The 115343-nt window shown below is 42.4% G+C and carries 128 protein-coding genes, 1 tRNA gene and 1 pseudogene (2 of these 130 only partly in view); 44 read left to right on the top strand and 86 right to left on the bottom strand.

Annotation, left to right across the window (positions count from 1 at the left end; translation table 11 throughout):
- On the bottom strand, window positions 1-67 hold the beginning of the coding sequence (locus QXH45_04340; protein ID MEM2078477.1) for a glycogen/starch/alpha-glucan phosphorylase. It extends 1454 nt beyond the left edge of the window; 67 of the gene's 1521 nt are visible here — the first part of the coding sequence; the start codon lies at window positions 65-67; its stop codon lies off the left edge, out of view.
- Window positions 68-137: 70 nt separating this feature from the next.
- Between QXH45_04340 and QXH45_04345 the strand changes: the two genes are divergently transcribed.
- On the top strand, window positions 138-1772 hold the full coding sequence (locus QXH45_04345) for a M28 family peptidase (GenBank protein MEM2078478.1): 1635 nt from the start codon (window positions 138-140) through the stop codon (window positions 1770-1772).
- 19 nt (window positions 1773-1791) lie between these two features.
- A complete protein-coding gene (pheT, locus tag QXH45_04350; protein ID MEM2078479.1) occupies window positions 1792-3459 on the top strand; it encodes a phenylalanine--tRNA ligase subunit beta in 1668 nt (555 codons plus the stop codon).
- A 59-nt stretch (window positions 3460-3518) separates the two neighbouring features.
- On the opposite strand, the gene QXH45_04355 is transcribed toward pheT, so the two are convergent.
- The 9 genes from QXH45_04355 to QXH45_04395 all read right to left on the bottom strand — a co-directional run bounded on the left by QXH45_04355 (window position 3519) and on the right by QXH45_04395 (window position 13976).
- Window positions 3519-4685, bottom strand: coding sequence for a cation:proton antiporter (locus QXH45_04355; GenBank protein ID MEM2078480.1), 1167 nt, complete (start codon window positions 4683-4685; stop codon window positions 3519-3521).
- Window positions 4686-4858: 173 nt separating this feature from the next.
- Window positions 4859-5806, bottom strand: coding sequence for a hypothetical protein (locus QXH45_04360; protein MEM2078481.1), 948 nt, complete (start codon window positions 5804-5806; stop codon window positions 4859-4861).
- A gap of 1 nt (window position 5807) precedes the next feature.
- A complete protein-coding gene (locus QXH45_04365) occupies window positions 5808-7031 on the bottom strand; it encodes an RsmB/NOP family class I SAM-dependent RNA methyltransferase (GenBank protein ID MEM2078482.1) in 1224 nt (407 codons plus the stop codon).
- Window positions 7032-7049: 18 nt separating this feature from the next.
- Window positions 7050-8597 (bottom strand): phenylalanine--tRNA ligase subunit alpha, encoded by a 1548-nt coding sequence (locus QXH45_04370; GenBank protein MEM2078483.1) that lies wholly within the window; start codon window positions 8595-8597, stop codon window positions 7050-7052.
- 44 nt (window positions 8598-8641) lie between these two features.
- Window positions 8642-9436 carry an ABC transporter ATP-binding protein gene (locus QXH45_04375; protein MEM2078484.1) on the bottom strand — a complete coding sequence of 265 codons (795 nt, stop codon included), beginning with the start codon at window positions 9434-9436 and terminating at the stop codon, window positions 8642-8644.
- Window positions 9433-10386, bottom strand: a complete 954-nt coding sequence (locus QXH45_04380; protein MEM2078485.1) for an ABC transporter ATP-binding protein — start codon at window positions 10384-10386, stop codon at window positions 9433-9435. The genes QXH45_04375 and QXH45_04380 overlap by 4 nt, the downstream gene beginning before the upstream one ends.
- A complete protein-coding gene (locus tag QXH45_04385; protein MEM2078486.1) occupies window positions 10377-11327 on the bottom strand; it encodes an ABC transporter permease in 951 nt (316 codons plus the stop codon). The genes QXH45_04380 and QXH45_04385 overlap by 10 nt, the downstream gene beginning before the upstream one ends.
- Window positions 11328-12356 carry an ABC transporter permease gene (locus tag QXH45_04390; GenBank protein MEM2078487.1) on the bottom strand — a complete coding sequence of 343 codons (1029 nt, stop codon included), beginning with the start codon at window positions 12354-12356 and terminating at the stop codon, window positions 11328-11330.
- A gap of 3 nt (window positions 12357-12359) precedes the next feature.
- The gene (locus tag QXH45_04395) at window positions 12360-13976 is read right to left on the bottom strand and encodes an ABC transporter substrate-binding protein (GenBank protein MEM2078488.1); all 1617 of its coding nucleotides are present in this window, start codon (window positions 13974-13976) and stop codon (window positions 12360-12362) included.
- A gap of 106 nt (window positions 13977-14082) precedes the next feature.
- On the opposite strand from QXH45_04395, the gene QXH45_04400 reads away from it, so the two are divergent.
- The gene (locus QXH45_04400; GenBank protein MEM2078489.1) at window positions 14083-15147 is read left to right on the top strand and encodes an ornithine carbamoyltransferase; all 1065 of its coding nucleotides are present in this window, start codon (window positions 14083-14085) and stop codon (window positions 15145-15147) included.
- 31 nt (window positions 15148-15178) lie between these two features.
- Here QXH45_04400 and QXH45_04405 read toward each other — a convergent pair whose 3' ends face one another.
- Complete coding sequence (locus tag QXH45_04405) at window positions 15179-15550, bottom strand: hypothetical protein (protein MEM2078490.1); 372 nt, start codon at window positions 15548-15550, stop codon at window positions 15179-15181.
- A gap of 73 nt (window positions 15551-15623) precedes the next feature.
- Here QXH45_04405 and QXH45_04410 point away from each other — a divergent pair, with 73 nt between their 5' ends.
- Window positions 15624-16562, top strand: coding sequence for a molybdopterin-dependent oxidoreductase (locus QXH45_04410; GenBank protein ID MEM2078491.1), 939 nt, complete (start codon window positions 15624-15626; stop codon window positions 16560-16562).
- 6 nt (window positions 16563-16568) lie between these two features.
- Here the strand turns inward: QXH45_04410 and QXH45_04415 are convergent, their stop codons facing one another.
- Window positions 16569-17525, bottom strand: coding sequence for a triphosphoribosyl-dephospho-CoA synthase (locus QXH45_04415; GenBank protein ID MEM2078492.1), 957 nt, complete (start codon window positions 17523-17525; stop codon window positions 16569-16571).
- A 103-nt stretch (window positions 17526-17628) separates the two neighbouring features.
- Between QXH45_04415 and QXH45_04420 the strand changes: the two genes are divergently transcribed.
- Together QXH45_04420 and QXH45_04425 are read left to right on the top strand one after the other, a co-directional pair.
- The gene (locus QXH45_04420; protein MEM2078493.1) at window positions 17629-18114 is read left to right on the top strand and encodes a ferritin; all 486 of its coding nucleotides are present in this window, start codon (window positions 17629-17631) and stop codon (window positions 18112-18114) included.
- A 12-nt stretch (window positions 18115-18126) separates the two neighbouring features.
- Window positions 18127-19233 carry an aminopeptidase gene (locus tag QXH45_04425; protein MEM2078494.1) on the top strand — a complete coding sequence of 369 codons (1107 nt, stop codon included), beginning with the start codon at window positions 18127-18129 and terminating at the stop codon, window positions 19231-19233.
- Here QXH45_04425 and QXH45_04430 read toward each other — a convergent pair.
- The 7 genes from QXH45_04430 to hxlB all read right to left on the bottom strand — a co-directional run bounded on the left by QXH45_04430 (window position 19230) and on the right by hxlB (window position 23036).
- Window positions 19230-19811 (bottom strand): hypothetical protein, encoded by a 582-nt coding sequence (locus QXH45_04430; protein MEM2078495.1) that lies wholly within the window; start codon window positions 19809-19811, stop codon window positions 19230-19232. The genes QXH45_04425 and QXH45_04430 overlap by 4 nt on opposite strands.
- 1 nt (window position 19812) lies before the next feature.
- Window positions 19813-20517 (bottom strand): ABC transporter ATP-binding protein, encoded by a 705-nt coding sequence (locus tag QXH45_04435; protein MEM2078496.1) that lies wholly within the window; start codon window positions 20515-20517, stop codon window positions 19813-19815.
- Entirely contained in the window at window positions 20514-21005 is a 492-nt protein-coding gene (locus QXH45_04440; GenBank protein MEM2078497.1) for a QueT transporter family protein, read from the bottom strand. Before QXH45_04440 ends, QXH45_04435 begins: the two co-directional genes overlap by 4 nt.
- 21 nt (window positions 21006-21026) lie before the next feature.
- Window positions 21027-21281 carry a hypothetical protein gene (locus QXH45_04445; protein ID MEM2078498.1) on the bottom strand — a complete coding sequence of 85 codons (255 nt, stop codon included), beginning with the start codon at window positions 21279-21281 and terminating at the stop codon, window positions 21027-21029.
- Between the two features lie 218 nt (window positions 21282-21499).
- Window positions 21500-21949 carry an ArsR family transcriptional regulator gene (locus tag QXH45_04450; protein ID MEM2078499.1) on the bottom strand — a complete coding sequence of 150 codons (450 nt, stop codon included), beginning with the start codon at window positions 21947-21949 and terminating at the stop codon, window positions 21500-21502.
- A gap of 30 nt (window positions 21950-21979) precedes the next feature.
- On the bottom strand, window positions 21980-22357 hold the full coding sequence (locus QXH45_04455; GenBank protein ID MEM2078500.1) for a hypothetical protein: 378 nt from the start codon (window positions 22355-22357) through the stop codon (window positions 21980-21982).
- Window positions 22358-22430: 73 nt separating this feature from the next.
- Complete coding sequence (gene hxlB, locus QXH45_04460) at window positions 22431-23036, bottom strand: 6-phospho-3-hexuloisomerase (protein ID MEM2078501.1); 606 nt, start codon at window positions 23034-23036, stop codon at window positions 22431-22433.
- 198 nt (window positions 23037-23234) lie between these two features.
- On the opposite strand from hxlB, the gene QXH45_04465 reads away from it, so the two are divergent.
- Together QXH45_04465 and QXH45_04470 are read left to right on the top strand one after the other, a co-directional pair.
- The gene (locus tag QXH45_04465) at window positions 23235-24137 is read left to right on the top strand and encodes a radical SAM protein (protein ID MEM2078502.1); all 903 of its coding nucleotides are present in this window, start codon (window positions 23235-23237) and stop codon (window positions 24135-24137) included.
- On the top strand, window positions 24134-24682 hold the full coding sequence (locus QXH45_04470) for a ZPR1 zinc finger domain-containing protein (GenBank protein ID MEM2078503.1): 549 nt from the start codon (window positions 24134-24136) through the stop codon (window positions 24680-24682). Before QXH45_04465 ends, QXH45_04470 begins: the two co-directional genes overlap by 4 nt.
- Here QXH45_04470 and ade read toward each other — a convergent pair.
- Window positions 24679-26502, bottom strand: coding sequence for an adenine deaminase (gene ade, locus QXH45_04475; GenBank protein ID MEM2078504.1), 1824 nt, complete (start codon window positions 26500-26502; stop codon window positions 24679-24681). The genes QXH45_04470 and ade overlap by 4 nt on opposite strands.
- 84 nt (window positions 26503-26586) lie before the next feature.
- On the opposite strand from ade, the gene QXH45_04480 reads away from it, so the two are divergent.
- Together QXH45_04480 and QXH45_04485 are read left to right on the top strand one after the other, a co-directional pair.
- The gene (locus QXH45_04480) at window positions 26587-27987 is read left to right on the top strand and encodes an amidohydrolase (protein ID MEM2078505.1); all 1401 of its coding nucleotides are present in this window, start codon (window positions 26587-26589) and stop codon (window positions 27985-27987) included.
- A 272-nt stretch (window positions 27988-28259) separates the two neighbouring features.
- On the top strand, window positions 28260-28427 hold the full coding sequence (locus QXH45_04485) for a hypothetical protein (GenBank protein MEM2078506.1): 168 nt from the start codon (window positions 28260-28262) through the stop codon (window positions 28425-28427).
- Between the two features lie 37 nt (window positions 28428-28464).
- Here QXH45_04485 and QXH45_04490 read toward each other — a convergent pair whose 3' ends face one another.
- The 3 genes from QXH45_04490 to QXH45_04500 all read right to left on the bottom strand — a co-directional run bounded on the left by QXH45_04490 (window position 28465) and on the right by QXH45_04500 (window position 31973).
- Window positions 28465-29796, bottom strand: a complete 1332-nt coding sequence (locus tag QXH45_04490) for a SufS family cysteine desulfurase (protein MEM2078507.1) — start codon at window positions 29794-29796, stop codon at window positions 28465-28467.
- Window positions 29797-29839: 43 nt separating this feature from the next.
- Window positions 29840-30934: an asparagine synthetase A gene (locus tag QXH45_04495; protein ID MEM2078508.1), complete on the bottom strand. Its 1095-nt coding sequence runs from the start codon at window positions 30932-30934 to the stop codon at window positions 29840-29842.
- 256 nt (window positions 30935-31190) lie between these two features.
- A complete protein-coding gene (locus QXH45_04500; protein MEM2078509.1) occupies window positions 31191-31973 on the bottom strand; it encodes a phosphohydrolase in 783 nt (260 codons plus the stop codon).
- Between the two features lie 60 nt (window positions 31974-32033).
- On the opposite strand from QXH45_04500, the gene QXH45_04505 reads away from it, so the two are divergent.
- From QXH45_04505 to QXH45_04515, 3 genes are all read left to right on the top strand, one after another.
- Entirely contained in the window at window positions 32034-32753 is a 720-nt protein-coding gene (locus QXH45_04505) for a PA14 domain-containing protein (GenBank protein ID MEM2078510.1), read from the top strand.
- Window positions 32754-32773: 20 nt separating this feature from the next.
- Window positions 32774-33658, top strand: a complete 885-nt coding sequence (locus QXH45_04510; protein MEM2078511.1) for an AEC family transporter — start codon at window positions 32774-32776, stop codon at window positions 33656-33658.
- 96 nt (window positions 33659-33754) lie between these two features.
- Window positions 33755-35068, top strand: coding sequence for a TrpB-like pyridoxal phosphate-dependent enzyme (locus tag QXH45_04515; protein MEM2078512.1), 1314 nt, complete (start codon window positions 33755-33757; stop codon window positions 35066-35068).
- 12 nt (window positions 35069-35080) lie between these two features.
- Here QXH45_04515 and QXH45_04520 read toward each other — a convergent pair whose 3' ends face one another.
- From QXH45_04520 to QXH45_04535, 4 genes are all read right to left on the bottom strand, one after another.
- Window positions 35081-36511, bottom strand: a complete 1431-nt coding sequence (locus tag QXH45_04520) for a sodium:solute symporter family protein (GenBank protein ID MEM2078513.1) — start codon at window positions 36509-36511, stop codon at window positions 35081-35083.
- The gene (locus tag QXH45_04525; protein MEM2078514.1) at window positions 36508-36684 is read right to left on the bottom strand and encodes a hypothetical protein; all 177 of its coding nucleotides are present in this window, start codon (window positions 36682-36684) and stop codon (window positions 36508-36510) included. Before QXH45_04525 ends, QXH45_04520 begins: the two co-directional genes overlap by 4 nt.
- Before the next feature lie 89 nt (window positions 36685-36773).
- Window positions 36774-37655: a radical SAM protein gene (locus QXH45_04530; GenBank protein MEM2078515.1), complete on the bottom strand. Its 882-nt coding sequence runs from the start codon at window positions 37653-37655 to the stop codon at window positions 36774-36776.
- A gap of 308 nt (window positions 37656-37963) precedes the next feature.
- A complete protein-coding gene (locus tag QXH45_04535) occupies window positions 37964-38434 on the bottom strand; it encodes a GNAT family N-acetyltransferase (GenBank protein MEM2078516.1) in 471 nt (156 codons plus the stop codon).
- 92 nt (window positions 38435-38526) lie between these two features.
- Between QXH45_04535 and QXH45_04540 the strand changes: the two genes are divergently transcribed.
- Window positions 38527-38739, top strand: coding sequence for a hypothetical protein (locus QXH45_04540; GenBank protein ID MEM2078517.1), 213 nt, complete (start codon window positions 38527-38529; stop codon window positions 38737-38739).
- 4 nt (window positions 38740-38743) lie between these two features.
- Here the strand turns inward: QXH45_04540 and QXH45_04545 are convergent, their stop codons facing one another.
- From QXH45_04545 to QXH45_04560, 4 genes are all read right to left on the bottom strand, one after another.
- A complete protein-coding gene (locus tag QXH45_04545; protein ID MEM2078518.1) occupies window positions 38744-39544 on the bottom strand; it encodes a radical SAM protein in 801 nt (266 codons plus the stop codon).
- A gap of 5 nt (window positions 39545-39549) precedes the next feature.
- Window positions 39550-40785: an Nre family DNA repair protein gene (locus QXH45_04550; protein ID MEM2078519.1), complete on the bottom strand. Its 1236-nt coding sequence runs from the start codon at window positions 40783-40785 to the stop codon at window positions 39550-39552.
- Between the two features lie 75 nt (window positions 40786-40860).
- Complete coding sequence (locus QXH45_04555) at window positions 40861-42093, bottom strand: MFS transporter (protein MEM2078520.1); 1233 nt, start codon at window positions 42091-42093, stop codon at window positions 40861-40863.
- Window positions 42094-42205: 112 nt separating this feature from the next.
- Window positions 42206-43213 (bottom strand): PLP-dependent cysteine synthase family protein, encoded by a 1008-nt coding sequence (locus QXH45_04560; protein MEM2078521.1) that lies wholly within the window; start codon window positions 43211-43213, stop codon window positions 42206-42208.
- A 154-nt stretch (window positions 43214-43367) separates the two neighbouring features.
- Here QXH45_04560 and QXH45_04565 point away from each other — a divergent pair, with 154 nt between their 5' ends.
- From QXH45_04565 to QXH45_04575, 3 genes are read left to right on the top strand one after another with little or no spacing between them, the layout of a single operon-like run.
- Window positions 43368-44252 (top strand): xanthine dehydrogenase family protein subunit M, encoded by an 885-nt coding sequence (locus QXH45_04565; GenBank protein ID MEM2078522.1) that lies wholly within the window; start codon window positions 43368-43370, stop codon window positions 44250-44252.
- Window position 44253: 1 nt separating this feature from the next.
- Window positions 44254-44793 carry a (2Fe-2S)-binding protein gene (locus QXH45_04570; GenBank protein ID MEM2078523.1) on the top strand — a complete coding sequence of 180 codons (540 nt, stop codon included), beginning with the start codon at window positions 44254-44256 and terminating at the stop codon, window positions 44791-44793.
- A gap of 4 nt (window positions 44794-44797) precedes the next feature.
- Entirely contained in the window at window positions 44798-47200 is a 2403-nt protein-coding gene (locus QXH45_04575) for a xanthine dehydrogenase family protein molybdopterin-binding subunit (protein MEM2078524.1), read from the top strand.
- A gap of 38 nt (window positions 47201-47238) precedes the next feature.
- Here QXH45_04575 and QXH45_04580 read toward each other — a convergent pair whose 3' ends face one another.
- Together QXH45_04580 and QXH45_04585 are read right to left on the bottom strand one after the other, a co-directional pair.
- Window positions 47239-48075, bottom strand: coding sequence for a hypothetical protein (locus QXH45_04580; GenBank protein ID MEM2078525.1), 837 nt, complete (start codon window positions 48073-48075; stop codon window positions 47239-47241).
- Between the two features lie 29 nt (window positions 48076-48104).
- On the bottom strand, window positions 48105-48866 hold the full coding sequence (locus QXH45_04585; GenBank protein MEM2078526.1) for a metal ABC transporter ATP-binding protein: 762 nt from the start codon (window positions 48864-48866) through the stop codon (window positions 48105-48107).
- Window positions 48867-48934: 68 nt separating this feature from the next.
- Between QXH45_04585 and QXH45_04590 the strand changes: the two genes are divergently transcribed.
- Genes QXH45_04590 through QXH45_04605 form a run of 4 tightly spaced genes read left to right on the top strand, consistent with a single transcriptional unit; the run spans window position 48935 to window position 52041 of the window.
- Window positions 48935-49918 (top strand): zinc ABC transporter substrate-binding protein, encoded by a 984-nt coding sequence (locus tag QXH45_04590; GenBank protein ID MEM2078527.1) that lies wholly within the window; start codon window positions 48935-48937, stop codon window positions 49916-49918.
- Window positions 49915-50790: a metal ABC transporter permease gene (locus tag QXH45_04595; protein ID MEM2078528.1), complete on the top strand. Its 876-nt coding sequence runs from the start codon at window positions 49915-49917 to the stop codon at window positions 50788-50790. Before QXH45_04590 ends, QXH45_04595 begins: the two co-directional genes overlap by 4 nt.
- Window positions 50787-51185: a ribbon-helix-helix domain-containing protein gene (locus QXH45_04600; GenBank protein MEM2078529.1), complete on the top strand. Its 399-nt coding sequence runs from the start codon at window positions 50787-50789 to the stop codon at window positions 51183-51185. The genes QXH45_04595 and QXH45_04600 overlap by 4 nt, the downstream gene beginning before the upstream one ends.
- On the top strand, window positions 51175-52041 hold the full coding sequence (locus QXH45_04605) for a methyltransferase (GenBank protein ID MEM2078530.1): 867 nt from the start codon (window positions 51175-51177) through the stop codon (window positions 52039-52041). The genes QXH45_04600 and QXH45_04605 overlap by 11 nt, the downstream gene beginning before the upstream one ends.
- Here QXH45_04605 and QXH45_04610 read toward each other — a convergent pair.
- Together QXH45_04610 and QXH45_04615 are read right to left on the bottom strand one after the other, a co-directional pair.
- Window positions 52031-52381, bottom strand: a complete 351-nt coding sequence (locus QXH45_04610) for a hypothetical protein (GenBank protein ID MEM2078531.1) — start codon at window positions 52379-52381, stop codon at window positions 52031-52033. The two genes, QXH45_04605 and QXH45_04610, sit on opposite strands and share 11 nt — an antisense overlap.
- Before the next feature lie 13 nt (window positions 52382-52394).
- A complete protein-coding gene (locus QXH45_04615) occupies window positions 52395-53348 on the bottom strand; it encodes an iron-sulfur cluster loop (protein MEM2078532.1) in 954 nt (317 codons plus the stop codon).
- 82 nt (window positions 53349-53430) lie between these two features.
- On the opposite strand from QXH45_04615, the gene QXH45_04620 reads away from it, so the two are divergent.
- Window positions 53431-53919, top strand: a complete 489-nt coding sequence (locus tag QXH45_04620) for a hypothetical protein (GenBank protein ID MEM2078533.1) — start codon at window positions 53431-53433, stop codon at window positions 53917-53919.
- A 17-nt stretch (window positions 53920-53936) separates the two neighbouring features.
- Here the strand turns inward: QXH45_04620 and QXH45_04625 are convergent, their stop codons facing one another.
- The 3 genes from QXH45_04625 to iorA are packed head-to-tail and all read right to left on the bottom strand — an operon-like array spanning window position 53937 to window position 56635.
- Window positions 53937-54122, bottom strand: a complete 186-nt coding sequence (locus tag QXH45_04625; GenBank protein ID MEM2078534.1) for a hypothetical protein — start codon at window positions 54120-54122, stop codon at window positions 53937-53939.
- Window positions 54112-54714, bottom strand: a complete 603-nt coding sequence (locus tag QXH45_04630) for an indolepyruvate oxidoreductase subunit beta (protein MEM2078535.1) — start codon at window positions 54712-54714, stop codon at window positions 54112-54114. The genes QXH45_04625 and QXH45_04630 overlap by 11 nt, the downstream gene beginning before the upstream one ends.
- A 10-nt stretch (window positions 54715-54724) precedes the next feature.
- Window positions 54725-56635 (bottom strand): indolepyruvate ferredoxin oxidoreductase subunit alpha, encoded by a 1911-nt coding sequence (gene iorA, locus QXH45_04635; GenBank protein MEM2078536.1) that lies wholly within the window; start codon window positions 56633-56635, stop codon window positions 54725-54727.
- Between the two features lie 124 nt (window positions 56636-56759).
- Between iorA and QXH45_04640 the strand changes: the two genes are divergently transcribed.
- A complete protein-coding gene (locus tag QXH45_04640; protein ID MEM2078537.1) occupies window positions 56760-57113 on the top strand; it encodes a hypothetical protein in 354 nt (117 codons plus the stop codon).
- 2 nt (window positions 57114-57115) lie between these two features.
- Here QXH45_04640 and QXH45_04645 read toward each other — a convergent pair whose 3' ends face one another.
- The gene (locus QXH45_04645) at window positions 57116-57751 is read right to left on the bottom strand and encodes a hypothetical protein (GenBank protein ID MEM2078538.1); all 636 of its coding nucleotides are present in this window, start codon (window positions 57749-57751) and stop codon (window positions 57116-57118) included.
- 53 nt (window positions 57752-57804) lie between these two features.
- On the opposite strand from QXH45_04645, the gene QXH45_04650 reads away from it, so the two are divergent.
- The 3 genes from QXH45_04650 (at window position 57805) to QXH45_04660 (ending at window position 59344) form a co-directional block, all read left to right on the top strand.
- Window positions 57805-58308, top strand: a complete 504-nt coding sequence (locus tag QXH45_04650; GenBank protein MEM2078539.1) for a hypothetical protein — start codon at window positions 57805-57807, stop codon at window positions 58306-58308.
- A 33-nt stretch (window positions 58309-58341) separates the two neighbouring features.
- A tRNA-Lys gene (locus tag QXH45_04655) sits at window positions 58342-58415 on the top strand.
- Between the two features lie 29 nt (window positions 58416-58444).
- Window positions 58445-59344, top strand: coding sequence for a metallophosphoesterase (locus QXH45_04660; GenBank protein ID MEM2078540.1), 900 nt, complete (start codon window positions 58445-58447; stop codon window positions 59342-59344).
- 97 nt (window positions 59345-59441) lie between these two features.
- Here QXH45_04660 and QXH45_04665 read toward each other — a convergent pair whose 3' ends face one another.
- Complete coding sequence (locus QXH45_04665) at window positions 59442-59831, bottom strand: putative metallopeptidase (protein MEM2078541.1); 390 nt, start codon at window positions 59829-59831, stop codon at window positions 59442-59444.
- 203 nt (window positions 59832-60034) lie between these two features.
- On the opposite strand from QXH45_04665, the gene QXH45_04670 reads away from it, so the two are divergent.
- Window positions 60035-61165: a M48 family metalloprotease gene (locus tag QXH45_04670; protein ID MEM2078542.1), complete on the top strand. Its 1131-nt coding sequence runs from the start codon at window positions 60035-60037 to the stop codon at window positions 61163-61165.
- On the opposite strand, the gene QXH45_04675 is transcribed toward QXH45_04670, so the two are convergent.
- The 6 genes from QXH45_04675 to QXH45_04700 all read right to left on the bottom strand — a co-directional run bounded on the left by QXH45_04675 (window position 61162) and on the right by QXH45_04700 (window position 67356).
- Window positions 61162-61596 (bottom strand): hypothetical protein, encoded by a 435-nt coding sequence (locus tag QXH45_04675; protein MEM2078543.1) that lies wholly within the window; start codon window positions 61594-61596, stop codon window positions 61162-61164. The genes QXH45_04670 and QXH45_04675 overlap by 4 nt on opposite strands.
- A 102-nt stretch (window positions 61597-61698) precedes the next feature.
- Window positions 61699-62280 (bottom strand): TATA-box-binding protein, encoded by a 582-nt coding sequence (locus tag QXH45_04680; protein ID MEM2078544.1) that lies wholly within the window; start codon window positions 62278-62280, stop codon window positions 61699-61701.
- Window positions 62281-62327: 47 nt separating this feature from the next.
- Window positions 62328-64016: a DUF2070 family protein gene (locus QXH45_04685; GenBank protein MEM2078545.1), complete on the bottom strand. Its 1689-nt coding sequence runs from the start codon at window positions 64014-64016 to the stop codon at window positions 62328-62330.
- On the bottom strand, window positions 64016-64534 hold the full coding sequence (locus tag QXH45_04690) for a hypothetical protein (GenBank protein MEM2078546.1): 519 nt from the start codon (window positions 64532-64534) through the stop codon (window positions 64016-64018). Before QXH45_04690 ends, QXH45_04685 begins: the two co-directional genes overlap by 1 nt.
- Window positions 64535-64615: 81 nt before the next feature.
- Window positions 64616-65380: an ATP/GTP-binding protein gene (locus tag QXH45_04695; GenBank protein MEM2078547.1), complete on the bottom strand. Its 765-nt coding sequence runs from the start codon at window positions 65378-65380 to the stop codon at window positions 64616-64618.
- Between the two features lie 140 nt (window positions 65381-65520).
- On the bottom strand, window positions 65521-67356 hold the full coding sequence (locus QXH45_04700; protein MEM2078548.1) for an ATP-dependent DNA ligase: 1836 nt from the start codon (window positions 67354-67356) through the stop codon (window positions 65521-65523).
- Between the two features lie 148 nt (window positions 67357-67504).
- Here QXH45_04700 and QXH45_04705 point away from each other — a divergent pair, with 148 nt between their 5' ends.
- Entirely contained in the window at window positions 67505-69241 is a 1737-nt protein-coding gene (locus QXH45_04705) for a hypothetical protein (GenBank protein ID MEM2078549.1), read from the top strand.
- On the opposite strand, the gene udg is transcribed toward QXH45_04705, so the two are convergent.
- Window positions 69231-69836 carry a type-4 uracil-DNA glycosylase gene (udg, locus tag QXH45_04710; GenBank protein ID MEM2078550.1) on the bottom strand — a complete coding sequence of 202 codons (606 nt, stop codon included), beginning with the start codon at window positions 69834-69836 and terminating at the stop codon, window positions 69231-69233. The genes QXH45_04705 and udg overlap by 11 nt on opposite strands.
- 308 nt (window positions 69837-70144) lie before the next feature.
- Between udg and QXH45_04715 the strand changes: the two genes are divergently transcribed.
- Entirely contained in the window at window positions 70145-70687 is a 543-nt protein-coding gene (locus QXH45_04715; protein MEM2078551.1) for a GtrA family protein, read from the top strand.
- Window positions 70688-70697: 10 nt separating this feature from the next.
- Window positions 70698-70934, top strand: a complete 237-nt coding sequence (locus tag QXH45_04720) for a DUF5622 domain-containing protein (protein ID MEM2078552.1) — start codon at window positions 70698-70700, stop codon at window positions 70932-70934.
- A 53-nt stretch (window positions 70935-70987) separates the two neighbouring features.
- Here the strand turns inward: QXH45_04720 and QXH45_04725 are convergent, their stop codons facing one another.
- Window positions 70988-71644 (bottom strand): metallophosphoesterase, encoded by a 657-nt coding sequence (locus QXH45_04725; protein ID MEM2078553.1) that lies wholly within the window; start codon window positions 71642-71644, stop codon window positions 70988-70990.
- A gap of 122 nt (window positions 71645-71766) precedes the next feature.
- On the opposite strand from QXH45_04725, the gene QXH45_04730 reads away from it, so the two are divergent.
- A complete protein-coding gene (locus QXH45_04730) occupies window positions 71767-72195 on the top strand; it encodes a hypothetical protein (GenBank protein ID MEM2078554.1) in 429 nt (142 codons plus the stop codon).
- Window positions 72196-72199: 4 nt separating this feature from the next.
- Here the strand turns inward: QXH45_04730 and QXH45_04735 are convergent, their stop codons facing one another.
- The 8 genes from QXH45_04735 to nucS all read right to left on the bottom strand — a co-directional run bounded on the left by QXH45_04735 (window position 72200) and on the right by nucS (window position 77773).
- Window positions 72200-73039, bottom strand: a complete 840-nt coding sequence (locus tag QXH45_04735; protein MEM2078555.1) for an NAD+ synthase — start codon at window positions 73037-73039, stop codon at window positions 72200-72202.
- A gap of 44 nt (window positions 73040-73083) precedes the next feature.
- Window positions 73084-73749: a TIGR00296 family protein gene (locus QXH45_04740; GenBank protein MEM2078556.1), complete on the bottom strand. Its 666-nt coding sequence runs from the start codon at window positions 73747-73749 to the stop codon at window positions 73084-73086.
- Window positions 73727-74266 carry a Mut7-C RNAse domain-containing protein gene (locus QXH45_04745; GenBank protein MEM2078557.1) on the bottom strand — a complete coding sequence of 180 codons (540 nt, stop codon included), beginning with the start codon at window positions 74264-74266 and terminating at the stop codon, window positions 73727-73729. The genes QXH45_04740 and QXH45_04745 overlap by 23 nt, the downstream gene beginning before the upstream one ends.
- Window positions 74253-75080, bottom strand: coding sequence for a CBS domain-containing protein (locus QXH45_04750; GenBank protein ID MEM2078558.1), 828 nt, complete (start codon window positions 75078-75080; stop codon window positions 74253-74255). Before QXH45_04750 ends, QXH45_04745 begins: the two co-directional genes overlap by 14 nt.
- 7 nt (window positions 75081-75087) lie before the next feature.
- Entirely contained in the window at window positions 75088-76035 is a 948-nt protein-coding gene (locus tag QXH45_04755) for a CBS domain-containing protein (protein MEM2078559.1), read from the bottom strand.
- A 70-nt stretch (window positions 76036-76105) separates the two neighbouring features.
- Window positions 76106-76381, bottom strand: a complete 276-nt coding sequence (locus tag QXH45_04760; GenBank protein ID MEM2078560.1) for an LSM domain-containing protein — start codon at window positions 76379-76381, stop codon at window positions 76106-76108.
- Between the two features lie 44 nt (window positions 76382-76425).
- Window positions 76426-76962 (bottom strand): methyltransferase domain-containing protein, encoded by a 537-nt coding sequence (locus QXH45_04765; protein MEM2078561.1) that lies wholly within the window; start codon window positions 76960-76962, stop codon window positions 76426-76428.
- On the bottom strand, window positions 76943-77773 hold the full coding sequence (nucS, locus tag QXH45_04770; protein MEM2078562.1) for an endonuclease NucS: 831 nt from the start codon (window positions 77771-77773) through the stop codon (window positions 76943-76945). The genes QXH45_04765 and nucS overlap by 20 nt, the downstream gene beginning before the upstream one ends.
- An 88-nt stretch (window positions 77774-77861) precedes the next feature.
- Here nucS and QXH45_04775 point away from each other — a divergent pair, with 88 nt between their 5' ends.
- On the top strand, window positions 77862-78497 hold the full coding sequence (locus tag QXH45_04775; GenBank protein MEM2078563.1) for an RNA methyltransferase: 636 nt from the start codon (window positions 77862-77864) through the stop codon (window positions 78495-78497).
- Between the two features lie 9 nt (window positions 78498-78506).
- Here the strand turns inward: QXH45_04775 and QXH45_04780 are convergent, their stop codons facing one another.
- Window positions 78507-78794 (bottom strand): hypothetical protein, encoded by a 288-nt coding sequence (locus QXH45_04780; protein ID MEM2078564.1) that lies wholly within the window; start codon window positions 78792-78794, stop codon window positions 78507-78509.
- 65 nt (window positions 78795-78859) lie between these two features.
- On the opposite strand from QXH45_04780, the gene rqcH reads away from it, so the two are divergent.
- Both rqcH and QXH45_04790 read left to right on the top strand, forming a co-directional pair.
- Entirely contained in the window at window positions 78860-80854 is a 1995-nt protein-coding gene (gene rqcH, locus QXH45_04785; GenBank protein ID MEM2078565.1) for a ribosome rescue protein RqcH, read from the top strand.
- Window positions 80855-80919: 65 nt separating this feature from the next.
- A complete protein-coding gene (locus tag QXH45_04790; GenBank protein ID MEM2078566.1) occupies window positions 80920-82152 on the top strand; it encodes a methionine adenosyltransferase in 1233 nt (410 codons plus the stop codon).
- 38 nt (window positions 82153-82190) lie between these two features.
- Here QXH45_04790 and QXH45_04795 read toward each other — a convergent pair whose 3' ends face one another.
- Complete coding sequence (locus tag QXH45_04795; GenBank protein MEM2078567.1) at window positions 82191-82751, bottom strand: hypothetical protein; 561 nt, start codon at window positions 82749-82751, stop codon at window positions 82191-82193.
- A 271-nt stretch (window positions 82752-83022) separates the two neighbouring features.
- Between QXH45_04795 and QXH45_04800 the strand changes: the two genes are divergently transcribed.
- Window positions 83023-83316 (top strand): heterodisulfide reductase subunit A-like protein, encoded by a 294-nt coding sequence (locus QXH45_04800; protein MEM2078568.1) that lies wholly within the window; start codon window positions 83023-83025, stop codon window positions 83314-83316.
- Between the two features lie 11 nt (window positions 83317-83327).
- On the top strand, window positions 83328-83534 hold the full coding sequence (locus QXH45_04805; protein MEM2078569.1) for a ferredoxin family protein: 207 nt from the start codon (window positions 83328-83330) through the stop codon (window positions 83532-83534).
- 297 nt (window positions 83535-83831) lie between these two features.
- On the opposite strand, the pseudogene QXH45_04810 reads toward QXH45_04805, so the two are convergent.
- The 5 genes and pseudogenes from QXH45_04810 to QXH45_04830 all read right to left on the bottom strand — a co-directional run bounded on the left by QXH45_04810 (window position 83832) and on the right by QXH45_04830 (window position 89630).
- Window positions 83832-84167 (bottom strand): annotated as a pseudogene (locus tag QXH45_04810) (IS607 family transposase).
- A gap of 71 nt (window positions 84168-84238) precedes the next feature.
- The gene (locus QXH45_04815) at window positions 84239-86170 is read right to left on the bottom strand and encodes a DUF460 domain-containing protein (protein MEM2078570.1); all 1932 of its coding nucleotides are present in this window, start codon (window positions 86168-86170) and stop codon (window positions 84239-84241) included.
- A 70-nt stretch (window positions 86171-86240) separates the two neighbouring features.
- Window positions 86241-87119, bottom strand: coding sequence for an RIO1 family regulatory kinase/ATPase (locus tag QXH45_04820; GenBank protein MEM2078571.1), 879 nt, complete (start codon window positions 87117-87119; stop codon window positions 86241-86243).
- A complete protein-coding gene (locus QXH45_04825) occupies window positions 87116-88261 on the bottom strand; it encodes an aminotransferase class V-fold PLP-dependent enzyme (GenBank protein ID MEM2078572.1) in 1146 nt (381 codons plus the stop codon). Before QXH45_04825 ends, QXH45_04820 begins: the two co-directional genes overlap by 4 nt.
- Window positions 88262-88277: 16 nt before the next feature.
- Complete coding sequence (locus QXH45_04830; GenBank protein MEM2078573.1) at window positions 88278-89630, bottom strand: RuvB-like helicase; 1353 nt, start codon at window positions 89628-89630, stop codon at window positions 88278-88280.
- Between the two features lie 226 nt (window positions 89631-89856).
- Between QXH45_04830 and QXH45_04835 the strand changes: the two genes are divergently transcribed.
- Entirely contained in the window at window positions 89857-90690 is an 834-nt protein-coding gene (locus tag QXH45_04835) for a hypothetical protein (protein MEM2078574.1), read from the top strand.
- Between the two features lie 51 nt (window positions 90691-90741).
- A complete protein-coding gene (locus QXH45_04840) occupies window positions 90742-91218 on the top strand; it encodes a hypothetical protein (protein MEM2078575.1) in 477 nt (158 codons plus the stop codon).
- Window positions 91219-91227: 9 nt separating this feature from the next.
- Here the strand turns inward: QXH45_04840 and QXH45_04845 are convergent, their stop codons facing one another.
- The 4 genes from QXH45_04845 to QXH45_04860 form a co-directional block, all read right to left on the bottom strand.
- On the bottom strand, window positions 91228-91629 hold the full coding sequence (locus QXH45_04845) for a DUF2153 domain-containing protein (GenBank protein MEM2078576.1): 402 nt from the start codon (window positions 91627-91629) through the stop codon (window positions 91228-91230).
- 123 nt (window positions 91630-91752) lie between these two features.
- Window positions 91753-92139, bottom strand: coding sequence for a Trm112 family protein (locus tag QXH45_04850; GenBank protein ID MEM2078577.1), 387 nt, complete (start codon window positions 92137-92139; stop codon window positions 91753-91755).
- Window positions 92139-93509, bottom strand: coding sequence for a phosphoglucosamine mutase (gene glmM / locus QXH45_04855; GenBank protein ID MEM2078578.1), 1371 nt, complete (start codon window positions 93507-93509; stop codon window positions 92139-92141). The genes QXH45_04850 and glmM overlap by 1 nt, the downstream gene beginning before the upstream one ends.
- A 2-nt stretch (window positions 93510-93511) precedes the next feature.
- A complete protein-coding gene (locus QXH45_04860) occupies window positions 93512-93880 on the bottom strand; it encodes a hypothetical protein (protein ID MEM2078579.1) in 369 nt (122 codons plus the stop codon).
- An 81-nt stretch (window positions 93881-93961) separates the two neighbouring features.
- Here QXH45_04860 and QXH45_04865 point away from each other — a divergent pair, with 81 nt between their 5' ends.
- Entirely contained in the window at window positions 93962-94279 is a 318-nt protein-coding gene (locus QXH45_04865) for a hypothetical protein (GenBank protein MEM2078580.1), read from the top strand.
- A 5-nt stretch (window positions 94280-94284) separates the two neighbouring features.
- Here QXH45_04865 and QXH45_04870 read toward each other — a convergent pair whose 3' ends face one another.
- From QXH45_04870 to QXH45_04900, 7 genes are all read right to left on the bottom strand, one after another.
- Entirely contained in the window at window positions 94285-95445 is a 1161-nt protein-coding gene (locus tag QXH45_04870) for a GTP-binding protein (GenBank protein ID MEM2078581.1), read from the bottom strand.
- Window positions 95446-95448: 3 nt separating this feature from the next.
- Window positions 95449-96156: a ribonuclease HII gene (gene rnhB, locus QXH45_04875; protein ID MEM2078582.1), complete on the bottom strand. Its 708-nt coding sequence runs from the start codon at window positions 96154-96156 to the stop codon at window positions 95449-95451.
- Between the two features lie 22 nt (window positions 96157-96178).
- A complete protein-coding gene (locus QXH45_04880) occupies window positions 96179-96577 on the bottom strand; it encodes an Hsp20/alpha crystallin family protein (protein MEM2078583.1) in 399 nt (132 codons plus the stop codon).
- A 12-nt stretch (window positions 96578-96589) separates the two neighbouring features.
- A complete protein-coding gene (locus tag QXH45_04885; protein MEM2078584.1) occupies window positions 96590-97381 on the bottom strand; it encodes a PAC2 family protein in 792 nt (263 codons plus the stop codon).
- 281 nt (window positions 97382-97662) lie between these two features.
- Window positions 97663-98826 carry an AAA family ATPase gene (locus tag QXH45_04890; protein MEM2078585.1) on the bottom strand — a complete coding sequence of 388 codons (1164 nt, stop codon included), beginning with the start codon at window positions 98824-98826 and terminating at the stop codon, window positions 97663-97665.
- 38 nt (window positions 98827-98864) lie between these two features.
- Complete coding sequence (locus tag QXH45_04895; protein MEM2078586.1) at window positions 98865-99728, bottom strand: hypothetical protein; 864 nt, start codon at window positions 99726-99728, stop codon at window positions 98865-98867.
- A gap of 83 nt (window positions 99729-99811) precedes the next feature.
- The gene (locus tag QXH45_04900) at window positions 99812-100504 is read right to left on the bottom strand and encodes a CdvA-like protein (GenBank protein ID MEM2078587.1); all 693 of its coding nucleotides are present in this window, start codon (window positions 100502-100504) and stop codon (window positions 99812-99814) included.
- A gap of 277 nt (window positions 100505-100781) precedes the next feature.
- On the opposite strand from QXH45_04900, the gene QXH45_04905 reads away from it, so the two are divergent.
- Complete coding sequence (locus tag QXH45_04905) at window positions 100782-101027, top strand: hypothetical protein (protein ID MEM2078588.1); 246 nt, start codon at window positions 100782-100784, stop codon at window positions 101025-101027.
- A gap of 47 nt (window positions 101028-101074) precedes the next feature.
- Here the strand turns inward: QXH45_04905 and eno are convergent, their stop codons facing one another.
- Window positions 101075-102388, bottom strand: a complete 1314-nt coding sequence (eno, locus tag QXH45_04910; GenBank protein MEM2078589.1) for a phosphopyruvate hydratase — start codon at window positions 102386-102388, stop codon at window positions 101075-101077.
- Between the two features lie 25 nt (window positions 102389-102413).
- On the opposite strand from eno, the gene QXH45_04915 reads away from it, so the two are divergent.
- The 3 genes from QXH45_04915 to QXH45_04925 are packed head-to-tail and all read left to right on the top strand — an operon-like array spanning window position 102414 to window position 103547.
- Window positions 102414-102737, top strand: a complete 324-nt coding sequence (locus tag QXH45_04915; GenBank protein MEM2078590.1) for a hypothetical protein — start codon at window positions 102414-102416, stop codon at window positions 102735-102737.
- Between the two features lie 5 nt (window positions 102738-102742).
- The gene (locus tag QXH45_04920) at window positions 102743-103060 is read left to right on the top strand and encodes a chromatin protein Cren7 (GenBank protein ID MEM2078591.1); all 318 of its coding nucleotides are present in this window, start codon (window positions 102743-102745) and stop codon (window positions 103058-103060) included.
- Entirely contained in the window at window positions 103047-103547 is a 501-nt protein-coding gene (locus QXH45_04925) for a signal peptidase I (protein MEM2078592.1), read from the top strand. Before QXH45_04920 ends, QXH45_04925 begins: the two co-directional genes overlap by 14 nt.
- A 25-nt stretch (window positions 103548-103572) precedes the next feature.
- Here the strand turns inward: QXH45_04925 and QXH45_04930 are convergent, their stop codons facing one another.
- From QXH45_04930 to thsA, 4 genes are all read right to left on the bottom strand, one after another.
- Window positions 103573-105654: a DNA topoisomerase I gene (locus QXH45_04930; protein MEM2078593.1), complete on the bottom strand. Its 2082-nt coding sequence runs from the start codon at window positions 105652-105654 to the stop codon at window positions 103573-103575.
- A 38-nt stretch (window positions 105655-105692) separates the two neighbouring features.
- Window positions 105693-106817, bottom strand: coding sequence for a site-2 protease family protein (locus QXH45_04935; protein MEM2078594.1), 1125 nt, complete (start codon window positions 106815-106817; stop codon window positions 105693-105695).
- Window positions 106759-107082, bottom strand: a complete 324-nt coding sequence (locus QXH45_04940; protein MEM2078595.1) for a DNA-directed RNA polymerase subunit K — start codon at window positions 107080-107082, stop codon at window positions 106759-106761. The genes QXH45_04935 and QXH45_04940 overlap by 59 nt, the downstream gene beginning before the upstream one ends.
- Before the next feature lie 100 nt (window positions 107083-107182).
- The gene (thsA, locus tag QXH45_04945; protein ID MEM2078596.1) at window positions 107183-108835 is read right to left on the bottom strand and encodes a thermosome subunit alpha; all 1653 of its coding nucleotides are present in this window, start codon (window positions 108833-108835) and stop codon (window positions 107183-107185) included.
- Window positions 108836-108988: 153 nt separating this feature from the next.
- On the opposite strand from thsA, the gene QXH45_04950 reads away from it, so the two are divergent.
- Window positions 108989-109339, top strand: a complete 351-nt coding sequence (locus QXH45_04950) for a thioredoxin (protein ID MEM2078597.1) — start codon at window positions 108989-108991, stop codon at window positions 109337-109339.
- 20 nt (window positions 109340-109359) lie between these two features.
- Here the strand turns inward: QXH45_04950 and QXH45_04955 are convergent, their stop codons facing one another.
- From QXH45_04955 to gatD, 7 genes are all read right to left on the bottom strand, one after another.
- Complete coding sequence (locus tag QXH45_04955) at window positions 109360-110190, bottom strand: hypothetical protein (GenBank protein MEM2078598.1); 831 nt, start codon at window positions 110188-110190, stop codon at window positions 109360-109362.
- Between the two features lie 12 nt (window positions 110191-110202).
- Window positions 110203-110529 (bottom strand): hypothetical protein, encoded by a 327-nt coding sequence (locus QXH45_04960; GenBank protein ID MEM2078599.1) that lies wholly within the window; start codon window positions 110527-110529, stop codon window positions 110203-110205.
- A 52-nt stretch (window positions 110530-110581) separates the two neighbouring features.
- Window positions 110582-111505, bottom strand: coding sequence for a metallophosphoesterase family protein (locus QXH45_04965; GenBank protein MEM2078600.1), 924 nt, complete (start codon window positions 111503-111505; stop codon window positions 110582-110584).
- A 19-nt stretch (window positions 111506-111524) separates the two neighbouring features.
- Window positions 111525-112445, bottom strand: coding sequence for a helix-turn-helix domain-containing protein (locus QXH45_04970; protein ID MEM2078601.1), 921 nt, complete (start codon window positions 112443-112445; stop codon window positions 111525-111527).
- A gap of 6 nt (window positions 112446-112451) precedes the next feature.
- Window positions 112452-112811 carry a hypothetical protein gene (locus tag QXH45_04975; protein MEM2078602.1) on the bottom strand — a complete coding sequence of 120 codons (360 nt, stop codon included), beginning with the start codon at window positions 112809-112811 and terminating at the stop codon, window positions 112452-112454.
- Between the two features lie 184 nt (window positions 112812-112995).
- A complete protein-coding gene (gatE, locus tag QXH45_04980) occupies window positions 112996-114918 on the bottom strand; it encodes a Glu-tRNA(Gln) amidotransferase subunit GatE (protein MEM2078603.1) in 1923 nt (640 codons plus the stop codon).
- Window positions 114911-115343 carry the 3' portion of a Glu-tRNA(Gln) amidotransferase subunit GatD gene (gene gatD / locus QXH45_04985; protein MEM2078604.1) on the bottom strand. 917 nt of this gene lie beyond the right edge of the window, so only the last 433 of its 1350 coding nucleotides appear in the window; its start codon lies off the right edge, out of view; it ends in the stop codon at window positions 114911-114913. Before gatD ends, gatE begins: the two co-directional genes overlap by 8 nt.

The raw sequence follows: 115343 nt of genomic DNA on the forward strand, positions 1-115343 counted from the left end.
CGAGGCCTCCAGCATAAGTTCTTCCCCTTTCGATCGCTATCTCCGGAGTAATGCTAACAATCACCATGTAACAAGCACCCCACAGTTTCTAAGATTATTAATATAATTGACAATATAATGTTTACCTTGGAGGAAAAATGATTCGAGAAATATCGGATACGTATTCCAAATACCTTTACCAATCCATGACTGAGGATGTTTTAAGCATTATTACCAGATACAACCGAGTTCAGGGCTCGAAGGAACTGAACCTTACCGTGGAGGAGTTGAAGGAAATAGTAGAGGGCTTCGGTTTACCAACTAAGATACTTAAGATAACACCGGGTGGGACTAAAGGCTATATGGAGATACCTCATGGATGGAATCTTCATGAAGGACTGTTGGAGATCAAACTAGGGAGTACTGTAATAGAGAAGTATTATTCAAGAGACCATCCAACTATAGTTGCAGCACATTCGCCCTCCGGAGAGGGGTGCGGTGAACTAACCCTCTGTACAACCGAAAAATGTGAAGGAGACGTGGTACTCGCTAAGGGGTACGTTTACGACCTTTATAAGAACATTGACGCTCAACTCATCCTAGTTTACGATCCAAAGAGATATCAAGATGCTGTTCCTTATACAGGCTTATTCATAGATAGAAGCGAGGTCCTCGGCAAAGTGGTCATGAACATACCTTACACTACTGCACTTAGGCTACAATCGATGATCGTTGAGAATCCAACTAGAAAAATAACTATTTGCTGGAAGGTCAAGAGCGAGTTTAACGAAGAACCGATCACAGCGTTAGTAGCATGTAATTCAGACGAACCAGAGATCCTCTTTACAAGTCACATTTGTCACCCTAAACCGGGAGCCCACGATAATGCTAGCGGTAGCGTTGCGAATCTGCTAATAGCTTTCGCGATAGCTTTATCGGGAAAAACCAAGGAAGTTCCTGCATGCCATGCATGGATACCAGAGTATACTGGAACAATATTCCTTAAGAGTGCTTTGAAAAATCCCCCGAAAGCCGTTATTAATCTTGATATGATTGGAAGTAATCAAGCCGTGACCGGGTCAACATTGAATATTGTCATACCCCCTCTCTTCATGGATTCAACAATATCTCCTTATACCTATTTAGCAGTGAAGTATGTGATGGATACTGCACCTTCATTCAGCGGATTCAAGCTTCCGGGATTAAAATACAGTATATCACCTTACACAGCTGGTAGCGATCACGACGTAACGCTTGCATGGGGATGGGACAGCATTATGCTTAACGAGTGGCCTAGCAAGTACTATCACACAGATATGGATAGTCCTTCAACCCTTTCAATAAGCAATATAATCCGAATATCCCTTGCTTCGCTCCTTGCAGCAAGCCTTTTCCATCAGAAATACAAGGCTGAACAAGTAAAAAGCAAGTTTAAGGAATATCTCAGAGTTTGGTATGCCATTGAATCTTTTAAGAGCGGTGTAGACCTCCCTCATCTCGAATATCTTATAGAATCTCAAAGGCCTTTGACGCCCGGAGACTTGAATGCTCTAGAAACGCCTATATCTCTAAGGTATTTGTACAAAAAACTAGATAGAAAACAATTCCTCAGACTTAGAGAGATAAGGGGCGCCAGCACGTTCCTATCAGTTTACGCTCCACTAGCCTATAAAAGTGGTATTGAGAAAATATCTGACCTATTTAAACAAGAGAACCTCCTTGCGTGGACAAAGGACGAGGAAATCGTTATTAATGAAGCCTGGGCTATTATAAGAGATGAACTACTGAAGTAAGATAGAATATGTGATTTCCATGCCAACAATTAAAGTCAGCATAAGCGACCTTGAAAGGTTGATAGGCAAGAGGTTAAATGCTGATGAAATTAAAAAATATCTGGCCCTTCTGAAATGCGAAGTAGAGAAAATAGATGGAGACATTCTAGAGTATGAGGCAAATCAAGACAGGCCTGACATTTTTAGCGTAGAAGGGTTAGCAAGAAGCCTGCGCAATTTTATGAACTTGCCCTTGAAACAACTGAATTTCAAGATATCTACCATTAAGGGGTATGCCGAGGAAATCCCGGAGAGACCCTACATAGCATTAGCAATCGTTAAAGACCTGGTGTTGGATGATGAAGCAGTAAGACAAATTATGCAATTACAGGAAAAACTAGCAACAACCTATGGAAGAGAGAGAAGGAAAGCCAGCATAGGTGTCTACGACCTCGATAAGGTGCAACCACCAATATATTATAAAACAATGGATCCAGATTCGTCCTTCTTTACTCCACTAAACACCACACGTAAGATGAGCTTAAGGGATGCACTAACAGAGACCGATCAAGGACAATTATATGGTAAGATCATTTCAAACATGAAGAGATATCCGGTATTAATGGACTCCTCGGGTCAAATACTGAGCTTAGCGCCTATTGTTAATGGAGAATCTTCAAAAGTGGATGTTTCAACAAAAAACATTTTGATCGATTCTACTAGCATTGACAAGGATACTGCAGTCGACATGGTAACCATAATGGCAGTCAACATAGCGGAAAGATCTCGTAGTGGGACTATTGAAGCGGTAGAAGTTTTTTATCCAGATGCAGAGAAGGTTGTAGCCCCCAGAATGGAAAAAACCGTTATGGAGATCAACATAGATGACGTGAACAGCTTGATAGGAACTTCGATAAGTGTAGCCGAGACTCTTGATCTATTAAAACGACATTATTATGAAGCTGTGGAGATTGGGGAGAAGTATTTGAGGTTGAAAATACCGGTCTTTAGAATAGATGTTAAGTCATGGGTCGATATCGCGGAAGATATTTCGATTTCCCTTGGATACCATAACATCGGTTCAGAAGCTGACTCACTTCCATTTTCAACCCATCCGGGTAGAATCCATCCAATTGAAGCGTTTTCGAGGAAAGTACGAGATCTCCTTTTAGGAATGAGTTTTATAGAGGTAGCAAACTACATGATGAGTAATGAACAGGTTCAATTGGGGATTTTCGGCTTGAATGAAAAAATGTTCACGGTTGCCAACCCAAGGTCTGAGAGATTCACGGGGGTAAGGATATGGCTTGCTCCAGGATTATTAGAGACGGTTGCCGAAAACTCGGGCAAACGAGCCATGATAAAAATCTTTGAGATAGGGGATGTTGCTATTCCAGGGGACTTGTCGAATCATGTTCAGGTCGAAAGACACCTAGGTATTGCAATATCTCATGATAAGGCCACCTTAACGGACGGCTTATCCGCTGTGGCTAGTATGCTTGAGCACTTCAAAGTGGCTCACAAGTTCATCAAGGGGAGGAAAAATGGGTTCCTCGAGGAGAGAACCAGCTATATAGAAGTTAACGATACATATGTAGGCTTCGTTGGAGAGGTTCACCCAGCTATTCTCCACCGCAATAGAATACCTCATCCGGTTGTAATCAGCGAGATAAACTTGTCCAAGCTTATTAAGTTAGTCCACCATTAATAATTTTGAAGGATGAAGCTTGGAAGGGATGACCATTTAGATGGGATGAATTGACGGGCCTAACTGATTCTCATCTTTTCGTGTAGACCACTAGTCGAAATCATGGCGAACAGGCTGGTTAAAACGGACGCGGCTAGTACCGTGTTGACCATGTCATCATGTAATAATCCCAAGTTCATAGCATACATAACTAACACCATCTCTAGAACACCTCGTCCACTCATACAAATCCCCGCCAAGACCGCGTTGTTCTTAAATCGCTTATCTCTAAACATGAAGAAGAAATACGGTATAAATTTTCCGATAACAGCACCTGTGAAAACCACCACGACAAGAAACATGTTTATTCCAGGTTTAATTACGAAGAGGGATACGTATAGGAGGAACATTGGAATGAACATTGAATCAATAAAACTGTCAAGCATTATGCTGAAATCTATTATCTTGGACCTAAATCGAAGGAAGGGATCTTTAATAGAAGAACCCATAGACAAAAATAAGCCCGCTAGGTATCCAGCTATCAACCCACTTCCCTTGAATATAATAAACAATACTACTAAGCCAGTTAGTATCAGAATGGTTGAATCAACAAACGTCTCATAAGATTTCGATATTTTTGCGAAGAATCCGGTTACCAAATCTCTTCGCATACCCAATTGTAATACTAATGCAAAGACTCCAATAGAAATACTCAAAGAGGTTATAAGATCTACATAACCTACACCTCTCAATAAGTTGAAATAAACTATCGCGAGAAACAGTACGATAACATCATCAATAAAACTGGCAGATATTAACAAGTTCTTTAACTCAAGCCCGAGTTTTTCTAAAACAAGCGCTGTAGTCTCAGTAGCGGTGTTCGAAAATAGAATCGCGATCATTAACGAAACTTCCAGTGGAAGACCAAGGTAATATAGCGAGGAGAAAATTATTGCGAAGGTGAAACCGACGGCCGTAACAGAAATAAATAATGCCTTCTTGAGATTTCCGAGAACTTCACTGAAATCGCTAGTTAAACCCGCGTGGAATACTATCAAAATGGAGGATATCTCAGCGATTAATTCAAGCTCCTTGGGGTCTACTGAACCGTAAAAAAATAATGCTAGAATGATAGATGCGAGGATGTATCCTGCTAGTTCACCCACTCTTCTCGTTTTGAAGTACGCTCCAACGATCTTTAATACCATGATGCCGACGAATACGTACAGCAACACGTAACTAGACACTATACTTATACCCCTCTATGTTTTTATTCTCCCTGAGCTTAATCATAAAAACTTGGTTAATGAAAATGTCCATTGATGAGCTCCATCTAGTATTGTTGATCTGCTTGACACTCTCACTGATGGCTTTAATCTTGAAAATCGCGCAAAGATTTTTTTCCGAAAATCGCGCAAAACTAAATAACTCCCCGGTAAAACACCTTCTTCTCCCATGCTAGTTTAAATGCTTTTCCCATCGTAACAAGGTTTTCTGCTGAAATTACTCCCTTGTCTCCGTAAATGTTTTTTATTTCTTCATAACTCAGCGGTTTCCGCAAAATGTGATTGTATAATAGCCTGATTAAATTTGGTATCTGAAGATTGAGATCGACATCGACCTTGTTTTCGCAGATAGTTGGATTCAGATTAAACCTCTCCAGGAGACTGGCATACTCTTCTAAAAGTCTCGATGAAACACTATGAATTCTTTCACTAACCGGTCTATTAACAGTTTTCAGGTAAATCCTCTCTGGACGAATCTTCGTCATGTAATTTGCTATTTCGTGCATGTCGTGAATAGAAGGGTAAGTCCCACCAGCGAGTTTGAAAATAGTAATCTCTAGACTTACCTTTTCAGGGTACTTTTTACTAACCTCTGAAAGTATGGACGAGAATGTTGAGATTGATACGGAGTTTTCCCATCCAAGTTCCATCATGCCACCTCTTGTCCATTCGAATGGTATTATGAATTCGTCGACCAGTTCGAAGAGCCCAGAGGTATAGTATTTTGGGAATAATAATCCGGAGGTATGAACAATTATTTTGTTCATCATGTTTGCTTCTTTCATGACCTTTAAAACGGACACTATTTTATTGTTCAATAATGGATCCCCAGAACCCCATATATAAAGGGTTTTTAGATCTAGGCCTTGTCTGCCGAGTAATTTTTTAAAGGCGTCTATCTCGTCCAACCCTTTGATGTCTGCCTCGACGAGATTTCTCGTTTTCACCACCGTCTTGCCCATTGGACACCATGTGCAGTCTAGTGGACATTTTTTAGGAGGAAATAGTAGATCTAAACCGGCCGTTAATCCATGACACCTGCTATAGTGGACTCCGTATATTTTATCAATGCCAAGTTGCATTTTAACTCCCTCTGATAATGGCTATGAAAAATCCTTGTCCATCAACTCTATGGGGTCTTATCCGGTGCGTTTTTTGCGATACTCTATATGATGGGTATGATGGGTCAAGATACGGATAGTTGAGCCTCACTAGTTCAACACCATATTTATCTACAAGTTTTTGAACAACTATTTCTCCCTCAAGAGGTATGATGCTACAAGTAGCATATATGATATCATATCCATTCTTCAAAGCATTATTCAAAAGCCTGTACTGGATTTCGTGATATCTTTCAAGTTCGCTCTTTGACAACCGCAGTTTAACACTAGGATCTCCATAAACCGCTCCAGAGCCTGAACAGGGAGCGTCAAGAATAATGGTTGAGAAACGCCTACCATATTCAATAATCCTAGAATCGCCATGTATTATTATTGATTTCAAATCGCCCTCCAGATATCTCAATAAACTCCTAACATATAGAAGTCTCTTCAATGAATAATCAACAATCACAACACTCGAAATTCTTCTTCGAGATAATAAGTGGAGAAGCTTGACACCAGGTGCTGAACAAGCATCAAGCAAGTCCTGGCCTACTAATTGTTGAATACTCTCAACCATAATATAAGACCCTATATCCTCGGGGATCAAATACCCTTTCTTCACGCAATTCGACTTCCCAATCGGATAGAATGGGTCATCGATCTTGAAAAGGTCTTCAAACTCACTATGAGGATGAAATTCGATCTCTTCATCATTAAGGCATTTCATAGCTTCTTCGACTTTTACTGTCAATGTATTCACGCGAACCCAGCGTTTCTTCTCGTTCAAGCTTTTAAGGGTCTTCTCGGTCTCTTCCACACCTATAAGTCCTATAAGTTTCTTCACCAGCCATGAGGGGTAACTGTATCTTAAAGAAAGTTTCAACGTTATCGGGTAATCACTCGTTAATTCAATTATTCTTCTCCGATATTCTTCAAAGTCAAACCTTATTGATTCTAAATATTCTGCAATTGATGCAGCACTTACTCCGAAACCCCTATTTTTTGCCAACATTTTAAGTCCATAGAAGTTGACGAGGGTTTCATAACCTATGCGATATGAAATCGCTCTGTCTTCCTTACTCAAAGATGATTTTTTTATGGCTATTCTTACGGCTTGATCAAATCCAAGTCTAGACTTTAAAAGTTTTTCCAGCAATATTGTGATGAAAACCTTCAGAGAAGAAGTGCCATACTTATTAATCATCAGTAAACCTACACCATGTTACTCCGGGTACTCGTATACTTTAACACTTTTTCCATCCGTCTTTGTGAACTTGTAAGGTAATCCCGCATACGTCAGTCTCTCTAGCATATCGAGGTCTCTTGAAAACAGCAACCGTATGTCGTCTATTCCAAGAACTTGCATAGCCAGCCTGTCCACACCGATGCCCCATGCAACAGCCCTGGTATTAGGAGCGCCCAGAATCTCCATTACTTCAGGCCTAAAGACCCCTCCGGGGAACACTTCCACCCATCCCAGACTAGGGTGTCTAATATAGCCCTCAACACTGGGCTCCGTGAATGGGAAATATCCAGGTTTGAACCAAACCTCCTTTATACCCAGTGCTGCTGACAGTTCCTTAAAGAAGTACAGTAGATGTTTAAAGTTAACGTTCTTACCAACAATAATACCATCCAACTGGTAAAATTCCATACTGTGTTTCGCATCAAGGTTTTCCGGACGAAATACTCGATCAATAGTGAATACCCGGTATTCCCCCTCTCCTCTTTCAAATATTGTCCTCGCAGAGACCGCTGTGGTCTGGCTGCGTAGGACGAGTCTCACGGCTCTTTCAGGACTCCATTTATACTTCCACCCACTCTCATGAATTCTTCTAGCTCTCTCCAGCAACTCAGGAGGGATAATAGCTCTTGCTTCGTCCTTTATGTAGAAGGTATCATGGATCTCCCTAGCAGGGTGGTCTTGAGCTTGGTAGAGAACGTCGAAATTCCAAAACTCAGCTTCAACATGAGGTCCCTTTACTTCTTCGAACCCAAGTGCAACCATGATGTCCCTTAGATCATCAATGAACTCCATGAAAGGGTGTTTTCTAACCACTGGCACCCTCGGTAATGGGACCGATAGATCAAATTCCTTGATAGCATACTTTTGAAGATTCGATGCCATTGACGGTCTTACGATAGTGATTAACTCTTTCTCCTTGACTAACCCCTTACTAAACAAATCTAAGAGAAAACTTGATGGCCTCAGCTTGATCACTTTTCTCTCAACTACTTCGATCATTTTTCTTTTTTTCAACTCCAGTGCTTCATCTTCCCGGATATCTTCATTGCTCTCTATCTTTTTCAGTAAATCTCTAATTACTCCTGCCTTCGAATCGATCTCCCTGCAAGCTTCTTGGTTTATCATAATCAATGTGTCATTCATTATTTTGGCACAACCGGATTTTATCAAATACTGTACTCCAATTGAAATCTCGCCTGGATTCATACCTGTTAACTCAGCTATACACCTAACTAGATTCGATAACATCTTCTCAGGGCATTTATCATAGTTCAACAGGATCAATCTTTCTGGAACATCCTTCTCTAAGTATAGTTTTCCAATCCTAGATAGCCTGTATTTTTTCTCTACAATTTTCTCCACGTAGATCAAACCTTTATTGTTTAGCTCGGTTACATCCCTCATTAGATCGTCGGGTTTAAGCCCCATTTTCTCCGCAACTTTTTCTAGAGACTCGACACCATCTAGAATGTACAAGACTATTCTGTATTGCTTTGCAGGTAAATACACTTCACTAAGGCTCATTACCTTTCTCCAGCATTATTTCTATTTGGTTGAACATTTAAAACTTATAATGAAGCCCTATAGCTTGCAATCAATAAACGAGTGTAATCGTGAGATGGTGACAAGAGTATTTTACCAATCTCTCCTTCTTCGACAATCCTCCCCTTATATAGTATTATCCCCCTGTCACCCAGGTATTGGGCAATCGCTAGGTCATGGGTCACGGTTAACATTGCTAGTTCGAGCTTCCTGTGAATTGAGTTTAACAAATTAATAACTTGAGCTTGTATCGAGACGTCTAACGCGGAAGTGGGTTCATCTAGGATTAGAATCTCCGGATCGTGTACGATAGCTCTCGCTATCAATACTCTCTGTAACATCCCGCCGCTCAACTGCATTGGGTAGTAGTCAAGTATTTTCTCATGTAGTTGTACAAGTCTGATCGCGTCCATCACTCTTTGAAGTTTCTCGGACTCGGATAGATTCGTTTTCTCCAAGGGCTCCATTATTACGGTTCTTATTTTTACACGAGGATTTAACGACCTATAAGGGTCTTGGGGAACATAACCTATCTGTTTAGTAATTTTTCTTCGCTCCTTGGCGGATAAGTCATATATGCTCTTACCTAATACGTAAACCTTACCTTTGAATGGTGGTAGAATCCCGAGTATCGTTTTTAGAAGCGTTGTCTTACCAGATCCACTCTCTCCAATTATGACGACTCGCTCTCCATCGACTACATTAAGGTTTATATCGTGTACAACGTATTGTCTTGTCTTTAAAACGGACTTCCATCCTTTCTGTGTTGTATAATACCCGAGAGCCACGTTTTCAAGCTTTACTATGATCTCATTATTCATTTCTCAAGATACCTCCAACACTCAACTATTCTCTCGTGAATAAACGCGGAGGGCGGATGCGAAGTGCTACATTTTTCGAATTTTTTCGGACACCTGTCAAGAAATATGCATCCCTTTACCTCAACAATTGGAGACGGTGGTTCACCGGGGATTGCTTTCAAAGGTTTTAACAGACCTAAAACCGGCACTGAGTCAACTAGTAACTCCGTATATGGATGCAAAGGTTCCGTCAATATTTGGCCAGATGCTCCCATCTCTAATATCCTTCCTGAATACATTATAGCGATTTTATCACATATTTTTCCAGCAGAAAGCAAGTCATGGGTGATAAATACTAATGTCAATCCGGCAGAATCCCTTAATCGCGTCAGCAGTCTTATTAAACCAAGCCGCAGGTGGGCGTCTAAAGCCGAGGTCGGTTCATCTGCTACTATTATCTTCGCACCAGTAGAGAGCGCTAGCGCGATGGCTGTTCTCTGCTGCATCCCCCCGCTGAGTTCGTGAGGGAACTGATCCATGACTCGTTCAGGATCTAGTTCAACGAGTTTCAAGTATTTCGACGCTTCTTCAATAGCTTTCTTTTTATCCCAACCATAGATGCTGTTTAATACATAATAGAATTGTTCCTCGATAGTCAGGTAGGGATTGAGGCTTGAGCCCGGGTTCTGAGGGACGTATGAAACTATCCGCCCCCTAATCCCTGTGTAATCTCTCTTATTTCCCTGTATGACAGTTTTTCCAAAAATTCTCAAGACCCCATCGGTGACTGCATAGGGGGGCAAAATGCCTACGATCGCATTCCCGGTAGTGGACTTTCCGCAACCACTCTCCCCTACTAGGCAAAATATCTCGCCCTCTTCAACACGGAATGAAACTCCTTTTACAGCCCAAATCGTGGTGTCATCCTCGTAACCTATCTTTAACTCTTCTGCTTCTATAGCTAAAACCATAGCCTCCACTTCCTTCTCAACTTTGGATCGACTTCCTCCCTCAAGCTATCCCCGATAAGGCTGAATCCAAGGGCTGTGACCAAGAGGAAAATACCAGGAAAAACACTAATCCACGGTGAGATCGAGATATACTGTATACCCTCCTGCATGATAACTCCCCATTCCGGTGAGTCAGGTGACAATCCAAGTCCAAGGAAATTTATGGCAGAGGCTTCGAGGAGAACACTACCTAAATCGGTCACTGCTTGAACAAATACTGGTGGCGACGTATTTCTGAAAACATGCCTGAAGATGATTTTGTAACTTGGAACACCAGACAATTTAGCCAAAAGAACATAGTCCATCTCCACGATGCTTCTAGAGTAAATGTAAGCCATCCTACCATACCAAGCCCACCATGTCGTTATGAGGGATAGTACTACAGTAAGCATGCCTGAGCCTATTATAAGCCTCAAAGCCAATGCAATAACAATAGCTGGTATACTCATGAACAGCTCAATTAGATAGCTTATCAAGGTTTCAACGAAACCTCTATAATATGCTGCGAGCACGCCCATGAACAATCCTATCAACAAACTGGATGAAACCACGATAAATATTTGCAACAACGCTGACTGTATTCCCAGTAGAACTCTGGAGAAAACATCTCTTCCCCGCGTGTCAGTTCCAAAGATATGTTGAGAAGACGGGGGCAACCGCAATTTCTGTAACGCATCTTCCGGAACAAATCCCATTCCATCCCTGGGATATGGGGCTATGAGAGGCGAAAGTATACCCATAATAATTATGACAATCGAGATGCTGAGACCGATCTTAAGCCTTAGACTTCTTCTCCAGGCCCTAACGACAGAGTCTAGGAAACCAAAGGTGAGGAAAATCCTTTTGCGAATCCCTTCATTGTGAGGGTTTGCACTGTGGTTTATTCCTGATTTACTGTTCATTCAAAGCTTCACCCTCGGGTCGATTAAAGCCTGAACGACGTCCGCTAGCGTATTAATTATCAGGTAAAACAGTGTAACAGTCACCAACAATCCGATCGCGAGCTTGAAGTCGCTGTAATTCAATGCATCTACGAGGAGTCTCCCCAATCCTTCTCTTCCGAATATAGCGTATTCGACAACCATGGCGTCTATTAAGCTGTACGCGAAGGCCAACCCAGATACTTGAACGAGGGCAGGTATACTAGCTCTGAAAGCATACCTCCATATAACGCGCCTTCTTTTTACACCCCACGCAACTGCTACTCTCACAAAATCCTCAGTTAGCGACTCAGCCAAAAGCGTTCTAGTTAATCTTATTGAAAGACCGAGAGGATATATTCCGATTATTAAGCTTGGCGGAATCAATTTCCCAAGGACGTCGAAGAAAATTAGTATATTACCCTGGAGTATGCTGTCTAACAAGTAAAACCCGGTTATAGGTTTGAATCCGGTTTCTAATACTAGTCTTGTGTCAATTCTTCCATAAACCGGATTACCGGTTGAAACAAGAATAAGGAATACAATTGCCCCCAGCCAAAAGGCTGGCGTGTTCGCCATGATAGTACCAATAGATTGTAGTAAATCATCGACAAACTCGTCTCTATGAAGAGCTGAGTAAACTCCAAGGAAAATTCCTATGGGAAGAGCTATTATATAGGAGCAAAAAAGAAGCTCCAGGGTTGCAGCAATATTAGTGTATATGATTGAGAAGACTGGCTGCTTATACGCAATACTGGTGCCCAAATCACCGGTGAAAACTTTAAAGACGAAATCAATAACTTGCAAGTATAGGGGTTTATCGAGTCCTAGCTCTCGTCTAGCTGTCTCTATCGCAAGAGTGGCGTTAACTCCTCTTGGATTTCCCGCCCATTTGACTGCGGGATCTCCGGGAGATAATATGATTACTAAGTAGGAGAAAACTACGACACCAATCAACACTACTATGCTCCAAAAAAATCTTTTTATCAAGTAGTTTAGACTAACCGGCATTTTCTACTGGCCCACCCTCACGTACTGGAAGAATATAACGTACATGTACAAGGGGTTCACAGCATTATCCGGGATCTCTATCCTGGGGTTATATATGAAGGGTTTGATTTCATCCCATAGATTAATGCCTATCACTTCATTGAATAGGATCTCCTGTGCCTCCTTGTATTTAGACAGCGCGAGTTCGTAGTTGACTCCCTCAAGCATCCATGCTTCATCGATTAGTTCATCGAAGTATGAGTTCTCGTAGCCAGCATAATTCCACTCCTTTGATTCACTGTGAAACATCGAGTACAAGTAGTCATAAGGACTTGGGATGGTTGGCCACCAATCTGCAATAATTAGATGAGGTGTGTCCTCTGGGTTTTCCCAGATACCCTTAGCGATCTCCTTCAGAGCAGTCCAAGGTTGCGGATTCAATACTACCTCGATACCGAGCTGCGAGAGTCTGGATTTAATAGTCTCAGCAAGAACCCTATTCTCCTCGTAGTCTACTTGATATAGAAACTCTATCCTTACCGGCGTCGTAATGTTTGATTGATCCAAATATTCTCTTGCTTTCGTCAAGTTATAACTGTAGACTAAATTGTCTACATGCCCAGGGAAATAATGGGGAACGATTCCCGAACCTTTCAATGCAAATCCTTTCATGCAAATTGTTACGAGCTCGTCAAGATTTATGGAATGAGCAATCGCTTTCCTAAACTCGGTCACATTAGTCGGGTATCTTTTCGTATTGAAAAACAATATGTAGTTGTGATAGGTAGTTAGATTATAGGACTTATAACCCCTGCTCAGAAGCTCGCCGACATAATCTCTTGGAATGCTGGATGCTATATCTATATCTCCGGTTGTCAGACCATTGTATTGCGATTGAGGCTCGGTCAGGATTCTTATAACCACATAGTCCGGAGCACTAGGGTTATTGATAATGCTCCAACCCCACCAGTCATCAAACTTCTTAAGCCTCACCTCGGAGTCGGGTTTGTAAATTTCTATAGTATACGGTCCCGTTCCCACCGAGTTACCCTGGTTGAACCAATCTTCAAGCCTTCTATCCAAGGGGTCTGTGACGCCAGCTTTTTCCAGCGCTGCTGGAGAAAATATGTAGGCAGCGTAAGATGCCGATGCTATCAGGTCGAGCCTAGCCGGATACTCCAGGACGAATTTAACGGTGTAAGGATCCAATATTTCTATTTCCGAGACCATGTCCCATATGTATCCCATTCCGCGTCCCGTCGACCTATATATGTCTCTAGCCCTCTCTATGCTGAGCTTCACAGCCGAAGCGTTGAAAACGGAGCCGTCATGAAAAACTACACCTTCGCGGAGTTTGAAAATCCATTCCGTGCCTTCATCGTTTCTCGTCCAATTAACTGCAAGTGCCGGTAAGAACTCATTTGTCCGAGGGTCATAATACACGAGGGGTTCGTAGACAGATCCTAGCACAACTAAACCGGTATCATCCTCCAGGCTCGGGTCTATACCAGTGATTCTATCATTATAGGCATATATGACAATCCTCCGCGTTGCCTCCGGTCTTGAAAATGAAAACCATGCAAATGCTCCAATCGCAATCAATATTATTACTGTCAAACCCGCGAGAATTTTCTTGTTCACCTATTGCCCACCCCAATGGTTTACTAAAGCCCCAGGGTTTTTAAAATTGAACTAGAATCCGTTTAAATATTTATTGCTGAGATAATAATAAATGCAGGTGAAATCAATGCCCGCATTAAGACACCTTGTGAGAGAGCTAAGCGGTAAAGACCTAATATCCACTCTAGATTGGACTGATGATCAAATAGAAATTGCGCTCAAACTAGCTAAAGAATTCAAAGAAATAGCTCACTACTACGGCACCGAGCAAATACCCAAGATATTATCGGGCAAAGTATTCTACATGTTATTCTTCGCCGGCTCGACGAGAACTAGGGCCGCATTCGAATCCGGGATGGCGTTCCTAGGTGGACATGCTGCCTTTATAGATGCAACAACCACTAGGATGGCTTTTGGAAAGCAGGAAAAAGCTGGAGAAGCTATAAAAGATGTTGCCGCAATGTACGATGTGTACGGACATGGATTGGGAATCAGGATTCTCGATAAGGCAATCGACTACTTGTATGGTGTAGGAAATAGTTATATCCGCGAGATGGCCCAGGCGGCAAACATTCCAGTGATCAACATGGCTGACGACATGTTTCACCCTACACAGGGGCTGGCCGATATATTTACATTTAGGGAGAGATTCGCAAATCCCCAGGGCAAGAAGTACGTTATAATGTGGGCATACAGCCCAGAAATCCGGGGTTGGTGCAGTGTCCAAGAAGACATGATACTGTTCCCGCGTTTCGGGGTCGACGTCGTAGTGGCTCGTCCGCCGGGCTTTGATTTAGATCCTAAGCTAGTTGAAAAGGCGAAAGAACTCGCTAGAGAGCATGGAGGAAGCCTAGAATTCACCGACAATCTTGAGGAGGCTGTGAGAGGAGCGCATGCCGTGTTTCCGAGGAACTGGGCATCGCCAACTCTAGTAAGTGTAGGATATAGCAAATTCAAGGATGAAGAATTGAAACTGTATGAAAAATACAGGAATTGGAAAGTAACTCGCGAATTAATGGACTTAATGGATAAGAGCGGCGTGTTAATGCATGTACTACCCATATTCAGAGGTTACGAGGCAGATGACGAAGTTATAGATGATCCGAAGAGATCCGTCATTTATGAGCAGGCTGAAAATGGTTTGTGGACGAAAATGGCTGTTCTAGCATTAACGATGTATGGCGTAAAATAATACTTCTTTTAAAAACAACGTTCTTTTTCTTCTAACTTAAATATTCCTTCATATCTACTTCTTTACCATTCTTCACGAATTTTATCCGCAAATCCGGCTTGATATCCAACCCTATCCCTCTAGCAATACTTAACAATGTTAATCCATCCAACTTCTCGATAACGCCTTGCCGGATCGCTTTATACAATTCTCTGATCAATAAATCGTATACCTCGGGGTATTTCATCTTAATTTTACTCATGATTTCCTGAGCCCTCTCATCGGAAAGAGCACTCCATACTTTTTTCTCGGGGTCTTCTTTATCCTCTTCTTTCTTAACTGTCTCCTCGCCTTTACTACCCAACTTTGTTAAATATTTCCGATATAGCTTCAGCCTTAATTCGACAGGTAAGTCCTCACTCATGATCCGCCATCCCTGCAGTTTTCTTTATATAAAATAATACCTTGCAAACCTTATATTTATCTAGGGGTTTTCAATGAGATGCTATGCTGTTGAGGAAAAAGGAACTCGTCTCAAGGGAATTGACGTTGTAATCGACTGTCGTGTTGAAGATGAACGAGTCGGTGGCACGAATGATATCATTAGACTGGCTGAGAAAGTCTTTAGAATAGTTTTCGGCACACATGATGGTTTTAATATAGCATTCGAATCAAACGAAGCGATTGGAAATAAGCACATCCTTTATAGACTTAGAATTCCAATTGATAGTGAAAAATACATTGGTGTAAGAATAGTGTCTAGATACAATGTTGTTAAGAGGGTTTTGTTCACATTACCGATAGGTCTACGCGAGAAGTTGAAGCTAAACCCTACTCCTTACGATCCCCCCACGTTCATCAATAATGATGGCGAAAGGAATAACGAGGTCCCGGGACAAACTTACATACCGGATCTAATAGTCTATAATATTCTCGGTGTTCCCAAATTCTCTCTAACTGAGTGGCGCCTTGAGGTATCAGGGTTGGTTGAAAACCCGGTTAAGTTGACTCTCAAAGATTTATACGAGCTAGGGACACGCGACTATACCATCGATTTTCATTGCGTTACAGGCTGGAGTGTGAAGAACATTGCCATGAGAGGGGTGCCTTTCGAGAAAATCATTAACATGGTCAAACCCGCGAGCAATGTTAAATGGGTTTACACTCAGGGAATGGATGGATATGCCACCGTCTTTCCTTATCAGGAGGTCTTTAAGTCTTCAGCATTCCTAGCGTTAGAGATGAATGGAAGACCCCTAGAATTCCTACACGGCTATCCCGTTAGACTCATAATACCTCATCTCTACGGTTGGAAGAGCGCCAAATGGTTGAAAAACATAGTGTTCACGGACAAGTATGTTGACGGGTATTGGGAGGCTCTCGGATATCATCCGAGAGGGGATGTGTCTAGAGAGGAAAGGTTTAAAGAATATTGAGGAGGGCTAACCCCGGTTTAGATTGAGGAAACGATTATGCTTAGTTAAGGAGTCTACTGTGTATAAAGCGATCGATGAAACCACTAAATCTGCTATGGAAGCTGGATTAACTTTCATCTTCCTGATTTCGCTATCTAAAGAGCCAACTATCCCAGCCCAGTCAGTCTGACCCGCCACTAACACCTTTATGATGATTTTCCCAGCTAGATCCCTGACCCTGGCAGCCACTTCAAAACCATGTTCCCTGGCAATCACCGTGTCATGGTCTCGGCTTAATAAGTATAGATATGTTTCTACAACGGCCCTATTCCAATTTTTATGCGCGTTAAATCTTTCGGAGATGAATCTTAAGGCATTAATGCTCCGGGGGTATCCGTTAACTAGCTCGTGCGCCACTATATCGTGAGAAGAGCTGAACTCCAGAACGTCTTTAAGCCTATGCCGCTTTGCCTTAAGTTTCTTCTTAAAATCATGGTCCCACACGTTCACATAATCTCCCGTCTCATCGCTCGGCTTGATGTAGCTCGGCTTGGCCTCCCTAACGGCCCTGTAAAACTCGATCGAGTCCTCGATTGTAGATGCAGATAAGACTTCGCCAACCATTTTGAGAAAACAGTCTAGAATCTCCTCCCCGCGCCTGAGACACAGACCTATCGCAACACTCAACGGCGCTAATAGTAAGCTCGATCCGAGACAGGTATTAGAAGAGCCTGACTTCCTTATAGAGTCCGAGACAATGCCGTAAACTAAGTCGCCGAAGACGACGCTCCCCCAGCCCTTGACACCTCTTCTCACCCCTTTTTCCAAGTATTTCAATGAAACTATGCTTGTTACCAGGAAGGCTTCGTATGAAAGCCCAGGCAAATCATGAAGCCTATCCACATTACCTGGCTTTGGATAACCAGAGGCTTCAAGCGCGAATGCTAGAGACAGTGCTTCAGCGTACTCGATTGGTTCTGGCAAAGTATTCCCCACAACTTATAACCTTAACCTGAAAGTAAAAAATGTTTAACTCTATGGAACAATTTATTAGCGAACCCCCGTATAAGTATAACTTGGTGATATTGTGGACGCGGAATTATTGAAAGCGTTCAATAAGCAGTTGAATCAAGAGCTTCAAAATGCGTATTTATACCTATCAATGGCAGCATTCTTCGATGAAAAATCCTTATCAGGGTTCTCACACTACTTCAAAATCCAAGCTAAGGAAGAATTGGAACACGCCATGAAGTTCTATGAACACATCATTGACCGAGGCGGAGAGATAGAACTCTACGATATCCCAGCCCCTCCTAAACGATGGAACTCCCCTTTAGAGCTTATGGAAGAATTCTATAACGCAGAAAGAAGAAATACTGAGAGGATATGGGAGCTAGTCGACTTGGCAATAAAGCATAATGACAAAGCTGCTGAATCATTTCTCAAATGGTTTGTAGATGAGCAAGTAGAGGAAGAGAAAAACGCGAGCGAGCTTCTAGCTAAAATCAAACTAATAGGAGACAACATAGCTGGCTTGCTTCAATTAGATAGAGTCCTAGCCGAGAGAAAATGAAAGGGGATATTTTTGATTGACCCTAGGATCCAGAAACACGCAGAAATAATCACAGAGTATTCTTTAAACCTGAAACCGGGAGAGGAGGTATTGATAAACGCTAGCATCGAGGCAATACCTCTGGTCAGAGAACTCGTGAGAAAGATCGTGGAGAAGAACGCTTACCCGGTCATGATAAGACTCGACGAGGAATCGATAACGGAAGCTTTTTATAAAGCGGCTTCCCCTACAGTCCTTTCTCACGTGAGTCCTATTGAAAAGGAACTCATAGAAAAAATCAATGCCTCTATCAGCATTATCTCACCGTCCCACACAAAGCCGCTAGTGAGTGTGGACCCGGAAAAAATCAGAATTAGATCTAGGGCAAGACAGGAATTAAACAAGATATTTCTTGAGAGGAGTGCTAAAGGAGAGCTTAAGTGGGTGGTGACGATCTACCCGACTAAGGCACTTGCACAGGAAGCTGGTATGAGCATATCCGAATATGAGGATTTCGTCTTCCACGCTCTCCACGCTGACAGCGAAGACCCGGTGGGGGAGTGGATGAGGATTGGAGACCATATTTCAAAGATTGCTGAATTCCTCAACAAAGTTAAGGAGTTAAGATTTGTCGGACCGGGAATAGATTTGCTGGTAAGTGTAGAGGGGCGGAAATGGATCGCTGACGATGGCCGGAACAACATGCCTGGCGGCGAGGTATTTACTGGCCCCGTCGAAGAACTTGTCGAAGGTTTCGTAGAGTTTGAATACCCAGCCATATGGCGTGGTGTGGAAGTAGAAGGCGTCAGGCTGGTATTTAGGAACGGTAAAGTTGTCGAAGCGTCTGCTAGACGAGGGGAAGAGTTTTTGAAAAAGATGCTATCGACGGATGAGGGCGCCTCCAGACTTGGGGAGATAGCTTTCGGACTTAACTACAATATAGAGAGGTATACAAAAGAAATTTTGTTTGATGAGAAAATAGGCGGAACCATTCACATGGCCTTGGGATCCTCATATCCGGAAACAGGTGGAAGAAACGTTTCATCCATCCACTGGGATATGATCAAAGATATGAGCAAAGGGAAAGTTTACGCGGATGGTACTGTTATATATGAGAATGGGCGGTTCATTTCTATTTAGTCTTTTTCTACTCCTCGAGCTAACAATGCGTCTTCGATGCTTGCAAGTCTTATAATGGAGAGTTTGATGGCATCTACTAATATAACATAGTACTTCAAAATATTGCATCCTGGTTCCCAACCCCTAGCTTTCTTGGAATCAAGCATCTCATTAAGTTCTTCAACTATATTGAGAACTAGGAAAAAAGCTACGTCTAAGTGTGTTTTTTCGAGGAAACGTAGGAATTGCCTTCGGGGAGTAGTTGATATGAGCATGATCATAGTGATGAAAACAGTGTAACCGTAAATGAGTATTATGAAGGTTTTCATGGTTAATGTCGCGAAAACGTAGTTTACTCCAGTTATTAAAAGGGCCGCAGGGAAGTAAATTGCTAATGACTCCAGGAAAATTTTGTAGCCTTTTCCCAGTAATAGTAAAATAGCGGATGCTAAGATTATGCAGAAAAACACGCTAAAAGACTCTATAATGATCGAGCTATAAGATATAACTAGAAGAGCGGTTTTGACGGAAAATAGCTCGTCTCTATGTATAACACTAGACGTCTCCTGGTGCTTAATTATCTTTACTAGTAAACTCATGTTAGATTCTCCTTGGAATCACTTCATTTCGAATCAAATCATCATCGGATAGGTTCTTCCATTCATCTACAATAATCGATCTAATGTGTTTGTCAATGAGCATGTAATAGTCGGGGTTCAAAAGCTCCGCCAAGCTAGGATAATGCGTCGTAATTATGATGATTTTTCCTTCTTCACGCCCATGTTTAATAAGGTCTATTAAAGTTTTGACCCCACTGTAATCTAGTTCATTAAATGGTTCATCAAGTAACCACACTGGTTGATTTAATGATAGAACGCTAGCAAGGCTAACCCGTTTAGCCTCTCCACCGCTCAATGTGAAAGGGCTTCTATCAAAAAATTCTAGTGGTACCAATTTGAATATTATTCTCTTATCTCCCTCGACGCCTGTCTGCTTATTGATGAAAAAAATCTCTTTTTCAACCGTTGGCTCGACGAACCCGTAAAAAGGGTTTTGCCACACATAACCTATAATTCTGGCTAATTGTTTTCTTTTCATTGTGTAAGGTCGAATTCCGTTCACATATACCTCTCCTTCAAGAGGCTTCAATAAGCCGGCGATTGTTTTTAGAAGGGTTGATTTTCCGGAACCGTTAGCTCCAAGTAAGACGTATGTCCCATTGGTTAATTTGAAGTTTACGCGTGTTAATAATGGAAAATTTTCATCATATCCGATCGTTAAATCTTCAGCTATGATATTGTTCATTTAACAAAATACCTCTCTAGTGATCTTAAAACCATGTAGCCAACGACTCCTATGACGATTAATTCGCTTATTAACACGTAGGCGACAGTGATCAACGGTAGTTCATACACTAAATGTAGTTCAAAGAAGCCCACCATCACAGCTATGATCACTGAGGCCGTAATCGAGCCTATCGCGTGTTTTACTGTCAAATTACTCCTAACTTTTCTCCCCACGAGATATACTACCAACGATGCAAAGAAGTTTGTTATTGGACCGAATATTAAATCCCAAGGCTGGAACGGGCTTGTGATGTTCCCAAGAAAGCCGCCGACCGTCAGTCCAATTATTGCCTCGATCCCCAGCCTGGGAAGAAGTGGGAGTATGATCATCGCATCGCTTAATCTGAATTGGAGTTCGCCGTAGGAAAGCATTCCAAGCAAGACTGTCAAAGCAGTATATATAGCTGCAATGACCATTGATTTAACCCATATTAATCGACTTTTCATTTAAACCCCCAGGAAAGGATTTTAACGTTTCAACAGGTTATAAAAGTTAAACCCAAACTTCATAGTCTTAAGCCATTTAACATCAAAGTCTGAGATTATTTCCACTCTAAGCTTCCTAGGAACCTTGTATTTGTATAAGTATATTGTCAAAAGTATTCTATTTACTGTGTACTTGACAATCATCGTAAAGAGGAAATAAATGAACAACATTAATAGAAATAGCAGAATCCCCAAGACGTCCGCAACTATACTGAGAAAACATCCAGCTTTAACCAAAAAATCCTTTGCTCCTTTCAAGACCGGTTCCCTCCCTTAAGAACATTATATTATTGTGGGAGAACTATATAGATATCTCACAGACTTGCTGGAGAAAATAAGTTGTGGTCAGGAACGTTTTCATTGATTTAGAAACCTAGTGTAATTTGCTTTAATTATCTCACCATACCACATCCTGCCTTGAGTCCTTTAATAATGGGTTTTAAGTAGCTAATCTACTAATCAGGTTTTCTCGAACGACCTTCCTCGCTACATGATTTAAGCATAACCTTAGGTCTTTGATTAGAACCTATGTTGACAACTATTCCCCTGGCAATAAGACCCTTTACCCTGTCGCTTATAATTCTTCTCGAGGAAGTGCCCCTTATTTCTCTAACTTTCTTAGTGAGCTCAGAAATACTGTACGAATCGCATGTCGATAACGTATAAACAATGGCCCTACTAATAGAGTCGATCTCGGTTAAGCTGGCTATAACAGAGTAAGCTCGTCTTGCTATCTCAAGGGTATCTACCAAGGGCTTTGAAAAAGACGTGGCTATCTCTAGTGCAATGCGATACATCCCTGGGTCTAGACCAACCTTGTTGAACTCCGACTCCAATTTCTCCAACTTCACTAATACTCGAGTCAGCAACTCAATGACTACCTCGATTTTCTCATCAAGTGTCATCAATGCACCCGATAATTTGCTGGAACTGGATCACTTTGATTCTTCTTCCTCTTCTTCACCAATGAACTTCGTAAGACCACTGATCAATTTCTCGATAGATGGAATAGCGTCCATCCTTCTCTTGTAATAATCCCTTACCATCTCGATTACCAGGTCCTCGGGTAAGCCCTGGTTTTTCAATTCTTGATAAAACCTGCCCACATCCTCCCCTAGTTTTTTCCCATCTAATCCGCTGGTCACTAATCCGATTATTTCTTTAACCCAGTCCTTCAACCTTTCCAAAAAAGGTGAGACAGCATCAAGCACTTCTCTCAGTTCTTCCACATCGGTCCTCTCCCTGCGAGTCTCGCTTTCCTCTTGAGCTTTTCCTTGCGACTCTTCTCTCTTATTTTCTTCACGAGTATTCATGCTTTCACCAAGGATTATTCATGTCTGAGCACGTATATTTTTTTAATGTATAAATAAGTGAACAGTGGTTTGCTCACTCAATATTCGCATGTCTATTCAATAATTCTTCTTCAGTGATGCCAAGCCTGTTCATTAATTCAACGATGACTCCATCTAAGAATATTAACGTGGTGTCTTCAAACAATGTGCCCAGTGGCGCGAGGGGTTCGTGAATTCCCAGTATCTGTCTACTAATGTAATCCTCTTCGACAGCCATTTTAGTTCTACCAGGTATTTTCACTACTAAATCTGCCAATCTACCGAGCGGGGAGTCAGGATATGAAGTGATGGCTAGGACTTTCATTAATGCCCCTCTAGCAGCCTCCGCGGCTGCAACCACGAGTTTCGTCCTACCTGATCCCGAAATAGCTATCAATATGTCCCCCGGAGATGCTCGTGGCAGAATCGTCTCACCTATTACATAAACGTTAAAGCCGAGATGTAGAAGCCTCATTGCGAAAGCCTTAGCAATCAACCCGCTCCTGCCGGCTCCTATAACGAAAACCCTTCGATTTTCTTTTCTCGCGCTAGTTAACAGATTTATCATGTTTTCCTTGCTGGAATCATCGATTGAATCTATCGATTTGAGTATGAAATTAATAATCTCGATCATAGCGTCCTTAGTTATACCTGAAACCATTAGATCCCTATGTTAGGTATCTGTAAACACATTTAAAAGCGTTAAACAACACATGGTAAACGTTATTAGAGTTTAAAATATATTAAGATAATGCCCCGCCTTCCCACACCTCCAAGAGACCCCTGGGGGAGATGGAGATGATGGAGGTCGGTCGGGCGGGGTACATGTAGCCAGTAAATTAGGTGCTATTAATTGGGGATGAAGCATAAGGGTGAAACCACTAGGGTTTTGAAAAGGTTTGATCCCTGGAGATCTAGCCTTTGCACATGTCCGTTAAAGTACACCCTTCATCCATACACGGGTTGTAGCCACTACTGTTTATATTGCTACGCTACTTCGTACATTGGGAGAAAGATGAGCACTCCTAAGCGGGACTTCATTAATCATTTGATCAAAGATCTTTCGAAAATAGAGCCGAAACAAATCATTGAACTCAGCACTAGTAGCGACCCTTATCCGCCTATCGAGGAATGGATACAACTTACTCGTAAAACCCTTGAAATACTTTCCCAGAGAGAGTTTAAGATATTGATAACCACGAAGTCAACTCTAGTCACCAGGGATATCGATTTATTAATCAAGTCGAGAATCGCTGTAATGATCACAATAACAACGCTTGAAAACACTCTCTCTAAAAAACTCGAGCCTGGAGCACCGTCCCCAAGTGAGAGGTTGAAGGCAGTTAGGATTTTAAGCGAAAACGAAATACCAGTAGGTGTTAGAATAGACCCGATAATACCTGGCATTAACGAAGACCCTTTCTACATAAAAGAACTCGTTGATGCCGTGGTCGACGCAGGTGCCATTCATATCGTTACATCTACATTTAAGGCTAGAATGGATAGTCTAAAAAGGTCAACAGAGGTCTTCGGAGACAACCACTTGGTTGAACTATATAAGAGTAGGGGTGAATGGATCCACGGCTCCCTCTATCTTCCAGTTGAGGAGAGGAAACGCCTCCTAAAACCCGTGGTAGAGAGAGCTAAAAACCATGGTGTCTCGGTCGCTACGTGCAGGGAGGGGTTAGGAAAAGAATTTTTTAGAGCAAAATCTTGTGATGGTTCACACATGATAGGCTTTAAACCCAGGGTGAGAAAGTGAACGAACCGGTTAAAATCAACGAGCAGGATGAAGCTTGTCCAATATGTAAACAGAAAGCTAGAAGCGAAGAGTATGTTTACAACATTCCATATTATGGAGACATATTGATCTCTGTAACTACTTGCAGTTACTGCGGGTTTAAAAACAGAGATGTCAAAACAATGTCTAGCGATAGGCCAAAGAGAATAATCTACAAAGTAGAGAAGCCCGGCGATGAGAAGGCCTTATTGATTAGAGCGGGGGGTTCTAGGATAATAATCCCTGAGCTAAACCTAGAGATTTCCCCTGGTCCTTTCTCCCAGGGTTTCATTACAACTGTCGAAGGATTAATAATGGATTTCATTGAAAAATCCGAGTTTCTATGCGAATCCTACTTAGAAAAGCCTGAAGAATGTGAGAGAGTGAGAGAGCTCCTGAGTAAAGCTAAGGATGGATTGGTCAGTTATACCGTGATCATAGATGACTACAGCGGAAAAAGCGATATTGTCAGTGAACGAACAATATACGAAGATATTAGAGAAAATGAAGAGAAAAAAGAAAGCTAGGTTCTCAAGACTTCCTCTACTAAGGGGATCAGTCTTCCCTGGGTGACATCGACCAAGCCCTTATCTGTAATCCTAATCTCTGGAATAACGGGCAAAGATATGAGGGCAAGCGTCATAAAGTATGATTCAAAATTTAATCCGTAGGACTCGTGAAGCGTCTTGAACATGCTTACATATCTCTCGAATACTATCTCAGGGGGTTCAGTACTCATTAGACCGGCTAGCCTAAGGGGGATTTCTGCTAACACCTTTTGATTGTCTACTACAACTATTCCTCCTTGCATTCTACTAATTTCCTTCACAGCTATACTCATATCGGATGGATTCCAGCCAGATACGATCAGGTTATGAGTGTCGTGTGCGATTGTTTGAGCTATGGCACCAGCCTTGAAACCAAGTCCTTTTACAAAGCCGGTGGAAAAGCTTCCACTGCCTGTATGTCTATCCGCTACCATAACATACATTATGTCTCTCAGAGGGTCGGCTTTGATCTCTCCTCCGATCACCTCCATCTCCTCGATAACTCTCTTAGTTAGCGCTGAACCTGGTTGCACACTAATCACGTTTACTCGTGCAATGCCGTTTGGCTCCTTTACTGATGGAGTGAACCTCAGCTTATCTAGAAGTCCATCGATATTGACTGTGCGAAGCGCTTTTTCAGGGTATTTGGGAACAGGGAACTGTCTTCTCAGCTCTCCCTTGTAATAAATTATCTCGCCATTACATACCACGGTGTGAGGCTCCACATGCTCAATCCTTTTGGTGAATACAATATCAGCTAATCTTCCAGGCGCTAGTAGTCCAATATGATCCTCCAGGTGTAGGCGAATCGCTGGGTGAAAAGTTGCGTACTTTATCGCTCTCAAAGGGTCCAAACCATATTCGATGGCAACGTTGACGATCCTATCCATATGACCTTCAAGAAATAAGTCATAAACATTTACATCATCACTGACGAAGGCGCAGAGTTCACAAGTATCTTTCTCCAATAGAATCCTGGATAGTTCACGAAGATCCTTCCAAGCACTTCCTTCTCTAATGTAGAGCCACATTCCTTTCCTCAATTTCTCCAATCCCTCAATATATGAGGTTGACTCGTGATCGCTTGTTATTCCAGCAGAAAGATACGCGTTAAGCATCTCTCCAGTAAGCAGAGGTGCGTGTCCATTCACTATTAATTTCTTCTCACTCGCTACTTGAATTTTCCCGAGTACTTTATCATCGGTTTTCACAACGCTCAGATAATCCATTACTTCTCCCAAACCTATTACGTTGTCAAGACAAGCCAGATTTAGTAAGTCAGGGGCGAGGAGCTCATGAGGGGTCGTCTCCAATCTAAGAGAAGGATCTGTGGCAGGCACGCAACTGGGAAGATCAATAAGTATTTTCAATGGAAGTTTTTTCGCAACATCTACAAATAAGGAGACGCCTTCGACGCCTAAAACATTAGCAATTTCGTGGGGGTCTGCTACAACAGTAGTTGTTCCATGTTTAAGGACTATTTTAGAGAAACCCACTGGATCCAATAGGGACGATTCTATGTGAACGTGAAGATCGATGAATCCAGGGATAACGTATTCTCCGCTCCCATCGATGATTAGGGTTTGCTTGGAAACGTATTTCGATATGGTTCTATCATCCACAATACCTGCTATTCTGGCCCCCTTTACTAGTATATTATAGTTCTCGAGGATCTCGTCGGTTTGCACAGAGACAATGTTAACACCCGTTATAACGATGTCAGCAGGTACTTTACCAATAGCTGCCTGTATTAACTGCTTCCTATCATCAATACTGTATTTCGTAAAGAAGGATTTCAACCGACCACCTTATTTTGCTTATACATTTAAACCTTATTGTTTTATAAATTTTTCCCACAAATAATAGATCCTAGATGATGTAAATTGACAGATATTTATATAAGAGGAGGGTGGATTATCACTCTCGACTCGAAAAGGAGAATAATAAAAGATGGGGCAGTGGCAATTAGCGATGGAATTATCGTTGACGTCGGTAAAAGAGATCAGCTTGATCCTACCTATAAGAGCTTTAGCGATATAGTGATTGAGGCGGACAGGAACATAGTGATGCCCGGTCTTGTGAACACTCATGTACACCTCGCGCAAGGGCTAATAAGACATTGCGCAGATTACCTTCCACTGATAAAATGGTTGAAAGAAAGAGTGTGGCCGCTCCAGGGAAACTATAAGCCTGAAGAGGCCCTTGCATCGGCAAAACTCGTGGTCGTAGAAATGTTGAAATCTGGAACCACCACGTTTCTTGAAACCGGACTGGTTGGACGCTATGGTCCAGACAAAATAATCGAGTTTCTGCTCGATACAGGTATTAGAGCCGCAGTAGCTAGACACGTTATGGATCTCAAAGGGTATGCTCTCGAAGAGAACATTCTTCATGAGGGTCTCGTGGAGCCGGGGGATACAAGTTTCAAAGACACTATTAGATTGTATCATAAATACCATGGTCTAAATAATAGAATTTGGATCTGGTTTGGTCCTAGAACTCCAGGCGCAGTTAGCCTAGAATTATATAGGAAGATATCTGAGAAGGCTCGCGAGCTTAACACCGGTATCACAATGCACCTGGCAGAAGTTAGAGAAGACGTAGAATATACGATTAAGTCTTTCGGGAAGAAGCCGGTGGAATTCTCCCATTGGCTGGGGTTAACTGGAAGGAATGTAGTTCTAGTTCACGTAGTATGGGTAGATGACAACGAGATTAGACTGTTAGCTGAGACGGGGACCTCCGTAAGCCATAATCCCTCAAGCAATATGAAGCTAGCAAGTGGAGGAGCTAGAATCTCAGAGATGGTGAAAGCCGGTGTGAATGTATCCCTGGGAACAGACGGAGGGCCTAGTAACAATACCTACGACCTCATGAGGGAAATGAAGCACGCTGCTCTCTTACAACCCCTTAGAACTCTCGATGCTGGTGCTATTAGGGCTGAGAACATTTTGGAGATGGCTACGATTAATGGCGCAAAAGCCCTTATGATAGACAACCTCGTTGGAAGCATTGAGAAGGGGAAAAGGGCGGATTTGATTATTCTCGACTACTGGGTACCACACCTTCATCCCCTTGTGAATCCCATATCTCACCTAGCATACGCTGCATCCGGGAGCGACGTCAAGCACTCCATAATCGATGGCAAGCTTGTAATGTTTGACAGAAAGCTGTTGACAATTAATGAAAGGGAAGTTATCGAGGAAGCTGAGAAGGCTGCTTGGGATGTTTATAATAGAACCGGTATTTGTAAAAATCCCGAAACCGTTTGGCCGATCTTATAATACAAAAATTTTTCTACAGATCGTGCTCAACACTATTTATTTTAAATTAAATCAACAATGTTCAATTATTTTTACTGTGTATGAATACCTTACATATATTTTTAAATAAAAAAATCTTAGTTAATTAATTCCATTTTAAATGAAATTTATGTTAATGATTAATGTAAAATCATACATAATTTGGTATTATTTAATGTAATTATTGCAAAACGGAAAGTTTAAATAAATCCTATACATTATAATAAACTTGAATGCATGAAATGGGGATAAATATGGCCGAGAAGCTAAAGTTCTTCGACCTAAAGGCGAAGAAATACTTCGAGACAGACAAATATGACGTTGTCATAAAGGAAACCAAGAGGGGCAAGATAAAGATCGCCTTTGCTGTTAGCCCCTACACGAACAAGAAGTTTGCCAGGATCATTGGACCTGCGAAGTAAAAATCCCGTCTTAAAATACTTTTTTTAACCCATAATCTTAACTACCTGTACAAACCGCTTCTGGTTTTTCTTTTTTCAAAGACTCTTTAAGATGGATTATTTTCTCCAGGCTTTCGATAAAGTAATCGATCTCTTCATAATTGTTGTATATGTAGTAGCTGGCCCTTACGCTTCCGTAAATGGTAAGTCGTTCTTCAACGTTTTCGGGGGGTCTCTCCGGCGGGTTCTCAAGATAGGATATCTTTAACGAATAGTGGAGGGGATGTGCGCAATGCATTCCAGATCTCACCGCGATCCCGAATAGATCAAGGGCTTTGGCAACAGTGTGATGGTTTAAACCTATGATATTGAATGCTATTACTCCTGTTTTTTCATCGGGGTTTCTGGGTCCATATACTTTAATGTCTTCTTGAAACTCTTCGGTTAATCTCTTGATTGTGTATTCAACTAGTCTTTTCTCGTGTTCTCTTACGTTTTCCATTCCCAACCTCATCAGATACTCTGCCGCCACCCCCAGTGCTACTCCTGCCTCAATATTAGGGGTTCCTGCCTCATACCTCCATGGGAGGTCGAGCCATACTGTATCCTCAAGGGTTACATCTCTGATCGTGTCTCCCCCAACCTTGAATACATCCATTTCTTCAAGCACATCCATCCTTCCCCATAAAACCCCGCTACCAGTAGGACCAAGCATTTTGTGTCCGCTAAACCCCAGGAAGTCGACGCCCAGTTGCCTCACATTTGTTGGTAGGTGGGGAACGCTCTGTGCCCCGTCAGCAACCGTTAATGCACCTACTTCTTTAGCTCTTTTTACAATCTCTTCTACCTTATTGATAGTGCCTAGAACGTTGCTGGCAACGGGAAAGACAACGACTTTTGTGCGAGAGGTTATGATTTTATCCAGAGTCGAATAGTCTAAGTAGCCCTCCGGAGTTACTGGAATGTATTTGACCTTTGCCCCTTTAATCTTGCCGATTCTCCTCCACGGTAGAATCGTGCTGTGATGATCCATTACTGTGACAACGACTTCATCCCCCTCGTTCAAATTTTTCAACCCCCATGCATAAGCAACCAGGTTCATAGCGTCAGTCGTGTTGTTGCAAAAGATGATCTCTTTCCACGAGTATGCATTAATGAATTTAGCGAGCACTTCATGGGCTTTTTCATACATCTCGCTGGCTTCTTGGCTTAAAGTGTGTAATCCCCTATGAATGTTTGCATAGTGCTTACTATAGAAGTCCACGATTGCGTTAATTACTTGTATAGGTTTTTGCGTAGAGGCGGCGTTATCGAAGTAAATCAAGGGCTTATCGTTGACTCTGCGCGAGAGGATTGGGAAATCTCTTCTGATCTCTTCAGGATCAAACAACTTAATCACCACTTCTATTTTTGACATATGGTGAGTAAAAAAGTTATGGACCGAGCAAGCCTGGTATCCTGGGATGAGCCGTTGCAAATGCTATGTGTTCTAAGCCGTTGATAATCTTAACAAATCTCTCGAGGCCAAAGCCCCATCCACAAGTCGGTTTAACTAGTTTTTTGCTGACCAATTCTAAAAACCATTTATAATCAGCCGGGTTCTCGCCAGAAGCCTCTATCTTCTTAACTATCTTTTCGGCATGGTACTCTCTACAACCACCGTCTAAAATCTCGCCATCCGTGGTTATAAGGTTCCAATCAACGTTGTACCCAGGCCTGCTTGGGTCCTCAAGGTAGTAGAATCCTCTTGACTCGGAAGGAAAGCTTGTCAGCCACACCGGTTGCTCGAACACCTTACCCAAGTAGACCTCGGCTTCATGCGACAACTCCTTCCCTTTCCTTACTTTAAATCCTTTCCTTATCAGAAAGTCACATGCTTCTTCATAACTTATCCTTGGGAACCTCCCAGACAGGAATGTTTTCTCCAACCACTCCGCCCTATTCCTTTCGATCAGATCCTCCTGTTGGTTAAGGAATTCTCTTATTACCTCCTTTAGAAGGGTTTCGGCAGTATTCATTGAATCCTCAGGGGTTGTAAAGGCTTGCTCAACGTCTACTTGAGTGAACTCGACCAAGTGTCTCCCTGTATAAGCGTTTTCCGTAGGTTCGATCCTGACGTTTCTTGCGAAATAGAATATTTTTTCAAAGATGCTTGCATATATCTGCTTGTACATTATTAGGCTAGAATGAACTTCATATTCTTTTCCATATAGGACTATTTTTGCCTTGACTGCTCCTCTCAACCCGGGATCGGATTTCCATCCTATTACAGGAGGAGGGAGCTCTGTGAACATTCTTGATGTAAGTATCCTTCTAATGATCATTGATATTAATGATGTCGTCCTCAGGACTTTGAAAAACCTTGGAACTCTCGTGTACTCGAAGTATCTTAGTGTGAAATCAAATGGATCGTTTAGATCCTTGCTGGAACACTCTACTTCGCCCCTGTAAACTACTTTGTAATCCAATACGTGCAAGTTTTCATTGTTTACAATACCATCAATTAGAATCCAAGTCTCACACGGCAACTGTAATATTTCTCCTATCCTCTCTCCACTCAGAATAAACTCCTTAATAGCCGAAAGATCTCTTAACAATAGTTTTTTGTCCTCCTGGTTTACGCCAGTTATAGCAGCGAAGAGAATAGCTCTTTGTACACCGTTCTCGGTTATTTGACCTAGAAGGGTTCTCTCATCACGAGGCTGTGTTAAAACCCATACCTCGCACCTTACGGTAACATAAATGAAAGGGTTAGTTTTTAAACTTAACTAAATACCTGTTCAATCAAGGATACGACTTCACTTCTTTATCTCCGATTATCACATGTACTTCGATCATATTTTTCAAAGGAGTCGTCTTTATCTTGGGAATAAGTACTTCATCAACTTGGAATATCCCAGCATATTCATTCATATAAATGTTTATTCTAATAGGATTGGACTCACCAGGATTAATCTCAACCCTTCTAATACTGAGAGCAGAAACACTGTGAATGGATACTCCTCCAAGCCTATAGGGAACCCTTGCTCTTCCTTCAGCCATATCCAAACCATCTCCTACCTTGACGGTTCCAGCCTCAACGGTGAGACATTCCACATCGTAACTTGTACAGTAGATAGCATGTGCTATCTCTTGTCTGATCTTAATAACATCTCGCTCGTCATTCACCACCTGCCTAAGCAATCTGTCGATAATTGGAACTGCGAGGAGGGCGCCTATTTTCTCATGCATATCCCTATGGATGCTGTTCCCTATATCGTGCAGAAGACCGCCAATCAGCGGAACAAGCATCGCATATTCGTTACTAGATACCACTCCGTCTCGGATAAGACTAGGCGTTAACCCTCTCTTCAGCAGCATTTGAAAAATACTCAAAGCCGCACCAGCAGCTATGTGAGCATGCACGGGTCCATGATCATTATACTTCAGTCTTTTGACAGCCATTATGTTTGAATGCTCCCAGAGGGTCAGTAATTCGATATCGGAGATTGCTACCTCGTATGTTTTCTTCAACAACGGGTTATTGGATATTAGCTCGAGCAATAAGCTTGGACCTACTAAAACCAATTATTTCACCTTATACAATTATATTTGCTAGAACAGTATTAAGATATATTGGGGTTTTATTTGCCAAGACGTATTTTAGTAAAAACCAAAAGCGGTTTACTCAACGGACTTTCAACGAAGTTTTATACTTGGAAAGGTGATAAACCCCCGGAGGATACTAATGGCTTAACCCCCATTGCCGAATCAGTCTCACTTAACATAAACTTTCTCTACACTGATAGACCTCATCCCCAGGTCCCTCCCGACTACTTCATGATCGAATGGAATGGTTACCTGAGAATAGATTTTCCAGGAACATACAGATTCTATGTGATCACATCAGATGGTTGCAAGGTCTGGATCAATAAGGAATTATTAATAAACGAGTGGTATGATCAGCCGAGTCGATTGCATCTAAGCCGAGAAATAAGGCTTTTAAGAGGATTTCATCCAATACGAGTTCTATACTATAATAGATTCAAATTCGGAGAGATTTCTCTTGGATGGATTAAACCAGATGGAGTTAGCGAAGTGATCCCTCAGAATCATTTCCACTTCATTGTAAGTAATAAGGTTTTCTTCACAGGCATCATTGATGATTATCGCATACTATTAAAATCTGTTTCTTCTGGCAAAACGTATGAATGCAGTTTTATAAATCAATTATGTATGATAACTATTTTAGAAGAGGTTTTTCCAGTTTTAGCGAGGATCGAACTTTACAATTCTAAAGGGGAAACCGAATTTTTACTAGATACACCTGTTGAAATATGGGGAGGGGACGAGTATTTAATTAAATGAAATAGTCCGAGTGATGTGCGATGAATGAATCATATTTGCTCATATTGATAATTTTGATAGCCGTGATCATTAAATCAATTGCGTCCAAAAGGTTTAAAAACGATAAGGGCCTGGAGAGGTTTACAAGCAACCTAACCAACGTCGTATATTACGTGTTGATCCCTCTCGCATTCATATATACTTTCTCGTTGAGAGGGGTTCAAACCAGCGACTTACTAATCATTGCCTCGTTCCTGGTCTACTTGATAATAGGATCCGCGTGTTTCAGATTAATGGCCAGAGGCTGGGAAGCGGGGGAAAAGAATGGCGTATTTCTTACATCCCTTTTTCCCAATACCGTTTTCCTAGGGTTTCCAATCAGTCTTGCCTTATTCGGGGATGTTCGTGTAGCATCCGTTCTCGGATTAGCAACAATCGCATTAAACGTGTTGGTGCCCGATATAATGGCGCTCGGCAGATTCAGCGTGGTCAAACTATTGAAGCTCCCAGCTTTAATCGGGTTCATTATTGGAGTGACGTTTAACGTTCTATCGTCTCCCACTCCATATATATCATACCTCCTATGGTGGTCTCCAAAGGCATTGAGTTATTCCGCAACATTCGTGTTGGGTTTGAGGCTTCCGTTGCAAATACAGAGTCTAAAGGGCGTGGGAAGACCACTGTTTATTTCTGCTATTTATCGTTTCCTATTATCCCCTCTTGTAACAGGGGTCTTCGCTTTTATAGTTGGACTATCCACTAATGACGCTATTCAGCTCACAATCGTATCCGCAATGCCCCCAGCAGTGATGAATACTATAATGGCTTCCAAATACGGATGGAGGCCTGATATTGTAGCGTACGTAACATTTATACTTACTATTCCAACAGTCTTGGCAATCCCATTACTAGAACTCTTTATTTAGAAACACCGCGTTTAATCCTTACAAATAAAGAGGTTCGGAAAAATTTTTATACTTGACCGAATGATTCTATTGACATCGTGGTGGGACCTTGTTGGAATGGAGATAAAATCTAGACGTGACGAGTTCCTGATACCCAGTAGATGGTACAATATAGTTCCCGACCTTCCCGAACCTCTACCACCACCCATCCTGCCGAACGGACAACCCGTTGATGAAAAAATGTTGAGCCAAATATTTCCCGTCGAGCTTGCAAGGCAGGAGTTTGCAACTGAAACCTACATATCGATTCCATCAGAGATAATTGATTTGTATTCCCAGCTCGGTAGACCGACACCATTGATAAGGGCCAGAAATCTCGAATCAGTATTGAAAACAAACGCCAAGATTTATTTCAAGTACGAAGGAATATTGCCGACAGGATCTCACAAAATCAATACTGCACTTGCACAAGCCTATTATAATAAGAATGAAGGTGTTGAGATACTTTGCACGGAGACAGGCGCTGGTCAATGGGGTAGCGCACTTTCGTTGGCCGGAAAAATGTTCGGACTGAAAACAATAGTCTTCATGGTTAGAGCAAGTTATATTCAAAAACCGTTTCGCAGAGTGTTAATGGAGATGTATGGAGGAGAGGTGCACCCAAGCCCAAGCACGTTGACTAGCGTCGGCAGAAAATATCTTTCTGAGAATCCTGAACACCCGGGGAGCCTGGGGATAGCGATCTCTGAGGCCATAGAATACGTTGTTTCGAGCTCATTCAAGGCAAAATATAGTCTCGGTAGCGTGTTGAATCATGTGCTATTACACCAAACCGTCATAGGACTTGAGGCTTTGAACCAGCTCGAGGACCTGGGAATGGGGCCAGAGGACGTTTCATACGTAATTGGCGCTGTCGGCGGCGGAAGCAATTTTGCAGGGCTATCGTATCCGTTCATTCGATACCGATTAAAGGGAAAGACGAATACCAACTTCATAGCTGTTGAACCTAGGGCAGTTCCATCAATGACGAATGGATCGTATAAGTATGATTTCGGCGATTCCGCTGGATTAACGCCAATGTTGAAGATGCATACTCTTGGACACGAATATATACCTCCACCAATACATGCTGGGGGGTTAAGATACCACGGAGTTGCGCCGACTCTAAGTATCCTAATAAAGCATTCCGTGGTGAAGCCTATCGCCTATTCCCAACATGAAGTGTTTGAAGCGGGAAGACTGTTCGCCACTACGCAGGGATTTGTTCCCGCACCTGAGAGCGCTCATGCTGTAAAAGCAGTCATAGATATTGCGAGAAAATACGTGAACAGCGAGGAGAGGCCAGTGATCCTATTCAATTTGAGCGGTCATGGATTATTAGACCTCTCAGGGTACAGTGACTTCATTAATGGTTTGCTACAAAACGTTTAGCTTACGTCATCTCTACTCCTTTTTTCTCTCATCAATCAAAGCGCCTGCAACAACTATAATAGTGGATATTATGAGCACCCATGCTGACAATGGAAGGTAAAGGTAAGATGCGAAGAATGTTTTAAGGGCTCCGATCGTTATGAAAGAGTACATCGCTATTCCGCTCCCAATAACGATCGCGATCACTGCGCAAATACTGGATATTTTCGATGGTCTCCCGTGTCTTAGGACGCCAACTATCGTGATAGGTGCTAGTGGTAGCAGGATAACCGAGGTCAGAACAGAAAGGTCTACTATGTATCCGAGCCTGAGAAGTGCGAGAGCCGATGCGACCATGGTTAATACAAGGTTTAGGAGGAACGCTGTTCTCAGAGACGTCTCCCGGCTGTTCAGGATGTCCTTGAATATCGAACTGGATACTGTTAATACTATGCTGTTTGCGGTCGAAATCGCGGCAGCCATTATGGAAACGCTTATTAATGCCGAAAGTACAGGGCTCATAAGCGATAAGATATGCGGGGTAACAGCATCCCTCGCTAGATTACCGGGAATAAGCCCCGATACAGCCATCACTCTAGCGAGTATTCCAACACCAACGGCGATCAATGTATAAATGAACCCGTATATTGAGAACAAGACGACACTCCTCTTAAAGACTGCAGAGTTCTTGTGAACGTAAAGTCTTGAGACCACCTGTGGATTGGTGATGGCGAAGAAGATCCACGGTATCGTGTAAGCCAGAAACACTTGAGGGCTCCAGAAACTTGTTATCCCTAAATACCCTTGCTCTCCAACTATCTTAATAGATTGCCATAGGTCTGTTTTCTCCTGAACCGTTCCCACCATCCACGATAAGTAGACTACTCCGCCGGTCAACATCAATAATCCTTGATAAAGATCTGTAGAAGCCACGCTCCATATTCCAGCTAAGAGGATCCATAATACTATGACGAATGCTCCCAAGATAACGCCATACATATATTCAAGTCCACTGATCTGCAACAATATCCCTAAGCCCTGGATCTGCGCAACGGTATAAGGCAACATTGCAAACAAGTACAGAGAAGCTGTGACCGTGGCAAGGGTTTTAGACTGGTATAGATCTCCGATCATTTGGGAAGGTGATATCCACCCTCTAGCTCTTGATAGAGACCAGATTTTGAGTCCCAGCGTGGATAACATAAACACAGTTGCAACCAAGTATATGAGTTCAAACCCTAGGGCTCCTATACCGGTTTGAAACGTTAATCCAACCAACCCTATCATCATGAATGCGCTGTATGTAGTAGCAGCGTAAGTTCCGGTTGCTAGTAAAGCTCCCATCCTACCTCCTGCAACGTAGTAATCGGATGCGGACTTCACTCCCATTCTTCTCGATAAAATTGCTATAAAAGTTCCAATCAAAACGAACATACCCAGTGCTACTAAGTTAATGTAGTTCATTCTCTCACCTTTGCGTGCAGGTATATGGATGATACTACGATCCAAATAAGGCTCAGTGAAGTCCAGTACATTAATAGCGTGAAGTCTTTCACGTCGTGATACATGATATATGGAACTAGATACATTAAGATTAACACTAAAATGCCCAACACTATATACAAACGATGCCTCATCTTCAACCCCCATTCCTCCTATAAGGATGGAGCATTGGTTTTAAAAAATTAACAATATTGAGGGGCTTTTTCGTTTAAAATCTAACCATCTAGTAATAATCGCTTAAAAGCCACTCGTTCCCTATGAAAACTCTTTTCAAGCCAGCGGCTAATGCCATTTCATAGGCTTTTTTCACATGGCTCCTGCTGGTGGGAGGTAAGTCAGCAAGCAAATGGTCTGGATGAAACGCTAATAGAACAAAAGGAATGTCCTGGCTAATGGATGCAAGGTATTCTGCTATCCCCTTAACCTCGTTTTCATCAACATAACCTGGAACTAGCAAAGTACTAACCACGAGAAGAGGTATCTCGGATCTAACTAACCCTATCTCCCATGCTCTTTTCACATTCAACTTAATCCTCTCGAGGGCTTTATCACCGTTAACTCCTGTTAAGGCTTGATAGATTACGGGTGTCCAAGCCTTCCAATCGATCTTCACGATCCCTCCGGACTCTAAGCTCAGCCTAGCCATTTCTTCAAAGATAAGGGGGTGAACCAATCCGTTCGTCTCCCAGCAAATCCTTTTAATCTGGTTCCTTTTCTGCGACTCTCTAAGGATTTTCCTAGATAATTTTAGAGCGTATACTATCTGGGGTCCCGGGTCGCCTCCGAAATAACAAACACAGGTAACTCTCCTATCTAGCGCCTTGGTTTTTAACTCGTCAACGCTTTTTATATTTTTCCAAGAAATAATGCTTCTAGCAAGCATTTCCTTGTGCTCCCAATTTTGACAATAGAGACAGTTTAATGAACACCCTGCAAAGAAGACGGCAAGGTTATAGTAGCCGGCTTCCACTTGGGGATGAACTGCGTATTTAGGATAACCAGAACCCGTTGCAGCGGGACAAACAGGTGTCGCCACGCAATTCGTAGGGAGAGGATCGTAATAGTAGTGAAGTAGTCCCTGGTTTGAGCCGAAAATATTTTTCAAAACTCCGTCACTATTAATCCAAATACCGCAAAATCCCCTTTCACCTAGCCTCATCACACATTCGTTCACACAGATATTACACTTGGCCCCAACTTCACCTCGAGGGGGATTAAGGGGAAGGCCGAACCTTTTCCTATCGTATTCGTGGAGTTGAGCAGAATACTTTAATCCATACTCAGGGAAACTTCTCAGACAACTTGCGCAGACGCCAAGCAAGCCGCTTATTGTTGGCGATGATTTACCACATATTTTACAGGTACCCATTTTTGAACCAAATAAAATCATTGTTAAATGAGCCTTATAGTGTTTTAAAACAAATCTTTAACCATGTAGTAACCGTCTTCGAACCCATAATATCTAGGAAGCCGCTTGACTACTCGGTATCCTCTCTTTCGATACATGTTCAATGCAACAACATTGGAAACCCTGACCTCCAGAACTATCTTCTTCGCTCCTTTCTCCCTCGCTATGGATTCAAACTCTTCAATGAGTCTTTCTCCAATTCCCCTACGTCTGAACAATGGACGAACAGCAATTGAGGCAAGGTGAACTGTCATCGGGTCTTCGAAAAAACCCAAAGCATATCCTACAACAGATTTATCACACCATTCAGCAATCAAGAAGATACTATCCAACCTCAAATAGTATGTGAATGTGAGCTGATCAAATCTCTCGGATTCTGAAAAACACTCTCTTTCAACAATCAAGACGCTCTCTAAATCGTCGCGCCGAAACCTCCTAATCCTCAAACACTGGTTCAAACCCGGTGATTCCTCCATTATATTCAATCCTTCCATACTATTAAAGCCCCGAAAAATTTGCAACTAATAAAAAATATATGGTTGTTAAAGCAACACTTTATTGATGAACAATGAAACTCAAATGTCCAAAATGCGGTTTCGAAGGAGATTCAAAGATTTTCTTATTCATGTATGAAACTACTCTATATCTTTTAGATCATGAAACGATTCCCGAAGAGAGAGAAAGACCAATATTGATAATATGTCCGAAATGTGGAGAAGGATTTTTCGTAGAATCTCCCTACAGGAAGGCGGTTGAAACTCTTAGGGATACGTTAATGTGAAGAGTTAATATTCGAACCCCCCACGGCAAGACACGCCATATTCTAGGCATTTTCGCTTCAATCGGTTGATGGTTTCCTTTAATCGCTGTTTGAAGTCTCCAGCAACAAAGACGCCTGACAAGGGATGCTGAAGATTTACCATGAATGGTTTAAAGCGCAGGGGATCGTAAAACAAGGTACTGCCGGTTTCATGAGACAATTCTACTAGAGCGGTGATTGTTTTATCATCATCATTAAAGCTGGGTATAATTGGGCCATAAAATACCCATGTATTGAATTTCTCCCTGCTCAGGGTTCGAACCGCGTTTATTCTCGCCTCTGGGCATGGAGCATTTGGCTCAATGATTCTAGACTTATCACAACTTATAGTGGTTATTGTAAAGCCTACGTCCACGATAGACTTGTTGGCACTCAAAACGTCTTTATCCCTCAGCACTAACGGATTTTTAGTTTGAATGGATACGTGAAAACCGTTGTGAACAAGGATTTCAACGGCCCTGCGAGTGAGTTTAAATGCTGCCTCAACAGGCTGATACGCGTCCGTTATTGTTCCCACGCCAACAACTCCTTTCTTAAGTCTTTTCACCTCGCTCAAGAGGATGTTTGTAAGGTTCTCCTTTACGATAATCACGTGTCCCCAGTTCTCTGAAACCCTCTTATCCCTAGTGTATTGCCTCGCGTAACAGTATATGCAGGAATGCGAGCAACCTATGTAAGGATTTAGAGCATAATCCAGCCCTGGAAGACCGCTTTTCGATAGCCCCGTGGTCACCCTTTGTTTGATAATGATCAAATTTCTGAACATGGATTTTAACCTTTCTTAAGGTAATCAGTAATCCTTCTCCCCCCGAGGATCCGCCGTAATAGTCTCGACGAGGAAATCCATTTCGAAGACCCAAGCCTTGTGCTTCTATTGAGAAATTCGATAACTTCGTTGAAGCTTGTTGTTTTCAGAACAGGAGGCTTTGAATACATCGTTCTAACCGACTCTCTTACAAACCATACTCCAATGGGTATATTAAAACTTGGATAAATCTCTCTTAAAAGGATGGCGGTTGCCTGCCTCTTGAACCTGTTTAAATGCTCGAGAGTTGCAAGCATGCTTGCATAGTAGCAACCACCTATTCCTGGATAATCATCTCTGCCTTTGTATTCTTCATAGTCTCCCTCTACAACAACATTCGTTGATAACGGGTTCCAAGCCGAGCCAGGCCACCAAGCCTCCATCCATTCATAACTCCACTTCTCGGGGTAAAGAATTGCAATGAAGAGGTTTCCGTGAATCCTCAATTCATAGACGTGAATCTCGTTCATGACCTCGTATTTTTTAACATTTCTCAAAAGATTCCTTGAAATTATATAGTCGACAGCAGTTATGCTCCACCTAGTTGGAACGAGTCTTCGTTTGTCCCTAATGCCCAGTGTTCCGACACTAAAAACTTTCTGAATATGAGAGATGGGGATTCCACTAGTGTACAATTTTAACACTGCCTCCTCAGCTTTTAGGTCATGGTCTGAGTAGACCGAGTCTACGGGCTTTGGGATGGCTGGGTTTCCAATTACGCGTATTTTCTCGAGTTGGGACCGAGGACCCATCGGAGGCACGTGTTCATCAAAGGTTATTATAGGCTTGGGGGGCTTTGAAACCTCGAGATAAATGTCAACAGGCTTAATACTCATTGCAACTAACTTAATATTCTCCAGGAGTGGGTTGTCAACACTTCTGACTTGACTCACTGTGAACCCTGTTATTAGACTCCATCTAAAATCCAGAATGTCGTCGAGCCTCAAGCTTAACCATTTCTCAGGGTAGTCATAAATAGAAGTATCACCAATTAGAGGGGGTGTTGACGTTCCTACTCTCACGTAGGGGTATCCATGTCGGCCCACGAAAACTGCAGGCGGTGATGAACCCTCTATTACTTTAGAGTCTTCAACTTTTCTAAGCTTAAGCTGAGCCCTACTCTTCGATAAAACGGGACAGTATGAGAGCCCGCAGTATCCCCTACCCCTACATAATATACATATACTTGGATCCAGCTTCATACCAGCAATATCTCTCCATAGAGTAGTTAAGAGTTGTCCCTAAATAAAATCTACGCTATCCACTGAGGTCCTTCCCTATTTTTCAATATCGGGTAGTTTTGCATAAGCTATTGTTGCAGTTAATCCCCTCAACAGACTTGAAGTCAAAAGGACGGTGCTAACGTCGCCCGTTGACACGGCTATGATCGTTCCAACCATCGAGGCAAGGCTTGAAACAGTATTCGTTGTGAATCCCAATAGCGAGATATACGATGGTCGGACTTCCCTGGGAGAAAGGTAGGTATTGTATAAGAAGAAGGACAAGTCCAGTGGAGCCCACACGTATCCACTAAAGGATTCGATTCCTAGAATAGTCGTTGTACTTGCGAAATCCTTGTATAAAACTGGGACGAGCACTGTGGAAGCCATTCCCGCCACTGTCACCTTCTTTAAACCAAACTTAATTATTTCTCTCCTCCAGAAGGTTAAAGTTAAAGATTTCACGACAAGACTAACAACGTTTTTTAATATAACTATCAACTCGTTCCCTCCAATTATTTCCATGACTATGTAATCCCAAAATGGAGCCGGAATGTTTACTGAGAAATTAAAGAGCGATATCACTGTGAGGTAACTCCTAAGTTTCTTGTCCTGAATAATCATCCTGAACGTGTTAAAATCATTAAGAGTTCTACCATACGGTTTTATCTCCCCAGAATCAACAAATGGATCCTTAATACGTATTAAAAACACTGATGAAACCACACCCGCGATAAACGAAAGAACGTACAAGAACTGGTATGATGGAGTATGATCTGGAAAAAAGGCAAAACTCGTAAAGGACGTAATAAACGCGAAGCTGATAGCAATATAGTTTAACTGGTTCACTCTCGAGAAAAATCTCGCCGACTCTTCTCTCGGTATAATATCTGCTAGTATATCAGAGGCTGCAACTCCAGCCACACCTCCAGCGAATTGCGTAATGAACGAAATGAAGACTACAAAAATTAGAGAATATTCTCTCGGCATATATACCGATAAAATTAAGAAGGCTGGACCAATCCTATTTATTGCTCCGAAAACAGTCCACAGCATTTTCCTTTTTCTGCGAAAACGCTCGACGAGGAAGGCTGCAGGAACTTGGCTTACGGCGTAAGCAAGGATTCTCGTAAATGTTATGATTCCTAATTCAGTTACTCCATAAGAAAGGAGGCGTATCAGTAAGGCGTTGCTTATTCCCAGTGAAATATTGATGGCAAAATTATACGTGGTTGTTTCAAGCAAATACCTTTTCCTATTTGCCTGAAGCGTATTTACGTGAAAATTCATCTTTAAAACCTCAATTGTATTCATATATATGTATATACTTTTAAAAGTGTGTACAAATAATCAATTGAAATATAAATGAAAAAATGAAAGTACTTATTAAAAACTATTCCTACTAAATATCCAACTCTTCGAGAATCTGCCTCTTACTCGTTGTCTCTCTCTGCTTCTTGAATAATCTAGTACTAAAATATCTAGCAGCATAATCTGGTAAAATCGTAACTACTTTATCCCCTCTTCCCAATCTATGAGACTCGGCAAGTTTGATTGCAGCTACGACGTTGGCTCCACTACTTATTCCTACCGGAAGCCCTTCGTTCCTCGCGATTTTCCTAGCCATCATTATTGCCTCTTCGCTAGTGACTGTGACGAAATCGTCAAGCAACCCTTTATACCTCATTACGATTTCAGGTATGAATCCGTCTCCAACACCTTCTATTTCATGCCTACCCCATGGACCCGGTTTTCCAGTTTTGAACCATTCGGCTGCCACAGGGCATTCTGCCGGCTCTGCTCCGGCCACAATAACGTCCCTACACTCTTCTTTCAATCTTTTAGCAATCCCCATTAATGTTCCACCAGTACCCACCTCAGCTACAAACGCCTTAGGACAACCTACCTGCTGGAGGATTTCCTTCCCCGTCGTCTCATAATGAGCCTCGATGTTTGCTTCATCGCCCCATTGGTCGAAGAAGTAGTACTTATCCGGGTTTTCCGACGCAAGTTTCCTGGCTATGTCAAGAGCTTTATCAGCATCGCTCTCTCCACCAGGGGTGAAATAAAACTCGGCGCCAAACAGTCTCATTAGCATAAATCTTTCAGCACTCATTTCCTCCGGGATAACTATTAGTACTTTAAAGCCGAGTACGCTTGCTAAGGCCGAGAACGCTATTCCCGTGTTTCCTGTTGTAGGAACTACCAGGGTCATACCTGGCTTTAACTCTCCTTTCTCCATCGCTCTCTTGATCATGTAATACGCCATCCTATCTTTTACACTTCCCGTCGGATTAGTGAATTCCATCTTCGCCCATATCTCTGGCTGAAATCCTTCTGGAATCACCCTGGATAGCTTTATGATTGGAGTATTACCTATACACTCCACCATGTTATTACACACTTTCATATTGACACCCTTCGCTCACGAGTATGAATAAGTTGATATAAAAGTGTTTCTTAATGTCCACATACGGATTATACGATAAGTATTAATTGAATATATATTTAAGATTTTTTAACCCACTCGTGGATAACTTTATCCCGCTGAGAGGTGAGTTCTAATATTCGGATTATATAGGCCGAAATCCCTTGACGACGCCCTCGAGTTCTTGTCGAAAAACGCCCCCGAAGTAAGACCTATTGCGGGTGGAACAGAACTTCTAGTATTACTGAGGGATAAGAAAATACCTACTCCTAAATACCTCCTAGATCTTAGCCCATTGAAGAATCAACTCTCATACGTTAAAGTCGAGGGAGAGGTTGTTAAAATTGGGGCCACAACTACTCTGTACGAGCTCAGCAAAACCTTTCTCCATAAAGACGTGAGGTTTGCGGGATTCGTTGATACGTGGAGAAAGTTTGGAACGTTTGCCATTAGGTTCTCAGCAACAATAGGGGGCAACATAGCGGCCGCAACTCAGTACAGCGATTACATAACCCTGTTGTTAGCTTACGATGCAAGCGTAAGGGTTATCAGTGTGAAGGGCGAGCGCGTCATCCCACTTGAGCATTTCATAGTTGATAAGAGAAATATACGTCTGCAACCTGATGAACTCATTGTGGAGGTAGAGTTCCCAAACCCGCCGGATAGAACCAGTAGTAGTTTCATAAAATTCGACAGGAGAGAGTTGCTCATCGCGGGAATAGTCACAGGGGCATGCTACTTAAGCCTCGATGGTAGTAGAATTCGAGATGTAAAGATAGCGTTCGACATGGTAAGAGACAAGAGGATCCCAGCTAGGCTCAAAGAAGTTGAAGATTTCCTAAGGAATAGAGAATTCTCCGAGGAGATCATTGAAAAAGCCTCGGAGGAAGTCCTCCCAGCGAGCATGAAGAGGATAAGCGATTGGTGGACGAGTGCTGAATATCGTTTAGACATGTCAAAAGTTTCTTTGAAAAGAGGGCTCTTGAGATCGAAAACACGCATAGAGAGAGGGGTGATATGAGTTGAGTATGAATTTAAAGGTGAATTTAAAAGTCAATGGTAAAAATTATGAATTAGAAGTGCCGGCTCACGAAAGACTTGTAGATACCCTCAGATATAGGCTTGGCCTAGTCAGCGTGAAAGAGGGGTGTGGACGCGGCGAGTGCGGTACTTGTATCGTGTTAGTTAATGGGTTACCACGGCACTCTTGCCTCACCCTGACGTCTACTCTAGATGGGGCTGAAGTAACAACGCTGGAGGGCTTGGCTCCTGAGGGAAAGCTTCACGCGATTCAGGTCGCTTTCATTGAAACGAGAGGTGTTCAATGCGGTTTCTGTACTCCAGGATTCATAATGATGACTAAGGCTTTGTTAGATTCTAACCCTGAGCCTTCCCAGGAAGAAGTGAAAGAGTGGTTGAGCAGCGTATTATGTCGTTGCGGAAGCTATCACTACTACTTTGCAGCCGCTAAGCTAGCTGGAAAATACATCAAGGAGGGCAAGATATACTTCGACGAGAAACAAGTTAGAGAAAAATATCACATGAAAGTGGTGGGAAGGTGATAATATGAGCAAGCCAGACTATGTCGAAATAGTCGAAGAAATTTTCATGAAGACTAAGGATAAAGCAACGAAGGATTTCAACTACCTTGGAAAACATGTCGTTAGATGGGACGCCATTTCGAAAGTCTCTGGTAAACCACTATTCACTGCCGATATGATAAACTTGTTCAAAAACCCCGTATTCGTCTACAGTGTTCGCGCGAAATATGCACACGCTAGGATCAAGAGTATCGATTATGGCGAAGCACTGAAATACCCAGGAGTCTTGAAAGTGCTAACGGCAAGGGATATACCCGGGATAAATGACGTGGGCTACGTGTTACCGGACCAACCCCTACTCGCTGACAAGAAAGTAAGGTATATTGGAGACACAGTAGCACTGGTTATCGCGGAGTCCCTTGAAAACGCGAGAGACGCTGGAGAACTCGTCAACGTCGATTATGACCCCTTACCGGTATATACCGATGCGCTACAAGTTATTGACCTGGATACTCTCAGCGAGAAGGAACACGTGTTAATACATGAGGAAAGAGGAAGCGATGTATTATCGAGATATAAGATAAGGGTGGGAGATATTGAGAAGGCATTCAACGAGGCCGCAGTCATAGTTGAAAATGACTACAGAACTCCAATGCAGGAACACGCGTACTTAGAGCCCGAGGCAGCGATTGCTATCCCAGAGCCTGATGGAGGCGTGACGATATATGCGAAGACACAATGCCCGTTCGACACGAGAAGGGCGGTTTCAAATGTCCTGGGCATACCTTTCAACATGGTTAGGGTGATCGCCCCCGCGCTTGGAGGAGGATTTGGAGGAGCCGAAGACGTTGGGAACGAAATAGCTGCAAAAGCTGCTTTAGCTGCACTGTCATTAAAGAGAACGGCCGTGGTTCTTCACACCAGGGAAGAGTCAATCATCGGCCACACTAAGCGCCATCCCATGATAGCGAGGTATAAACACGCTGCAAGTAGGGATGGGACTCTACTAGCTGTTGAAGCCAACATAGTGCTCGATACCGGGGCTTACGCTAGTCTCGGGCCGTTTGTAGGATGGCGTGCCACAGTTCACAGCACTGGACCCTACAAGCTGAAAAACGCTCGAGTAGATTTGGCTGTGGTCTACACTAACAGGATCCCTGCAGGAGCTTTCAGAGGATTCGGAAATCCACAAGTAACATTCGCGGTTGAAAGGCAAATGGATCTGATAGCCGAGGAGTTGGGAATCGATCCTGTGGAATTAAGACTTAAAAACATTCTGAGGCCGGGTGATAGAACGGTTCATGGACAATTATTGGATCATGGAGTTGGTCTGGAAGATGCCATTAAGAGAGCCTTAGAGATAAGCGGATGGAGCCGCAAGAGAGAATTGTATAGTACTCTAAAGGGTGCTTCAAGGAGAGGTATCGGAATAGCCCTAATGTATCACGGAAACAGCATTGGTGCGGAGGGAGCCGACTTTTCTTCAGTTTCATTGATTATACAGAGAGACGGTAGCATAATATTCAGAACAGGACTCACTGATATGGGGCAGGGAGCCATCCAGGGATTGGTAAACATAGCTGCGGAGATACTCGGGGTGCCTCCAAGCTACTTCAAAATAGAGCCACCTGATACCGCTTCAACGCCAGATGCTGGTCCCACGGTTGCATCAAGGTCCACCGCTATGGGTGGAAACGCCACTCTGGTAGCAGCGTTCAAGATAAGGCAGAGGCTGAATAAACTCGCTGCAGAGATGTTAGGATGCGTCAGTCCCGAGGATGTCGTCATCCAAGCCCCCAAGGTGTATTGTAGAGATCAACCTGACCACTATATCACTTGGAAAGAGCTCGTTGAGCAAACATTCTGGAAAGGCATTCCTGTGCAGGAATACGGGTACTACAGGGCTCCTCCAGCAGAATGGCATGAGGAGACCGGGACAGGACATCCATATTTCACATACACTTTTGGAGCCGTTGTGAGTGACGTAGAAGTTGATCTCGAAACAGGCGTTTGCAAAGTCGTAGAAGCTACCGTGGTCTACGACATTGGACGAGTAGTCAACAGGACGGGGGCGGAGCATCACGGCGTTGGAGGATACATCCAAGGAATGGGGTATGCCTTGATGGAGGATACTGTACACTCCGAGAGTGGACAGGTATATACAACATCCTTCTCAACTTATCATATTCCGACGGGTCTCGACATTCCAGAAAGAATTAACGTCGACTTCGTAGAAGCAGGCTTCATAAGAGGGCCATTTGGCGCAAAAGGTCTAGGTGAACCTTCAATAGTTGCAATAGCACCATCGATAGTCAACGCTATAGGACACGCCTTACGGAATAAGACTTCGAACAAGATGCTCAACAAAATTCCTGCTACTCCCGATTACATCAGGTCGATAGTAAAAAAGACTAATTTAATCAGGTAGGCCTTTTTTCTTTATCTCCTTTCTTTCTTTAATATGAATTATTTAGAGAGAATCACCCCGTGATCCGGTACCAGTACCCTTTTATTCCTTCTGTCTTCAATTACTCCTCCTGCAATATAGTAGTCTCCGGGTGTTAGCTCCGAGTAAACCTCCCTGAGCGTCTCCATCTCCAATTCCTCACCTTGAATCTCTATTAAATACCGGGAGGGTATAAGGGGGGCTGTCAGTCTTTTTAAAACCCTAAAAGAGCCGTTGTAGCTAGATAGGTCCTCTACTTTATCGTAGCAATCATTGAATCCGCTGGAGAATGATATGAGTTTAACATTAACGTGCGAGTCTCCAAGCATAAAATGAAGAATCGTGTTCCGCTTTAATTTCAAATAGTTTTCAAGACTCATTCTGGACGAATGTTTCTCTACGTATTCTCTAATGAGGAAATAATTATTAATTTTCTTTAGAACATCCTTCTCAATCAGTATCTCCAGAAGGGAGGCCGTTTCTACTTCGCTTTGATACAATATTATATCCACATCTCTATAGCCGTCGTTTAACAACGATGAACCAGACAACTCTATCTCTTCTTCATCTTTGTCCAACAATCTTGAAAGGCTGTCTATAATAACACCTATTCGTGAGTTAAAGCCCCGACTAAGCTTCAAAGATTCTTTAACAGGAATAACGGGTACATCCCTTTTTATGCACTCCCAGCTCAAAATATTCATGCTTAATCGCTGTAACTCCCATTGATGGAGTTTCCTACCGTTAATCAAATCATATCTGGGGTATGCCACTACGTGACCAGACGGGTGTTGATATCCTTTAACAACCCATCCAACACCCTTGTACGCTAGTACTTCACCCTCCAGGAGCCGCAACAATCGAGATTGACCCCCATCTTTGATCTCTAGTGCCAGTCGACGATGTGAACATGGTCTCTTGCCTCTATAAAACACTCTCCGTAGATTTTACCTAATACTCCTCTTGCAAGAACCTCTTGAGGAGGACCATAGAAGGCCAAACCGTTTCCAAGCAGAAGGATCCTTGAAGTATATGGCATGAGAAGTATTGGATCGTGGGAACTTAATATCAAAAGCTTCTCCCTAGAGATGGAGCCCAGGAGGTCGGCAATCGTTTTCTTTCCTTCAGGATCTATGTTTGAAAGAGGTTCATCCATGATGATCATTGGTGTGTTCAACGCTAATGTCCTCGCGATCATTACCCGTTGAAATTGTCCACCAGATAAGCTTGAAACAGGCGCATCCCAAAAGTCCTCCGTCAATCCTACTAGTTTTAATGCCGAAACTATTTTTTCGCTATCTATCTTCTTTGAGAAAGTCCGAGGCCAATGATTATTTAATCTGATGCAACATTCCATCAATTCCTGGACAGTTATAGGGAGGTTTCTAGGAATTTCAAATTTTTGCGGAAGATACGATACCATGCTCTTCAATTTTCCCGGAGAGCCCGTAGCATCTATATCATTAATATAAATCCTTCCACTAACAGGTTTAATTAGTCCGAGTATGGTCAGGAACAATGTCGTCTTACCAGCTCCGTTAGGACCTATTACTTGTATCAAGCCCGGACCCTTGAAGGTAGCGGTGAGATTTTTAACGATCAATTTTCCACCGCGGATAATTGTCAAATCATCAAGGGCGATTCTCATCTGCCTCCCTGTGCACAAAATTTTTAAAAAACCCTTAAAGATTTTATGCACAATAGGTGTGTATACTAATGCGAGCACTTATGATCGCACTAATAATAATAGGGTTAACAGGCTTAACCCCAACACATGCCGATGAGAACGGTTTAAAAATCGTTTCAACCTTCACCAGTTTAGTACCTGACATAACTCTTCTCACATGCCCTGGCGACGTAGTAAGAGGGTTGATTCCCAACAACGTTGACCCTCATGATTATGCACTAACACCTAATGATATAACCTCCCTAAAGAATGCTGACGTCATTATATCAACTGCGCACACCCAAGCAGAGCTAAGCATTAAAGAATTAGTTAATTCTGGAGAAGTGTCAAGCATCCTGATTGAATTAACGCAAATAGAGGGGATCGTGATACTAAGCAACCCCAATACTGGCCAACCTAATTATCATGGTATTCTATATGATCCCTTAAACTACATAGCTTTCGCGTACAACTTGTCAAAAACTTTCATGAACTTGAACCCATCAAAGAAGGAGTGCTATGTTGAAAAATATCTAGCATTACAGGACACTTTATTGAAGAACGTATTAATGCATAGAAGTAAATACTATACCACAGCTGTTGCAGATACGCCATTAACACAGTATGCAGTTGAATGGATGGGAATTAGGGTGATCAAGTTATTAAAGGTCGAGCACGACTTGGATGTTGCACCATCCGACATGATGAAAATTGAAGAACTGGTGAAGAACAGGGAAGTGGGTGTGGTAGTTTTATCGACTCCCTCATCAAGGATATCTTCTTATCTTGAGGAGATTGCACTGGAGAACGGTCTACCAGTCTTATACGTTGAATCCCCTCTGACAAACAACTCCTTTGTTTCAAGATATATAAGCTTGATCTCGCAAGATGTTAAACCACTGGATGTCAACCCCCGTAGCGAGGTGGAAAACTCCAACCCGCTTGCGAACACGTTATACACCTTAGCGGGTATCTCCACCGGTGCTATTTTGGGTTTTCTCATGGGATTATTGATCAAGAGGAGATCGCGGTGAAAAAACATAATGGTACAATTTTACTCGCAACATTAACCGCCCTAACCATCTTCTTCACAATTCTCTCTATGCTTAGCTTTGACCCCAGAAAAGTCTTCACATACTTGATAATGGGGCTTGCGTTCTCCCTAGTGAGTATTGTTGTTTATTTCAGAAAGCTCGAGTTTCTGGCCTCGAGTGCCACACACACGAGCCTTCTAGCGGTTATTATCGGATTAATGATCGAATCATTAACAAGGATTCATTACTTTCTATGGTCCATGATCATTGGCTTAGCAATTATCCATATAGCAGGATTTATGATAAGGAAGGGAATAGAGCCAAACAATACTTCTGCAATAATTGTAGCCTCCACTTCAGCTTTCAGCGTTATCGCCGCATACATCCTAGTGACAAGATTTCCCATAGGATATAATTTGAACTCTCTTTTTCTTGGTGATCCACTATTGATCACATACACTGACATGAGCTTCGTGGCCGGCGTAACTATCATAATTTCTATAATATTCGCATTATCATTGTTTGAAATTCTTTCTCTGGGTATTGATGAAGTAACTCTCAAGATACTTGGATTGAAAACTACACTATACGATTTAATGACGTACACTATAATAGGATTAGCGACGATTGGGTTATTGAGAGTCAGCGGATACATTCTGCAACATGTCTTAATACTCTTGCCTGCAATCACCAGTTCATTCTACTCAAGAAGCGGCAAAGAACTGATTCTCTTATCTATCACATTGTCGCTATTTGCCTCTAGTGTAGGATTCTTTATCTCCTTACTGGTAAATCTTAGTCCAACCGGGGTCACAGGAGTCGTTCTTGTCACATGTTTGATCCACGGGGTTCTTAAAAGGTGGGAAAAATGAGTAAGAAGAGAAGATTCGGGATCAGTATTTCAACCGAACTGGCTAGCCTAGTAGATGAGTTAGCCAGAGACCATGGTTGTGAAAGATCTAAGATTATTGAGAATGCCATAAACGAATACTTACACGAGAATCTACATTCTGAAACGAAAAAACACACATGTATCTCAGTATTAATATCAGTTACACAAAAATCTGTTTCATCGAAAATTATAGATAAACACAGAGAGGTTGTAAAATCTCTAATCTATCACCCGCTCGGGGACTCCTATCTTCTAATAATCATTGCAGAAGGGGACTCCGAAGCCATATCCAGACTTAAAAGAGACCTCGGAAGAACATCGGCAAACCTAAGACTCGTACCCTTAGAGTCGATGGTCGGCTACCATGAAGAGTGAATACGTGTTCCAACCAGTTGAAGGGTATTGGTTTACAAGCTGGTTGATCGATTTTCTAAAAGCCTTCGAAAACTGCCTCGAAACAACGCTCGACCTTGGAGTCTCACGCCATAAGGTATGTGTTTCCAATGGGAAAATCACAATAGATAATGTAGAGTTAGACCTCGACTTAGTTCAGCCTAGTGAAAAAGATAGAATCGTGTTATATGAAAAGGGAAAGATTTACGAAATAACTACCGCCTCGGCAAATGGATATTACAAGCTGAAAGCTGTTGGTCCTGATCTTCCTCCTACCATTGAAATAAATGGAATACATATGCATCGAATAATTGATTTGAACCCGTGGGAAGATGCTGTATTGAAAATTCATGCCGCCAGAGTTAAGAAGGGCGATATAGTACTCGATACTTGCACAGGACTTGGATACACAGCAATAGCCTCTCTGAGAAAAGGAGCATCAAAAGTGTTAACCTCTGAAATCGATCCCAATGTCCTATGGATCGCCGAACGGAATCCATGGAGTAAAATGCTTAAGAGGGAAAACGTGACAATCTACAATGAAGACGTAATCTCAATCGCCCACGAGCTACCAGACAACCGGTTTGACAAAATAATCCATGATCCTCCAAGGTTTAGCTCTTCAACTGGGGATCTGTACGGGTTTGAACTGTATCGCGAGTTCTTCAGAATATTGAAACCCGGTGGGACTCTATATCATTACACCGGAGTCCCGGGTTTGAAGAGCAATTACAGTATATTAAAAGGGATTAAAAACAGATTGGAAACGGCCGGATTCATAGTACTGTTTTTTGATCATAGGTCTCAGGGATACATTGCTAAAAAACCTAGTCGCTAACGATTTTCTCAAGGCTTTTGGACACGCCAGTCTCCAACGATTTATACTTCTTTCTAAGATACTCCCTTATCCATTCAGCCAAGTTGAAAACACCCATATTGTATTCAAGAAATCCGCGTCTAATTAGGCTAGTTATTATGGTTAACAGTTCTCTCTCTATAACCGCGTCATCCGTATCCGAGTACTGTAACTCTCCTGTCTTAATCCTCTTCTTAACCTCCTCCCTCAGGTCGAGAATCGCTATTATTTCCCCAACACTTATATTCCTGAGAAAATACTCCATTATTAATTTCTCAATGTTGTTCAAAGCCAACAATTCTCTAATGTCTCTTTCAGACATCGCTCCTCAACCCCTAGTAAAACCAAGTGTTAAAATACAAGTGTTCAACCACCATGAATGCGTTATTTCTTCGGGCTCGACATACACCTTTGAACATGCACTTCTCGCAAAGCGGTTTCTCGTCGCGAAGGCATATGTTCCGTCCATGATTCCAAAAATGATCATCAAGTTCCCAAGTACTTACACCACTCTTCTCCGAGAGGTAACTATACGCTTCCCTAACCACTAAACGAATCATTACATCCTCTTCGGGCGAGGCTTCTATCTTATTTACTATCTTATTCCATAAACGTCCAGACAAAACCACGAGGCCCGTTCTCAAGGCTATCCGGGTTAGATGATTATCAACAGGGATATACGGCTTATCAACGGGTTTGAAAATGTCACGCATGAATAGAAACTTAGCTAGGAGCATAGATTTTTTCTCAACCGGATCTTGATATGCTGTGAATAATTTAAGCAGTTCTACCAATCCCGGGTTAACTCCGTCCCCATGAAGCCTATTATTCACGGAATTAATTATGGATGAAACACTTCCTTCGAATATTTTCAAAACTTTTAAACCCAAGTCTTTTAAGAGAAACGTTCGCAGCTCTAAATCAACCGGTCGGGCTTCACCCACGCTTAACCATTTTTCAACTTCTTCGAGCCTTATTTGCGATAGTTTTTCCGGGTTGTAAAAATCCGGGGACTCGTCAAACTTTTTCTTTCCAAGCCTATATAACAAATCTGCTCCTTTGTAGCAACCGTCTTCAAGGCATGCATAATATACTTTTCCAGGTCTGCTCAACCGATGATCCATTGCCACCATGACTAAGAAGTACCGGAGAATGTTTTCCAAGTCCTCGTTGCTGTCAGGGTAAAACCTATTATCGTAGATATTCATTCTTTGGAGCTCGCTCCTATTCCTGCTCAGGATCCTGGCAACTTTCTCCACTACAGATGTATCAATCCCGAGTAATTCCATAAGACTCTATCTCCGCAAAACACCATTACAATATTTTTTATTAAACCTGCACTTATGTCTTATAAAAGACGTGTTGATAAATATGCAGAAAAACGAACCGATGATATGCGAAGCAACGTATTATTTGAACGGGTTTAATGATCACATTATAAGTTGCGGAGAAGTATTTGTTAAAGGATTTGTTAATGCGAAATTAATCATCGGAAGAGATGTTATCATAGCTGGAAAAGGAAGGGTCTCCTTCTTAGCCGGTGAAAACTGCTTATTAATAGGAACAGGGAACATTTTAATAGTGGAAAATGCTTACTGCATAAACCTCATATCCGTGGGGGGGAAGGGTCACGTGTGGATTAACGAGGTCAACTCGCGCAAGTCCTACCTGGCAAAAACACATGTCAACATATTGAACACGGAAGAGTTGTGGTTGTCAAAACTCTCCAATGTAAAAGTCTTATCTAAATCGTCTAAAATAGTCTTCAATTCACCGAATACTTATATCGAGAAGATCCTTCCAGCGAGGCTAGACATAGTATACACATATAATCCGTATCGCATGGAAAACAATAATTGAAAAAAGATGAGGAGAATTCAAGTTAATTCTCTAATCTCGATGATTTTCTCTCGTAAAATAACGATAGTTTCATAAATCTGGTACAGACTTCCAGATGAAATGGGGTCTCCTACGCGAATCCGTGAAAGTATTGATTCTAGCTTATCTATCAAATCAATGGCCTCTTCGATTTTTCCCAAAATCACCGCCTTTTTATCCTCCAAGTCTACTCCTCCCAGCTTCGTATGATCTATGTAGAATCTCTTTATTCAATTCAGCCGACTTACCTTTAAACATATCTTCAATGGCTCTCTCGATGTCTGCTTTCTTAATCAATTCTTCAAATAACGGGTTTACGGATAGTGAGAAGCCAAGGAGAGCTATATTGGATGATATTGGGGAACCTGTGATCTCCTTGCTCACTTCTTCAGCATTGTACAGGTAGAATTTTCCAATCTTGCTCCTTAAACTCTCGACAACAACCTCTCTACTAGGATATTTCACAAGCGGTGGGGGGAGAATTAAATCGTTTACAACCATAACCGTATCTTTGTTCGCATACCTCGCCGTTCTCCCTGCTTCCAGTATCTCCATCGCAATTATATGGTGAGCCGCTCCACTAGGTATAATTGGTGATTCTCCCTCTCCAATTCTGACGTGAACAACCACGCTTCCCCCTCTCTGACTCATTCCATGTACTTCAGCGATTGTAACATTTCTCCCCGCTAGTATACAAGCCCTTCCTATCAACCTCCCAAGAGTAATTAATCCTTGTCCACCCACCCCAGATAAGATGAGATTGAACCTCTCCTTCATGATCCCCACCTCACCATAGTTTTTCCCACTCACTTGAAGGCGTGTTGGAAACCTGGATAGCCTTGTAGGGACAAATGCTAGCGCAGAGGCCACATCCAGCGCACAAGTCTTCGACTATGACTGGCTTCCGAGTATTAGGGTCTACTACGAGGGCTGGGCAGGCCGCTAAGTTGACGCATGCTTGACAGGCTGTGCACTTCTCGGGATCAACTCTATATACGGGTAAGACAACGCGGGATCTCCTAGCATCCCTCATTACTTCTAAGGCGCACCGGGCTCTTGAAACTATGGCAATGTTCTTTCCCTTCTTAAACTCCTCCAGCGCCTTCTGCAGTGTAGCCACAGACTCCTTGACTCTTAACGGATTAATTACATAGGTCTCAAAGCCCACGGCTTTCAAAACATCCTCAGGCAGTATTTTAGCAGTAGCTTCTCCTGTGGCGGTGTATCCGCTTCCGGGATGCGGCTGGTGTCCTGTCATCGCAGTAACCGAGTTATCCAATACTACAGGAATGGCTCTTCCCTTGTTGAAGACGAGATTTACAACTCCTGGAATTCCTGCATGATAGAATGTTGAATCACCTACTATTGCAATGACTAATTCGTCGACGACCTTACTGAGTCCGTGCCCTATACCTATCGCACCTCCCATTTCGAAGCTTGTCATTTGAGTTTCAAAGGGTTTTTGATAACCCAGGGTGTAGCACCCAATGTCTCCCGTGTATATAACGTTCCTGAAACCAGCTCTGTTAAGACTGGTCTTCAAAATATAATAGCTACTTCGATGGGGACAGCCGGGGCACAAAACAGGGGGTCTTGGAGGGATGGGAGGGTCTGTTTTTATGTCGCCGATCGACTCCCATCTCTGGGGCGAACATGATCCTAAGAACTTACATATTGCATCATAGACGGCTTGGACCGATAATTCATCGTTTAACGGGACGTATTCTTTTCCAAATATCTTACTAGTCGAGCCAATCTCTAAGGATATCCTTTTAACTTGATCTTCTACAATGGGATCAAGTTCCTCGACAACCAAGACTTTTTCAGCTGTACTCAAGACCTCCTCTATTGGTTTCCTTGGCAACGGAACAGGCATATTTACTTTCACAACAGTGATTTTATCGTCAAGACCTGTGAGATTCAACACCTCACTAACGTGTGAATAAGCGATCCCGCTTGCTATTACTACGGTCTTCATACCCGGGTTTATGATTTTTACAAAGGGTTCACTGGTCTCCATTTGAATTTTTCTCCAAATCTCCATCAGCTTTGACTTTAATTTTCTCGCGTGTCCTGGGACTAGAACCCATCTTTCAATAACTCTTTCGAAAGAACCTTTACATGCCTTCTCAATGGGAATATCCTCCTCGAGTAGGATAGGTTGCCGCGTGTGACTTATCCTTGTCGTAGACCTCAGAATTACTGGATGACCGTATCTTTCACTTAATTTGAATGCTTCTTTCACGTAGAAGTATGCCTCACGAGCACTGCTAGGCTCGATAACGGGAATATGCGATATGAATCCATACCACCTATTATCTTGCTCGTTCTGACTACTATGATGCCCCGGATCATCCGCTGAAATTATTACAAACCCAGCCTTTACACCAGCATATGCGCTACTCATTAATATATCGGCCGCCACGTTTAATCCAACGTGTTTCATCGCAGTTAAGCTCCTAACTCCAGATATAGCGGCCGCATACGCAGTTTCGAAAGCCACTTTCTCGTTAACACTCCACTCCACGTATGTCTTGGTGTATTGTGCAACCTCTGCTAATGTCTCAACGATTTCTGTCGATGGCGTTCCAGGATATGCTGCGGCGAGACATATCCCGGCTTCAAGTGCGCCTCTCGCTATCGCCTCGTTCCCCATTAATAGAACAGTTTCTCCTTTCCTAGCTAGGACTGGATGCATCAGCACCACGCGATTTCTAAGTATGTGACCCGGTGGTTAATGAATATTTTCTTTGATTAGTGGGATTTAGTGATTATAAAAGTTTAAATATTTGAATTCCCACTATCTTATACAGGGTGATATTATGGTTAGAGGGAAAATAGTGTACGAGGACATCGACCTCGTCGTCGAGATAGCTCCAAGAGATAGCGAGCTCCCAGACATGGTATTGAACGCAATAAAAACAAAGGGAAGACCATTATTCTTCGACGAACTGGTAAGAGAGTTCAGTGGAATTGCGGGAGAGGATAGAGTGAGAAAAGCCGTTAACCATCTATTAGCGTTAAAGCTAATAATGGAGTATCCTGATGGAAGCCTTGGCTTACCGGGAATGAAGTGGGAACCGAGAACCGGTAAGAAAAGGCGTAGAAAAAGGACCCCTCGTTTAATGACGGATATTGAAGAAGGAAAAACTTACTACAAGACCCCGATACACTGAAACTATTTTTGCCCGCTAGCTCTTCCCCTTTTTTTCTCGAATATGGATGAAACCTTCTCTCCTGTACATTTCTCAAAACCCTTTAGAATTACTCCGTACCTCTGCTGTAATTCGCATATAAAATCCTCTGGAACAATAGCCACGGCATTCCTACTCGTCTGTATCGAGTATGACTTCGATAAAAGAGGGGAGACAACCCCTTCTTCAACAATAACGTCTAGGTAAACCGGGAGCCTCGTCGTGTTCACGTAACCTCTTTGTCTCTTAACCCCGTATTTGTCAGTAAAAATTTCCCCAACCTTCAGTCCATCAAGACAGACTCCTTTGTTATCACATTCAATAGGTTTTATATCTTCCTCGAGAACCTTGTCGAGGATATCACTCTCTAATCCATGCAGAAGTTCCTTGCTCTGGCTTTCTAATGAGGGCTCTTTCTTGCCGCTGGTTTCCCGAGTTTTCAATTGCTTGCTATGAGCATCCAGTAGGCTTAAAACATGTTTTACTATATCGTCTTCCACATTGGAGTGCGTTTGTGGCTCTTCTTTCTTCTGGGGGGCGCGACTCTCATCAATATTTTTTTCTGACTGTTTGAAAAACTCAGTCAATTTTCTATTTCGCGGTTTCTCCTTAGACGGCAACGTCTCACATTATTAATATGATGTTTCCAAAGTAATTTAAATCGGTGAGTATTTTGCAGTTAACACCTAGAGGCTTGCTGGTACTTTCCATTTTCCTTCTGGTATTGTCGATTATTTTTTCACTAATTGGGAGCCTCGAGACTGTCCAAATGGTTGAGAGAGAGAAAATTATTTACGTTAACGAAACCTCGTACTATACACTTTCGCTTCTTCTTCGAGAAAACATCATCTCAGAAGCTAGAGGCGCGACCATTTCCATTACAAACGAGGGAGGGGCATCCGTTGAGATAATGGTTTTCTCCAACGAGACATTGCTTTACCATGTTATCCTGAACCCTGATGAGTTGAAAACATTCCACTTAAACGGAACCAATCTACAATATAACGTGATTAGATTGTCATCTAATGGAACCCTAGTAAGATTGTCTTTCACGCTCGAAATCCCATCGATGCCTTTCACTGAATTCTCTATTGCATCACTAATCGTACTGATCATTGGAACCGTGCTATTGATTCAATACGTTGCTGTTAAAATCAGCTTAAGAACCGAAAAATAAATATAAAAGCACCTTGCATATTAGAGAAGCTTGGGGCCCGTAGCTCAGCCTGGTAGAGCGGCGGGCTCTTAACCCGTAGGTCCCGGGTTCAAATCCCGGCGGGCCCGCTACTCTTTTCTTAAATGGTGGTGGATGATTGCTTAGAAGGTTGTTCCAGGAAAATAGTGGCTTAGAAATTTTCATTATACCTGGAACATCGTTTCTTTACACTTCCGATTCAAGGACTTTAATAATGGCTGATTTACACCTGGGTTTCGAGGAGGCAGTAGCGCGAGGATTGGACTATACTTTGAGGGGTGGAAGTAGCTACTCCGCCATGTTTCTCCCACGTGTTCAATTTAAGAAAATCATAGAAACTTTGGAGAATGTTCTAACACGTGTCAAGGTTGATCGTGTAATCATAAACGGTGACTTGAAACATGCTTTTGATAGGTTGTTAAGACAGGAAAAATCAGAGGTCCGCGAACTCATCAGGTATCTGAGGAATGCTGACATAGATGAAGTTGTTTTGATAAGAGGAAATCACGATAATTTCATTAAAAAGATAGTTTTAGAGGAAGGTGGACGAATTTACAACGCCTTAAGCTTAAATATGAACGGAACCCGTTTATTCATAACCCACGGCCACGAGTATTTCCCCATAGATGAACATGACATCATAATTATTGGACATGAACACCCTAGCATTAGGTGCTTCGGTGGACGAAGATACCCAGTTTTCCAAAAAATCCCGATAGATCATGGGAAATGGATCGTAATTCAACCAGCTACCGGTCCATATCACCCGGGCACTCTTGTTACACCTGATCCCGCGAATTACTTATCACCCTATGTGAAAAAATCAAGACTTCTTCATAAATCAAGGGTGATTCTCTGGGTTGAGTTAGAGAAAAACAGCGAAATGGTGGATCAATTCTCTTCAGTCATCGACTCGCCCCTAGTTCGAATCGATAGGATTAATTTCGGGGAGAGAGAGTTCGGCATAATAGAGTTCGCAGATTTAGAGACAACAATGTTATTCTGTATGTATGAGTGAAACTCAGACAATCGACCCATCATCAAAATTGTCAGATTATGTCGGCATCAGCATCAATTAATATATCGCTAACACGGTCTTAAATAATATTCGATAATCAAGACTTACGGGATTTCCTTTCAATAAATATCCTGTAGAGGCGTAATACTTCTCTACCATTAACTAACCTACCATGTGGCCTAAGGCCTCCCTTAAGGTTTCGCGGAACATGTAAAAGTTCATGTATTAGTACTTTAACTTTCTCGCCAACTGGTAGGTTATCAAACCCCTCCGAGATGACCTCGATCACATATATTGGTTCGACCCCTAATACAAATGAATAGATTCGTGGAAACCCGTGGACCCGCGCAATCGCTCTAGATTTACTACCTACTGATCTCACTGCCACGATTCGTTTGAGATCAATATGTTGGAGTTCGGGCTGGAGAGTGGATACGATATCTTTAATCATGTCGGAAACGTCATTAGCCCAGAAATACTTAATCATTTACTACACCAACGATGATTGTTCCCTATATTGAGTCAATATTTTCGACTTATTAATGAACATTTTTATTCGTTGAATCCAGTATTATGGTTGTTCCATACCCTTTACAATCACTACAAGAAAACTTTCAACACTCTGATGATCACGCTTTTCACATTTATAAAGTCCTGACGAATTAATCCATCTCGGTGAAGGTTATGTGGATGTTGTTTTATGATGTACCACTATTCTTGGCAATGATTATTGCATATGCCATAGGATTTGTAGCGCTAATGTTGCTAGCTGGACTAATCGCACCTAAGGTGGCTAGGAGGTTGACTAACAAATTCTCATTATATACGTCGATGTATCTTGCAGGTTTCATAGCGGTTTTCACGGGTGTTGCGGGATTGGCCCTGATTTCGATAGCATTGGCTGATGTCCTAGGCACAATAGTGACAGCCGCGTTCATAATTGGACTGGCATTGTTTATATTAATCATAAACGTATTCTCATATCTGTTTTCCCCGCTAATGATAAATTTAGCATACAGAGCAACACCGGATAATCAGCTCCAAGAGATTGTCAACAGAGTCGCTGGAAAAGCTGGCTTCAAGAAGCCACCCAAAGCAGTAGTGGTCAGAGGTCCTCCAAACGCTTTCGCATATGGAAATCCAATCTTTGGGAAGTATGTAGCAGTATCATCAGAGATGCTTAGGATCACTAACAGGGAGGAGTTGGAGGCCGTAATAGGGCATGAACTGGGACACCACAAACACAGAGATAATGCGATAATGCTCTTCATGGGAATATTCCCAAGTATAATATACTACTTGGGGGTAATGCTCATAAGACTGGGCATAATAAGCGGTGCTTCAAGACTATCCAGAGACCGTAGAAGCAATGGTGGAGTATTTTTCATTCTTATTGGAATAGCCGCGGTAATTTTGAGTTTCATTGTGCAGATCCTAGTATTGGCCTTCAGCAGGCTAAGGGAGTACTATGCTGATGCTCACGGGGCCAAAGTGTCTTCACCGAGAAACATGCAACGCGCACTGGCTAAGCTACACCTTTACTACGAGTACAACGATGTTGGATACGAACGGTTATCCAATAGTAAATTAAAAGCCCTCTTTATCTATGCTTTGAGCGAAGCATTCGCGAATCCATTTTACCATTATATTCCTCCCCCGAGAGACTTTAATGTCGATGTTGATCAAGCCATTGAAGAATTGAAGAAAAAGGAAGAATCCGGGTTTAAGGAGATAATGAGCACTCATCCTCCGATACCAAAGAGGCTGCGATTCTTGGACTATGTTGGATATCGTCCCGTTAAAGTTGAAGAATACGTTTAACATTCTACGTAAATGGTATTGCCTCCTTTTTTCTTCAAACGCTTTATTATTCTAACTGCTTTTTTCCTACCTAAAGTTGCAAAATAGGCCTCACGCCTATCACGTGCTGGTCTGGCTATCACGTAGTCTCCGATTACTACTATTGTTATCCCAACCCCCATGGTGTTGATTATCTCCTTTATCATCCTCAAATCTTCAATTATACGCGAGACTTGCTCACACCCGAAAGGTATCTCTATTAAAGCTTCTTCAGTGCCTCTTTCATAGTCTAACCCATACACGATCACACTATTGTATTTTATAGCAAAGGACTCTACTAATCTAGTTAACTCGCCAGTTACAAGGTTTGGAGTATATTGATCTAGTCCCCTGCTCATAGTATACTCTTTGAAGCCATCCAAGTCCATAAGTATAATGATACCAGGCACCATCCTGGAAAATGAATGATCAGAGTGAGCTGTAAGGTCATCATCCCTTTCCGGGTCCATGAGGCTGCCCACTTCATCACTAAAAACACATGTTTATTTAACCACTTATATTTCCTCTCTCGCTCCAGCTATACATCCAAGCTCTAATAATTGTTTGCCAATATTCACAACAGCTTTTTCTACTTCAGATTCCTCCTTTGCCCCAGTTATGACCATTTTTCCACTACTAAAGATTAAGAGAACAACTCTGGGTCCTCTCATTCTATGAATAAGCCCGGGAAACTGCTCGGGTTCATACATGCTGTCCTCAAGAAGATAAGCGGCTTTCTCCAAGTGAACGTATGCTCCGATGTCCCCGCTCGCAACGATATTTTGTATCTGTATCCTGGGTTTCCCGGTGACTTTGATACTGTACTTTAATAAGACTTTAATCATTCTCTTTACTGCTTCTATCAATTGCTGAGTACTTTTGGCCCCAGTGACAACCATCTTACCCGATTTGAAAATCAATGCAGTTGTTTTAGGCTTGTCTAGTCTAAATATTAAGCCGGGAAATTGATCGGGTTTATAAGTGATGGCTGGAATCCGGGTCTCTATGAGTTCGAGATCAAGCTCGTGTTCCAATATGACGGTGGCCACAATATTCTCAATTTTATAACTAGGCTTCAAAACAGTTTCTTTACTCATATCAAACACCCATTGAATTTATTTATAAACCCCGGGTTTAAAAAAGTCTAAAATCCCATCAAATTCCACAGGAATTTAACAATCCATGGAGTTAGGAAGGCGTAAGAGACTAGTAGGACTGCTGATTCAACATAAGATTCTCTAAGTATTTTCTCAAGAAGGATAGCGGCGTCTCCCATCAGTTTAACGTTCATCCTTCCCTTTTTTAAACAAATCCCTAGATCCTCCTTTAAACCATTAAAACGGTCGATATGTTCACTCAAATCTCTCGTAAGTTGCTCACTGTTATGAACTGGGATATAAGTGATGTTGGCCCTGACACCGGTTTCAGTGTGTTCATCATTAGTTAACACTTCTATTATCGCGTCATTACCAAGCTTATTCCTTAATAATCCGAGAAGAGTGTCGCGCAAGCCGGGCGCCATGTTATTTCCCCGCAACAAGAGAAGAACTACTTTTTCATGAGTCACACCTCGAATTTGAAGGATACATACCTCGCCTTTTATGAGACCTGGAGCTTGTGTCGTAAAACAATGATGTTTTACAAAGGTGTCTTCGGGTTCCCTAGCTCTGAGTTCCTTAACGATGCTTAGAGACTCGTCGAGAGCTTTTCTTAAACCATGAAGATCTATTTCTTCCTGCCTCTCCCAATTATGGGCGTCGATAAGGATTAAATCTCCTAGACCATACTCCTTAGCCTTTAAACCGTACTCTGTTTGAAACTCGTATGGTAGGTCATCTATTCCCATTAGCGGTCGGGACACTATTAAGAATGATACCTTATCGAAAACTATCCCGGTCACTTCCCAGTTATTCTCAAACTTGTTTTTGAAGGCGCCATGGTACTTCAAAAATGTACTGCAATTTTCAAACAACAAAGGAGTTAGTTGTCTCAAATAGTCCTTCATGTATTTTGAAGATGCAATGTTCCTATCGTGTGAGCCGAATCCGTGGAGCAAGAAGACGTCTAATCCGACCTTCACACAATCCTCTCTAACAAGCATGGGTAATTGACTACTTCCGGTATTCGAGAAGGGGCCGTAATGAAGATCGGTATAAATTAAGGCAAAACCGTTTGATTTAACAACATATGTTGATACGTTAGAGAAGACTCCCAACCTCTCGAAGACCTCTTCTATTTCTCTCGAACCATTGAGCCAGTTCTGCAAGAATAAGGAGCCAATATCGGGGGCCTTAAACCCGTTTATTTGCCGCCTACCCATTATTGCATAGACTAGGATATTTAACAATATTATTATCGAATAGCTCATGATTAAAGGATATATTACATCAAACATCTCTGTTGAGGAAACAATATTCTCATAAACAATTACAGTGAGGAAAGAGGGCAGGATCCCTATGATGTAACGCCACCAAGAAGTTCCATCCAAGCCTTGGAGGACAATAATGAACAATATTGCCGAAGAAACCGATGAGAGTCTCCAATCCCTGGATAAAACATAATACAGTATGGAGTAAATGAGTATAGTAAGAGACATTCCCGTTATCCTCTTCAGCTTCCAGAATACGGTTCTCCCGTGAATTTTACGATACATGACCAGGGTGAGTAAAACGAATACCGTATTAAGAATAAACGGGACCGAACCCTTTCCCAACAAGACTACGGTTAATGAGAGTAGAAATATCATAATTAAAGTTATTAACTTCCAGTGCGGAAGAGAAAACAGTATGGAGTAGTATTTGCTCACAGCTGTTCTGGGATGATATAACCCCACTATATGACACCCTTCGACTCGAAAAGCCATACGATTCTAAACATGACCAAGAAGCCTGTGGCAATCAATGAAGGTATTGCTCCAATCCACGATTCTAAAGATACATATACTAGGGTTGCCCCTACCAGTATTGCCACACCGGTTATTGCATGCTCAATCAGCATGTAAGCTAAAATAATTATCACCATTAAAATTAGAATAGAAATCGATGAAAATTTCGCGATACCCATAAGGCTGGTTAAAAGATACCACATAGTAATACCTGATAGGAAGCTTAGAGATGCTTTGAATATCCACCATCCAACCACAACACCGATGATGAACATTAATAGGAAAACTATTAGGCCGCCCCCTGGACCCGAGATAATAGATGCGATGACAAATCCTACAGCCCCGAGAAATGCCCCGAATCCGACCCCAACCATTAATTTGATTACAGTTTTCCCCGCGAAGATGAGTATAAATCCATATGTAAACATGAAGAATGCGGCCACAGGGTCGATGTATAAATTATCCATTATCCTCCGCCTTTTGAAAATGTAACGTTTCTTGTTGTGCACTAACGAGTCAAAATAATCCTAGTTGCTTATAAAATATTTTCAAGTTAAATCCCCGCACACGCAGAATGCCTCGTGAAGTAAATCATTCAGGTTCTTTAAACTGCTTTCATCGTATATTGAGACCAATACGGCTCTCAATGCCCCTCTAGTCTTCTCGGCAATGTTGATCAGTTCTGGAAGCAACTCGGCTTGAAGCCCATGAGTCATCTCTCTCCCAATTAGCCCAGAGGGGTTCTCTATCAGAGTTCTAAGCACTGAGAGGTTTCGTGCCACGTCGGACTTACTTATTATCGGAACCGTTAACAATCCCGTCTTCAGTTGAATTAAAACGTACATGAACCATGATGTAACAGCATCAGGCACATTATCAATGATGGAAGAGTCGATCAAATAGGCTATGACCGTGTTACTTCTTCGAGAAATTCTTGATAGAAACTTCCTCGATTCAGGTCGGAAGATGAAGGCTTCAAGCTGTCCGGGAGTATCTATGAGAATATAGTCCCATTTCATTAGGTCTGTGAATGGTTCATCCTGCATGATATTTTGGGTAAGAGCTTCTATCTCCTCTGCAGATTTTAAAAAAGCCGCGTTGGGACCAAGCCTGTATTTCCTCATCAGATATGATAGAGTAAAGTACTTTCTTATATCAAATACAGGCTCGTAAGGCAAGTCTTCAACGCCTGGATCCAAGTTCACTGTAGCAATTTTTGCAGAAAGGTTTTCAGCAAGCCACCTAGAGTATTCAGCCACGATGCTTGTTTTACCACTTCCAGCCATTCCAGCAAAAACGATAGTAGAGGGCAACTGTCTCACCTAGGTTTACTGAATCTAGATAAAAAGCAGATTAATAAACCATGAATGCATAAAAATCAGATGACCCGCGACACTCCGCTAACGCTCCCTGGATTGGGAGGGGATGAAGCGGGGGCTCGAGACAGAGGAACTTACTTTTCTTCTCCAGGCGCCATAGGCTTCTCGCTTATCCTCTTCAACTGCATCTTGTACATTTCAATCAATTCATCGCTTGTCGTAGCATCTTCTGGTCCTTTATCATCTCTCCATCGGATGAATCTGGGGAACCTGATCGAGACTCCGGCATCGCTTTTTAACCTTCCATACGCGCAAGTGTGCACTGGAGAAAGGGTTAACTCTGCACCTATGATTTCTGCGACAAGGGCCGGTTCAACCCATACGTCTGGTTCGACTTTGGCCACTACCCTCAATGGTTTTCTATCCTTAATGTACGGTTTTATTAGCTCAGGTATTTTTTCTAAGTCTTCATCCGTGAAGCCTGAGCCTACTTTACACACTGTTTCAAATGTATCGTTACTCGGATTGTATGATGCCATGAGCAGTGTGCCGAATTTCCCGCCTCTTCTACCTCGTCCATAGAAAGCTCCGACTACCACAAGGTCAACGGTATCGACCATTTCACTTCTATAGTCTCGTTTAAACTTTATCCAGAGCCATCCCCTCGTTCCTGCCTGGTAGATTGATGCTTCATGCAGGGCTTTCACCATAACGCCCTCGGCCCCCTCGCTAATAGCCTGAAGGAAGAACTTTTCTAGCTCGGCTGGGTCCGAGGTTCTTATGTACTCTGCTATTCTGAACTCATCGGTCTGTTGAATTATTTCTTCCAGCTTTTTCCTCCTTTCAATTAATTTTTTCACAGTGTAGTCAACGCCATCTTCAAATAACAGGTCGAATAAGAATACTTTTACCGGATTTTCCTTAACGGCTAGATGAATATCATATTTTCTCTTCCTATGCATTAGCTCCTGGAATGGTTTCAACTCGCCCGTCGCTGGATCGTAAGCGACTATTTCTCCCTCCATGATCACCTTTTCCGCCTTGACGTTGTTTAAGACCATTTCAACTACATCTGGATATTGAAAAGTTATGTTCTCCAATCTGCGAGAGTATATTATTACCTTGTTTCCATCCTTGTGAATCTGAGCTCTCTCACCATCATACTTATATTCCACAAAAGCCTCGTTGCCTACTTTCTCCAAAATCTCCTTAGGATCACTCAGGCGTTCTGCAAGCATTGGACGAATCGGAACTCCAACGGAAGGGGTTATATTCTTAATGGCTTCTACACCACTAGTTGCCAATATCTTTGCAACCTCCCCTAGATCCGCCCGCAAGTTATACGCCCGCTCGATCAAAGGTCTAAATGAAGCCGATCCCGCGTAAACCACCGCTAGCGCGTCCATTATGGTCGCATCTCCAATCCCAAGCCTCAATTTCCCTTCGACAAATCGTACAATATACTTAGCTTCCTCGGGAGATGCCTCAGAAAGTAATCCAGCGAGAAGTCTAATCTTTAAATCCTTGCTTCCCTCACCCTGCGCCAACGCTATCCGGGTTAGAACGTCGTAAACCTTGTTCACAGTTAACTCTTCCTTCTTCTCGACGAAGGAGAACAGAGTTGTTGCCTTTCCTTTCTCAACCATTTTCAGTTTTAAGAATTCAACTGTTAATCCAGCGTCTCCTTTTGACTTCAAAACTTCTTCAACCATTTTCTCTGAAGAATGAGTGGCAGAGGATATAGCTTTAATCAACAATCTTTCAGCTATCCCTAGCTCGGGTAATCCTTTCCAATCAGGCCACAGTCTGGTTTGTATTATGTAAACGACTTTATCGATTACTTCGGGGGGTGTTTGCTTAATAAGATTAACAAGTATCGCCGTTAGTTGAGTTCTAGCTGTCGTGGTCTCTAGTTTTTTGAAAAAATCTACGATAACCTTAAAATGAAGGTCGCGTTGAACCATGGACATGATTATTACTCCATGAATTATTTATTTTGAAAGGGGTTAATTATTAAACCCCATATTTGATTATTATTAAAAGGTGATGATAACCCGGCAATTATGAGCTAACGCAGTGATTGTTCAGTGTTACGCTGAATAGTAGGAGGTGTATTGTTTGAAAAATATCTCCCTAGTACTCCTTTTTATATTTGCAATAGGGTCTTCAGCAGGGTTCTTTGAAAGCGAGTCCACTATTAGGTCAACGCATAGGCTGAGTCTACTGGCAATTGATAATGATGGACGAGGGAAGACTATCGATGTCTTCATTACAATCTATTCACCTGGAAGGGGGGCAATAACCGTGGTACCTTCAAACGCCTTTGCACAAGATACTATTATTTCCTTCAAGCTAGCACTGCTTTATTCTTCTCTTCTAACGGGGGAAGACTATAGGAAGTATGATTACACTATCTCAGTTCATGGGATCACACAAGTCGAGGGAACAAGTGCCAGCCTCCTCTTCTTGCTGTTCTCAATTTCGCTCTTTAAAAATGAATCAATCGATTCCCTTAAATCAGCTACTGGAATAATAGGCCCTGGAGGAGTTGTGGGTAGAGTAGGGGGGATTCCCCAGAAGACCGAGGCAGCGCGTCTTTCAGGGCTTAAATTAGTGATTGGCCCGTCAACTGCGGAGATTAACGATGAAATATATCGCCCCGTATTAACTGTTTTTCAAGCATACGAGATATATTCCAACAATGCTTTCCTACCAGACGTTAAGTATGGCGAGATGTTCTCGCCGGTCTTAAATGATTTCTTCAAGGAGATATGGAACTATTTCTATGGAAAAACTTCAGAGACTATATCATATTTGAATGACACCCAGTGGGATGATTCATTTCTTAATAATGCTTTAAGACTATTGAATGATTCAACCAAATACGCTGAAATTAACCACTATTATACTGCTTCATCAATAGCTTTTCAAGCTTATTTCTACGCCTACTCAAGCTTGCTTAATTACTCTTATTATAACTCACCAGTTGATTTCTCAAATCTAATATTAAAGCTAAAAGAAAATGTTTCACAAGCTAGAATAGAGTTCGAGAACACAACTAGCTTTTTGACATGCGTCAACCCCTTCATGATAGATGCCATCGCAAATGCCTATAAGAGGCTAGAAGAAGCTGAGGCTTCGCTCGTGCTTGCGGAGTCTTCAAGTGGTCTGACAGAGAAGATAGGAAATTATTCGTATTCAATAGCAAGAGCTGAAACAAGCATCACCTGGCTAAGACTAGCCGCATTGTATGGAGGGAAGTATTGTCTCTCCAACTCCTCACTAGTAAGTGCTCTATGGTGGATGAGGGAACTTGTCTCAACTAGCATTTCATACTATAGCGTGATGTCATACTTGACTGGTATTTCCATTCCAAGTCCTACGGGAAACCCACTACTGGATTTAATCTATTTATTCGGCCTATTAGAAGAACTCTCTAACCAATTATACGCGAACCCTCTTTTAATCAGGAACCAGATATTTCCCGTAGTAAATGACACAATCGTTGAAGATTTTATGATTGAATCGCTGAAGGCCGTCAGCGTTTACACTATGAATAAACTCGGTATGCCAATACCATCATTGATAACTATGATTGAATTCCTGAATGATGCATCGAACCTATCAAACAACATCGAATCAATAATAATTCAATTATTAACTAGTCATGGGAACGCTATTGCATACTTAGTTTTCACGATGCAACATACGCAGAAATCAACGCTCGAATACCTCTACGACCCTTCACTCGTACCTCAGCTCCTACTTCCTGTTCTGGTCTTTCTATCGCTAGCTGGATTCCTGCTGGTCATAAGCGGTTTGGAGCGGGTGAAGCTAATTCCTGCTAGTCCGTAAAAAGATGCTGGATTTCTTCAACTTTTTCTCTTATTACTTTTCCAAAATCTTCTTCTAGGATTTTCCTCAATTTAGGATTATATAGGGTTGCAGCAGGGTGGAATGTGGGAATCAATACGACATCTAATCCAAATATATGGGTTTCAACGATTTTTCCGTGGTCTTTCATAACCCCATTCCATTTCAATCCAGCAAATCCCATCACCGTCTCCGCAGCAGTGTTTCCTAGTAGAATAACGACCTTAGGTTTCAAGAGTCTTATCTGCCGAATCAAGTAAGGAGCACACTTAAGGATTTCATCCTTCCTCGGCTTTCGGTTGCCAGGAGGTCTGCATTTGACTATATTGGTTATAAAGACATAACTCCTCCTCAAACCTGCCCTTTCGAGGAGTAAATCGAGAAGTTTTCCAGCCGCTCCTACGAAAGGCTTCCCAGCCAAATCCTCCTTCTCGCCAGGGGCTTCTCCAATCAAAAGTATTCGAGCATTGAGAGGCCCCTCCCCCGGGACCGGCCTAACTCTTGTCTCGGAGAGTCTACATTTCATGCAGCTATTAATCTCATCGACGATTTTATCCCATTCTTCCGTGCCAACCAAGACCCTCTATCCCTACAATTTTAATTAATCTCAAGAATGTTAATAATAGCTCGGGTTTCGTTTAATTGGTAAAGTGGGATAAACACTACAAGCTGTGTAAAGGTTTTGACCGTGGTTCAAAGATATACGTTCGCTCAGAGTTCGAGGATCTTTGTCATAAGCTAACGCATATTCGAGTATCAGACGATAATCTATGCATAAAGGTTTATGCAAAACTTCCTTCCACAGCTAAGATCTATCTTTTAGTAAAATCGTTCTCCTCTTTTTCCCTTCCAAAATTTGGTAATCCAATAGCTATAGTCATTGACATGGATGTAGCTAATTCTATCGAAAATCTTGTTTGTAAGGCCCTTGAGATTTCTCTAGATGAAAGAGATTGGAAGGTCGTAGTTAAGAACAATTTACCATTAGTCCTCGCCCTCCCCATTTTAGAGCCCAATAGAGTCGTTAGATTCCTTTTAGTTGGAGCAATGGGCAGTATTGTTAATTTAGCCGTTGCTCAATCGATCTTCAACGTGCTTACGAGGATAGGATTAACGGAGTTTGTGAGAAATCCGCTGTCCTCAGCATCAGGATTCGAGTCCAGTGTTTTATTCAATTTTATTCTTCACGAAAAATGGACCTTCAGGGATTCTGGGATAAGAAAAGATCTACGGAGCATCCTTTTGCGCTTGATAAAATACCATGGCGCTAGCATAACTAGTTTCTCGTCTCAATTGCTTCTCGCGACAATCCTCCCTATCACGATTGGATTAAGGTTTTGGGTTGCTCAATTAATCGGTATTGTAGTTGGATTCGCATTAAACTTTATATTGGGCTACGTGTATACGTGGAGTGGAAGAAGCGTTTGAGGGGACTTACATGGGTCTAAAGCACGGCAAATATATCTACGTTGACCGGTTGGATGGGACTTTCGTTAAGGTTAGAGTACTGAATATTAGGTTTCACAAGAAGACGGAGGAAAAAATAGATGTCACGAATCCTACTCGATACATTGTGACGGGAGTTGTTTCCGAGAGACCTCCTCGAAAGGCTGTTGTGATCAGTATTGAGGCGTTGCCCGAGGAGGTAAAAAACGCTATAAGATCAATCGCCTAGAAATAAGACTAGAGGCCTCAGCGATCAATAAATAATTCTCCTATGCGACTTCTTCAACTCCTAAAGAGCTTCACATCAACCTTCTCCCCGATCAACTCGAGGACTCCGAAATTCCCCTTCATCAATGGACCAGGATGTATCACCACAGTCCTCCCGCGTCTCACAACTCCTTTGTGTTCGTGAACATGCCCCGTGATCCATGCGAGAGGACCACAACTCTCCATGAAATTGAGAAATGATGCGGAGCCTATGTTTAAGCCCCTCACCTCGTCGAACATCCCCTTGATTGGAGTATGTGTAACCATTATCAATTTCTCGCAAATCCCCGGTTCCTTGTTGGGGAGCAATCTTTCAAAATCTGTTTCGCTCCACTCAATTAGGGTATTGAAAGGTGAGATATTCCCTCCTCCTATCCCGTATAGATGGTAATCGTTCAAATCAGTGAGTTTTTGATGAATGTTAAAAATCCCTTCTTCCTCCAAACTCCACGTCAACATTGATGGTGGATCACAATTCCCGGGCACGAAATATATGCGTTTTCCAGAGATCTCGCGCATTCTTTTCAAAAATTCCACAGCATCTTCAAATGGTTTAAAATAAGTTATATCCCCCGCAACGACTATGGCCTCGAAGCCGCCTTCCAACATGTTTAACGCTTTCTCAAAATACGACATTTTTTCATGGATGTCGCTGATAACCAACAGTCTCATTAAATACACCATGGTTATTCATATAACCTTTTTAGACATATCAATGTTTAGATTAGAGTGAGAATATGTTCGTAAAATATCGGGTAAACTCGGGTGTGGTTGAGGTCGGGGATAAAATCTTCATGAGCCCACAGGTATCGGTGAAATCTACCGCTCCTTTAACCGGGGTTATTTCCTCTCAGAAATTACTGATCGAAGGGGTGCTTCCAGAGAACTTTAAAGTTATCGACGAGGTTGAAACCCTAACGCTGGAAGGGATTCAACTAGATCTCGAAAGCACTGAGATATTTGAAAAATTCAACGTTGAAACAGATAGACTATCAGGATACTCCAAACCTTTGATCATATATTTAGGTGGTACAAAGAGGCTCGAGGTTAAAGTCAACAACAAGTACGTATTTCACACTATTGAAGCAAATATCAAGCTTGAGAAAAGAACGTACGTTTTGAACGTGCTGGCAACTCCCGTTAAAATGATGTGGATGTATATAGGCGAGGGCTACATAGATATGGCCAATGACTTGCTAAAAGCATCAATAAACGTCACGTAATTCACTATTCTAACTCCACTATAGGTTTACCCGCCCAAGGCATGCTAGGTATTGGTGGAAAACTTCTCTTGTGGCGGGATAAATAATGCATTCTAAGTATTTTATCAACTACATTCTTCGAAATCCCTGTAGCTTTTACAACATCATCAGGCTTCAACCCCTTGTCAAAAACTCCGTAAAGCACTAGATCTATGTCTTCATACTTGACTCCGAGCTCGTCCTCGGCTGTATGGTCTTTCCAAAGTCTTGGAGAACTTGGTTTCAAAACTATTCTTTCAGGTAAACCAAGTCTCCTAGCTAACGTCCTCACTTGGGTCTTATACAAACATCCCAATGGAAGTATGTCCGCGCCTCCATCACCGTATTTAGTGAAGTAGCCGATTAGGAGCTCCGAACGATCGCTTGAGCCGGCTACGATTCCATTATACTTGTTTGCAAAGTAATACATTATTGTCATTCTAACTCTTGCGCGGAGATTTCCCGTGTCTAGCTTGCCAGCAACATCGAATCCTGGCAGTACTGAGAAGGAATCAACTATTCCATCTATTTCTATCAAGTGATACTTAACCGAGAATTCTTCTGCAATACTAATAGCGTCTTCCACATCTTCCCTAGGCGTTACCCTTGTGTCCGGGAGTATTAAGCCAATGATCTTATCCCTCGGTATCGACTCAGACACTAATGCGAGTAAAGTTGAGGAATCTATGCCGCCGCTTAGCCCAACAACGAGGCTGTTCGCCCTAACCTTGTTGAAGTATTCAGCAATGAAGTTCTTTACTATTGAAATGACCTCATCATAATCGATTTCAATCAAGTGATTAAGAGTTAATTTAATCTCTCTCACCTCAGCGATGATTAATAAAGTTGAAAATTAATTAACTCCACCCACTATTTCCTTAAACACTCATTACGATATTCTATTAACAAATCCCTCTCGTATATTTCCCCACCAGGGGTTCTCTCCTTGAATGCTTTTCCTTCATAATAGTAAATCCTTGTTGATGGATCAAGCCAACAAGAAGGTTCCAGGCCCGCCTTCACGCATGTCTCAGACAAAAATTCTTCTGGATCCCAACAGTATTCTACTGGGACAACTGGCAGAAGGGTTCCCTTGTAAAGACCTCTCTCCACTACTAGTCCGTGCTTACCTATAGTTATGAGTTTGGGAAGAGATTTCCTATCTGATACTATCAAGGGAGTTGGAAGAGATAAAACTGAAACCTCCACTACGACTTTGTTAAGCTCCCAGCTTTGAAGGGGAGGGAATCTGGGATCCTCTACGGCTGCTTCGATTGCCGAGTATATCGTAGATTCAATCAAACTATATACTGGTGCTAAGAACCCTATACACCCCCTAAGAGTCGTTAGCTTCTCCCCGTAATACGTCTCGATGGTTGTGAAAGTCATTCCTGGCCTCCTAAGCTTATCGGGGGCGTAGGTCGGCGGCTGGAGCGTTTCACCCTCTAATACGATCTTTTCAATCGCCTTTCTCGCGAGTTTGACAAGAAATATTCCATCCTCTAATGTTAATTCATCCGGATGTATTACCGTCATTGAAAACACCTTTCCCAATCACTCTCTTATTTTCATCTAATTTCATGCGGGCTTCCTCTAATACTTTTTCAATCATTTTCCAGTGGCGCCCAATCCAGTATATTTTCCCGCAACGAGGGCATTCCCAAAAGTCCTCGTGTAGTTTAAACACTCTCTCAGGAACTTTGCCCCTCACAGACTGCTTCTCGACTTTCCTTAACGGAAAATTATCTTCGGGACATCTCGTAGCATTGAAGTCAACAGATAACTTGATTCCACTACTCATCGCGATATAGGCTAATCTCTCAGCAAGGTCATCCATCCATAGGTACAGGGTTTTCAACCCCTTATTTAGAGCGCGGTGATGAAGACCTCTATCCCTAGTTATAATATATCGGTTTTCCTCTTCAGCTATCCTCAAGATCTTCCAGTCTTCTAAATCACGGCTATAAAGAGTGTCGTATCCTAGAATCCTAAGCCAGCGCGCCAATGTCCCCAGCATATTATCGACTATAAACCTGGCCTCACTGCCCTCCAATTTGTTTTCCCAACAAAAGGTTAATAGCTAAATAGTTTATTAACTCGGCGTCTGTGATAACTCCCTTGAATCCTTCATCACCTACTACTATAGCTCCCTTGAGCCTTGCATCATACAATTTCCTCGCAACATCGCCTACCGAGACAGTGTCTTTTACTTCTAAGTCTATCTTCTTCATATAATCTTGAACCAAAAGCTGTGAAATTCTCTCCTTCCTGAACCTCTCTGGAATGTTCTTCAGAAAGGTTGCAAACGCATATGCTACTTCTTTAATTGTTATATACCCTAAAGGATCTCCCGAGGGACTAATAACAACTGCATAACTTTTATCAGTTGATACGATTTTTTGTCTTAAAGCCAGTAGAGAGTCATCCGGCTTTACCTTCAGTGGACGGTTGTCAACTAAGTCTTTAATTATTGTGTCATCCTCGAACAGTAATTTCAACAATTCCACGCGGAGAATGGCTCCATGTAGAGACCCGTTTTCCACAGGTATGATCCCATACCCCCTGGAACTCATTATCTTCACAACAGCCCCAATATCAGTCGTCAAAGACGCCCTGTATGGATTCTCAGTCATAAAACCCGAGACCCTTAGCCTACCAAGGGATGTCCTCCTCAACCTCTCGGACACTATTTTAATTAAGACATCCCGTGATGTTACGACCCCACAGAGTTTTTTCACGCCTTCCTGGTTGTAACCAGTTACAAGAGCCTTATCTATCCCCGTCTTCTCTATTTGCCTTATGAACTGGGCAAGCGAATCATTCTTATCCAAGATGATGGTATCCTTCAAAATAAAACTCTCAATCAACGTTACTTCACCTCTTAGGAGAGGTTGATAAAGCATATAGGATGTCTCTCTCGGTCACAATTCCTTTTAAAACTCCCTCATCATCAGTTACCAGTACCGAGCTTACATTTCTCGACAACATTTCAGAGACTGCTTTGGCCAGGTCCTCATCCTCCTTGACTGTGACTAAATTTTCGCTCATAACTTCCTCAACAGGAATCAGTATAGCCTCCATTATGTTTCCGGTAAGTGTTTTCTCGAAAGCTATGTGGTGTCCAAAGTATCTAACTACATCTACGGCCGTTATCATTCCCACTACGACTTCTCCCTCAACTACTGGAAGCCTGCGGAATCCTTGTATAATCATCTCCTCCATTGCTTTCTTTAGAGGAGATTTCTTATCGACAACTGCAACGGGAGTTGACATCACATCCCCTACAGTTAATCCTGTTGAAACGACCCCAGACAAATATACAACCATGTCATGCTCAGTGACGATGCCTTGCAAACTCCCCTCCTTATCGACTACTAAAATGACTCCAGAACCGGTTGCGGCCATTGCCTCAAGTACATTTATTATTTTCGAATCACTGGGTATTGTAACCAATACGCGAGACATTATCGTGTCAACAACCTCCTTCTCTAGTGAAGAGTAAAGGTTGAACCCGTATCTTTTCTCCACAATGCTGAATAAAGGTCCGCCGCCCAGGTAATCCACGATGTTGGTAGCATGCAAAATTCCTATAGGACGGGTTCCTACAGTTACCACTAGAGATCTGTAGCTACGGGACATTTCTTCTACTGCTTTCAAAACAGTTGAAGATGGACTGATTACCTTGACCTCTCTGCGAGTAACCAGGTCTAATTCCGATGGGGCTTTATAGATGTGATCGCTAAAGTTAGGAGTCCCATCGCTTCGCAACCATCTGTAGTGGTCTATTCTACGAGGAGAAGGCCTCTTAGACGATTGACCCATCATGCTCACATTTATATTATTGTGAGTTGACGAATATTAATTTAATGAATAATGAGTTCGAGTTGTATGTTTACAAGGATACTTTTTCAGGAGCCACTTGCCCATAATTCACGCTTATATATTGAATATGGCTCCCACGAATAATCAATCTTCCATACCTAGCCACAGGTCTACCTTCTTTAGAATACTCTGTACAGTTGCTCATGACGACGTTCATTGTATTATCTATGAGGTCTAGATTGCCAACATACTCATATCCGCCCTTAATCTTAACCAAGACGACTTGCCCCTCAGAGCTCTTCAATATCTTGAATGGGCTTTGAGGTCTCGATGGCTTGGCAGCCATATTGAACACCTTCTCTTTAACTCTTTAACCATTAATCGTACTATTTAAAGATATCTCCTCTTAAATATGTAGAAGTCATCAATCAAAGTACCCTCGTACTTGAAATCGCTATCGTATAAACTCGGCGGAGGAGAGTTTGTCTTAGAGAGCTTGGTTATAACTATTTTTTCTCTTGAAACTCTCTTCATCTCTTTAACCGCCATGGAAGGGTCTCTAAGATTGTCCCACACAGTGATCATGAAGACATCGCTAACAGCATTATCCACTAAAGGCAGGTTTTCAGCAAAAGACACTATAAATATAATTAGTGGATCATTCCGCGCCTTTCTTACAGCCTCAGATATCATTCCGTCACTGGGGTCTATGCACACATATTTATGATAAAAAGTCATCATGGTCCTCAAAAACTCGTATAGCAAGCCTGTGCCGCAACCAATATCCGCTATGGTATCTCCCGGTAGAATATTCAAGTCGTTGAAGAGATATTCGTACTTTGAAAACTGCTCCTCCCTGTATAGTAGATCATAAGAATTATGCGTTACATCATATCTCTCGACCACATCAGGTTCTCCGCTCTCCATCCTTATCATCCATGTATAAGTACCTCAATATCGTTAAGTCCGATTTTTTCTTCTTACCTTCTATCAATTGCCTCATTTTCTTTAAATCGATTTCAACGTATTCTAATTCTAGCTTTGCAAGAAGCTCGAGAGCCCCCGGGGTGAAGGCAGGGGCGATTAGGATTCCTCTAACGGGATTTCTCGAGTTCTTGCTATAATTCACCACGTAATTATATAGCTGTAAGACCGCGTCCCGATCGCCCATTACTCTCTTTATCTCGATTAAGACATGGTTATTTTTAGAGTCGACTCCGAAAAGGTCAACCGCTCCTGTGCCTATTCTTTTCTCTTTCTCCAGGATTCTCAGACCCGGCTCGAGTAGCTCCGGCTTTTCGAATAAAATGTCTCTAATCTCTCCCTCATCTAAGTACATGATGAACTCAGCCTCGTCCTGAAGAAGAGCCTCAATTATTAAGTGGATCCTGGTGAAAAGGATTCTCAAAGTCTCCCGAGGACGAGATCTGATCGCCAGGATTGATAGACCCTCGTTAGGTCTAATCCAGACATCTATTGTTGTCGTAGAGGGTTGCCAGTTGACTGGCGAGTATCCTTCGGGTCGATGAACGAGAACAGCGCCATCTTGTTTTATCACTACCAATCTCTCTCCAAGTCCAAGTTTAGACGCACTCCTACCCTCATAATCAATTATACACTCCCCAAATATTAGGATCAAGCGATTTCTTTGCAAAGCATCCCTTATACTTCTTAAAGCAGACTCTAGGTCAGGGTTTTCCAATACTTGGTAATGACCCATGAATGCCCACTCTTTCATTTCAGATTCAGAAGATAAGATGTTCGGTTTAAATTTAAGTAAATATTTATTGGATCATAAATAGTCTCCGGAATGGGGAGTAATGTAATTGATCCAAGACAAGCCAATAATACTCATTGAACACTTAGAGAGCGAACTTAGCCCCTGGTTGTTCCTGGAATATCGCCACTCTTCACTAATATATGGTAAGGAGTTTCTACTTATCTCGAATCTTCCAAGGAGGTATCATCGTTTGATAAGCAAATACGCAATGGTCAGCGAGAAAAGCGTAAAGAAATTAATAAAAGAAGGTGAAATAAATGGGAGATGTGCCATAATCCTAGACCCAAAGAGCCCCCGTAAACTTGATTTCAACAATGTAATAAAGGCGAAGTATATAATTGTAGGTGGAATATTGGGCGAACATCCTCCGAGAGGAAGAACTTTTGAACTAATAACTAGGGAGTTGGAAGGAGTTGAATCTTTCAACATAGGATCGGGCCAATTCAGTATTGATGGGACAGTTTTTTATCTACAGTATTTATTGAGCCATAGGGGAGATGAAGATTTTAAATACATTGATGGCGTGACTATCGATGACCCTCAACTAGGAGGTCGAACCATATATCTCCCATACAGGTACCCTTTAATCGATGGAGAACCCCTTTTACCCCCTGGCTTAAAGTATTACTTGATAAACGGAAGGCTCCCAGAAGAATTATGGAAAGAAATAAGGGATCCTTAGTGATGACGGTTATATCAAGGGACTTATCTCATTTAAAATAAACGAAGTCAAGAGCCATGAAGCATAGTAAGTTGATATTCCTCTAAGGTAAAGATTAAATGACTTTACAGGTCTCACGAATTTGTACACTAAGATTATGGTGACAGCATACAATACAGCTGCTCCTGTCCATGCTATCATGTTTAAGTCCTTTACCGGGATGAGTCTTAGTGATCCCAATAGGTATATCAAGGTGCCGTAAAATAGGCCGAATCCTAATCTCATTAATACTATCTTGTCCTCGCCAGCTATCTGCATGGTTTGTCCTCCCTGAAGAATTATTAAAGGTTAAGATTTTATAGTGATTCTTCAGGGACTGAGTTGTGCTTAAGAAATCGATGGATATCCTGGACACATATTCTTGGGTATGCAGTAATTCTAGAAGGCTGGTAAATTGCTATGTTGACAACGTGTATTTCTCGAAAAGTAAATGGCTTCTAAAACTCAGGTGCAAGGATGAGGGCACAGTGCTCCTCCATATACAACCGGGAGTTAGAATCAATTCATCTCCTATGGAACCAGCTGAGAAGACGATAGACAATTTTGCCAGGTTCTTAAGAAGCAGGATAAGAGATGGTAGAATAGGAGCCCTCTCGATGCCCAAGTGGGAGAGGATCATAGAGTTCATAGTCGAAAGGCGTGGAGAGAGGGTGAGGAACCTTATTGAACTTCTCCCAAGGGGACTATGGGTAGTCTCTGATGAAAACTACAGGATAATGTATGCAAGCAAAATAGTAGAATATAAAGACAGGGAGATCAGACCAGGAGTCGAATACACGTATCCACCGTTGAAGGGTGTTCCCCCTTCAAGTGATTCGCTCATTCCATCTATTCTAAGCGGAAAGGACCTGGTCCGTTCGATGGTTTTCAACTGGGGGTTGCCCGGGCATATCGCTGAGGAAATTCTATATCGCTCCGGATTACTTGGACATAAGACTGCTGACCCGAAAACTATCCCTCCAAGCGACTTGGAACTTTTAGCTAACCGATATAGGGAGGTTGTTAAAGAGGCTGAGCAGGGCAAGGGTTATCTGATATTCGAGGGAGAGAACATACACTCGTTTACTGCTTACAAACCCTTAATCTTTATCGAAAAATACGAGCTCAGCGTTAAGGAGTTGAAAAGCATCGATGAAGCCATTGACACATATTTCACGCGCGTAGAAGCTACATTGGAATTACTGCAAAAAGAGGTTGAAATGAAAAAAACCTTGGACGGGTTAAACGAGAAGTTGCTGAAACAACAGGATATTATTTCTAAACACGAAGGTAAACTAAACGAAGTAATCAACAAATTATCGCTAATCTACGATAATTATCAAACCCTAGAGGAGTTATTGGATTGCGCTAAAAAAGTTCGAGACGAGAAGGGTTGGGAGTATGTAAAGGAGAGTTGTAAAGGCATCGTCAACGTGGTGAAAGATAAGGGAGAAGTCGAGGTATTGTTGAATGGGTCGAGAGTTGCTCTTTCACTTAGAGCACCACTGGAAAAACAAGTTATTGAACTTGAAAAAACCAAGGGAGAGCTAAAGAAAAAGATAGAGACTGCCCTAAAAATTCTTGAAGAAATACGTTCAGAGTATGACAGAGTAAAGGTCGAGCTCGACAGAGCCTCATCATTTCAACTTCTATATTACAGACCTAAATCCTGGTACGAGAAATTCCACTGGCTCATTACTAGGAACGGATTTCTAACGATAGGAGGACGTGATGCTTCCCAGAACGAGATGGTGGTGAAAAAGTATCTGAAAGAAAACGATATTTTTCTACACGCTGACATCCACGGGGGTTCTGCAGCCGTTCTGTTCACCGATGGTAAAGAGCCGAGCCTGGAAGACATTCGAGATGCCGCGTTGATACCGGCTTGCTACTCTAAAGCGTGGAAAAGCGGTGTGGGATTCATAGAGGTTTTCTGGACTAGAGGCTCAAACGTCTCTCTATCCCCTCCACCCGGCGAATATCTCCCGAAAGGAAGCATAATGGTGTATGGGAAAAAGAATTATGTAAAAATCCCGCTGAAAATGGGAATAGGCTTAGATATAGCTTGCGACGACACATATGGAAGCTACTACTTGCTTTTCATACTTCCAGAAGACTTGGTAAAAGATAAATCCCTAGTCTACGCAGTCTTAGAGCCGGGCGACGAACCTGTTCACGAAATTGCCGAGGAGATCGCTGAGGGGTTCAGCAATATGTTAAGTAAAAAATACGGGTTCAAACCCCCAATAAATCCCAAAGAAGTAGAGGTTTTAATTCCCGGAAAATCCGTCTTAAGGATGATCAACTACGGCGAGAAAACGCTAGATTGTAAGGAATAATTTAAAATTTAATGTTTCATAAACCATTTATTAGTTTTGGACTTAAACGCGTTGAGGGAGACAATATGGAGAGAAATGTGGAAGTAGAATTATTGAAAATGCAGAGTGTAAGACAAATGAAAGTAGAGCTGGTTGAGAGAAAGGGGCTTGGCCACCCAGATTACATTGCCGACTCCGCCAGTGAAGTGGCTTCAAAAGCCTTGTCCAAGTATTATTTGAAAAATTTTGGCACGATCTTGCATCATAATCTTGATAAAACATTGCTTGTTGGGGGACAATCATCTCCAAAATTTGGCGGAGGCGATTTATTAGAACCTATTTACATCATCGTTGCTGGAAGAGCAACTACTGAGGTCAAGACCGACAGCGGTGTCGAGAAAATCCCCTTTGGAAAAATCATTGTGGAAGCTGTTAAAGAGTGGATCAAGACCAACTTCAGGTTCCTTGATCCCGAGAGGCACGTCATTGTAGACTACATGGTTAGAAAGGGAAGCACCGATCTCGTTACTGTCTTCGAAGCCGGCAAGAAGGCTATTCCACTCGCCAATGATACGAGCATTGGCGTTGGATACGCCCCCCTTACCACCCTTGAAAAACTCGTGTACGAAACAGAGAGAATGCTTAACTCACGGGAATTTAAAGCAAGACATCCCCCAGTAGGGGAAGATATTAAGGTCATGGGTTTGAGACGCGATAAAAACATAGTGTTGACAATAGCCGCCGCAATAATCGATTCTCAAGTAAGGGATATTGGCGACTATATCAATGTCAAAGATCATATAAAGGAGGCTGTTTTAGACCTCGCTGCTAGGATATCTCCTGACTACAATGTTAAAGTATACGTAAACACTGCTGATTTACCAGATAAGGGAAGCGTCTATCTAACTGTAACCGGGACATCCGCGGAACACGGCGATGATGGAGCAACAGGTCGCGGAAACCGAGCCAACGGTTTGATACCTCCTATGAGGCCTATAAGTCTAGAAGCAACTGCAGGCAAGAACCCGGTGAACCATGTTGGAAAGATATACAATGTAGTAGCACGTACGATAGCCGAGAGAGTTTATAATCAATACGGAGACATTTTCAGCGATGTATACGTGGAGATATTGAGCCAAATCGGAAAACCCATAGACAAGCCCCTAGTGGCGAGCGTTAAATTAATCCCGCTAGACTTAAACATGAGCCAGGTGCCATCCCACGTTTTCAACGAAATACAGGCACTGGTCAACGAAGAATTGGAGAGCATCGTAAAGGTTACAGAGCTCGTCTTAAACGATAAGGTCTCGCTATATTAACGGGGTTCGGGTTTCACGTTGGCCGATGTGATTCGTTATCAACCTTTGGCTTCATAGAGCCCGGGCCACCTTTCTTCGGTCCCACGTCCTCTCCATCCCCACCCGGTTAGGGATACCCCCGACCCACAGCTCACTCTCGAATAGTTCGGATGCACGACTATGGGGAACCCCCATCCGGTGTATTTGAAGTAGTTGTTGAGGGATGCTAGGTTCTGTCCATCCATTTCGAGACCTCGCCTCGCGCGCTTGAACACCCTGACCACTCTATTCCACTGAGGCATGTTCACGTCTGCGAAATTCTTGATTTCAAAAGGCATATCATTGTAGGGGATCTTCCATACGAATTGATACGTTCCCCAGTCCACGGGCTTAGAGGGGAAAACAACGCGTGCTCCCTTAAACCCAGTTTTAATTACGAATGTGTTGGCCCCATGCTCGCCGCCGTTGTGCTTAGCGAAGACAGTGGCCTCCGAATCCGCGTCGGCCGGGTTGTCTTCACTATCAAAATCAGAGCTGAGACGTTCACGGAGCGTCTTCTCAACCACGGGAATAGTTAAGCCAGGCTCCGTGATGAAGTCACTCCCATGTATATGTTCCACTTCCCCAGCGACCTAGTAGATTTAACATTTGCAGACGGGTAGGTGATCAAGCCACATAGCCAAAAACCCTTATTCAAAGATCGTATCACAATAGCGTTAATGATAGCTGGTTTGGTCATTAGGAGCAGAGGAAGCTATTCCAAAAATCAACCTTAGATAGAGTGCTATAAGGATTATATATGAGTAGTAAGATGTATTTTATTAGGCGATAATGCTTATGAAGGGTTTAATCGTTTGTGTCTGTCAAGGCACGTGTCCATCGTTCCATAAGATGAATGTGTTTGAAGTAGTCAACTATTTCAGAAGAAATAAGAAGGTTGACTTCGCAGCGATTCACCCTCAACTCTGCGCAACCGACGGTGATAACTTCTGGAGGGCGTTGTTGAGTGGTAATTGGGATGGAAAGATTGTGGTGGCCGGTTGCGACCCAGCAATGCAGCGGAAGATGTTTGGATGGGTTTTCCGAGAGTTGGGTTTCGATGAGTCCAAGTTTAGAGGTGTTGAAATAAGGAATATGAGTACTGAGGAGGCCATCAAGGCTATTGAGGAAGCTCTGAATGCATGAGGTGTTTAGGTTTGACGAAGAACTGGTATCCAGTAATAAACTATGAGAAGTGCGTCGGATGCCTAACATGCTATAACTTCTGCCCGCACGGGGTATACGATCTAGGCGCTGACGGGAAGCCGGTGGTGGTTAAACCGGATAACTGCGTTGAGCTGTGCAGGGGTTGCCAGAAGATCTGCCCATCATCAGCGATCAAGTATTTTGGAGACGAAGACTAAGGATTTTCAACCCTTTAATTCTTTCACAGCATCTTTAAGCCTGGTTAGGTGTAATAGGTAGATAGGTGTTCCTCAGATTGTTGAATATGTTCAGGGAGCTCCTTCCTGGATGTGGTGTAGAGATCTCCCGAGCATTAACCCTGCCTTAAATCCACCGCCTTTCCTGAGAATGGAAATAGGTTGAAGTAGTATTATAAGATGGTTTTAAAGGGTTCCCCTTTTAGACTTTATCTAAGCAATTCTGATAACGCCTTCAACTTAGTATATAACATACGGACACACTGTGAGCGAGGTCTCTCTAGACACTTTCTTGTATCCTTTTCTATCCTCGTTGAGACCGCTACCAATGTCCGTGACGACCTCGTACTTCTCTACGTTGTTCTGTTTAGCCCACTCCTCGAGGACCTTCACTTGTCTCTCGAGATCGTCCTTCTGCGTATGAGAGGAGGTACGAGCGTAGAGGATAACGGTCTTCGGTTTAACGATACCCATAAGCTTCTCAACGTCCTCCTCCCTGAACCTCCACTTACCGCTTTCGAGAACAACTGGTTTAATCCAACCTCTCTTAACGTACTCTCTCAGAGTAGTGTAGCTGATACCGAGCCTCTCGCAAACCTCCCTTGGTCGAAGCACCTACATCTCAACGAATAAAATGATACCAACCCGTACGAACCTGCGTGAAAACCAAAACAGTTGCGTAGGCATTATTTCAAAATACCCCTCGATTTTTGGTACTCTTCGATAAGTCTTCTTATCTTTGCACGTGTCTCTAGATAATTTAATTGATCAATATCTTTCCAAATCATGCTAGATTGTTTTTCAACATCTTTATTCACGACTACGTGTTCTCCTAGATCGAGTATGACTTGAGCGTTGATAATCGGCACTCTAATCGTCTTGTAATCAACGGTTGAATCCCCAGATGTGACGATGTATCCTTTAATGGTTTTGATTAGCTCAACTAACTCTGGGCTTAAATGTTCTATGCTCGGGGTGTAAACACACTTAGTTTTTCTAATCTTCTCCCTATCTACCTCGCTGAGAACACTCTTTCCGGATTCATTAATTTTAGGTATTAAAATATATTCACCCTCTCCGATCTTCAAGATTATTTCCATCAATCTTTTTCGTTCCTCTTCCAAATCATTTATTCTTACTCTGGACTCCTCTAGTTTTCTCTTCAAATAAGCTATGTTCTCCTCTAAAACGGAAATCTTTCTTTCGTATTTATCATCAAAGGTTTTTCTATTTTTCAGAAGCCTTATCTCTACCTCAAGGATTCTTAATAAATCTTCTTTCTCCTCCAACTCTTTTGAAAGCTTATTTACCATTGCTTCCAGGACTCTTATTCTTTCCTTGTAAATTGGTTTTTCCACGGCCTCCTGTTTCGCAAATGTTTTCTCATCATGTGTAATTGTGCTAGGTGATTTTTGCATTCTTTTCTTATAAATTTCCTCTAGCACATCAGATAGCGTTCTTCCCTTAATGATCTCTGAGATAACCTGATAAACATCGACTCCATCTATGTGTTTTATTTTGGACTTTACTTCGAGAATAGTGTTCTTGTAGTGTCCATAGGCTTTCAAAGCAGCTGCCAAGGCATCTCTGGTGTGTGAATCCTCGATTTCGAAGCCGTGTGTCGTCCTAACTTCATGAATAACCTCGTTTTTCTCCGTGATGGAGATATCATGGTCTGGGGAGTATATTATTGCTCCCAAGAGTGAGGCGATTTTTCTAACGAGTTCAGGAGGGTTGGATACGTCGGTTGCAACGATCAGTATCTTCCCATAGCTGGATACTGTTGAGACGATCTCATACCTATCTACGGTTCTCCAACTTTTCGCGAAAACGGGGTTGCCATCAAGATCTACTAACGCCACTCCTATGGTCATCCCAGGGTCTATTCCCATTATCAAAGGCTTCGTTGAAGTGTTACTTAATACTCTATGTGACTGTTTAAAGGGCTTAACTATTATCTTTACATTTTTATATCGGATAGGCTTAACTAATCCGTGAAGCCTTTCCCGTGGAGCATATACTATGAAAACGCTTTTCTCCAAACCCCCGCGCGTTTTCTTAACCATCATGTCGTATTCAAAATTGTTGTCGTCAAGTATCTTTTTTATTTCCTTAGTGGCTTGAAGAATGCCCGCATTTATGCTTCGTTTATATCTCTCTTGACTCATGCCTCCCTGAGAGACGCTTCTACCCTTAGTTATCACAATCCTTGTTTTATCGGTGAATACTTGAATTTCCGAACCATAGCCTTTCAAAGCTGCTATTGCATTCAAGTATGCCGTGTTTAGAGGTGTTAACTCAACTCTTTCTTTAAACAACTCTTTCGAAATCTCTCTTATGCTTGTAAACTCTGAACCCTGACGCGTGACTTGAACGATCCTACAGTTATAAGGAATTAATTCTACCAGCTTATCCAACTCGTCGAGACTGCTCACCAACTCGAAAACATTGTCGACCGCTATGACGTCCACATGGTATTCTATCACTAGTCGTAAAAGCTTGTATAGTGGTACATCTTCATAGGAGGCTATTAACTCTCCATCCTTAATGATCACGACTGAATACTTGGCTTCCCGTGAGGACATGGGTGAGCAACCGGGTTGTATATCAACGCCCATTACCGTGGTGATACAAACCCACCTTTTAAGACATTATTATATGACACGGAGCCACGAGTTATTATAATGTCTAGGACCCTATTATCTTCTTTAATGCTTCATCAGTGGTTAAGCTTACCTCGTAAACTTTGTTAAAGAACCTGACGATATATTCAACATCCCTTTTCAATAACTCGAAGGATGAAGGGTGATCCTTGTAAACGTATTGAGGCCAATCTATTATGTAAGGGTCTTGAGTATCAAGGTTAATCAGTATGTTGTACTCGCTTAGATCACTGTGAATTATTCCCACGTCTTGATAAGCTGTCTTCAACGTATCGAGTATTAAATTTAAAACAGCCTCGGGATCGCTGAGTTGAGGCCTCTTATACAGTTCAACCCCCTCTAAATACTCGACAACTACGACATGCCTGTTGTATCCATAAGGGGTGGGAACTTTTGCTCTCACCAGTACGAGTTCTTTAAGAGCCCTATACTCTCTCTCCGCGGCTATTTTTGATTGCTCATACCATGTAGAACGAGGACCCCTGGACCAGTCTCTCAATATTTTCGTTCTCCTAAAGCTAGCGCGGCCTATTCTTAAAAACTTCACGGCAACCTTTTCCCCTCCGGTTGATAGTCCCACAAAGATCTCGCTTTCTTTTCCAACCCCTATTTTATCGCCAAGTGCCACTAGAACCTTCTTTTTCACGAGCTCATCTATAGCTATCATATCGTATCCTAGGGTGGTCATCCTGAAGCTCTTGTATCCACCAATGGTCTCCCGCTTGACAAGTCTAAGTTTATTAAGCTTACTTAGAACAAGCGTTAAATGCTCCTCCAGTATCTTAGTCCTCTTCTCTATTTTTTCAAGGGGTACATACTCGTGCCGAGAGGAGAGGTCTTCAATAGCTCTTAGTACCTGGATGTCTCTCGGGGTCAAGCTCTTATAGAGCAAACCTATGTTCACATGCCACCACTCCAACCATGTATTTTCTCTAAAGCCTTGATCAATGTCTGGACATGGCTTTCGCTCACGTGCGGCATTATAACAGCTCTAACAGCTTTGAGCGAAGGAGATTTATATAGGAAGATTTTCTCTTTCATAAGCATTTTAATTAATTCAATATAATCTAGCACGCGAGACCTCCATACCACGATAGGCAGGATGGGTTTGTATGCTTCCACGAAGGGTCTTTTAGTCAGTTCTTCGTAAAGATGAAGTGCTATTTTCTGTTGGCTAAGCGCCTGCTTTTCGTAACCATCTAAACCTATTGCCTTAACCACAGCCCATGAAGCGATCAGCGAGCCGCCCGGCCTAGTGCCAAGCAATCCACAATTAATTCCCGAAGGCAGATACTCCATTTCGAAACAAGCATGATTCAGGAGTTCCTCGTCCCTAACAAAGAGTAAGCTGGAGGGAATGGGGGCTCTTCCATTCTTATGTAAGTCCACTGACACGCTAGAGACTCCGGGATGGAAGTAAATTGTTTCATCAAGCATTCCATGCTTGAAGAGGAATGGAACAATCAAGCCGCCGAACGCTCCATCAACGTGAAGGAAAACATCGTATTCAAGAGCGATCTCTGAGACCTCCTTTATTCTATCCACAACCCCAAACTCCGTGGTACCTGCTGTGACAACGATCGCGTAAGGATTGAAATCTCTAACATACTTCTCCATTAAATCGGGATCCACGGGGTCCGTCGGGCTGACGGGTATCTTCACAAGCCTGGAGCCCATGAGAATACACGCTTTATCAACTGATGCATGAACCGTTGAGGGCGCGACGACCACGTTATCCTTGCCTCTACTCGCCCTCTTAGCTATTAGCAAAGCCAAAATGTTAGACTCTGTTCCCCCGCTTGTGAACAATCCATGTCTAGAGCCGTATAGGGTTCCAATGGTCTGAATAAGGTATTGTTCAGCATCTTTAACTATCGGAAACAGAATGGGATCATTACCGTTGACATGCATAAATAGCTGGTAAGCATAGACTCCTATCTCATGAGGCCAAGTAGTCATGGAGCCCAATATGCTTCCTTCAAAATGCTTCGGAATTCGATTATACCATTCTCTAAGCTCATCTATTATTTTCTCAAAATCCTCCAAAAACAACCCTCGAATATTACTTTAGAAACAGTTTTTCATACTCCCTCAGATATTCAACACTCGCCGAAACATCTATGAAGAGTTTTCTCGCTTTCTCGATATCTTCGATCATTATCCTGGAATCACCTCTCTGCTCGGCTAGAATTCTCGCAGGCTCCATTAACTGGACTGCATATCTTAAACTGTGTTTAGATCCGATCTCGACAAGCCTCTCTAGAGCATTACTGTCTAGTTCTACATCCTCCTCTTCAGCCCTTATTTTGATAATCTCCCTGATCTCCTCTGGAGTGTAGGGACGGGTGGGAATGATCAGTAACCTATCTAGCAAATCTAGGGGCATACCGTGAGGCGATTCCATGTCGGTTCCCCTGATTTTTGCCACTCCCCTATTAGTAGCTAAAATCAATATAGGGGCAAACTCGCTCTCCATGGCTCTGGTCAAGAAGCTGAATGCTTCGATGTCCAACATGTGAGCATCATCAATGAATAATACGCCGGGAATTATAGCCGCCCTCTTCTCCTCTATCCATTTTCTCACAGTTTCATCAACCTGCCTTCTCGCGTCGGGAGGGATTTCGCGCTCTATGGTTAAACCAAATACTGAGATTATGGATCTCTGTGCAGCAACATAAACATCGAGATCATGCAATGTTAGGACATTCACGATTTCCTTCTCCTTCTTCACAGGTCCCGAAGGTGTTTCAACGATCTTCTTCGTCTCGACATCATAGGTACGTACATCCTGGAATTCCTTAACCCTCCCTTCCCTATGTATTCTCCCAGTCTGGGCGTCAATCCATATTACATCACCTTTCCTAATTCCTAGTTCAATGACTTGCTGTGTAACTTCTTCGGGTACAGTGAGCGTGACTTCCTCATCCCTTGTGGCCAGAGTTATTTTGGCCTCCCTCGGGACGGTCAAATAGGGAACGAGGGGGTGTTTAGCCCTTCTAATGACGACGTTCTTCACGACACCCTCATAAACCAGTCTCCTTTCTGTTAGCCTGACGCCAAGGGATTTCCTAACAGCTTCCATTAAAACTTCGGTTTTCTTCTTTTCAGTGCTATATACCTCGCTACCGCTGAGAATCACAAATGGCGTGTCCTCGCCCAGCTCCCTAGCGATTGCGACTGCAAGAGCCGTCTTACCGGTCCCCGGGGGACCGACTAGCAATATACCTCTCCCAGAGATGCGTCCTTCTTTGATCATTTTAACAACGATGCCGGCTGCTTCCCTAGCTTCTGTCTGACCCACCAATCCATCTGCAACCATGACAGCTTTTCCATTTTCGTCGAGTCCTAAACCTCTGATGTGACTATGAGCGCTTATTCTTCTCGGTCTAAAGGCTTCGATCTTGATCTCGCTCATATACCTCCACCGGCTGTTTAATTATTATAATCTAATGAGTGATTTTTAACCGTAAAACTCAGAGCCGCTGAACATATCATCAACCCCAGCCCCTAAGGTCTCAAAACACATATTTCATCATCGCTGTTCTGATCACTTTGAGCGCTCTCCAAAATTCAATTTAGAGTAGAGAGATTTAAAAAAGAATAAATGTTTAAGCTATAACTAAGTTGGAAGTGCAGAAGAGATGACGTCTCCGAACGAGATTCTTAAGAAACACGTCGAGGACGTGTTAAAACAGCTAGAGAAGAGGGAAGCTCTGAGAAGTGAAGTAGAAGAATTGAAAGCTCTTAGTTCTTCGCTGGAGACCGTGGATTTTCCCCCAATCATAAATGGTGTTTTATACTATTCATTCAACTCTACCCTTGCTAAACTCTACGAACTCAAGGAGTACTTGAAAAACAAGACCAATGACATAGAATTGTATTACCTTCTCCGCGAGATCAACTCCGCTCTAAGATTTTATGTTGGAAGCGCTAAAAACTACCATAAAAAAGAAATGGTTCAGCTATCCCTGCCAGTATATCTTTCCATTGTGGTATACGTTCTCAGCTTCATAGCCGAGCCCGTTGATAGAAATATCATAACATTGATACTCGGAACACTCGGGGTCGGTTTAACATTCTTCAACGTGATTGGAGCATACGCCACTGTCATCATCGCTTCACTAGTCAATGTGATCATTTTATTAGGATTCACTGGGTTATCATCCCTGAACAATATCGTTATACACTTATTGATCATAATATCATCCGTTACGTACATATACATAGCGTTCTCTATGCGCTCCAGAGAATACCGTGAAAAGCTCAGTAAACTACTCACGGATGTATCAAATGTGATTGAAAGAGTCGTGGAGCCTAGTAACAAGCATGAAGTGGAAAAACTGTTGAACGAGGTTATTTTCGGAAATCAATCTGGTTCTTCCCGGAAACTAATCAGTTATAAAGCTTCAGTCTTAATCATGAACGGTTATAGTCTCGATGAGGTTAGAAAGATTATTTCAAGATATATTTATTAGTAGTTAATGGCCATACGATTAACAGGATTCTCCACTATTGAGGTGTTATCAATGCCCAAGGAACAGGCGCAACCAACTCCAACCGAGAAAAGTAAGGAGGTAAAGATCATTGCAAAACAAGTATTCACTTTATCAGATGTCGAGAAAAACCCCAGGGCTCTCAAACTGTTATACGTGATAAATTCGGTGGGTAGTATTAGTGAAAAAGCCCTGCAGTACCTTCTCCACTATATGAAGGAGTCCGGGGCCGATTTAAAGTATTCATTCACAACTATTGGGGGCGTTCCCACTTCAAAGGAACTCTTGAACGAGATACTTAGTTTAAAATACGTGGGCCTGGTCGAATCCCTCCCCAACAGAAAAATAGTCGTCACAGGCTTAGGAAAGGAATTCCTCAACAAGGCCATGACATTTCTCAGCGAGGAAGAGAAGAATATCTTGAATAAAGCTATTGAGGAAGCCAAACCAAAGATTCTCCCGATTGATGCTGAAGTAGATATAAGACTGAAAAAGCAGAATAGGAGATGATCTGAAGATTTATATCGTTAATTGAACCGGGGATCTCCTTGTTTCTTTCTCCGTCTTCTCAAAACCAAACAGGGGATTTATTTTACCCTCAGAGGCAAGAATCTTCAAGTGCTCGCTGAATTTACTCGTGTGCTCTATGTCTAGCTCTATTAGCTCGTATAATAGTTGTCTAAGCTTCTCCCACAACTCAATCAGCATTTCACGAGGCATGTGGTTTGTTATCATCGGATCTTTGAGCCACTGGTCGAATGCTTCAATGGTTCGCATCATGTGTTGAAATGCGGCTCTAGACAGCGTAATTAAGGTCAGTCTGTCGGCATCCCGATAGTCTGACTCAGCCTTTTCGAACAAACTCTTAACTTCGTTCTGACGCTTAACCCACATGTCTAGGCTGGAAAACAAATCACTCATGCATACCACCATACAATGTTATAATTTACACCTACTTTATACTTATCCAGTCAATGGAAGAACGTCTTGAAAACCCAATATCCCACCAACACATGAATGACCAGGTGACTCTTCGTAAAGGCTCTATGATGACAGATTATACGGCTTCCCTCTCTCGACAATATCCGGTGGAAGTTTATCACGATATGTTTGGAGAAAACTTTTATCAGTCTCAGCTTTCCTCCTGTTATCAGTTAACAAGTAAACTATGCCCTCTTTAATAGGATACCACCTATTGCAATTGGGGCAGAACAAGACTCCCGTTTTGATCCCGATTTTTACACACTCGTTGCACGGATACTCCTCGGATGGTTTAACCTCTTTTTGCAGGTAAGCGCAGTAAGATTTGCATAATGGGAAGTCTAAACTTGAGGTATCCACGTTTTGAACTTCTTTATCAATTACTATTATTTTCAACGGATAGTGTTTGCAGTGCACACATCTGATGAAGTCGATGCCCCAATATCGCATCAATTTAACCCAACCTCCATTACTATCTTGCTCACTCTCTCAAATATACTCTTAGCATCTTCTTCGGTTCGAGCCTCCAGCATTACTCTTAATAATGGTTCAGTTCCGCTCGGCCTCACTAGGATCCAATAGTTCCTTGCAATGACTTTGACCCCATCAATTAGTAAAAGCTTCTCATTCTTAAACTCTTCTTTTACGCGCTCGACAACGAGTAATGCTTTATCCCTTGACATCCTGTACTTTGTCTTTATGGAATGGTAATATGGTAACGAATCATAAAGCTCTGAGAGAGATACCTTGTATCTTGCAAGCATCTCTAAGACTAACGCCAATGTCATGCCTCCGTCTCTAACGTATTGATGAGGAGGGTACATGAAGCCCCCGTTCTCTTCGAAGCCGCATAAGGCATCCCCGCTCTTCTTCATTGTATGGGCGATATCGACGCTCCCAACCTTTAGCCATACAACTTCAACACCGAGCTCCTTCATTACATCCTCAATGATCATGCTGGACGAGACTGCCGTGTATACTTTTCCACGCTCTCCTCTCTCAACACTCAAGTATTTGGCTAGGAGCGTTGCAGTCCTGTCTCCCGATTGAATTCTTCCTTTTTCATCTATAAAGATCGACCTATCCGCATCACCATCGTGTGAAACCCCGAAATTCAATTTTAACGATTTGACTATTTCAGCGGTTTCTGAGATGTTTTCAGGGGTTGGCTCAGGATTTCTACTGGGAAACCATGAATCAAGGTTTCCATTGACTACGACGTATTCAACCCCTAATTTCTTGGCTATCTCGGGAGTTGTTAACGCACCGACACTGTTTCCAGGGTCTATTAGTATTTTAAACCCTCTAGATGAGATTAACTCTCTATCGACTTGACCCACAACCGCGTTGACGTATGATTCATTAACCGTTCTATAAGGCTCCACTGAATGATACGCTGCCCTCCAATCAATGCTCCTAAATCTCCCCTCCCAAAAAATCTCCTCAAGTTCTTTCTCCTTATCCCTATCTAGCTCTATTCCATCGGGACCGATGACCTTAATCCCATTGTATTCCCTAGGGTTGTGGCTAGCTGTAATCATCACTCCGCCGTCAAAGCCGAACGCTTTAACCGCGTATTGTAATGCAGGAGTGGGGGTTAGTCCAGCGTCGTAAACCTTGTGTCCAAAGTATAACAGCGTCCCTGTAACGATACGGGAATATGCTTCCCCGCCGGATCTAGCATCTCTCCCTACGAGTATTCTCGAACCGGGTTTGAAAAACGACCCTATAGCTTGAGAAACCCTAGCAACAAACTCGGGGGTCAGGTCGCCTATAACTCCCCTTATGCCGTCCGTGCCGAACAAGCTACTTTTAAACATATTCACTCCTCCGAAACCTCGATCAAGTCCTCAAGCAACTCTATAATATCAATCTCCCCCTCTCTTAATTTAATGTTGATCTCATAACCGTTCTCCTTAAACCATTTGTACAAGCCTGCCGTAAGCTCATTGAATTCGCTTATAACATCTTCTACCAGGTCCTCAACATTATCGCTCCCCGACGAAACCAAATCCTCCAGGAAGTCCTTTAGGCTACTATCATAGGAGAGTTTTATTACGACTCTGTTTCCACCAAACACGATATCAAGGTAGACCGGGAGGAGATGGTGTAGAATTCTCAATTTATTTCCAATCCCCTGCACTTGATACCCCTTAGAAATGATCATGTCAACTAGGGATTGAATGCTCATCAATAAGCACCATTAGTGCTCCCGTTTTATAAATCACCTTTTTAAATCACACTAATTTAGTATTTCAGGAAGGGGTTATAAGTGGTTAGTCTAGTATTGATCTCAGTTAATGATGGAGACCAGCTTAGAAAGGCGGAGGATTTGATCAATAATTTTAAAAATGAGATATTTGTAACAGATATGCAAACTTTAAAGCTCCTAGTAAATAAGAAGCTTTTAACCAAAGGCTTCGCTGGCAAGCTTTACGTATTTAATTCCTCTTTTCCCGAAGAAGATTCTTTAAAATTGTTCGCGTTATCCAAGCCGGATGACGTTGTAGTTTGCGATGAAGCCGGTAGGCTTGAAGCGTTCACACGGTTTGTTAAGCGAGTGTCAGGACTCAGGATCCTCGAGTGTTGATCATCTCACCCCTTTATGTGGATCTCTACAATATCCTTGTCTTCAACAACATGTTCTAACCCTACTCTTTCACCAGGGTATTTCGCCGATGGACCCCATACTCTCGCATATTGAAACCTTTCAACGAAATCCTTGTGGATATTTAACGCTACATCCTGGATCGTAGCGCCCCGCCGCAGTACGAGGGGCTTTTGTGAGGGAGGAGTATTAGGGGCTTTTGTATAAACTCTCACCAACTCGAGGTAGTTGAATATCTCATGACCTATCTTGTCGAGGCCAAGGCCGCTAACTGCTGACCCGATGATTATTGGTCCATTAAACCGTTTGCGTAGCTCGTTTATATCACTATCATCTGGGCGTCTTAGGTCCACTTTATTGATAAAAACAATGGAGGGCTTGTAGGTTATGTTTTCAAACAAGGCTTGCTCGACATCGTCTACGGATACTTCGCCATATATTTTAACGTGTGCATTGTATATCTTATAGCTCTCCAAGAGTTTTCGCACATCGTCGCTTGTTCCATCAAGCAACCTCCCCATTAATGTAACTCTGATACCCGTTTTTCCTGATCTAAAAGTCTCTATAACCACGCGACCTCTAGGTTTAGATAGTAAGATGCCCTCACTCTCGAGTAATTGTTTCAATGTATCAAACTGCTGATTTAAGTCTCTAGTAGCATCGAGAACGATCAGTAAGGCGTCGGAGTTTCTAGCTAGACCAATTATCTTGGATACTATTCTGCTTCCTAGAGCCAATGGGGGCGTATCAATTAATTGAAACAATACATCTTCATACCTCAGCATACCTGGCACGGGAAAAATCGTGGAGAACTCGTAATCCGCCACAACGGTCTTGGCTCCTGTAAGCTTGTTCACCAGCAGGCTTTTTCCCGAATTAGGTGGTCCTACAACACATATTTGAGCTGATCCCTCCTTCTCAATGAAGAAGCTCAATCCTCCGCCTGTTCGCCTCTTTTTCTTCTGCTCTAACTCTTCCCGAAGCTCGGCGAGTCTACGACTGGCCCAATGCCTCAGATTTTCTGTCCCTTTGTGTTTTGGAACGCTAGACAAAAATTCCTCCAGAGCGGCGATTTTCTCCTCAGTCGTCCTGGCCTCCATTACTTTAATCCACTTGGCTTTTGCCTCAGCGGGAAGATTCGTCGGCATTCTTTAACCCTTAACTCCTATGAAATCCCATAAAGTCTTAGATTTCTTTCTCTTTTCAATAAACCATTCAGGTGCCTCGTTTTTCAAAATAGACCATGATCTCCTTATGAAGAAGGGGGGTTTCGTATAACCATTAAAGACTGTCTTAAGCCAATCTCTAGTCCTGGAGTCGGCCGGATAACCAGATCCAAAATCACCTGCGATTGCACGGCTTGCTGAAATATTGACATCTCTTGAAACCTTTGCCAGAATACTCGCCAAGGATACAACAGGATATTTTGAATCCGCCTCTGGTTCGATTTTTAATGAAAAATTTTTCTCGAAAATATTCCTACACTCCTTTTCAATGATCTTATGTATACCCTTAACCTCGTCAACGTATATCTCAATAAAATAACTTCTCTCACGATTAATTAATGAGCTGAAAAAACGTATGATTCTAACCACGCTTTGAGCTGTTAACAAATTAATGTTTTCCCGATCTATGCTCGCTGGTGGTAAAAAATCTATGAAGAATGAAATAGGCTTACTCATGACAGACTTGAACGAATTAAACCTCTCATCCGGATCCATGAGCTTGCTATCCTTTATCTTAACCTCATCACTCACATCTTTGATAAAACTCTTGTTCAACATCACGCCAGCAACAACCATGTCTCCTATAAGAGGTCCTCTGCCCGCTTCATCGATGCCAACAATGTATTCTACCATCCCTTACATCCCGAGTCTTAACTCACTTTTTCTTCGGAAGAATCACCTTTATGAAGTGTTTACCAACATCCCTAATTATTTCTGCATTAGAAATATCAACGTCGTGGGGTATCTTCAATTCAACCTTGTATCTCTTCAGTGAAACATTCCTATGTATGCTCCACTTCTCAAACCTAATCTCTTTAACAAGATCGCATTCAATCTTCAACACAGACTCTGAAATCTTAATGGATAAAGCATTCAAATCGCCGTAGGGAAGATCAAGCATTATCTCATATCTATCTGGGTACTCGGAAACTGTATATAAGGGTTCAATAATCCCAGTGGAGAATTGAACCATGTCTTCGAATCCGGATTCGAACTCCCGGATAAGGTCACGCATTTTCCTTCTAAATCTTTCGAAAACATCGTCGAAGCTCATATCCCCCTCACCCTACATATACATTAGAGGCATTTGCCTCTCCATTTGCTTCTGCATGTCTATCATCGCCTTCTTTGTCTGTACCATTAGATCCCTTGTCCTCAACTTAATCAACTCAGCCTCCTCGAGTAATCTATGAATATCCACTTGAATCCCGATCAACTTACCTAGCACATCAATGCCGAGCGCAGCCGCCTCGGGATCGGGGATGTCGAGAAATGATTCAACCATTAACACCATGGTTGGAATCCCCCTTCTCCTACCCTCCTTGAGCAGGACACCGTAAGGTCCTACTACGAAGCCTTCTTTCAACTCTTCAACTCCTGCATCCTTAACAAGAGAATACAGCTCATTCTTGCTTGAGACCGCGAAAACCTGAGGCTTCTCTATTTCAAGCCTGTTGGGCACAGCCAGACCTGTAACAGCCAACATGTATTCAATGCCCACATCGCTGGCATAGCTGTGTATGCTATTAATGAAAGGGTGAATACTTGCTGGTTGCAACGGGATTTCAGATAGCAAGAGGAGGAAGCTTCGGTCCTCTGGCATGTACATTTGAACGGGACTTATTGGGGATGACTCGTGGATAACCGATATCGGAGGCAGGTATACATGAGAGTCTACCTCACCCACCAAACTTAGCTTCTTTTCTATTACCAAGTGCCGGCAAGCAATCGATGAAACCAAGCCGGCATCTGGAAAACACAATATCATATATTTAGGCGTTGGAGTAGCATATGCGTCATAATACTCGTGGATTTGCATGTAGTTGAAGTCAATCGTTCTCCTCGGACGTGCTAACACGTAATCCACCACAAACTGTATCTATTATATATCAAGTTAAAGACGATTTTAAAGAAAACACGCCTAAAAGAGCTCAGCTACCCCGGAGTACGTAGTTCATCCGGCGAGTCGATATGGCACGACTTTCTTCATTGCTCAAAACTATTTTAAGTTCTCATAAATTTTATATTCTTTTAACTCGAGCTATTTGGTTGTCATCAAAAAGTTTTCAAAACACATTACTCTGTTTTATTTCCCCGGTGTCTGCGAATTTTTGAGAGATAAGAATGATGATAGCATGCTCAGAGTGCGCCGTACCTCTCCATCCATTCTCGATAGGATTCCAACCATGTGGGATCTATGCTTGGTTTTCTCGTTTGAACCACCTTTATAATGTCATCCGTAGATATTGGTCTCTCAACCTTTTCCTTTCTATCTCCTTTCCCGAGGATGGTTTCATTGATCTCTTCAGCTACATTGTTCTGAACTTCCTTAACTATACTAGCTATGTCGGCAGGCGTGTAGTACTCCGTGATATCGGCGAGTTTATCATAGTCGACGTTTTCAACTGGATATACCTCCTTCAATTTACTAATGTAGTGAATGAATAATTGCTTTCTCACATCTCTATTAGGCTGAGGAACATATATTCTCTTCTCGAATCTTCTTATAAACCCTATATCCAAGTTCCATGGTTTATTGGTCGCTCCAATTATAAACAATGGCAACCGATTGTTCTCCTTCTCTTTCAAACCATCCATCTCCTGAAGGAATTGGTTTCTCATTCTGCTTTCCCCGCCGATTTCATTACCGTATACTTGGAGCAAACCGTCTACTTCATCTATGAAGATTATGACAGGTGTCCCCCCGGAAGCGAATTCTCGTGCTTTATCGAAGACTTTCTTAACGTTTTTCTCAGCATCACCCAACCACTTGCTCATAATTGTAGCAGGGCTTACGTTAATCAGAACCGCGTTTACTTCGTTTGCCAAGGCCAGCGAGATCTCAGTCTTCCCGCAACCAGGTGGGCCGAAGAGTAATATTCCCTTTGGCCACCCTAGAGGATAAAGTTCAGGGGTCCTAACCGGGTAGATAACTGCCTTCTTCAAGGCTTTTTTAACTTCTTCCAAGTCTACTAGGTCGTCGAATTTTTTCTTATTACCTCTCCTATCCGGGGTTAGTATTTCGAAATCCGCGTCACTATCATTGGTTTTCGTTTCTCCACCTATTTTCTGCATTTTGTCGAGAGCTCTTGAAAGCATGTTAATTCGTTCCTTATATTTCTCGACAAGTTCTTTGTAGAAATCGCTCATCGCGGTATCCGGGTAGAGTTTTAAGTATTTTGTGAACAGTTCTATAGCGACTTTATAGTACTTTATTGCCGTCTCATAGTCTCCGCTCTTATCAGCTGCTACTGCTTTATGCGCGTATTCCGTGCCTTTATCTATTAAGTACTGCATGCTCATAGCGATCACCGTCGAAGCGGGTTTAAAAAACCCTGAATTTAGAAGCGTTTTAACTTAACGAGACCTCTGGATTCGAGATTCCTTAAGGCAACGTAAACGACTTCTTTCCTAACTCTATACTTGCTAGTGAACGTAGCTATGTCGAGTATTCCTCCCTTGGCCCTTAGCTCATCAAGCAGCCACTGCTCGACTACGTTCACGGGGACTTCAACCGGCTCCGTCTTCTTAATAGCTAATGCTTGCTGTTGTTCCTTTACCTCAACCTTTGGTTCCCCGCCGGCTTGAACAGCACTCTCCAGTATTTTTAACTCGCTAGGTGGCGGGGGCGGGAGTAGTGGGGCTTCAATGCTCTTCAAGGACTGCTGAGAACTACCCTGCCGTACCGAATGCGGAGTCTTCCCCAACATGTGTGAGGGCAGAGGCTCTGCAGTGGTTTCTATTAAGATGTCTTCAACCTTCTTCCTCAGGCTTCTCAGCTGGTTGAGTAGATCGGGAGCAATCTTAGCCACTTCGGGCTCTATTCTCTGGAGCTCCTCCATTACTCCAGGCAGATCCTTCATAGGTTCTTCAACGTACGCTAAAGTCTCTAATCTATACCTGACTCTAGCGAGGTCGAGAATGGCTTTTTCGAACAGAGTCTTATAGCCAACTATGTTGTTTATCTCTTCGTTTATTATGTTTTGAAACTCTTTATCATTTTCATTGCTCAAGAGCTTAGCTCTTTTTTGATGTTCCTCGAGAACTGATTCGAGACTTTTCTTCGAAGCCTCTATTGTTCTAATCATTCTATCCATCATTGCAACCGACTCTAGAATGCTTTTCTTCATGGGATCTCTAGCTTTCAGTAAACCTGTTATCTTGCTCCATAAACCGATCCTTGAATAACTAACCGAGGCAGACATGTGTTATACCCCAGTGCAAACCTGTAAAAAGATGCTCATGAAAAACGTTTTTAAATAAGGGGATGAATAATAACGGGGTAATACTAACCCTCTAAAACAACAACCTGCATTGGTTGCTGAGTGTCCTGCTGTATAGCGACCGAACCTTCTTTCTTTACAATAACATCAACTGGCAGGTTCTCCAAAGCTTCTATTCGATCCAGGTGTTTTTTCACGCTCTCTTTCTCCAATAAGATCACGTCCATGTTTTTCCTGACAAGGTCTGCAGCCAGTTTATAAGATTTCTCTGGGATTTCCCCACCAATATAACTGACTTTCAAGTTGGTCATGCATTTCTCGAGCTCAACCATTATATCCTCTATCTCATGCAATCTCTTTCTCAACATTTCCTTAACAGCTTTTGACTCCTCCTTTATTTTAATAAGTGTTTCATCAAGTCGTTTCCTATACTCCTCATAGGCATGCTTTGGTACTTCCTTACGCGAATTCAATTCTTCAAGGGCAGCAATCCTTTTCTTTAACCTCTCCAACCTATTCTCAGTTACAAGAGCGTTGTACTCCCACTCTGATAGCAACACTATGTTGCCATTCTCAAACTTGAATCTATCTATTGGAAACTGTTTGAATTCAAAATCTCCAATGCTAACCTCTAACGAAGTAATGTTACCATCAGAGTCGCTATAGAAGCTTATTAAATACCCTACTCGTCGGCCATATGGATCGTTAACTGGTTTGCCCAAGTATTCATCTATGTTTTCAACCTTCACGCCTATCATTAGATCCACCGTTGAGGTAATACCTTGTAAATACTTTAAAAATCCCCAGCCCCGTTGATCCGTTCCTCATACATCAATAGTAAATTGAATAAGAGCACAAGGATAATTGAATCAGAAGCCTGGTAGCTGGCATCGCCAATCGGCTTTCCACGCTTTTAACCCTCATCATCGAGACAATGTAAGGTTTAACCACTATATAAACAGAAAGCTTAATAGGCTATATGTGTCCGAGGTTTTAAATTCCAATCTAATAGGATGTGTGAACAGGGGATCATGGATGGGGTTTGAGGACGCTGCAAGAATATTCACTGCAATAGGAGGGGTAGTCGACAAGATAACCGGGGTTGGAGGAATATTATTTCTCATAGGATTTATAATAGTGTTCACAATATTCATGGGCTTCGTAGTAACGTTACTGGTTAGAGCAATCAAAATGCTTCCGAATATGACGCCGGGTCAATTCTTAAAGTTCACACTAGTCGTAGCAATAAGCTTGATGATCGTTGGGCTGTTAATCCCTTAATGCTTAAAAAGTTTTTAAATTAGGATATTATCCCTGATTTTAGCCTTCTAGGGTTTCCTTAGAAAGACGCTGAATCCAGGGTATCTTGGATTATCAAGCTCCTCTTCTATCTCAAGTAAACGATTATACTTAGCAGTTCTTTCACCTCTTGCTGGTGCACCAGTCTTTATTAAGCCTGTGCACAGTCCAACGGATATGTCAGCTATTGAAGTATCCTCGGTCTCACCGCTTCTATGACTTATTATTGCCCTGTATCCATTTGCTTGCGCCATTTTGACAACCTCGAGAGTTTCGCTAAGTGTTCCAACCTGGTTGACCTTAACTAATATAGCATTTCCCGCCTTTGACTCCACACCCTTCCTAAACCTTGTTGGATTCGTAGTGAACAGGTCGTCTCCAACAACAAGTATTTTACTCCCAAACCTGGCAGTGATTTCTTTAAATCCCTCGAAATCCTCCTCATGTAGCGGATCCTCTATGCTGACTATCGGGTATTCGCTTATTAGCTTTTCGTAGAATTCTATTAACTGATCCCTACTGAACTCGGAACCTTCTAGAATGTAGACTCCTTTATCCTCCCTGTAAAACTGGCTGCTTGCAACATCCAGTGCCAACGCTATTTGAGACCACGGATCGTATCCCGCCGTCTTTATAGCCTCCATTATAAGATCAAGCGCGTCTCTCACCTTCTCCAGAGGAGGAGCGTATCCCCCCTCATCACCAACGTTTACTGCTTGGGGACCATATTTTTCCTTTAAAATCTTTTTTAAATCAAAATACACCTCAACTGCCGCTCTTATAGCCTCCTTCAACGAGCTGAAGCCAGCGGGAACTATCATGAACTCTTGGAAATCCAGCTTGTTTCCAGCATGAACTCCTCCGTTAATTATGTTTAGCATTGGAACCGGTAGTGTATCCGCTACATAACCTCCTAGATAGGCATAGAGCGGGAGACCCATGGTAGATGCAGCCGCTTTCGCTACTGAGAGGCTAGTAGCCACAATAGCGTTTCCCCCTATTCGTCCCTTATTGGGAGTACCATCGATCTCTATCATCTTCCTGTCGATAACGTTTTGCCTGCGAGAGTCCAATCCGATCAGAGCAGGTGAAAGTATTTTGTTAACGTTTTCAACAGCCTTGTAAACTCCTTTTCCCTTGTACTCTTTTCCACCATCGCGTAGTTCAACGGCCTCGTGGACGCCCGTCGAAGCACCACTTGGAGCGTTGGCGATGCCGACGCCCAGTCCTTCAGTGATTGTTTTAACCTGGATAGTGGGGTTGCCCCGACTATCGAGAATGAGTCTTGCCTTAACGTCTTTAATAGCGAAAGATTCATCATATATATGTGTGGTAATGTACAATTAACTCACCATGAGGGATTAATCATTGAACCAGATTATAGGTTTAACTTTATATGTCATAATCCCTTACGCGGCGTGGGTTTTAACAACTGGTTTATTGTTCAATAAGATCAAGAGTCCTTTGATTTACAATTTAATCATCCATTTACTTTATGTCTCATCTGTTTTATTCATAGGATTTAAAACGGCGCAAAACACTCCACCAGTGGAGGCTTTAACGGCCGTCGCGGCGGGGCTCTTACTGCTCGCATATTACTCTCGATCCAAGAAGAGTTTTCTAAGAACGATTTTAACACCAATTCCATATTTAATAATCCTCGCGACATATGTATTAGAGATCAGCTGGTGATTCGCGTGAGTGATCCCGGGAGAAACAACAATCTAAAATGCCCTAGGTGCGGGTCAACCAATATAAACGTGGTGAAATCGTGGCAACTAGTAGCCCCTATTCCAGATGCGCGGGGGAGAATCACTATCACGGTAATGGGCGTTGTACAGTGTGGAAATTGTGGATATAAGTGGAAAACAACCATTAGTAAGTTGAAGGTTGGCGGTAGTTCCCTCGAAATCGAAGGAGGTAGAAGCAAGAAAGTTCTGGAAGGCGAGCCGGAGGAGAGAGAGACAAAGGAGATCGTGCTTGATATATCAGACATTCTTAATGAAAAGGATTAATTATTCCAGGTTAAAGCCGTACGTGTCATTATTGGAGCTTATCATAGCACTAGTACTAGTAATTATCATTGCAAACCCTTTAATCCTTTCAACCATAACAGGCTCTCAAGCCCCCTTAGCCGTTGTGAAGGGCGAAAGCATGTTACCAGTCCTCAGAGAAGGCGATATCGTATTCACGTACAGACCATCCCCCTCTGAGATTAATATTGGAGACGTCATCGTTTTCAGAGCTTCCTCTAACAAGCTAATCATACATAGAGTTGTCGACGTGAAGATTATTGGAGGCAATTACTACTACGTCACAAAAGGAGACAACAATTACGGTCCCGACATTATCTATTTCGATCTCGTTGGAAACCAACCGCTCGGGGTTAGCTATAATAGAGTTGTCGGAAAGGTTCTCAGCTTGAATGACATGGTTGTGAAAATACCATATCTAGGTTACATATCTCTATGGTTCCAGGAGATTCGTTCCTCATTAATATGATGAGACGGAAATAGTTAATTAACAATCATTGACCAGCTAGATTACGCTCGAACTCTATTACATCCAATACCCATTTGCCAGTCGACTTAAGCCTTCTAATCCTCTCTAGGTACTCGGAAAAGGAGGCTTCCTCTTTAATTCTCCACTCTTGATAAACTGTTTCAATTACTTCTTTGGCTCTATAATGGTATTTGCATAAATTATCCTGGTAGGCTTCTCTATTACATATTTTACACTTATTAGAAGGCGTTGTAAAACCCAGCCTCGAAGCTAGTATTTCACCCACTCTAGCCTTATTCTCGTCAAACTTCCTGATCAACTCTCCGAGAGTTTGTCTAGCTTCTTTTATTACAGCCTCTCTACTAACTACACCCTTCCTTATATCGTTCATTAGTTTTTCAAAATGCCTTGTCAATTCCACCTTGACCAGTTCGGGAAAGAATGATTCAAGGGTTTCGACGATTCCCAGTCCCAAATCTGTTACAACAACACCTCGACTCGTGTTAACCAAGTATTTTCTCTCGAATAGTTTTTCAATTATCGTAGCCCTCGTGGCCTCTGTCCCTATCTCAACACTCTCCATCCACCTCAACATACCGATCTTGCTTATTCTCTGTGGAGGCTTAGTGTAAGATTTTTTAACAGTAACATCGTCAACCCTGACCCTTTCTCCTTCAACAAATCTCGGTATCTCCCTCACGCTGGGCTTATGATACGGGTAATACTTGTACCATCCAGGGTTCTCAATTCTTTGACCACTTGCTTGGAACATCAAACTTTCTCCAGGTAAAGTAAATTTTACAATCGAATGATCAACTATGGCCTTGCCTGCGAATACTGCTAGGAATCTTCTAACAATTAAATCGTATATGGCCCATTGTTCGCTGGTGAGCTGAGATGGTTGCACGCCTGTCGGATATATGGCAGGATGAGCTGGGTCTTCCTTGCTACCTTCCACTGGTTTTAAAAAACCCTTTGTCTCCTTGAAGAGTTCAGATATTAAGGAAGCATAGTTTCTTATTTGTGATAGTTTCTGGAAGATCTCCTTATAGTTTAGGGTTGGAGGCAGTTTTTGACTGTTTGTTCTCGGATAACTTATTAATGCGTCAAGGTAGAGTTGTTCTGCAATCGTTTGTGTTTTAGAAGGGCTAAAGCCATATATTCTAGCAGCTTCCTCCTGTAGGTCCCCGAGATTGAAGGGCGGGGGAGGAGATATATTAGTCCTATACTCTTCGTAAGACTTAACTATTAAGAAGCCCTCTTTTCTTATCTTCTCAGCCAGTAGATAAGCATCCTTCTTTGTTTCAGGAGCCTTGCCAATTAGGTCTAAATCTAATCTAGCTCCATTTTTTTCAATGGTTACCCCTATGTTGTACAGGGGTGTTGGTATGAATAAATTTCTATTTACTTCGACATCAGCTACGTATTTTAAAGTTGGCGTTTGAACCCGCCCAGCGCTGAGAATGATTTTCTTACGCGATGCTCCTTCAACGGCCTTCATCAAGGCTCTACTAACATTTATTCCCCACAGCCAATCCAGCTCGTGTCTACAAAGACCCGCTTCGATCATTTCATAATCTAGTCTAGATAATTTCTTGAAGGATTCTCTCAGCTCCATAGAGGTGAGGCTTGAGAATTTGGCTCTTAAGGCTCTACTGGGATCTCCATTGAACTTTATGATCAAAAATCCTATCACGCTTCCTTCTATATCATAGTCGCAGGCATTTACGAAGTAATCAGCATTGCTGCAAAGTTTTCGTAGAACATCCAAGTACTTGTATACGTAACTTTTTCCTTTCTCAACGGCGTACAGGGGAGCCCACTCATACGAATAGACTGGGTAACCCTCCTCTCTCGTCACTAAACCATATAAGTGACCGACAGAACTAGCCACCAACACCTGGAGTAATCCATTTTGAATCTCGAAGTAGGGAATATCGTTAATTCTCTTAACCGAGTACCTTGAGCTCAAGGCCTCAGCAATCTTTCTAGCTGCCTTGGGTTTTTCAGCGATAACTAAAACCTTGCCCTTTAGCTCCCAAAGGCTAATATCTCCTGTTTTCTGAAAAACCTCATTCCGAGGAATCCTGTTGTAGCGAGTATACAATCATGGATCCCCGTTGAAAACTCGTCGGTACTCACTCCTCACCCTATTGGTATGGGCGTTACAATAATTAGCATAGCGATATAAGGAATTAAGTAAAACCACGGCCTTTCATTGTCGTAATGGTCAGCGCTCCCTGGATGTTGTCCTTTAGCCACAAACCTTTTCAAGAGTAGTACCACAAGAGATAGCATTAAGTAGTAGAACCCGGCAGAATAGTTCGCTAGTATAAGAAAAACTCCAATTGACGCTAGTGAGACAATAACTATGTTTCCCAGTTTCTCATGAGCTCGCGGCGATAACAAGCTCCTCAATACATGTCCCCCGTCGAGTTGACCAATTGGAAGGAGATTGAGGAATGTGACAATGAATATTATGTAAGTGATAAATAGTAGTGGGTGAATCAACAATACTTCACTCTCCAAAGGTCTCAGCCTCAACAACAGCTCCAGTCCCAGCGTTGTTATAGGGATCGAACCAATCTCTCCTGCCTCCGCCAATTTTGTCGCATCCTCTAATGGAATAGATATTGAGTTGAAAACTCCCACGATCCCTATCAATGCTCCAGCCACCACTCCGAATAATGGTCCTGAAATTCCAAGTCTCGCGAGATCCCTTCTGGATGGCGGAATAGTTTTCATCATTATTAAAGCTCCAAAAGTTCCTATGAAACCCAGTTGTATTGGAGGAGCTGGAATGAATATTGGTCCTTCTATCAGAACCCCTTCTCTCTTACTAGATACCATATGTCCGAACTCGTGAAATCCCAGTGCGGCGAGGAATAGAAGAGTGTATAAGAGGGTTGTTAGATAAACGTCTAAGCCCGTTGATAAACCCAGTTTCGAAGCAATATCCAGGAAGCCGCTTGCTAACCCATACCCTGTCAAGCCAACAGTTATCACGGTCAACATGGTTAAAAATCGTTTAAACGGGATAGTTTTACTTGGAATGGGCAGGAACCGCAGAATTGGAGTATCGCTTTTCAACTGAGTGATCATGTAACGATAGTTTTCAACGAAAAACCTATACAATAACCGGAAACTATCCTTATCGAGTGGTCGGTCAATGTAGAAGTCGTATACTTTTCCATAAACACTCTGATACTCGCTAAGACCTACTACTGATACTCCACGTCTCGATAATTGTTGATAAATACTTTCTAACATCAGGCGTGAGGAGTCTGCTGACTGGTACGAGCTCGTATTTTCCATATTCAATCCTCCTACGAATAGACATAGGTAAGCTTGTTTTTAACAACTCGTATATGGCTACGGCAACGGGATCTTTAATATTCAACTCGCTAACCTCTATGAGAGGGGGAGCACCAAGCGACAGCTGGAGGGCCCTAGCTCCGATTACTCTAGCAAGCTCAAATCTCGTAAGCCGTGAGGCAAACACCTGTGAATATATCTTCTGAACATCTACGCTCATTACCCAAGACACCTTTCAAAAGCAGGGCAATATTCAAAAATGATGTATAGGATTTATAAATCCAAACATAGTGTTTGGGAAAAAGATTAGTTTATTCTACTTACTCGAAACTCCCGGGCGAGGGCATTTCTCCGCCTTCCTTCTTACCCTTCTCTTCCTTCTTTACTGGGCTGGCGGCAATTATGTCGTCTATCTTCATGATGGTTATGGCTGCTTCCGCGGCCGTCTTTATCATCGACTCCTTGACCAGCAATGGTTCAATAACGTTAACCTCAATCATGTTCTCCCTAACCTCTCCGGTGACCACATCTATTCCAGCATACTTCTTTCCTTCGCTGTGAAGTTGCCTGAGTTTCATCAGTGTCTCCAACGGGTCCTTGCCACTAGATTCTGCAAGAATCAGCGGGATCTCCTCGATAGCTGATGCAAAGGCTTCGATAGCCAGCTGCTCCTTACCACCCACCTTAGCAGCAAACTCTCTTAGCCTCATGGCAAGCTCGATTTCTACGGCACCGCCGCCTGGAACTATCTTAGGAACCCTCATAACGTTTCTCAGTACGTTTAACGCGTCCTTTAGACTTCTCTCAATCTCATCCATGACCATATCGTTCGCTCCTCTTATCAAGATAGTGACAGCCTTCGGGTTCTTGCACCCCTCTATGAACACCATCTTATCATTACCTATCCTTCTCTCCTCGACGAGCGCGGCATATCCGAGGTCTTCCGGCTTCAAATCTCTGACACTGCTCACTATTTTACCGCCAGAGGCTCTTTCAAGCTTCTCTAGATCGCTCCTTTTCACTCTTCTCACAGCCATGATGCCCTTCTTAGCGAGGAAGTGTTGAGCCACTTCGTCAATACCTTTCTGACATATGACGACGTTTGCCCCTGAAGCAGCAATCTTCTCAACCATTTCTTTTAATAGATTTGCTTCTTCATCAAGGAATGCTTTGATTAATTCAGGGCTAGAGATGTTTATTTTCGCTGTTATCTCTGGTTTCTCCACCTCTAGGGCTGCGTCTAGCAGGGCTATTTTAGCATTCTCAACTCTCCTGGGCATGCCGGGGTGGACTACTTCCTTATCGATTACAATGCCTTTTATCAGTTGAGTGTCGATAACGTTTCCTCCCTTCTTCTTCTCAATTTTCACATCATCCGTCTTAAAGTCGTAAGTTCCGTTTTCCTTTGACTCGGCCACTGTTAGAGCCGCTTCGATAGTCATGTCGGCAAGCTTGTTTGAAATCACATTTCCTCCAATATACTTGCTTGAGATCGTGGTCATGACAACTTTTTTCAAAGCTTCTCTATCGGTTGGCTCAACCTTGTATGCTATCTCACTTAAGAACCTGAGGGATTCTCTTAACGCCTTGGTGTATCCTTCAATTATTATGCTTGGATGAATGTTCTGATCGAGAAGCTCCTCAGCCTTCGTCAAGAAGGCTCCAGCTAAGACTACAGCGCTGGTTGTCCCATCTCCGACCTCGGCGTCCTGAGCCTTCGCAACCTCTACAAGGAGTTTAGCTGCAGGGTGTTGAACCTCCATTTCTTTGACAATGGTGGCTCCATCATTAGTAACTGTAACATCTCCAAAACTATCGACCAGCATTTTATCTAATCCGCGTGGACCAAGGCTGGTTCTTAAAACCTCGGCGAGTGCCCTAGCGGCTGCAATATTTCCTCTTAATGCCTCTCTACCTATCGTTCTTCTAGTTCCCTCTTTCAATACAAGTACAGGTATTCCATACATCGCCATTCATGCTCACCTAATCATTGACTAGAATCCATTATTAAATAGACAGAAGGGCTTCTATATAAACTTTTCGTATCCATGGGAATCGTGTGAGAAGTTAGTTTTAAAGATTGGTTAAAACAAAGAGGTAAACAAGCATGTGACCGCGTGAACGAAATGTACGAGCTAACCAGTAGAGAAGAGTTAGAAAGAGCCTTGATGTCTAATGATCTAGTTATAATAGAATACTACCTTCCAGACGATGATGAGAGCTTTATTCTTTCCGAAGTAATAAGGGAGCTCGAGAAAACAATAGATCCGAACATTCTCGTTTGCAGAGTGGATGCTACGAGGCAGGACATCTTGGGTGAAAAACTATCGCAAACCCCTATTGTTCGAGTTTACTATAAAGGGTCTATAGTGTTTGAGCAAAAAGGGGTTTTCAAAGACAAGGAGTTGAATCTTCAAGTTTTAAGACGGGGCATACGTTCAACGCTCAACTCTAAAGGAATACGTGCTCGAATATGATTTAACGCCAAAGGATTGATTTAGATCTTGACATCCCTTTCGTTTATACTCTCCACTATGAAGTGAATATCGGAGGGCTTTAAGTGAATCAAATAGTAAATCCTACCGGGGATTACGCTTTTCGAGCGGGGTGAGAAGACGCCGCTTGAGTTTGCTAAAACATACCCTATCTCCAGCACGCTCCTCAATTCAGCAACGCTCGCCGATTCAACATATAATTTAAATTTGTTGTTAAAATCTAGCTGAGACCTAACGTATTGCTCGTTCACAATCCTTCCGCACACGAGGCAGGAAAGATCGCTTCCTAAGCTATTAAACCCGCAATGTGGGCATTGAATAAAGTCTTTCGATACGCTCTTATTCCAAATGGTTTGAAGAATCATGATTAATTCCTCCCTCCCGTATTTACGGGATAGAGAATATAGTTTCGATATGTTAGGGATTATAGCTCTCCCGCCGCGATAAACCACGTATTCCAGGGTTTTTTCATCGAGATCATCTGAAGCCTCTATGATTCTATGAGCAATAAGCTCGTAGAATCCTTCTAGATTTCTCTTAATCCTTTTAATAATCGTCTCACCATCTGGTTTAGTCGAATAACCCATTGTAACTGCCTCTATTATCTCGCGGGATATTTGGGTCTTCAATTCCTCAGGAATGTTTAATTCGCTCAACCCAAGGAACTCTAAAACATCCTTGGAATACTTTGATATTAAATCATCGATTGAAAATGTTTTGGAAGTCTTCTTTTTAGCGACTACGGGTTTAGCATCGCCTCGTCGAGCCTCCTCTCCACTCTTCTCCCGTAGGATTTTTGATTCGGTTTTCCTAGGACGAGGAATTAGAAACACCCTGAAGAAGGGTTAGATGGAAACGCCCTCAGGTATTCGGGCGTGTCTGGCCAGGGCGCCTGATTTTTCGAGATAGTTTCCTATGATATAACTCAATATTAGTTTGGCTATTTGAGGTTTATCTCTGAGTCTTAGTAAGAATTCTCTGATATCGGAGACGTCTCCCCGGCCCTTAAATACTTCTTTCTTAACAGAGTTCACAATCGTTATTAATAATTCTTCATAGTCTTCTTCGGACTCTAGACTGTCGCCATAATACCTCTCCAATAATTCCTCGAGAATGTCGCCGATGACCTCATCCACCATTTCGACAATGGATTCTTCCTCGACTTTATCCAACAGTGCCACCCGATAACCCATTAAAAGAATACCAGTTTATAAACCGTATTTTTCAATACTCGACGCGAATTTTAGCGAGATCTAACTTGTAGTTATCCTCTTGTGGATTGTAAACGTATTCAACTACCCCAATAACGTCTAGTCCATACGGGATGGCCGCGTCGAAAACCGTTATAACTAATCCTTCGTGTGAAGTATTATATCCATAGGCTACCTCATGACTTCTCACAATATACTTACCTCTTATCAGATTTAGAGCGCGGGCGGTTACTTTTTTGCCATACAATCTTCCAGCCCCGCGTGGAGATTCCAGAAAATCCACGTTTAGATCTATAGGATCGTTCCACAGGACTTCCTCGATTATCTTAGGGTGAAATACCTTAGAGTCCAAAGAGAAGGCGTCGCGAAAACTATCTGTTTCCAAGACCTTAACGGGAGGTCCTCCATGGAGCATTAACAACTCTCCTTGAACGTAGGCGACCAGAGGGAGTTTTTCGAAAAGCTTCTGAAACAAGCTATACAACTCGCCACCCTTATCTCCATATTTGGCTGCCAAGATGGATGGAAAATCGTGAGGATGAGGTATGAGCCAAGCAGGCGGTTCATGATTCCCTCTCAGGAGGATAAATTTATCCTCGTATTTAGTTTTTAGGTAAAGGATGGCCGCAAGGGTCTCGACCTGGTAGTCCCCTCTATCAACATAATCTCCGAGAAAGACGAATACATGAGAATCTTCCTTCAAGAATTCATACTTTTTCTCTAAAATATTGAGTAGTGAGTGAATATCTCCATGTAAGTCTCCAATAATGTGTAAGTTAACACCTCTTTTGATTTCGACCACACCGGGCTCGTGAAAAACGAAGTTCCCAGAACTCTTCCAGAGGACGTCGATGGACTCTTCTATCAGTTCTGATAGTTCCCGGTAATCTGCGGATATAGCCAGTACTTCTTTAACAATCTCCTCTAACTTCTTCATCTTTATCTTCCACTTATGACTATTCGAGAAGAGTAATATAAGGATAAATCTCGTAGGTAGAACTTTCAATAGTTTCATGATGTACTCTCGGGTCGTTAAGTTTGAACGGATCGAACCATCCGTGTAGTACTGCAATGGCTGGTTGCTTACTCAACAAATTGATCTGGTCAACCCCGACTAAGAGGCCATTCTTAAACATCGTATTCACAAGCCTGCTCATGAGCGATATTGTAGGAGATACTATTCTGGCGAGGGAATAAACCCCTCCCGTCCTGTAGATGAGTCTGGGATACGTCAAATCTTTCACATGGTTGTAGTAGTGGAACAATATGTTCTTAAGCATATATTTCTTCGAGATATGGGCTAGTATATCTGTGACTCTAACATCTCCCTGAAGTGGAGGGTTGAATAGATTGTACATTTCAAATATGATTAATTCATCAATGCTGTCTTTAGGAGGAACAAGCTGAGACTCATCGATCAACTTAAAATCAATTCTCCGCTCCGTGTAATTTTCCAGGGGGATGATGACGTCTTCAACAGTACCGGAAAAAACTATGTTGCAAATCTGCGTATTTATTTCTAAGACTTCCTCGGGGATGGGGGCTCGCTCTAAAATATACATTATTAACAAGGGTTTTCTACTAAATGAATAATAGATAGAAAGGATTCGACGTTTATTATCAATGCAAGCTGATACCTCTGCCTTTTGTGTCATTTCAATCATCAAGAATGTGGGTCGCCGCGATCCCAAGGGCTTCATTAGAATGTTGTAGTATTTGAATAAGACTTCATTCTCAAACCCTTTCGAAATAAGGTGTGAAATATGCGATGGCTTCAAGCCGAGCTTTTTTGAAACCTCCTTGAGGCTTGCCCCTTCATTGTACAGCTCTATTATCCTCAAAAGGTCATGAAGTTGGGAGTATGAGAGCTTAGACATGAGGATTCATCCAATACAGGATGCTAATAGTACATTGACATACTCTTGTTTTAATTCAGATATTGAAAGCTTTATGTGGGCCTTGTAATAATCACCTTCTTTTTCCACTAAAAAGCCCCGACTCTCCAACTCATCTACTCTATCCGACTTTAGAGTGGCCGTGGAGTAGGTTAGCTTAAGGGAGTCCTCACCAATTTTTACAAGCAAAACCTCATCGTCTCCGAATATTCTGAAGAGTACGAACTCGTGTAGTCCTCCTGTAAGGTCTCGTTCACTTATACGTTTTTCAACGACTTTCTTTCCTGCAACCCTATTTTTCAGAAAATCTCTAATCCACTCAACAACCTCTGATTCAGTGGCTACCATTTTCTTCACCACCTAAGGTTCAGACGCGGCCAAGGTTCAACATCCTTGAATCAGCACGCTCGTTTAAAGCTCATTGCTTATGCTCACACCGGGGATATTCATCATGAAGATAAAAAACTATGAGCATACGTGCTCGGACAAATGCCTTGTAATCACCTCTCATCGTCGGGAGTATTCCTCATCGCTACTCAATGTTAAGTCTTTCTCTAAGCATCCTTTTAACATTTTCAGCGACGACGGCACCGTCGATTCTTCCTTTCACTAGTTTCATTGTCTCGCTCATTACTATTGCAAAAGCTTTCTCCCTCTTTGCAAGCAACTTTTCTCTATTATTCATGATAATCTCGTCAATTATTCTCTCCAAATCTTGAATAGTCAGTTTAGTAAACCCTAGTTCCTTTATTATTTCTTCAATACTTTTCCCGGGTTGCAGAGCCGCTTGTTTGAGGATTGCTGGAACACCTTCTTTCGAAACCTCTCCTTTCGATATTAGATCAACTACTTTTTCAATAATCTCATCCGTGATGTTTTCAATAGGGATGTTTTCTTTTCTCAAGGAGGGGATCACGTTGACAAGTATCGAAGCTATTACGGAGGGTTGTACTTCTTTCTTGTACTTTTCCACGAGAGATTCATACAAGTCGAGTCTTAGATCTCTTATCAGAATAGATGCCAGCTCCTCGCTTAATCCGTGATGCTCAACAAACCTCTTCAATTTGATATCCGGCGATTCAGGAACGAGTTTTTTGGCTTCCTCGAGGATTTCTTGAGTAATATACACAGTGGGAATGTCGGTTTCAGGGTACATCCTAGCTGCCCCCGGACGTGGCCTGGTGTACTTAGATGTGCCATCAGGGTTTGCTCCTCTAGTCTCCTCAGGGACTCCGAGTATTGCTTGCCTAGCTCTCTCTATTACCGCTCTTAGAGCGTTTACACTCTTCTCGGTTTGGTCTGCTACTATTACGATAGCGTCTTCTTCAGGGTTGGCTTTCATCTTCTCATATAGTTTTCTAACCTCGTCGCTTGTTATCCCATAATTGGGTAGTTCATCGGTATGGAATATTCCTCCAACACCGCCCCACGCTTTAGCGTAGTCGGAGAGTTCCGTGCCAAATCTCCTCCCGGGTTGAATCTCTTTACCCAGTAATCCTTTGAATTTTGGCAAAACGGTGGCGTAAACCCCTGCATTTCTCATCGACAAAGCCTTCCTTATGATTTTTGATGATGTCTCCTTGAAAACTTCGGTTACATCAACGATTTCATCCTTCAAATCACCTGAGTTTACCCCCCTCTTTTCGAGCTCTTCTTTGATCTCGAGAAGCCTTAGTTGCCTGAGAGCTTCTAACTCTACTACCCGCGAGATCATATACAAATGCTGAATCCCCTTTATCTCCACTTTTGCCCCATTGCGGATGCTAACGTTGAGGTCCTGTCTTATTGTTCCTAGACCCCTCTTGGCGCGGCCAGTCAACCTCACCAATTGGCCAAGCTTTAAAGCAATCTTTACAGCTTCCTCGGGATGTGTGATGTCTGGTGCTGTGGCAATCTCCACCAAGGGAATTCCCAGCCTATCTAGTCTATAAACTACCTTGTTCTCCTCCTCAACTATTTTTCTCGCTGCATCTTCCTCTAAGCAAAGAGTTTGGATCCCTATTCTCTTACCTTCATCGAGAATGTATCCGTTTAAGGCTATCAACGCTGTTCTCTGGAATCCACTGACATTGCTCCCGTCGACGACAATTTTTCTCATAACATGAACCTCGTCCACAATACGCATGTTTAACGCCATGGCTATAGCTAATGCCAGTTTAAGCGATTCTTCATCTAAATTGTGCGGGGGTTCTTCATCAGCTTCCACCAAGCATGAGGACTCCGAAGGAGCCTCGTACACATACATCCTCTCCTTCTTCCACTCCAAGAGGGCAGCAGGGTCTACTTCGCCTGTTTCGCTTTTAGCGGGCCTGAGCGTTCTCTCAATCCGCAGGCTCGGCGCTTCTTCGAGGAGTTTAGTGGGGCATTGACAAAATAGTTTTCTCAAGGTATCTAGTTGAACGTGAATCTCGAGTCCAATTCTTAAGCCTATTGCCTCATAATCTAAATTACTCATGATACCACCTCGGGAAAAGGTCCATGGTGTGTCTTTGATTAATCTCCCCTGCGATATTCTGCATCATGAGCTTTCTCACTTCATCCATATTCGTGGTTACTGAACCAAGAATCCATGATAGCTTAACATATGCCGTCTCCGGTAGCATGTCAGAGCCCGGTATAACACCTACCTGCAAAAGCCGCCTGCCAGTACTATACACGTTTAAATTAACTCTTCCAAACAAGCATTGACTGGTCATAACCACGGGTATCTCGCTCTCGACAGCCCTTCTAATAGAGTCCACTAAGGAATTAGAGATGTGCCCTAATCCGCTACCCTCAATAACTATTCCATGATAACCACGGTCGACTAGAAACTCGATTATTTCTTCCTGAAAACCAGGGTAAGCTTTCACAAGGGCTACTTTATCGTCAAACTTGTTC

Origin of the sequence: Thermosphaera sp., assembly GCA_038827615.1 — an archaeon.
Lineage (GTDB): Archaea > Thermoproteota > Thermoprotei_A > Sulfolobales > Desulfurococcaceae > Thermosphaera.

Coding starts and splice junctions, on each gene's coding strand:
- QXH45_04835 (MEM2078574.1), top strand. CDS start 89,857: ATGACGTCTCCGAACGAGATTCTTAAGAAACACGTCGAGGACGTGTTA.
- QXH45_04610 (MEM2078531.1), bottom strand. CDS start 52,381: ATGTCTGAAAGAGACATTAGAGAATTGTTGGCTTTGAACAACATTGAG.
- QXH45_04970 (MEM2078601.1), bottom strand. CDS start 112,445: ATGTCTAAGCTCTCATACTCCCAACTTCATGACCTTTTGAGGATAATA.
- QXH45_04725 (MEM2078553.1), bottom strand. CDS start 71,644: ATGAGACTGTTGGTTATCAGCGACATCCATGAAAAAATGTCGTATTTT.
- QXH45_04390 (MEM2078487.1), bottom strand. CDS start 12,356: ATGCCGGTTAGTCTAAACTACTTGATAAAAAGATTTTTTTGGAGCATA.
- QXH45_04950 (MEM2078597.1), top strand. CDS start 108,989: ATGTACGAGCTAACCAGTAGAGAAGAGTTAGAAAGAGCCTTGATGTCT.
- QXH45_04370 (MEM2078483.1), bottom strand. CDS start 8,597: ATGAGCCTTAGTGAAGTGTATTTACCTGCAAAGCAATACAGAATAGTC.
- QXH45_04630 (MEM2078535.1), bottom strand. CDS start 54,714: ATGAAGGAGAGGTTCAATCTCATCTTATCTGGGGTGGGTGGACAAGGA.
- QXH45_04790 (MEM2078566.1), top strand. CDS start 80,920: ATGGAGAGAAATGTGGAAGTAGAATTATTGAAAATGCAGAGTGTAAGA.
- QXH45_04435 (MEM2078496.1), bottom strand. CDS start 20,517: ATGAACAATATCATAGCTGAAGATTTAACGATCGGATATGATGAAAAT.
- QXH45_04815 (MEM2078570.1), bottom strand. CDS start 86,170: ATGGGCGTTGATATACAACCCGGTTGCTCACCCATGTCCTCACGGGAA.
- QXH45_04840 (MEM2078575.1), top strand. CDS start 90,742: ATGCCCAAGGAACAGGCGCAACCAACTCCAACCGAGAAAAGTAAGGAG.
- QXH45_04730 (MEM2078554.1), top strand. CDS start 71,767: ATGAGCCCACAGGTATCGGTGAAATCTACCGCTCCTTTAACCGGGGTT.
- QXH45_04400 (MEM2078489.1), top strand. CDS start 14,083: ATGCCCGCATTAAGACACCTTGTGAGAGAGCTAAGCGGTAAAGACCTA.
- QXH45_04665 (MEM2078541.1), bottom strand. CDS start 59,831: ATGATTAAGTATTTCTGGGCTAATGACGTTTCCGACATGATTAAAGAT.
- glmM (MEM2078578.1), bottom strand. CDS start 93,509: ATGTTTAAAAGTAGCTTGTTCGGCACGGACGGCATAAGGGGAGTTATA.
- QXH45_04755 (MEM2078559.1), bottom strand. CDS start 76,035: ATGGGTCAATCGTCTAAGAGGCCTTCTCCTCGTAGAATAGACCACTAC.
- QXH45_04850 (MEM2078577.1), bottom strand. CDS start 92,139: ATGCGATATTGGGGCATCGACTTCATCAGATGTGTGCACTGCAAACAC.
- QXH45_04465 (MEM2078502.1), top strand. CDS start 23,235: ATGAAGCATAAGGGTGAAACCACTAGGGTTTTGAAAAGGTTTGATCCC.
- QXH45_04360 (MEM2078481.1), bottom strand. CDS start 5,806: ATGCAACTTGGCATTGATAAAATATACGGAGTCCACTATAGCAGGTGT.
- QXH45_04430 (MEM2078495.1), bottom strand. CDS start 19,811: ATGAGTTTACTAGTAAAGATAATTAAGCACCAGGAGACGTCTAGTGTT.
- thsA (MEM2078596.1), bottom strand. CDS start 108,835: ATGGCGATGTATGGAATACCTGTACTTGTATTGAAAGAGGGAACTAGA.
- QXH45_04520 (MEM2078513.1), bottom strand. CDS start 36,511: ATGAACTACATTAACTTAGTAGCACTGGGTATGTTCGTTTTGATTGGA.
- QXH45_04345 (MEM2078478.1), top strand. CDS start 138: ATGATTCGAGAAATATCGGATACGTATTCCAAATACCTTTACCAATCC.
- QXH45_04555 (MEM2078520.1), bottom strand. CDS start 42,093: ATGAATTTTCACGTAAATACGCTTCAGGCAAATAGGAAAAGGTATTTG.
- QXH45_04365 (MEM2078482.1), bottom strand. CDS start 7,031: ATGATTAATAAGTATGGCACTTCTTCTCTGAAGGTTTTCATCACAATA.
- QXH45_04780 (MEM2078564.1), bottom strand. CDS start 78,794: ATGCAGATAGCTGGCGAGGACAAGATAGTATTAATGAGATTAGGATTC.
- QXH45_04575 (MEM2078524.1), top strand. CDS start 44,798: ATGAGCAAGCCAGACTATGTCGAAATAGTCGAAGAAATTTTCATGAAG.
- QXH45_04830 (MEM2078573.1), bottom strand. CDS start 89,630: ATGAGCGAGATCAAGATCGAAGCCTTTAGACCGAGAAGAATAAGCGCT.
- QXH45_04975 (MEM2078602.1), bottom strand. CDS start 112,811: ATGGTAGCCACTGAATCAGAGGTTGTTGAGTGGATTAGAGATTTTCTG.
- QXH45_04540 (MEM2078517.1), top strand. CDS start 38,527: ATGAAACTCAAATGTCCAAAATGCGGTTTCGAAGGAGATTCAAAGATT.
- QXH45_04900 (MEM2078587.1), bottom strand. CDS start 100,504: ATGATAGGCGTGAAGGTTGAAAACATAGATGAATACTTGGGCAAACCA.
- QXH45_04895 (MEM2078586.1), bottom strand. CDS start 99,728: ATGTCTGCCTCGGTTAGTTATTCAAGGATCGGTTTATGGAGCAAGATA.
- QXH45_04715 (MEM2078551.1), top strand. CDS start 70,145: ATGGATGTAGCTAATTCTATCGAAAATCTTGTTTGTAAGGCCCTTGAG.
- QXH45_04455 (MEM2078500.1), bottom strand. CDS start 22,357: ATGAATACTCGTGAAGAAAATAAGAGAGAAGAGTCGCAAGGAAAAGCT.
- QXH45_04845 (MEM2078576.1), bottom strand. CDS start 91,629: ATGAGTGATTTGTTTTCCAGCCTAGACATGTGGGTTAAGCGTCAGAAC.
- QXH45_04765 (MEM2078561.1), bottom strand. CDS start 76,962: ATGGAGAGCGGAGAACCTGATGTGGTCGAGAGATATGATGTAACGCAT.
- QXH45_04515 (MEM2078512.1), top strand. CDS start 33,755: ATGGAGATAAAATCTAGACGTGACGAGTTCCTGATACCCAGTAGATGG.
- nucS (MEM2078562.1), bottom strand. CDS start 77,773: ATGAAAGAGTGGGCATTCATGGGTCATTACCAAGTATTGGAAAACCCT.
- pheT (MEM2078479.1), top strand. CDS start 1,792: ATGCCAACAATTAAAGTCAGCATAAGCGACCTTGAAAGGTTGATAGGC.
- QXH45_04560 (MEM2078521.1), bottom strand. CDS start 43,213: ATGAAAGTGTGTAATAACATGGTGGAGTGTATAGGTAATACTCCAATC.
- QXH45_04690 (MEM2078546.1), bottom strand. CDS start 64,534: ATGGATAATTTATACATCGACCCTGTGGCCGCATTCTTCATGTTTACA.
- QXH45_04670 (MEM2078542.1), top strand. CDS start 60,035: ATGTTGTTTTATGATGTACCACTATTCTTGGCAATGATTATTGCATAT.
- QXH45_04675 (MEM2078543.1), bottom strand. CDS start 61,596: ATGGTGCCTGGTATCATTATACTTATGGACTTGGATGGCTTCAAAGAG.
- QXH45_04605 (MEM2078530.1), top strand. CDS start 51,175: ATGAAGAGTGAATACGTGTTCCAACCAGTTGAAGGGTATTGGTTTACA.
- QXH45_04720 (MEM2078552.1), top strand. CDS start 70,698: ATGGGTCTAAAGCACGGCAAATATATCTACGTTGACCGGTTGGATGGG.
- QXH45_04590 (MEM2078527.1), top strand. CDS start 48,935: ATGCGAGCACTTATGATCGCACTAATAATAATAGGGTTAACAGGCTTA.
- QXH45_04535 (MEM2078516.1), bottom strand. CDS start 38,434: ATGGAGGAATCACCGGGTTTGAACCAGTGTTTGAGGATTAGGAGGTTT.
- QXH45_04380 (MEM2078485.1), bottom strand. CDS start 10,386: ATGGTTTTAGCTATAGAAGCAGAAGAGTTAAAGATAGGTTACGAGGAT.
- QXH45_04385 (MEM2078486.1), bottom strand. CDS start 11,327: ATGAACAGTAAATCAGGAATAAACCACAGTGCAAACCCTCACAATGAA.
- QXH45_04545 (MEM2078518.1), bottom strand. CDS start 39,544: ATGTTCAGAAATTTGATCATTATCAAACAAAGGGTGACCACGGGGCTA.
- QXH45_04890 (MEM2078585.1), bottom strand. CDS start 98,826: ATGAGCATGCAGTACTTAATAGATAAAGGCACGGAATACGCGCATAAA.
- QXH45_04440 (MEM2078497.1), bottom strand. CDS start 21,005: ATGAAAAGTCGATTAATATGGGTTAAATCAATGGTCATTGCAGCTATA.
- gatE (MEM2078603.1), bottom strand. CDS start 114,918: ATGAGTAATTTAGATTATGAGGCAATAGGCTTAAGAATTGGACTCGAG.
- QXH45_04375 (MEM2078484.1), bottom strand. CDS start 9,436: ATGAATAATGAGATCATAGTAAAGCTTGAAAACGTGGCTCTCGGGTAT.
- QXH45_04740 (MEM2078556.1), bottom strand. CDS start 73,749: ATGACGGTAATACATCCGGATGAATTAACATTAGAGGATGGAATATTT.
- hxlB (MEM2078501.1), bottom strand. CDS start 23,036: ATGGTTTCAGGTATAACTAAGGACGCTATGATCGAGATTATTAATTTC.
- QXH45_04905 (MEM2078588.1), top strand. CDS start 100,782: ATGGGGTTTGAGGACGCTGCAAGAATATTCACTGCAATAGGAGGGGTA.
- QXH45_04880 (MEM2078583.1), bottom strand. CDS start 96,577: ATGAGCTTCGACGATGTTTTCGAAAGATTTAGAAGGAAAATGCGTGAC.
- QXH45_04860 (MEM2078579.1), bottom strand. CDS start 93,880: ATGAGCATTCAATCCCTAGTTGACATGATCATTTCTAAGGGGTATCAA.
- QXH45_04935 (MEM2078594.1), bottom strand. CDS start 106,817: ATGTTAGAAAGTATTTATCAACAATTATCGAGACGTGGAGTATCAGTA.
- QXH45_04940 (MEM2078595.1), bottom strand. CDS start 107,082: ATGAGCGTAGATGTTCAGAAGATATATTCACAGGTGTTTGCCTCACGG.
- QXH45_04870 (MEM2078581.1), bottom strand. CDS start 95,445: ATGCCGACGAATCTTCCCGCTGAGGCAAAAGCCAAGTGGATTAAAGTA.
- QXH45_04965 (MEM2078600.1), bottom strand. CDS start 111,505: ATGAAGAAGTTAGAGGAGATTGTTAAAGAAGTACTGGCTATATCCGCA.
- QXH45_04925 (MEM2078592.1), top strand. CDS start 103,047: ATGAAAAGGATTAATTATTCCAGGTTAAAGCCGTACGTGTCATTATTG.
- QXH45_04600 (MEM2078529.1), top strand. CDS start 50,787: ATGAGTAAGAAGAGAAGATTCGGGATCAGTATTTCAACCGAACTGGCT.
- QXH45_04615 (MEM2078532.1), bottom strand. CDS start 53,348: ATGGAATTACTCGGGATTGATACATCTGTAGTGGAGAAAGTTGCCAGG.
- QXH45_04620 (MEM2078533.1), top strand. CDS start 53,431: ATGCAGAAAAACGAACCGATGATATGCGAAGCAACGTATTATTTGAAC.
- QXH45_04510 (MEM2078511.1), top strand. CDS start 32,774: ATGAATGAATCATATTTGCTCATATTGATAATTTTGATAGCCGTGATC.
- QXH45_04800 (MEM2078568.1), top strand. CDS start 83,023: ATGAATGTGTTTGAAGTAGTCAACTATTTCAGAAGAAATAAGAAGGTT.
- QXH45_04485 (MEM2078506.1), top strand. CDS start 28,260: ATGGCCGAGAAGCTAAAGTTCTTCGACCTAAAGGCGAAGAAATACTTC.
- iorA (MEM2078536.1), bottom strand. CDS start 56,635: ATGCATCCAGTCCTAGCTAGGAAAGGAGAAACTGTTCTATTAATGGGG.
- QXH45_04700 (MEM2078548.1), bottom strand. CDS start 67,356: ATGTCCATGGTTCAACGCGACCTTCATTTTAAGGTTATCGTAGATTTT.
- QXH45_04640 (MEM2078537.1), top strand. CDS start 56,760: ATGGTTAGAGGGAAAATAGTGTACGAGGACATCGACCTCGTCGTCGAG.
- QXH45_04585 (MEM2078526.1), bottom strand. CDS start 48,866: ATGAGAATCGCCCTTGATGATTTGACAATTATCCGCGGTGGAAAATTG.
- QXH45_04760 (MEM2078560.1), bottom strand. CDS start 76,381: ATGGCTGCCAAGCCATCGAGACCTCAAAGCCCATTCAAGATATTGAAG.
- QXH45_04525 (MEM2078514.1), bottom strand. CDS start 36,684: ATGAGGCATCGTTTGTATATAGTGTTGGGCATTTTAGTGTTAATCTTA.
- QXH45_04410 (MEM2078491.1), top strand. CDS start 15,624: ATGAGATGCTATGCTGTTGAGGAAAAAGGAACTCGTCTCAAGGGAATT.
- QXH45_04405 (MEM2078490.1), bottom strand. CDS start 15,550: ATGAGTGAGGACTTACCTGTCGAATTAAGGCTGAAGCTATATCGGAAA.
- QXH45_04680 (MEM2078544.1), bottom strand. CDS start 62,280: ATGAGTAAAGAAACTGTTTTGAAGCCTAGTTATAAAATTGAGAATATT.
- QXH45_04550 (MEM2078519.1), bottom strand. CDS start 40,785: ATGAAGCTGGATCCAAGTATATGTATATTATGTAGGGGTAGGGGATAC.
- QXH45_04450 (MEM2078499.1), bottom strand. CDS start 21,949: ATGACACTTGATGAGAAAATCGAGGTAGTCATTGAGTTGCTGACTCGA.
- rnhB (MEM2078582.1), bottom strand. CDS start 96,156: ATGGTAGAATACATTGTTGGCATCGATGAAGCGGGCAGAGGACCTCTT.